This window comes from Microbacterium sp. 22195, from assembly GCF_052056515.1.
Classification (GTDB): domain Bacteria; phylum Actinomycetota; class Actinomycetes; order Actinomycetales; family Microbacteriaceae; genus Microbacterium.
The window spans coordinates 978841-1094183 of sequence record NZ_JBQEPE010000001.1 but is presented as its reverse complement, the minus strand read 5'-3'; the positions used below and the strand labels follow the sequence as shown (position 1 = coordinate 1094183).

The window sequence follows — 115343 nt, the reverse complement described above, 5'->3', positions numbered from 1 at the left end:
CTCGAACGGCGGCAGCGTGACGAACACAGCGGCGGCGAGGGCCGGGTGCAGCTCATGCCGGCGGATCAACGCGAGGGCCTCGGCGACCGTCGCGTCGGCGGAGAGGATGATCGGCTCGGTGGTCATCAGACCGCCGGCGGTGTCGGGGCCGTAGCGCAGCAGGGTGCGCACGTCCTCGGCCTCCTCCGGCTCCATCAGCGCGAGCAGCTGCTCCAGGCGCTCGGGAGGCAGCTGGGCGAGCAGGTCGGCGGCGTCGTCGGGCTCCATCTCGTCGAGCACGTCGGCCGCGCGCTCATCGCCCAGGCGGTCGAGGATGCCCACCTGCTCGTCCTCGGGCATCTCCTCGAGGGCGTCGGCGAGGCGTTCGTCTGGGAGCTCCTCGGCGACCTCGATCATGCGCTGCTCGGGCAGGTCGAGCAGCGTCGTGGCGAGGTCGGCGGCGTGCAGCTCGGAGTACGTGGCGACCAGCTGCTCGGCGGACTGCGCCTCGCCTGGCTGCTGCTGCTCGGTGACCTCGTTCCAGGTGGCGAACGTGGTGGGGCCCTTCGCGAACGGCGACGCGCTGGTCTTCGGCTTGCGCAGGAACAGCTGCGTGATGGCCCACTCGCCGTGCCGGTCCTGCTCGATCGCGGCGTCCTCGATCACGGCGGTGCCGCTGCCGTCCGCGAGGCTGACGCGCCGGCCGAGGTACTCGGCGAGCACGCGCACCTCACCGGGACGCGGCTGGAAGCGGCGCACGTTGATGAGTCCGGTGCTGATCACCTGTCCGGCGCGGATGGACGTGACGCGCCCGATGGAGAGGAACACATGACGGCGCCCGGGGATCTCGACGACCAGTCCGATCACGCGCGGAGCAGCCGTTTTTCGGTACACGATGACGACGTCCCGGACCTTGCCGAGCCGGTCGCCCACGGGATCGAAGACGGCGCAGCCTGCCAGGCGCGCGGCGAAAACCCGTTGTGTGCTCACGGGTTCCAGCGTAGTCGGCGCATCGCCGGGAGCGCCGTCGGATGACCTCTCACCGGGCGGTCTGGGACAATGGGACGATGAGCATGATGAATCGGCCCGGGAACGGTACCGACCTCGGCGAGATGGTCGCGTCGTCACGTGACTACGAGGTCGCGCAGAAGACGGTCTCGAAGCTGATCGCAGGCGAGGTGCCCGCCCGCGACATCGCGATCGTCGGGCAGGGGGTGCGCACCGTCGAGCGGGTGACCGGCAGGCTCGGCTATGCGGCTGCGGCCCGCTCGGGCGCGATCAACGGTGTGCTGATCGGTCTCGTGCTCTCGGCGGTCATGCTGTTCGGCAACTCGAATGCCCCGGTCTCGCTCTTCCTCGGTTTCATCCTGATCGGTGTCGCGCTGGGCATGGTGATGAGCCTGGTGACCTATTCGATCGTCCGCCGTCGCCGGGACTTCGCGAGCATGACGCAGATGCTCGCCGACCACTACGAGGTGCGCGTGCAGGCGGCGTCGCTGGCGAAGGCGCGTCAGGTGCTGGGTTCGGAGCGCCAGGAGACGCCGCGACCGACCGTCGATCTGAGCAAGCCGCCGCAGTTCGGCGAGCGGCTGCCGGTGCCGGGCGCGGATGCCGCCCCGCAGGCGCCCGCCTATCCGCCGGCGCCTCCGGCTCCCGCGGCGCCTCCGGCTCCCGCGGCGCCTCCGGCTCCCGCGGCGCCTCCAGCAGACGCCGCGGACACCGCCGGGCACGCGTCGCCGGATGCGGGCGACGGCGCCGACGGCGAGTCGTCCGAGCCGCGATGACCTCCGGGCGGGAGGCGACCGGCGTCTCCGCATGGGCGCTGGGACTGCTGATCCTGCTCCCGGTGCCGATGCTGGGATCCCTGGCATCCGGCGGTGCGATGGTGGCCGCGTACGGCACGCTGTCCCGGCAGGGGCCGCTGGCCAAGGCGAACGCGGCAGCGGCGCGGCGGTGGGGCGCGATCTTTCTCGTGGTGTCCACCGGGCTGCTGCTCCTGCAGCTCGTGCTCGGTCTGATCCGGCTCGCAGCGCACACGAATGAGGCATCCGGATTCTTCCCTCAGGGCATCCCGATCACCCTGTACGCGGTGGTCTGCGTGGTGCATCTGGTGGTGGTGATCGCCGGCACGCTGCGCGCGCGCCGCGGTGAGGTCGTGCGTCTGCCGTTCACGCGGGACGCGGCATGAGCCTGTCGGTCGAGCTGCCCTCCGGAGAGGTGCGGGTGAGCACCGCCTGGGAGAGGCCGGCGGGGCCGTCACGCGGGGTCGTCGCGATCGCGCACGGTGCGGGCGCACGGATGGAGCACCCGTTCCTGGTCGGCTTCGCCGCCGCGCTGCGCGATGCGGGGTTCACGACGGTGCGATTCAACTTCCCCTACTCGGAGGCGGGCAGGCGGATGCCCGGCCCGGCGCCCCACGCGATCCTGACCTGGCGTGCGATGGTCGCCGCCGCGCGCGCCGAGGCGCCGGGCGAGCCCGTCTTCGCGTGCGGCAAGTCCTACGGCGGCAGGATGGCCTCGATGGCGGTCGCAGAGGGGCTGGAGGTCGACGGGCTCGTGTACGTCGGCTACCCCCTGCATCCGCCCGGCATGCCGGAGAAGCCGCGGGTGGAGCACCTGCCCGATGTGCGCCCTCCGCAGCTGTTCGTGGAGGGGACGAACGATCCGTTCGTGCAGCCGCTGTCGCAGCTGGAGCAGGCGGTGGCGTCATGCCAGGACGCCCGGATCGCCTGGTTCGAGGGCGGCGGTCACTCCTTCGAGGTGAAGGGGCGCAAGCGCCCGGCCGACGAGGTCGGGGCATCGATCGCGCCGGCGGTCGTCGAATTCCTCACCGGGGTTCTGGCGGCCGATTGAGCGCGCGGCGGCCCGGCCGGCGGCGCTGGCCGATCCCGTCCGCCGTGACACGATGAGAGCATGACGGATCGCATCGCCCTCATCTCCGACGTGCACGTGCACCGCGGGAGGCAGTGATCGTGGCGGGATTCCATCACGTCGAGCTGTGGGTCGCGGACGCATCCGGGTTCGGGTCCTGGGCCTGGCTTCTGGACCGGCTCGGCTTCACCCTCGCCCAGGAGTGGGCGGACGGGCGGTCCTGGGCCGCAGGGGAGGGCTACCTCACGCTCACCACCTCGCCGAACCTGACGGCGTCTGAGCACGACCGGCGCCGGCCCGGGCTGAACCATCTGGCGTTCCACGGCGGCGATCGCGACGCGGTGGACGCGCTGATGCGCGCGGCCGCCGGGAACGGGTGGACGCCGCTCTACGCGGAGAGGTACCCGCATGCCGGCGGTCCAGGTCATTACGCCGGCTGGCTCGAGAACGAGGACGGGTTCAAGGTCGAGGTGGTCGCACAGCCTGCGTGATGCCCCGCGCGCTTCGACGCCACAGGGCGGTGCGCCTGGCGTATGTCGCGCGGAGCGCTCCGAGGATCTTCAGCACGGGGGCCTCGCCGAGACGGTGCTCGGCACCGCGGACGAGCCGGACCGCGAGATCGGGGCGCTCGTGCCACAGGATCTCCCTTCCCATCTCGGCGTGCGGGGCGTTGGAGACGATGGCGATCGTGTCGGCACCCTCGATGAGCGGGATCGCGTGCGCGATGTTCTCGCGCGTGGAGCGGCTGGTCGTGTCCAGCGCAGTCGGGCCGGCATAGCCGAGCCGCTCACGAGCGTAGCGCTGCATGATCACGGCCTCGGACGTGCTGCTGTGCACGGGGCCACCGCAGAGCACGAGCAGGTTGTCAGCGGTCGGGTCGAGGGATCGGATCCCCGTGCGCACCCGGAAACGGTTGACGAGGTTGGCGCTCTCGCCGGTGTTGCCGTAACCCAGCACGACGACGGCGTGGCTCCGCCGCGCAGAGGACGAGGCATCCGCCGTCCCGCGGGCACCACTGCCCAGCCAGCGCTCGCTCGCTCGCCGATCCACGGCCTCCGCCCACAGCCAGAGCGCGACCAGTCCCGCTGCGGCTGTCGTCACTGCGGGCGGGATGCGTCGGCGGGTCGGCACGCTGCAACGATAACCCGGGCGCCGAGACGCCGGGGGCGACCCGGATGAGGACATGCCGCGTTCCACAGGCATTCACCATCGCGTGAGCAGCCGTTGCCCGGCCGGTCCGGAGGGGACGGGAGGGTGTCGGAATGGCTTCGACACCCTCCCGACGAACTGTCCTCCTCGGCGCGCTGGCAGGTGCGGGCGCGAGCGCTCTCGCCGCGACCGCCCCCGCGAACGCCATGACGGCAGCGAATCCCGCGGCTGCTGCGACTCCCGCCGCCTCAGGCGCACCTGGCGGGGCCGTGAGCGGTGTCCGGACCTTCACACTCGCCATCATCCCCGACACCCAGTACCTCTTCGACGGCGAGGCATTGCACCCCGAGCCCCTCGAGGCGACCGTGAACTGGCTGTCGCGCATCGAGGACCTCGCCTTCGTCGCACACCTCGGTGACGTCACCCAGAACGGCCTGGCGCCGGAGTTCGCGGCCGCGGTCGGGCCGTTCAGGCGACTGGCGTCCCGGAAGATCCCGTTCTCCGTACTGGCGGGAAACCATGACGTCGACTCCAACACGAACGATCTTCGCGGACCGACACCGTTCCTCTCCACCTTCCGCGATCTCGCGGCTCGCAACCGGGTCGCCCGCGATCAAGGCGGCTACAACACCGCGTACTCCTTCACCGCGTGCGGGCAGGAGTTCCTCCTGCTCGCACTGGATTGGAGGGTCTCGGAACAGGGGCTCGCCTGGGCGGAGGCAGTGCTGGATGCCCGACCGAACGTCCCGACCGTCGTGACCGTGCACGATGCAGTGAACGCCGACGGATCCACGGCGGTCCTGTCCGACCACGGCCGGCGCATCTGGGACAGGCTCATCGACGATCACCCGCAGGTCTTCCTCTCGATCAACGGCCACTTCTGGCCGGCCGGCCGGATGAGCCGACCCAACGCCGCCGGCCAGCCGGTCGAGCTCCACCTCGCCAACTACCAGCAGACCTACTTCGGCGGCGCTGCCGCGGTACGGCTCTACCGGTTCGATCTGGATCGAGGCGTCGTCGACGTGTCCACCGAGGTGCCGTTCGCCGAGCACGGGGACCTCAACCAGCTCGAGCGGGAGGAGCTGCAGGTCACGGGTGTCGCCGACCGGTTCTCGTTTCCGGTCCCGGCGTCCCTGCGTACGAGGCCGACGCGCCCCGCCCGGCCCGCGACGGCGCTCCTCATCTCCGGGACCGAGGCCTATTGGAGGTTCGACGGGTCAGGTCCGCTGACCAGGGGCGCGAGGATCGATGATCAGTCCGGTCGTGGCAACCACCTTGAGGTCGTCGGCGACGGCAGCGCCACCCTGAGCCGGGTCGCGGAACGGCATCCCTTGCAGCCGGCAGGTTCGTCGTTGAGGTTCGCTGGATCGGGGAAGACCGGCGGATACCTGCTGAGCATCGACGGTGCGCCCCTGAACACTGCCGATCTGGATCGCGGCTACACCTTCGAGACCTTCTTCAAGCTCCCTGAGCCGTTCACCGACGCTTCCGCGTGGAGCGCGCTGCTCTCGCGCTGGGGATCGGCAGGATCGGCGGGACGCACCGGGGGCGAACAGGACGAGCCCGTGGCCACGCTGTCGATCTCCGGTGGCCGCGAGCTGCAGTGGTGCGTGTACCCGACCGATCTGAACGGCTCGGTGACCAACTGGGGCCACGAACTGCGTGCCGACCGCTGGTGGCATGTGGCCGTGGTCAACGACAGTCGGCACACCACGATGTACATCGACGGATGCCCGGTGGTCCGCAACCCGTCGACCGTCAACCGCGGCCTCCTCGGGAGCCGGGTCGGAGCGGGGATGAAATGGGCGCTCGGCGCCTACTCCTGGAACAGTGCGCTCGACAAGACGTGGATCGGCACGATCGGCGACACTCGCATCGTCTCCCGGCCGCTGCGGGTGCGTGAGTTCATGATCAGCTGACGGGCGGTGCGGGCGGCACGACCGTCGAAGGACTCCGCAGCTGAGAGTATGGAGCCATGATCCGCGCCGTCGTCTTCGACCTGGACGGCGTGCTGCGCCATTTCGACCCCGCCCACGTGACGGCGATCGAGGCCCGTCACGGCCTGTCCGAGGGCAGCATCCATGCCGCGGCATTCGCTCCCGAGCTGCTCGATCCGGTCGTCACGGGACGCCGCAGCCGGGCCGACTGGGTGCGGAGCGTGGGGGAGCGGATCGCCCACCCGCAGGCGGCAGAGGAATGGGGGCGGCATCCGTCAGCTCCGGATCCCGGGATGCTCGCGCTCGGCGACGAGCTGCGGGCCGGTGGCATCCGCACGGCGATCCTCACCAACGGCACCGACACGATCCCCGCCGAGCTTCGCGAGTCCGGCATCGATGCGCATGTCGACGACGTCTTCAACTCGGCCGAGATCGGCTTCGCCAAGCCCGATCCCCGCGCGTTCCAGCATGTGCTGGGCGCGCTGGACCTGCCCGCCGCGGAGGTCTTCTTCACCGACGACTCGCCGTCCAAGCTCGCGGGTGCCGAGGCTCTCGGCATCCGCACGCACCACTTCACCGGCGAGGCCGTCCTCCGCACCGTGCTCCGCGACGCGGGGGTGCTTCAGCCGAGCACGTCCTGATCGCTCAGCACCCGCGAGACGGTGCTGCGACCCAGCTCCGCCATCACGGGGTTGGAGGTCTCGTAGTACCAGACCAGGCCCATCGCCTGCTGCAGGGCCCACGCGGCACCCCGCCGCCATTCGGCATCCGATGCGCCGACGATCTCGCGCAGGCGCCGGCGCGGTCCGTCGGAGAGCAGATGCCAGGCGCACACCAGATCCAGAGACCGGTCCGCCGGGCCGAAGTCGCCGCCGTCCAGCACCCCGGCGAGCCGGCCGTGCGACAGGAGCAGGTTCAGCGGGGTCAGGTCGCGGTGGCTCATCACGTGCTCGCCGACCGGCGGCACCTCCCGCAGTTCCGCCCACGCCCGTGAGACGCCGGCCACGTCGACGAGCCCCGTGCTCTGCGCGATGCAGTGCGCGATCCACTCGTCATGGTCCTGTGTCGAGCCGCCTCGCCCGCGGCCGTCGAAGACCCGGGTGCCGACCGGCACCTCGCGCAGGGCGAGGATCAGCGCGCCCAGGTCCTCGGCGAACGCCTCGGACATCGCACTGCCGAACGGGTCCGCCACGTCGCCGGGAAGCCAGCTCTGCAGGGCCCACGCCGACGGGTACCGCTCGTCGCCGCGCCCGATGCCGAGCGGCACCGGTGCGGGGAACGGCGACGCCTCGGCGAAGGCGGCGAGACCGGATGCCTCGCGGGACAGCTCCTCGGCCGAGGTCGGCGCCAGCGGGAACCGTGCGGCGGCCTCGTCGCCCACGCGGAAGATCGCGTTCACCGTCCCGGCTCCAGGAACGGCCGCGACGGGCGCGCCGGCGAACGACGGGAGATCGCGGGCGATCAGCTCGCCCGCGATCTCCTCGTCGACGGTCAGCTGCCCGTCGTGCATCGGCCCCGTCACGCCGTGCGTCGGCTCAGCGCTTCAGACGTGCGATCCACGCCTCGACGTCGGCGACGGTGCGCGGAATGTCGGCGGAGAGGTTGACGGGGCCGTCCTCGGTCATCAGGATGTCGTCCTCGATGCGCACGCCGATGCCGCGCAGCTCCTCCGGAACCGTGAGGTCGTCGATCTGGAAGTACAGGCCCGGTTCGATCGTGAAGACCATGCCGGCCTCGAGGATGCCGTCGTAGTACATCTCGCGACGCGCCTGCGCGCAGTCGTGCACGTCGATGCCGAGGTGATGCGAGGTGCCGTGCACCATGTACCGGCGCTGCTGGCCGCCCTTGTCGGCGTCCAGCGCCTCCTCGGCGGTCACGGGCAGCAGGCCCCACTCGGCCGTGCGCTCGGCGATGATCCTCATCGCAGCCTCGTGCACGGTGCGGAAGCGCACTCCGGGCCTGGCGGCGGCGAAGGCGGCGTCCGCGGCCTCCAGCACGACCTCGTAGACGCGGCGCTGCACGTCGGAGAAGGTGCCGTTCACGGGCAGCGTGCGCGTGATGTCCGCGGTGTACTGGCTGTCGACCTCGACGCCCGCGTCGATCAGGATCAGATCGCCCGGGACGACGGTGCCGTCGTTGCGCGTCCAGTGCAGGTAGCAGGCGTGCGGACCGGACGCCGCGATCGTGTCGTAGCCCTCCCAGTTGCCGTCGCTGCGGGCGCGCTGGTGGAAGACGCCCTCGACGATGCGCTCACCGCGGGGGTGCGCGATCGCGCGGTCGAAGTCGCGGATGACGTCCTCGAACCCGGATGCCGTGACGGCGACCGCGCGGCGCATCTCGGCGATCTCGTACTCGTCCTTCACCAGGCGCAGCTCGGAGACGAAGCGGGTCAGCTCGTCGTCCGCGTCCACGACCAGGTCGTCGTCGCCGGCGGTGAAGGTGTCGATGTGCGCGGTGGCCACGGCCAGATCGGCGGCGACGCCGGCGAGCGAGGGCCGCGGGCCGATCCAGAACTCGCCGATGGTGGCATCCGAGTAGAACTCGCTGGTGGTGCGGTCGGCGCGCTCGCGGAAGTACAGCGTCACCTCGTGCCCGTCGTCCGTCGGCTCGAACACCAGCACGGAGTCGGGCTCGGCCTCGTTCTCCCAGCCGGTCAGGTGCAGGAACGCCGAGTGCGCGCGGAACGGGTAGTCGGTGTCGTTGCTGCGCTGCTTCAGCGAGCCGGCCGGGACGACCAGGCGCTTGCCGGGGAAGGCCTTCGACACGGCGTCGCGGCGAGCGGCCGCGTAGGGCGCCTGGGCGCGCGCGGTCGGCAGCGACTCGGGGCGGTCGGCCCACCCGGTCGAGATGGTGTCGAGGAAGCCTTGCGGGAAGGGCTGCTTGCGGGAGCTGTTGGCATCCTTGGGAGCGTCGGTCGGGGTCTCGACGACGGTGTCGTTCTCAGCGCTGGTCATGTGCTCCATTGTCTCATCGACGCGGGGAGCCCGCTTCGTGCTCAGGTGCCGCCGGAGGCCATGAGCGGCCCGAGGTCACGGCGAGACCGGCTCCAGCTGGGCGACCAGCGCGCGGTGGTCGCTGCCGCCGGCATCCTCGAGGACCTCGGATCCGGTGGCCCGCCAGTTCTCGCTCGCCATGATGTGGTCGATCGGCGCACCGAGCAGGGCCGGCACGCTCGCGGGCCAGGTGCCCAGCATCCCGTTCCCGGTGGTGCTGGCGACGTCGCGGCAGCGCCCCATGGTGCCGCCATCGTCGCCGAAGGACGCCATGTGGTCGAGCGTCGAGTTGAAGTCGCCCGCGAGGATGAAGTCCCCGGCGGGGCACTGGTCGGCGATCCACGCCAGATCCGACTTCCAGCGGCTCATGGCCTTCTCGCGCGGGGCGACGGCATGCACGGCCACGATCGTGGGGCCCTTGCCGCTCACCGGCATCGCCACGACGCTCGGCACCGATCCGGTGTTGCTGGATCCGTCACGGGAGGACTCGATGACCGAGTAGTTCCCGAGCTTGGCGGAGATGAGGATCGTGGTCTGCCACGCCTGCGGGCCGTTGGACACGTCGGGGCGGATGTTCACGTTGTGCACCCACATCGGGTTGCCCGCCTGGCGCATCATCAGAGCGATGCGCTCGCCGACCTTCTCCGAGGTCTCCGGCAGCGCCACGACGTCGACCTGCTGCTCCTCGATGACCTTCGCGATCTGCTCGGCGGACACGGCGGCGCCGTTGGTGTTCCAGGTGAGCACGCGCAGCGCGGCATCCGTCTTCGCCGGCAGCGCGCCGGTGCCGACGCCGCGCAGGGCGCCGACCAGGCCCGTCGCCCCGGCTCCGAGCAGCGCGACGATGAGGATCGACGCCGCGAAGCCGCGCAGCGGCCGCGCGATGAGCAGAAGGAGCGCGAGCACGGCGACGACCAGGAACGCGCCGATCACCAGCGCGCGCGAGGCGATGATCTGGGCGATCGGGAACGTGTCCTCCAGGTGGAAGAACTGCGGCCACACGAGCACCGCCGTCGCGATCGCGAACAGCACGGTGATGAGGATTCCGACCAGACGTAGCATCGTCCGAAAGCCTAGGCGAATCTTGCTGTGACACCCCTGGCGGTACGCTCGGAGGATGACCCAGGGCGCCCACTCCACCGTCTCCGGTCCGAGCGACCTGCACCTGCATTCGAACCACTCCGACGGCACGGAGTCCCCGGCCGACGTCGTGCGGGCGGCCCATGCCCACGGCATCCGCACGGTCGCCCTGACCGACCACGACCGCACTACCGGCTGGCAGGAGGCGGGCGACGCCGCGGTCGCGCTGGGGATGACGTTCATCCCCGGCATCGAGTTCTCCTCCCGGCACGAGTGGCGCAGCGTGCACGTGCTGGGCTACCTGTTCGATCCGACCGATCCGGCGCTGGTCGCCGAGACCGAGCGGATCCGCGAGGACAGGGTCGGGCGCGCCGAGCGGATCGTGCGCAGCATCGCCCGCGACTACGAGCTGAGCTGGGACGACGTGCTGCTGCAGACCACGCCGGATGCCACGGTCGGCCGCCCGCACATCGCCGACGCACTGGTGGCGCGCGGGATCGTCCGCGATCGCACGGAGGCGTTCGAGGGCATCCTGCATCCGCGCACCGGCTACTACGAGCCGCACTACGCGCCCGACCCGCTCACCGTGGTGCGGCTGATCACGCGCGCCGGGGGAGTGCCGGTGATCGCGCACCCGGCGACCTCCGGCCGCGACCGGATGATGCCGGTCTCCTTCTTCGACCGGCTCGTCGCGGAAGGGCTCGGCGGACTCGAGATCGACCACCGCGAGAACACCGAGGACGGCAAGCGGGCGCTGCGCGAGATCGCGGCGCGACACGACCTCATCATCACGGGCTCCAGCGACTACCACGGGGCCGGCAAGCCCAACCTGCCCGGTGAGAACACGACCTCCGACGAGATGGTCGCCCGGATCATCGCCCGCGGCACGGGCACGCCGCCTCGGCGCCCTTAGCCGGGACGCAGGTCAGCCGGGCGCACCCCCGAAACAGAGCAGCCGCGCGCCCCGGATCGGGACGCGCGGCTGCTGCGTGAGTGATCGTCAGGCGCCGGTGGGCGCGGCACCGCCGGAGCGGCGGCGACGGCGGCGGCGCTGCGGGGCGGACTTGCCGTCCCGGTGCTCGTTGGTCGCATCGCCGTCGTGAGTGCCGGCGCCGTCCGCGTCGCGGCCTGCGGCCGGTGCGCTCTCGGCGTGCGCGGATGCCGTGGCCTCGGCGCCCTCGGCGAAGGTCGCGCCGACCTGCTCGCCGCCCGAGCCGCGACGGCGGCGACGGCGGCGACGGGTGGTGCCCTCATCGGTGCCCTCTGCAGCGGCATCCGCTGCCTTCTGCGGCTGACGCTGGCGACGCTCGGAGGGAGCCTTCTCGGCCTTCGGCGCGGTGCGCAGGCGGCCCTTGGTGCCCTCGGGGATGTTCAGGTCGGTGTAGAGGTGCGGGCTCGACGAGTAGGTCTCGACCGGCTCGGGCTGACCGAAGTCCAGCGCACGGTTGATCAGGGCCCACTTGTGCAGGTCCTCCCAGTCGACGAACGTGACCGCGATGCCGGTCTTGCCTGCACGGCCGGTACGGCCGGCGCGGTGCAGGTACGTCTTCTCCTCGTCCGGGATGGTGTGGTTGATCACATGCGTCACGTCGTCGACGTCGATGCCGCGGGCGGCGACGTCGGTCGCGACCAGCACGTCGCGCTTGCCGGCCTTGAACGCCGCCATCGAGCGCTCGCGCTGCTCCTGGCCCATGTCGCCGTGCACGCCGCCGACGTTGAAGCCGCGGTCGCCGAGCTCGTCGACCAGCTTCTGCGCGGCGCGCTTGGTGCGGGTGAAGATCACGGTCTTGCCGCGACCCTCGGCCTGCAGGATGCGGGCGATGACCTCGTCCTTGTCCAGCGAGTGGGCGCGGTAGACGATGTGCTTGATGTTCGCCTGCGTGAGGCCCTCGTCGGGGTCGTTCGCGCGGATGTGGATGGGGTTCGTCATGAACCGGCGCGCCAGCGCCACGATCGGGCCGGGCATCGTCGCCGAGAACAGCTGGGTGTGGCGCACGGCCGGCACCTTGGAGAAGATCTTCTCGATGTCGGCCAGGAAGCCGAGGTCGAGCATCTTGTCGGCCTCGTCCAGCACGACCTCGGTCGCGTGCGACAGGTCGAGCAGGCGCTGGTTGGCCAGGTCGATCAGACGACCCGGCGTGCCGACGACGATCTGCGCTCCGGCCTTGAGCTGGTCGATCTGACCCTCGTACGCCTTGCCGCCGTAGATGGCGACCACGCTGGTGGAGCGGTTCGAGGTCAGCATGTCGATGTCCTCGTACACCTGCACCGCGAGCTCACGGGTGGGGACGACGATCAGCGCCTTGACCCCGGGCTCCGGGTCCTGACCCAGGCGCTGCACCACCGGGATGCCGAAGCCGAAGGTCTTGCCGGTGCCGGTCTTGGCCTGGCCGATGATGTCCTGGCCGGGGAGGCCGAGGGGGATGGTCTGCTCCTGGATCGGGAACGCGTCGACGATGCCCTTCGCGGCGAGTGCGTCGAGGATGTCCTGATCGATTCCGAGATCAGCGAATGATGTCACGTCTGTCTTTTGCCTGTCCGGCGCGTGCGCGGCGGTCTGCCGTGCGAGCGGCGCCTCGTTACGATCCACGCCGTCAACTGCTGCCACAGGCGCGGGGTCCTGCTCCGATGGCAGGACAGGAACAGCCTACCGGAGGCGGGTCCGTTCCTCCGCAGGCTCCGGCACCGCGGCCGGTAGTCTGGGCGGGTGGTCAACTGGTTCTGGAAGCGCAAGCCGCAGCGACGCACGCTCACCCTGCGCAGCAGGGGCGACGACGGCGGCGCGCAGCGCGTGGACTTCGCCGAGCTCGCGCCCGAGCTGAACCGCTTCCTCGGACAGGCCGCCTACCTGCAGCTGGGCTACTTCGAGACGCTCAGCCGCAGCATCCGCGGCACGCAGTCCCTGGCCCGCAAGGAGGCGCTCTCCCGCGCCGCTGGTGCGGCGCTCGACAAGCACCGCGGGATCGTGAAGGTCATCGCCGAGCAGGGGGAGGACCCCACCGAGGTGATGCTGCCGTTCCGGGAGAACCTCGACGCCTTCCGCCGCAAGACCATCGGCGTCCGCCAGGAGGAGACGCTGCTCGCGGTCCACCTCACCGCCGGAATGCTGGACGACTTCTACCTCGCGCTGGCCTCCAGCTACGGCCGCACCGGGGAGCAGGTCGCGGAGATCCTGCGTCAGCCGGATGCCGGTGACGAGATCGTCGCGATCATCCGGGAGACCATCGAGAGCGACCACGAGTGGCGCTCACTGCTGTCGATGTGGGGGCGCCGACTGGTCGGCGACACGCTGCTGGTGTGCAGGGACGCACTGCGCCCCGGTCGCCTGGAGGCCGACGACAGCCGCATCGAGCCGGTCTACACCGAGCTGATGGGTGCTCATGCGCGTCGCATGGACGCCATGGGACTCGCCTCGTAGCATCCGCCTTCGTGGCAGCCGCCCTCGCGGCGTCAGATGCCGAGCGCCTGCTTCGCGGCCGCGTCGCGGCGTGTGCGCACCGCGGTGATCGTGAGGGTCAGAACGGCCGCCAGCAGCAGCCCGCCGCCCAGGCTCGCGAACCACAGCCATGCGCTGGTCTCGGCGACGCCCGACCACTGCAGGACCGTGTAGATCGCCGCGGCGGCGGCCGTCGCGATCCCGGGCGTCACGGCCACTCCGCGCAGCTCGCGCCTCGGCAGCAGGAAGTGCAGACCGATTCCCAGCGAGCAGGCGGCGATCACCGCGAGCAGGATGTACATGTCAGGCGACGAAGCCGACGCGGCGCGACTCCTCGGTGCCCAGCTCGATGTAGGCGAGGTTCGCGGTGGGGACGATGTACGAGCTGCCCTTCGCATCCGTGAAGCTCAGGTGGCTGGCGTTCTGCTCGAGCGCTCCGGCCACCTGCGAGCGAATCTCGTCGGCGCTGGTGCTGGTCTCGAAGCTCAGCTCACGACCGGTGTTGACGATGCCGATGCGGATTTCCACGCGATCTCCTCAGATGTCTGCGAACACGGTCGACTCTACCCGCTGGCCCGGACGCCGAGCCCGGCGGCAGCGCCGATTTCGCCCTGGGCGCACATCGCGATGGACCGACGCTGTCGGCACCCGCCGCTAGCGTGGAGGACATGATCCCGGATGCCGCTCAGCACGTCGTCGTGCACGCCGATCCCACGGCATCCGGCGTCGTGATCGGCGCACCGGGCACGGGCAAGACGGCCGCGCTCGTGGACCGCGTCGTGCACCTGCTCGACGGCGTGCTGCTCCCCGAGGAGCTGCTCGTGATCACGCCGAGCCGCCAGGCGGCCACCGCACTGCGCGACCGGGTGGGCGTGCGGATCGACCAGGCGACGCCGGGGCCGCTGGTGCGCTCGCTGGGATCGTTCGCCTTCCAGCTGGTCCGCGGCGCCATGGTGCGCGAGGGGCAGGATCCGCCCGCGCTGCTCACCGGCGCCGACCAGGACCGCATCCTCGCCGACCTCCTCGCGGGCGACGCCGAGGACGACGCGCGCCGCTGGCCCGACACCCTCAGCCCGGCCGTCCGGGCGTCGAAGGGCTTCCGCTCCGAGCTGCGCGCGTTCCTGGCCGAGTGCACCGAACTGGGTGTGCGGCCGGGAGAGCTGGAGGACTCCGGCCGCGAGGTGTGGCGGGCGGCGGCGGACTTCCTCGCCGAGTACCGCGAGGTGATGGACGGCATGCGCGTCGCCCACCGCGACATCCCCGAGCTGCTGTCCGAGGCCACGGGCATCCTGGGCGCGGCGGATCCGGTGTCCCTCGGTCCCCTCGCAGCGCTGCGCACCGTGCTCATCGACGACGCGCAGGAGCTCACCCGCGGCGGCATCCGCCTGGTGCGGGCGCTGCGCGAGCGCGGCGTCGCCGTCTTCGCGTTCGGCGACCCCGACATCTCGTCCGGCGCGTTCCGCGGCGCCAGCCCGCAGCTGTTCGCCGAGCTGGCGCAGGTGCTCGGCGATGTGCACGTGCTCGACACCGCGCATCGGCAGAGCCCGGCGCTCACCGCCCTGACCAGGACGGTCACGCAGGCGATCGGCGTCGCCGGCCGCGTGGATCACCGTCGCGCACCCGGAGAGATGACGGGCGACGCCGTCCGCACCCTCATCGCCCCCTCGCCGCACGAAGAGATCGACCGGATCGCCGCCACGCTGCGCGACTGGCATCTCAGCGACGGCATCGCCTGGACGGACATGGCCGTCATCGCCCACGACACCAGGCAGATCGTCATGCTCGAAGCCGAGCTCGCGGCGCGCGAGGTGCCCACCCGGGCCGCCGGCGTGCCGCGCCCGCTGGGCAGCGACGGCACCGTACGCGAGATCGTCGAGATCGTCCGGCTGGGGCTGACGCCCGCGGCCGATCGCCCGTCGGACATGCTCGCCGAGGCTCTCGTCTCGCCGTTCGGGGGACTGGACGCCGTGGGCCTGCGGCGCCTTCGCGCCCGCCTGCGGCACGTGGAGCTCGCCGGCGGCGGATCCACGCCCGCCCGGGAGCTGCTGCGAGAGGCGCTGCAGTTCCCGCACCTGTTCGATCGAGTCGACGCGCCCGAGGCCCGTGTCGCGCAGCGCTTCGCCGAGACCCTCGCCCAGCTGGAGGCCGCGGGCGACGCGGGCGAGACCATCCACGAGCTGCTCTGGCGCGTGTGGGACCGTGCGCGCTCGATCGGCGGCACGTCGCTGCAGACCGCCTGGCGCGCGGCCGCCGATCAGCCCGGCGGAGCCGAGATCGCCCGCGCCCTGGACAGCCTGGTGGCGCTCTTCGACGCGGCCAAGCGGTTCGTGGAGCGCTCGCCGCAGGAGAAGCCCGCTCGGTTCATCCGCGACATCCTCGACAGCGAGGTCCCCGAGGACACGCTCTCCACTCCGGACCGGCCGGGCCTGGTCACGCTGATGACCCCGGCGTCGGCGCTCGGCGCGGAGTTCGAGGCGGTGGTCGTCGCCGGTGTGCAGGACGGCATCTGGCCGAACGTGCGCCTGCGCGGCGGGATGCTGGAGACCTGGCGTCTGGGGGAGTGGCTCGCCGCCACGCGGGAAGGGCACCCCGAGGTGGTGCCCGGCGTGCTGGACCGCCGGCGTGCCGCGCTGCATGACGAACTGCGCCTGTTCGTGCGCGCGCTGTCGCGGGCGCGCACGCGGCTGGTGGTCTCGGCGGTGGACGACGACGACATGACGCCCAGTCCGTTCTTCTCGTTCTTGCCCGCACCGCCGCCGCTGGAGGCCGAGGAGCAGCGGTTCGCGCATCCGCTCACGCTGCGCGGACTGGTGGCGCGGCATCGGCGCACGCTGACCACCGCGTCCGATCCAGCCGAACGCGCAGCCGCAGCGGGGCAGCTGCGCCTGCTCGCCGAGGCGGGGGTGCCGGGGGCGTCGCCCGACGACTGGTACGGCGTGACCGAGGTGTCGAGCGCCGCGCCGCTGCGCGACCTCGCGGCGGCGCCGGTGAAGGTGTCGCCGTCGAGGCTCGAGGCCTTCGAGGAGTGCGGGCTGAACTGGGTCGTCTCTGCGCTCGGCGGGGACACGGTCGCTCCGCCCTCGGCCGGGATCGGCACGATCGTCCACGAGGCGATGGAGAAGGTGCCGGACGGCGACCTGGCCGCGATGACGGCGATCGTCGACGAGCACTGGCCGGAGCTCGACTTCGAGACCGAGTGGATCGGCCGGAAGGAGCGCCGTCGCGCGGACCTGTACGTGCAGCGGCTGCACTCGTACCTCGGCGAGACCGCCCGTGACGGCGGTCGGGTCGTGGGCGCCGAGGCGAGATTCCGGTTCGCCGTCGATCTGGACACCGAGCAGGTGCTGCCGGATGCCGAGGACGCGTCCGGCTCCCGGCTCGCGGGCGGCGGCGACGCGGGCGCGCCCGAGCAGCCGGGGGCGCCGGAGGCCGGCATCCCGCCGCGCGCGGTGGTGAGCGGTGTCATCGACCGCGTCGAGGTGTACCCGTCCGGTGCGGGCGAGCACGACGCCGCGCGCGGGCAGAAGTGGGACCGCATGAGCGAGGGCCAGGACGGTGAACGGGTGATCGTGGTCGACCTGAAGACCGGGAAGTACGAGCCCGACACCGAGGCGAACGTGCGCGAGCACGCCCAGCTCGCCGCCTATCAGATCGCCGTGCAGCAGGGACTGATCGAGGGCGCCCCGCCCGCGGCCCTCACCGGCGCGCGCCTGGTGATCGTGTCCAAGACCGTGGGCAGGGCGGACTACCGCGTGGCCCACCAGCACACGCTCGACGACGAGGCCAGGGCAGCGTTCCTGCACCGCGTCTCCGAGGCGGGGCGCGGCATGGCCGCCAGCAGCTTCACCGCCCAGGTGGAGGCGCACTGCGCCGACACGCTCGTCCGGGTGACCCCGTGCCACATCCACACGGTTCCGGCGGTGAGCGCGTGAGCACGGCCGCCGACGGGGCGGTGCCGTCCGCCATCTCCGCCGAGGTCATCGCACTCGCCCTCGGACTGCCCGTCCCCACCGGCGCGCAGCAGCTCGTCATCCAGGCCCCGCCCACCCCGGCGCTGGTCGTGGCGGGGGCCGGCAGCGGCAAGACCGAGACCATGTCCGGCCGGGTCGTCTGGCTCGTCGCCAACGGGCATGTGCGCCCGGACGAGGTGCTCGGCCTCACGTTCACGCGCAAGGCGGCCGGCGAGCTCGCCGAGCGCATCGGCGCACGTCTGGAGACCATCGACCACTTCGGCCGGCGTGGCCTGCTCCCGCACCTTCCGGAGCTCGTCGCGACGGATTCCCTGCGCCGCGTGCACGACGCCGCACCGGGCGTGCAGCGCGATGCGGTGCGCATTCAGGTGCTCGACGAACTGGCCGCGCGTTACGACACCGGCTGGGATCCGCGCACGCCCCGCTCTGCGGAGGATCTGCTGATCCGCCCGCGGGTCTCCACCTACAACGCCTTCGCCGACGGCATCGTCCGCGAGCACGCCGCCCGCATCGGACGCGATCCCGAGGCCGCGATGCTCAGCCAGTCGGCATCCTGGCTGATCGCCCGCGCCGTCGTGCTCCGTGCCGACCTGCCGGGGCTGGAGGACATCGACCGCGCGCTCGGCACGGTCATCGACGCCGTGCAGAAGCTCGCCGCGGAGGTGCTCGACCATCGTGTCGACCTGGATGCCGTCGAACGCATCGCCGTGGAGCAGGCCGCGGCCTTCGAGCCTTACCGCAGCAATCGCGACGTGGACACAGCGGCGCTCAATCTGCTGAGCATGCCGGTGCTGGTGCGTCTGGTGCGGGAGTACATCGCCGAGAAGGAGCGCCGGGGCGTGCTCGACTTCGCCGATCAGGTCGGCGGCGCCTTCGACATCGTCGAGACCGCCCCGGATGTGCGCGCGGAGCTGCGCGAGCAGCACCGCGTCGTGCTGCTCGACGAGTACCAGGACACCTCGGTCATCCAGACCCGCTTCCTCGCGGCGCTGTTCCGCGACAGCGCGGTGATGGCGGTCGGCGATCCGCACCAGTCCATCTACGGCTGGCGCGGCGCGAGCGCCGACAACCTGTACGCCTTCGGCCGGGCGTTCGCCGAAGAGCGGTCCGCGACCACCTACAGTCTGATGACCAGCTGGCGCAACGACAGCAGCATCCTCGACGTCGCCAACCGCATCCTGGAGCCGCTCAAGCGCCCCGGACTCGACGTGCCCGCACTCGAGCCGCGGCCGGGTGCCGGTGCCGGCCGGGTCGAGGTGCTCTTCCCGCACACGGTCGACGACGAGGCCGAGCAGGTGAGCGCGTGGTTCGAGCAGCGCAGGGCGGAGCACGCGGCATCCGGCGCCGACCGCGCGCACACCGGGGCGATCCTGTTCCGCTCCAAGCGGCACATGCAGACCTTCGCCGGCGCGCTCGCGCGCCGCGGCATCCCGCACCGCATCCTGGGCCTCGGCGGCCTGCTCTCCACCCCGGAGGTCGTCGACGTCGTCTCCATGCTGCGGGTCATCCACGACCCCACGGCCGGGTCCGCGCTGATCCGGATGCTGGTGGGACCGCGCTTCGCGATCGGCGTCGCCGACATGGCGGCGCTGTACGACCTGGCATCCGCGCTCGCCGGACGGGACGCCGACCTCAGCCCGCTGTCCGACGAGGTGCAGCAGCGGCTGCGCTCCTCGCGCGGCGCGGACGAGGCGGTCTCGATCGTCGACGCCGTCGACTTCCTCCGCGCCGCTCCCGACGACTACCGCCTCATCGCCGGGATCACGCCCGAGGGGAGAGCGCGGCTGAGAGCCGCGGGGGAGATCCTGGAGCGGCTGCGCCGCTCGGCGGGCCTGCCGATCCCGGAGCTGCTCCGTCTCATCGAGCTGGAGCTCCGGCTGGACATCGAGCTCGCCGCGAACGAGACGAGGGGCCCCGCCCGCGTCGCGGCGACGCAGCTGCGGGCGTTCACCGACGAGGTGCGCGCGTTCCTCAGCGCCGATGATCGCGGCACGATCGGCAGCCTGCTCGCCTGGCTGGACAAGGCCGAGAGCACCGACGAGCTCATGCCCCGGCCCGAGCCTCCCGAGCCCGGCGTCGTGCAGCTGCTCACGATCCACGGCTCGAAGGGCCTGGAATGGGATGCCGTCGCCGTGGTGCGCCTGGTCGAGGACGAGCTGCCCGGCCGGGTGAGCGACACGTCCGGCTGGTTCGGGTTCGGCGTGGTCCCGTTCGCGCTGCGTGGCGATCGCGACGCCCTTCCGGTGTTCCGCTGGGATCCGCAGGCGGAGATGGATGCTGCCGGCGACGCTCCCGCGAAGCGGCACAAGGCCGCACTGGATGCGCTGGCGGCCGGCGTCACCAAGGCGTTCCCGCACGGTGGTGCGCTGCGTCGGTTCAAGAACGAGTACCGCGACTATCAGCAGCAGGAGGAGCGCCGGCTCGCCTATGTCGCGGTGACCAGGGCACGGCAGGATCTGCTGCTCTCGGGCGCCCACTGGGCCGGCCAGACCAGGCCCCGCAAGGCCAGCCCCTATCTGCGGGACGCGATCGACATGCTCGGCCTCGACCCGATCGGCGACGTGGATCCCGACGACAACCCGTATGAGGGACCGGGCATGACCGCGGCGTGGCCGCTCGATCCCCTCGGGGGCAGGCGCGGTCGCGTCACCGATGCGGCCGGTCTGGTGCGTGCGGCGATGGATGCCGATCCCCCCGAGCCCACCGTGCAGCTCGAGCGTCTGCTCGCCGAGCGCGCGGAGCGCCTGCGCGGCGCAGGCGGCGAGGCGCCCACCCGCGTGCCCGCCTCGCGGTTCAAGGACTGGGTGACCGACTATCGCGGCACCCTGCGCGACCTCGGTCGTCCGATGCCCGAGCGTCCCTACACGCAGACCAGGATCGGCACGCTCTTCCACGCCTGGGTGGAGCACCGCTCCGGTCTCGTCGGCGCGGGTGCGGCCGAGAGCGCGCTGTGGGAGCTCGACGAGGATGCGCCTGAGGCCTCCGGCGTGGTCGCGGTGAGCGGCGATGACGAACAGGCGCTGGCCGCGCTCCGCGAGATCTTCGAGCGCAGTGAGTGGGCGGCGCTGCAGCCGATCGCGGTGGAGATCGAGATCGACTTCGCCTTCGGCGCCGATACGTCAAGCGGCTCCATGACCCAGGGCGCAGGGACGGGCCACATCGTGATCTGCAAGCTCGACGCCGTCTATCGCCGCGAGGATCGCGGCGGTCGCATCGAGATCGTCGACTGGAAGACGGGCCGTGCGCCGCGCACCGCGCAGGAGAAGGAGGAGCGGATGCTGCAGCTCGCCCTCTACCGGGTCGCATACCACCGCCGGTTCGGCGTGCCGCTGGACCAGATCGACGTCGCGCTGTTCTACGTGGCGGACGACCTGGTCATCCGCGGCGACCGGATCTACTCCGAGGCGGAGTTGGTCCAGCGCTGGAGCGCCGCGCGCGCCGCACGCTGAGCCTCCTCGGCCGAGTCGATGTCGCTCGGCGCATCCGGCTCAGCGGCGACCGGACCGGTCTCCCCGTCGCGATGCGTCGAGCCGCGCACGCCGCTGATCTCGCCGAGGTCCTGCGTGTCCTGCTCCCACGAGCCGTGCTGCTCGGTGGAGATGCTGTCCTCGCCCTCCGCCCCCGCGGGCTCGGAGCCCTCCGCATCGCCGGCCTCCTCAGCGTCGGACGCGGCAGCGTCGTCCTCGCCCGTCTTGGCCTCGTCCAGCCAGAGATCCTCAGGTCGGTACGCGTCGGTCTGCATCGAGGTGTCGATCGCGTTGGCCGCCGTCTCGGGCGTCTGCTCGAGCACGTCGAGCGCCGAGTCGACCCCGCCGGTGTACGCGGCGACCACGCGCAGGTCGTCGCTGCGCAGGCCGTCGGCGAGGGACTCCAGCAGCCCGGCGGCGTCGTCCACGATGTCGGGTCGGCGCAGCTCGTCGCCGTGCACCAGCCAGCGGGCGAACTCCAGTTCGGCGTGCAGCCGGGCGCGCACGCGCAGCGCGTCGTCGGCCGCGCGGGACGACGCGGACACGTACGCCGCGAACACGTCATCGGCGGCGTCCCTGGCACCGGAGAGCCATCCCAGGTCCTCGGCGGGATCGCTCACGGTCAGCCCGCGCCAGCCGATCACCCCGGTCACCTGCGGTCCGTCGTTCGGGTCGTCCTCGAAGAGGAACGACTGCGCCTGCAGACCCGCCATCGTGACGGCGGTCTCGAAGCGCCACAGCTCGTCATCGGCCGCCGCGTCCCGCCACCGCGCCGTGAGGCGGGCGGGAACGCGTCCGGTGCCGGCCGCACGGTCGATCAGCTGCTGGATCTCGGCGCGCACGGCCGCGGCGTCGCGGACCGTGAGCCCCGCTGCCCGCACCACCGACGCGGGCAGCGAGTGCACGGCGGCGATCGCCTCGCCGATCGACACGGCCGCACCCCGTCCGGCGGGGATGTCGCCGGCCTCGATCTGGAACCCCGGCATCAGGTCGGTCACCAGCGCCCTGGCCTCGCCGACGGTCGTCTCGCCGATGTGCGTCGGCACCTGGAACGGCAGCATCTCGCGGGCGCCGGCCGTCAGCGCGCGCAGCGCCAGGGACTCCTCGGCGAGCTCGCGCGCGGCGGCATCGTCGGATGCCGCGCGGATGACGAGCTCGCGTCCGTCGGCGAGAGTGGCGACCGCGGAGTCGAACCTCCCGTCCCCGTTCGAGGTCAGGGCGCGTGCGCCGGTGACCTCCGCCCCCGGCAGTGCGGCCGTGACCGCCGCCACTAGAGTGAAAGGAGAGCGTGCCATGTCCTCCAGGGTAGGTGCGCACCCCAGCCGGTGCGCCCACGCCACGCCCTTGCCCCGGTTTACGGTGGGCGAGCGCATGGCACGAGAGCAGGAGGAGCGGATGACGGCGGAACGGGACATCCTCGACCGGGCGGCCGAACTGCGCACCGAGGCGGATGTCGTCGCTCGGCTGCGCGCCACGCCCGGCACGCGGGTCGTCGTCGTGCGCGACGGTCGCCTGCGAGTGGCGTCGGATGCCGTGCTCCGCGTCGACGCGGGTGCCGTCGCCGACGCGGACTGGGCTCTGCTCGGCCGCGACCGCGACGGGGTGCCCCTGCTGCTGGCATCCGTGCCGGCCGAGACCGACAGCATCGACAGCGCGCCCGAGGAGACCTGGCTGGGCCTGCGGGACGCCGGGGGCCGGTTCGACCCGCACGAGTCGGACCTGTTCGTCACGGCGATCGCGCTCGCCGGCTGGCTGACCGACGCGCGGTTCTGCGCCCGGTGCGGCGAGGCCCTCGAACTGCAGAGCGCCGGCTGGTCCCGGCGGTGCGCCACCTGCGACATCGAGCACTTCCCGCGCACCGACCCCGCGGTGATCGTCGCGATCGAGAGCCAGGACGGCGAGCGACTGCTGCTGGGGGCCAACGCCAACTGGCGCGGGCGCATGCACTCCTGCTTCGCCGGCTTCGTCGAGGCGGGGGAGTCGCTGGAGGACACCGTGCACCGCGAGCTGTTCGAGGAGGCCGGCGTGCGCGTCCGCGACATCCGGTACGTCTCCTCGCAGGCGTGGCCCTACCCGCGATCCCTGATGCTGGGCTTCCGCGCGGTCGCCGTCGACGAGAGCACGGCGCCGGACGGCGAGGAGATCACCGAGGTGCGCTGGCTCACCCGCGACGAGATCGGCAGCGCCCTCGCCGGCGACGGCCCGGTCGGGCTCCCCGGCCCGGCCTCGATCGCGCGCAGGCTCATCGAGCACTGGTATCAGGAGCCATCGGGAACCGCCGCGCGGGGCGGGCGCAGCGCTCCGCTCGCCCAGGAATCACCCGCGTGAGCGCGCTCGACGCTCTCGACGAAAGGCAGCGGGAAGCGGCGTCCGTGCTGCGCGGACCCGTCGCCGTGCTCGCCGGCGCCGGCACCGGAAAGACCCGGGTGATCACGCACCGCATCGCGCACGGCGTCGACACGGGGGCGTACTCGCCGTCGCGCGTCATGGCCGTGACCTTCACCGCGAAGGCCGCAGGAGAGCTGCGCGGACGGCTCCGCGCGCTCGGCGTCGGCGGCGTCTCGGCGCGCACGTTCCACAGCGCCGCTCTCGCGCAGTTGAACTTCTTCTGGCCGACCCTCACCGGCGACACCGCGCCCTCGATCATCGACAACAAGGTGCGGATGCTGGGTCAGGCGGCCGATGCCATGCGCCTGCGTCCGAGCACCGCGACCCTGCGCGACATCGCCTCCGAGATCGAGTGGCGCAAGGTGTCGATGCTCTCCATCGAGCAGTACGCGCAGCAGGGTCGGCCCATCACCGGCATCCGCCCGGAGCAGCTGCTCGAGCTGCAGGCCGCCTACGAGCAGCTCAAGGACGACCGCCGCCAGCTCGACTTCGAGGACGTGCTGCTCGCGTGCGCGGGGATGCTCGAGACCGAGCCCCGCGTCGCAGCGGCCGTGCACGAGCAGTACCGGCACTTCACGGTCGACGAGTACCAGGACGTCTCGCCGCTGCAGAACCGGCTGCTGGAGCTCTGGCTCGGCGATCGCCGCGACATCTGCGTCGTCGGTGATGCGAGCCAGACGATCTACTCCTTCGCGGGAGCCCAGCAGCGCTACCTGCTGGAGTTCGAGAAGCGCCATCCGGATGCCACCGTCGTTCGTCTGGAGACCAACTACCGCTCCCAGGCGCCCATCCTCGCCGCGGCGAACGCGCTCATGCACGGACGTCCTGGAGCGCTCGCCCTCGTGCCCGCGCGGAAGGACGCGCGTGCGGAGACGCCCACCGTGACGGCCTACGACAGCGAGCGCGAGGAGGCCGACGGCATCGCGGCGGCCATCGCCGATCGCATCGCCTCCGGCGTCTCGCCCTCCGACATCGCCGTGCTGTACCGCGCGCACGTGCAGTCCGCCGTGCTGCAGCAGGCGCTCGCCGCCCGCGGCATCGCCACGAGCGTGCTCGGAGGAACGCGCTTCTTCGACATGCCCGAGGTGCGTCAGGCGGTGCTCGGTCTGCGAGGCGCGGCCGTCGCGCCCACGGATGCCGGGTTCCTGCCCACCGTGCGCGACGTGCTGCGCGGCCTGGGGCTCACCGACGAGCCGCCGGCGGCCGGCGGCGCGCAGCGGGACGGGTGGGAGGCGCGCCGGGCGATCCTCCGCCTCGCCGAGGAAGCCCCGAGGGGCACCACGCTGCGGGTGTTCGCCGACGAGCTGATGGCGCGGGCGAAGGACCAGCACGAGCCGACCCTGCACACCGTGACGCTGTCGACCCTGCACGCCGCGAAGGGCCTGGAGTGGCCGCACGTGCTGCTGGCGGGCTGGGCCGAGGGCGCTCTGCCGATCTCCTACGCCTCGACGTTCGAGGCGGTCGACGAGGAGCGCCGCCTGGCCTACGTCGGCATCACGCGGGCCGCGCGTACCCTCGCGATCTCGTGGTCTCGCAGCGCGGGACGAGGGGAGCGGGCGCCGTCGCGGTTCCTCGCGGAGATCGGGACGACGTCTCGAGGCACGGGCATCCTGCGTGATGGCGCACCGAGCGCCAGGCGAGCCGCCCGTCGGGACTGACCCGCACCGTCAGCCCGGCCTGCTCCACCGGTGTGCGCAGCACGCGCGCCGCCAGCCTCGCCGCGACGGCGATCCGCGCTGCGGAGACCGACACCGAGCGGCCGACAAGCTGCGCGTGCAGCATCGGCCAGGCCGGGTCGCGCCGGGTCTCGTGCTCATCACGGCAGGACAGGCATGGCGTGCGGCCGGGGACGACGAGCGGACCGATCACGGCGGCCTCCCGTTCGAACGCGACGGGCAGATGCGATCGATCCTCGCGCAGGTAGGGCGCGAGCTGCAGTGCCGCCGCGGCGCCCTCGATCAGGACGAGTGCGACGGCATCGGGGGCGTCGGCATCCGCCACGGCGATGCCCTCGTCCTCGATCGCCTGCCGCATCCGCTCCAGGGCGCGGCCGTCCGACAGGTTGACGCCCTCGATGCTCACGCGCGGTGCGGGTGTCGGGTCGCTCACCAGCACCGGCCGGAGCCGGGCGAGCAGCTCGCGCGCGGCGACGCGGGGCGCCCCGACTCCATGCGCCACGACATCGAAGGACGCCGGGCGGATGCCGGCCTGGAGACGCAGCAGCAGCGGTTCCACCCAGGGCTCGTCGACGTCGATCGAGACCACGCCCTCCAGCCCGAACTGCACGGTGCGCTCGTCCCGCCACAGCACCGGGTAGCGCGCATCGAGTCGGGTGATCGCGGGAGTCGGTCGCGGGCTCATACCCCCGATTGTGGGCAATCCGCGGCATCCGCGGGCCGTGTCCGGACGATCTGTGGACGGATCCGCGGGACCGGCCGGCTGTGGAGGGAGAGTGGTCCGGGTGCGGGGACTCAGACCGGGCGGTCGCCCTCGGGACGGTCGTCGGATGCCGGGCCGCGACCGTCACCGTCGTCCGGACCGTCTCCGTCAGCGGAACCGTCCGGTCCAGCGGCATCGCCCTCAGGTTCCCCGGGGTCCTCGCCGTTCTCGCCGGGGGCACGGCCGAAGTCGTCGCCGTCCAGCAGGCGCGCGAGCGCCTCGTCGAACTCGTCGGCCGCGGGTGCCTCGCCGCGCTGCAGCGCCTGCAGTCGCTCGATCAGCGCCGTCGGGTCGTCGATGTCCTCCGAGGACGGCATGAGGTCGGGGTAGTCCCACAGCGAATCGCGGGCGGCGACGCCCACGGCATCCGTCACCGCCTTCCACATCGCGGACGCCTCGCGCAGTCGTCGCGGACGCAGTTTCAGGCCGACCAGCGCACCCAGCGCTTCCTCGGCGGGGCCGCCGACCGCGCGACGCCGGCGAGCCGCCTCGGCGAGACGGGCGCCGTCGGGGAGCCGTGCGATGGCCTGGCCGGTGACCACGTCGACCCAGCCGTCGATCGTGGCGATGAGGTTCTCCAGGCGCGTGAGCGCCTCGCGCTGAGCATCCGTCTGAGCCGGCAGCAGGGCGCCGCCCTCGATCGCCGCGCGCAGCTCCTCAGGATTCGAGGGGTCCAGCCGGGAGGCGAGGTCCTCCAGGGCGTCGATGTCGACCGTCACGCCGCGGGCGAAGTCGGTGATCTGCGAGAGCACGTGCAGGTGCAGCCACTTGGCGTGCCGGTACAGCCGCGCGTAGGCCAGCTCGCGCACCGCGAGGTACAGGGCGATCTGGTCCTCGGGGATCTCCAGCCCCTCGCCGAACGCGGCGATGTTCTGCGGGATGACCGCCGCCGTTCCGGCGGGCAGTACCGGGATCCCCACGTCTCCGCCCGAGACGACCTCGAGCGACAGCCGGCCCAGCACCTGCCCGAACTGGGTGGCGAACAGCGAGCCGCCCAGCCCGCGCATCAGCTGGCCTGCGCCCTGCACCATGCCCTGCATCTCCTCGGGCACCTGCGTCTGCAGCGCGTCCATGAGGGCGTCGGCGATCGAGGTCGACACGGGCGTGGCGATCTCCTTCCACACCGGCAGGGTCTTCTGCACCCAGTCGCCGCGGGTCATCGCCTGCGGGGTCGTGGACAGCTCCGAGATCGTGGTGGCCTCGCTGAGCCACAGGTTCGCCAACCCGAAGGCATCCGCCAGCGACGACTGGGCGCCTGCCGTGATGCCGAGACCGTCCTGGTTGGCGATGTGCAGCGCGGCTCGCTCGGCGTTCTGCCACGGGTCGCCCGCGAACATGCCCTGCATCTGCGACATGAAGCCCTGCATCTGGGCGGGATCGATCGGCATGCCCTGCATGTTCGAGAGCGCCTCGCGGAGCTCCTCCGGGTCGATCTGCCCGCCGGACATCATGCGGCGCAGCATCTCCTCGAAGTCGGACGGATCGCGGTCGTCGTCTGTCATGCGAATGGCCCTCTCAGCATGCCCGTAGCGTGTGCGCTCTACGCTAGTCACACGATCCTGTGCTCCAGCCCTGGCAGCGGGGATATCTGTACGCCGCTCGCGAACGCCCGGAGGTCACGTGTCATCACGCCGCAGCAATGGCACGATCGTCGGCGTCGTCGCACTGAGCATCTCGCTGGTCGCGCTGGTCGGACTGACCTTCATCCCGACCCAGTACGTGATCCAGCGGCCCGGCCCGGTCTTCGACACGCTCGGCACGGCCAAGGGCAGCGACGGCGCCTCGGTCCCGCTCATCGAGGTGAAGGACGCCAAGACGTACCCGACCGGCGGCACGCTCGACCTCACCACGGTGCAGGTCATCGGCAACCGGCAGCGGACGCCCACGTGGTTCGAGCTGGCGCTGGCCTGGTTCGACCCGTCGCGGGCCGTCGTGCCGATCGACGCCGTCTTCCCGGAGGGCGTGACCAGCGAGCAGCGCGATCAGCAGAACGCCGCGCTGATGGTCGACTCCCAGCACGAGGCGACCGCGGCGGCCCTCACCGAACTGGGCTACGACGTCGGCGCGCAGGTCGAGGTCGTCAGCGTGCTCAAGGACTCGCCTGCGGAGGGTCTGCTGAAGGACGGCGACCGGATCCTCGCGATCGACGGGGTCGACGTGAACTCGGCCACCCTGCTGCGCGACACGATCCAGAAGGCGAAGGGCTCCGAGGTCACCCTCAGCGTGAAGCGGGGGAGCGAGACCGACACCGTCGCGATCACCCCGAAGAAGACGAAGGATGCCAGCGGCGCCACCACCTGGCTGATCGGGATCACCCTGACGACCGACTACACCTTCCCCGTCGACGTCAAGCTGCAGCTCGACAACGTGGGCGGCCCCAGCGCGGGCATGATGTTCGCGCTCGGGATCATCGACACGCTCACTCCGGGCGAGCTCAACGGCGGCGTGAACGTGGCCGGCACCGGCACGATCGACGCCGCAGGGGATGTCGGGCCGATCGGCGGCATCCGTCAGAAGCTGTTCGGCGCCCGCGATGCCGGTGCGACGGTGTTCCTCGCCCCGGAGAGCAACTGCGATGAGGTCGTCGGCCACATCCCGGACGGCCTGAAGGTGTTCAAGACGGCCACGCTGCAGGACTCCCTCGACATCCTCGAGGTCATCGCCGACCACGGCGACACCTCGAAGCTGCCGGTCTGCACCGCATCCGCCAAGTGACGTCTTCGCCCTGGGCGGAACCCGGGGTGCGGTCATAGGTGCCCTGCTTAGGATGGGACGGTGACCACCTCCTCATCCCACCCGCCGGCCACACGCAGCGCCTCGCGCCGGATCCTCGCCGTCTCGGTGGCGATCATCGTCGCCCTGATCGCCGCGTTCTTCATCTTCGCGTCGCTGTACACCGAGTACCTCTGGTTCGACCAGCTGAAGTTCACGAACGTCCTGACCACGCAGTGGATCGCCACGGTCTCGATGTTCGGACTCGGTTTCCTCGGGATGGCGCTGCCGATCTTCCTGTGCATCCAGCTCGCCTACCGGCTCCGTCCGGTGTACGTGCGGCTGAGCTCGCAGCTGGACCGCTACCAGGAGGTCATCGAGCCGCTGCGCCGGCTGGCGATGTGGGGGATGCCGGTGTTCTTCGGCATCTTCGCGGGCTTCGCCGCCGCCGGCAACTGGAAGACCGTGTGGCTGTGGGCCAACGGCGTCAGCACCAAGACGCTCGACCCGGAGTTCCAGCTGGACACGGGCTTCTACCTCTTCGCGATGCCGTTCTACTCGATGCTGCTGGCGTTCGTCTCGGCCGTGCTGCTGCTGTGCCTGGTGATCACCGCGCTGGTGTCCTACCTGTACGGCTCGGTGCGCATCGGCCAGCGCGAGCTGCGCATCTCCAAGCCCGCGCGCATCCAGCTCGCGGTGCTCGCTGGCCTCTACCTGGCCGTGCAGGCCGTGAGCCTGTGGCTGGACCGCTACCTCACGCTGGTGCAGCCGGAGGGCCGCATCACCGGTGCGGGATACACCGGAGTGAACGCCACGATCCCCGGGCTCGCGATCCTGTCGATCATCGCCGCGGTCGTCGCCGTGCTGTTCCTGATCACCGCCGTGATCGGCCGCTGGCGCTTCCCACTGGCCGCCACCGCTCTGCTGATCGTCGCCTCGCTGGTGGTGGGCATGGGCTACCCGTGGGTTGTCACCACCTTCCAGGTGAAGCCGAACGAGAACAGCTATCAGGCGCAGTACTACGAGCGGAACATCAACGCCACCAAGGAGGCGTTCGGCGTCGCCGACATGGAGGTCACTCCGTTCAAGGCGACCACCGACACCACGGCCGGTCAGCTGCGCGCGGATGCCGACACCACGGCATCCATCCGCATCATGGATCCGGCCGTCATCGGCCCGACCGTCCGCCAGCTCGAGCAGTACCGCTCGTACTACCAGTTCGCCACCGACATGGACGTCGACCGCTACACGATCGACGGCAAGAAGCAGGACACCGTCGTCTCGGTCCGCGACCTCGACATGAACAAGCTCGGCGGCGGTGACAGCTGGAACAACCGCGCCGCGGTGTACACGCACGGCTACGGCCTGGTCGCGATGGCGGGCAACGAGCGCACCTCGGACGGCGACCCGGTCTTCCTGGAGCAGGGCATTCCCACCTCGGGCTTCCTGACCGACAGTGAGCACTTCGAGCCGCGCGTGTACTTCGGCGAGACCTCGCCGGAGTACTCGATCGTGGGCGCCCCGGAGGGCACCAAGCCCGTCGAGATCGACTACCCGCGTGGTCAGGACAGCGAGAGCAGCGACACCAAGACCACGTTCACCGGCAACGGCGGACCGCGGATCGGCAACACGTTCACCAAGCTGCTGTACGCGCTGAAGTTCCAGTCCGAGCAGATCCTGTTCTCGAACCTGGTCAACCCCGACTCGCAGATCCTGTACGACCGCGACCCGCTCACGCGCGTGAAGAAGGTCGCCCCGTACCTGACGCTGGACCACGACCCGTACCCGAGCGTCGTGGACGGCCACATCGTGTGGATCGTCGACGGCTTCACCACCAGTGCGTCGTACCCGTACTCCAAGACGGTCAGCATGCAGGACGCCATCGCGGATTCGCAGACGCCGGCCTCCGCGGTCGCGTTCGACAACATCAACTACATCCGCAACTCGGTCAAGGCCACCGTGGACGCCTACGACGGCTCGGTCAAGCTGTACGCCTGGGACGACCAGGACCCGGTCCTGAAGGCCTGGGAGAAGATCTACCCGGCCACCGTCAAGCCGATCAGCGACATGTCGGCCGACCTGATCAGCCACGTGCGGTACCCGACCGACCTGTTCAAGGTGCAGCGCGACATCCTCGGCGTCTACCACATCGACGACGCCGGCTCCTTCGCGCAGGAGGACAACCGCTGGCAGACGCCTGAGGACCCCCGCGAGAAGGGTCAGCTGCAGCCCCCGTACTACCTGTCCATGAAGATGCCGGGTCAGGACGAGCCGCGGTTCTCGATGTTCTCGACGTTCATCCCCGCCGACGGCGCCGGCGACAGCCGGCAGGTGCTGATGGGCTACCTGGCGGTCGACTCGGATGCCGGCGACAAGGCTGGCGTGAAGGCGAAGGACTACGGCAAGCTGCGGATGCTGGAGATCGACACCTCCACAACCGTGCCCGGACCCGGCCAGGTGCAGAACACGTTCGACTCGAACGCCAGCGTGGCCGAGAAGCTGAACGTGCTCACGATCGGCAAGTCGGAGGTGAAGTACGGCAACCTGCTGACCCTGCCGGTCGGTGGCGGTCTGCTGTACGTGCAGCCGGTGTTCGTGCAGTCGTCCGAGGGCACCAAGCTGCCCACGCTGCGCAAGATCCTCGTCGCCTTCGGTGACCGGGTCGCGTTCGAGGACACCCTGACCGAGGCGCTCGACGCGCTGTTCGGCGGCGACGCCGGTGCGCCGGGCGGCGACGAGGGCGTGACCCCGAATCCCGGGGACGGCGGCACCACTCCGCCGGATCAGGGCGGCACCACGCCTCCCACATCGTCGGATGCCATGAAGCAGGCGCTTGCGGATGCCGGAGCGGCGCTCGCGGCCCGGAACGCGGCGCTGCGCGACGGCGACCTCTCCGAGTTCGCCGTCCAGGACGAGAAGCTCACCGCCGCGGTCCAGAAGATCCTCGAGCTGGAGGGTCAGACCGCGGGGGAGTAGTCCGCATCTGCGGAGATGCGCAGAATCTCGGAGGGATCCACTCGGATGCCTCCGAGATTCTGCATTTCTCCGAAGTTCTGCCGCCGGATGCCGGGCTGCAGACTGCCACTGGCAGCCGGGGGCGGACGCGCGGACAATAAGAGCATCAGGCTGCAGGAGGTGGTCGGGATGCGAGCAGAAGTGGGATCGCGCATCAGGATCCATGGCGCACGGGTGGGGAACTCGGAGCGGCACGGCGAGGTGCTGGAGACGCGCGGGGAGGACGGCGGCCCGCCCTATCTGGTGCGGTTCGACGACGGCGCGGAGTCGCTGATCTTCCCCGGCCCGGACTGCGAGCTGGAGCATCAGGGGGACGCCGCCGAGGCGTGAGCGCACGGTCGACGGGCGCGCGACACGCCCGCCCGTCGCGCGGGAGGCCGCTCGATTCGCCTCCTGTTCACCTGCGTGTTAGGCTTTAAGACGTGCCGCGGGGTGGAGCAGTTCGGTAGCTCGCCGGGCTCATAACCCGGAGGTCGCAGGTTCAAATCCTGTCCCCGCAACAAAGAGAAGAAGGCCCGGTCCGCAAGGATCGGGCCTTCTTCGCGTCTGCGGCATCCGATCGTGCAGGGACCGCCGCGATCGTCTGTGATCCCAGACGCAGATTCCCGCATCCGGTCGGGGAGCGACCCGCCGATGGGTTTTCATCGTAGGGATCCGCACGGTCCGGGCCTCGCGATGAAGCCCGGATCACGTGATCGGCCGGTCCGTTCGAAGGAGAATCGTGCACACCACCGAGACCTCGCAGACGCTGCGTCGTGGCCTGACCGCCCGGCACATCCAGTTCATGGCTCTGGGATCCGCGATCGGCACCGGCCTGTTCTACGGCTCGTCCGCCGCGATCCAGACTGCGGGCCCGGCGGTGCTGCTCGCCTACATGATCGGCGGCGCGGTCATCTTCCTGGTGATGCGCGCACTCGGCGAGATGGCCGTGCGCCATCCCGTGGCCGGATCCTTCGGGCAGTACGCCTCGCGGTACGTCGGCCCGTTCGCCGGCTTCCTGACGGGCTGGACCTACACGTTCGAGATGTTCGTCGTCGCCCTCGCTGACGTCACGGCGTTCGGCGTGTACATGGGGTTCTGGTTCCCGCAGGTCGAGCGCTGGGTGTGGATCCTCGCGGTGGTGTTCATCATCGCTGCGGTGAACCTCGTCAGCGTGAAGGTGTTCGGCGAACTGGAGTTCTGGTTCGCCCTGATCAAGATCGTCGCCATCGTCGCGATGATCGCCGGGGGCATCGCGATCATCCTCTTCGGCTTCGCGAACGCGGGCGGACATGAGCCCGGGTTCCACAACCTCGTGGGCGAGGGCGGCTTCGCGCCGAACGGGCTCTGGGGCGTTCTCGCGTCGCTGACGATCGTCATGTTCGCGTTCGGCGGCACCGAGGTCATCGGCATCACGGCGGGCGAGGCGGAGAATCCGAAGAAGGTGCTGCCGCGCGCCATCAACTCGGTCCCGGTCCGCATCCTGCTGTTCTACGTGCTGGCGCTCGGCGTGATCATGATGATCCAGCCGTGGGACACGATCGACGGCGAGGCGAGTCCGTTCGTCTCGATCTTCAGCAGCCTGGGTCTCGCCGGCGCGGCGAACATCCTGAACCTCGTCGTCATCACGGCGGCGCTGTCGGCCATCAACGCCGACATCTTCGCGGCGGGGCGCATGCTGCACGGGCTGGCGGAGCAGGGCCAGGCGCCCCGCGCGTTCGCGCGCACGACCAGGGCGGGCGTGCCGTTCATGACCGTGCTCACCATGGTCGCGGCCCTCCTGGTGGGCGTGCTGCTGAACGTGTGGTTCCACGACCAGATCTTCTTCCTCATCGCGGCTCTGGCCACCTTCGCAACGGTCGTCGTCTGGCTGATGATCCTCGTGTCCCACGCCCGGATGAAGTCCGAGATCGCGCGCGAGAAGAAGCTGCCCTCCGAGTTCCCGGCGCCGCTCTGGCCGGTGGGGAACTACGTGGCCATGGCCGTCATCGCCCTCGTCATCGTGCTCATCGGCATCATCCCTGACAGCCGTCCGGCGCTCGTGGTCGGGGCGATCTGGATCGCCCTGCTCGCCGCGGCGTACTTCGGATTCGTCCGGGGCACGGGGCGGGTTCGCAAGGAGCTCGTCGACGAGACGGCGGCCATCCCCGTCATCCGCCTCGAGTCAGCCGACGTCGACGGTGAGGACGCGGACGACGCCGTCGACGAGGCGGGCGAGCCCGAGCGCACCCGCTGATGCGCGAGGATGGGCACATGACCGCATCCGCTCCGCTCGTCGCCGTCTGCCAGTTCGCGCCCACTGCATCGCGGGAATCCAACCGTGCGCGCATCGCGGGACTCGTCGCGGATGCCGCGGGTCGCGGCGCCCGGGTGATCGTGCTTCCGGAGTACAGCAGCTTCTTCGTCGACCCGATGGACGACTCGCTCGCTGCCAACGCAGAGCCCGTCGGCGGGGAGTTCGTGCAGACCCTGCAGGGGCTCGCGGCTGAGCACGGCGCCGTCATCGTCGCGGGCATGGTCGAGACCGCGGACGCAGGCCGCGTGCACAACACGCTGGTCGCGGTGTCGGATGCCGGAGTGCAGGCGATCTACCGCAAGCAGCACCTCTACGATGCGTTCGGCCAGACCGAGTCGGACTGGATCGAGCCCGGAGAGCTCGGCCAGGCGTCGGTGTTCGACGCCTGCGGCATCCGGTTCGGCATGATGACCTGCTACGACCTGCGCTTCCCGGAGGTCGCGCGCACGCTCGTCGATGCCGGAGCGGACGCCCTGATCGTGCCCGCCGAATGGGTGCGCGGCCCCCTCAAGGAGCATCACTGGAGCACCCTGCTCACCGCGCGCGCCGTCGAGAGCACCGCGTACGTGATCGCCGCCGACCATCCCGCACCGATCGGCGTCGGTCTGTCCCAGGTGCTCGACCCGCAGGGGGTGTCTGTCGCCGGCGTCAGCGCGGGCGAGGGCATCGCCCTGGCATCCGTCGACCCGCAGCTGATCGCACGCACCCGTGACACCAATCCCGTCCTGCGGCTGCGCCGCTACGCCGTCGTCCCGCGGCAGACCTCGTGAGCGTCGTCGCCTTCGAAGCAGACGCCTGACGCGGGGAACGCGACACAGATCGGGGGCCGACACGCCAGATGACGGACGGATTCGCGGGAAACGTCCGAAATCTGGCGTGTCGGCCCCCGGAGTGTGACAGTCAGAAGCCGCGCGTCTCAGCCGAGCGCCGCGAGCCGGCGGGCGGCCTCCTCGAGCACGTCGACCCTCTTGCAGGCGGCGAAGCGCACCAGCCCCGCGTAGTCGCCGTGGTGCTCCGGAGCGACGAACGCGGTGATCGGGATCGCCACCACTCCGGCGCGCTCCGGAAGGGCGCGGCAGAAGGCCATGGCATCCGCCCCTCCCAGCGCCGTGGCGTCGGCGACCGTGAAGTACCCGCCCTGCGGTGGGTGCACGTCGAACCCTGCCGTGCGCAGCGCATCGCCCAGGATGCCGTGCTTGTGCAGCAGCGTCGCGCGGGCATCGTCGAAGTAGGAGTCCGGGAGTCGCAGACCGACGGCGATCGCCGGCTGGAAGGCCGAGCCGTTCACGTAGGTGAGGAACTGCTTCACGGTGAGCACCGCGGTGATCAGCTCGGCAGGACCGTGCACCCACCCGATCTTCCAGCCGGTCGCCGAGAACGTCTTGCCGCCCGACGAGATGGTCAGCGTCCGCTCCGCGGCGCCGGGCAGCGTCGCGATCGGCACGTGCGGCGCCGAGAACGACAGGTGCTCGTACACCTCGTCGGTCACGATGACCGCGTCGTGCCGATTCGCCAGTCGCACGACCTCCGCCTGCACCTCGGGGCCGAACACCGCGCCGGTCGGGTTGTGCGGGTCGTTCACGAGGATGATCCGGGTGCGGTCGTTCACGACGGCGGCGAGCTGATCCAGATCCGGCTGGAAGTCGGGGAGCCGCAGCGGAACCGTGCGCAGGCGCGCTCCGGCCAGTGCCACGACCGCCGCGTAGGAGTCGTAGTACGGCTCGAAGACGACCACCTCGTCCTCGGGCGAGTCGATCAGCGCGAGCAGGGTCGCCGTGAGCGCCTCGGTGGCGCCGGCGGTGACGAGGACCTCGGTGTCGGGATCCGCCTCCAGGCCGTAGAAGCGGCGCTGGTGCTCGCTGATCGCGAGCCGCAGGTCCGGGATGCCGCGCCCCGGCGGGTACTGGTTCGCGCCGTGCGCGATGGCATCCTTCGCCGCCTCCAGGACCACCGACGGACCGTCCTCGTCGGGGAAGCCCTGCCCGAGGTTGATCGCGTCGAATCGCACCGCCGCCGCAGACATCTCTGCGAAGATGGTGGGCGCGACTTCGCCCTGTGGGGAGAGCAGACCTGCTCCTGCTGCGGTGCGCCGCCAAGCGCCGGGAATGACATCCATGCAGAACAGGCTAAGACCATAGGAGAAATCCAACTTCGCCATATGAAAACCACAGGGACGCTTGTCAGTCTGATGGTGCGCCTGGAAGGAGCAGATCATGAACGACAACAACACCAACGGTGAGGTCCCCGACCCCGGGATGCCGAACGCCGGCTCGACGCCGCCGAACCCTCCGTTCTCCGCACCGGGTGCGCCCGCCGCGGCCGACCAGCCTCAGGCCGGTCAGCCCGCCACCGGCGCGTACGGCGCCCCGCAGTCCCCGGGCTGGCAGGCACCGTACGGTGCGCAGCAGCCGACTCAGCCGACCGCACCGCAGGCTCACTACAGCGGCCCCGCGCACCTCGCACCGCACCCGACGGGATCCGCGTTCGGCGGCGCCGCGCAGAACGCGCAGTCGCACCCGACCGAGCCGACCCTCCCACTCGACCCGACGCTGCTCGCCGCGCCGGCCGGGACCTCCGGCGCTTCATCGCCCGGCAAGGGCGGCGCGACGCTCAAGGTCGCCGGTCTCCTGCTCGCAGCGGCCCTGGTGGGCGGCGTGGCGGGCTTCGGCGGCAGCGCGATCGGCGGCTCCCTGAACGGCACGCCCGTCTCGCAGACCGCGACCGGACCGCAGACCGTCACGGTCAACAACCCCGGCTCCGTGAACCAGACCACCGCGATCGCGGCCGACGTGCTCCCCTCGGTCGTGACGATCAACGTCGCCGGCTCCCAGGAGTCGGGCAGCGGATCCGGAGTCATCCTGTCCAAGGACGGCTACGTCATGACCAACACGCACGTCGTCACCCTCGGTGGCGCCGTCGCGGACCCGACGATCACGGTGACCACCTCCGACGGCCACATCTACTCGGCCACCGTCGTCGGCACCGACCCGATCTACGACCTCGCGGTCATCAAGCTGAAGGATGCGACGGGCCTCAAGCCCATCGAGTTCGGTAACTCCTCCAAGCTCAACGTGGGCGACGCGGCCGTCGCGGTCGGCGCCCCGCTCGGCCTGTCGAACTCGGTCACCGACGGCATCGTCAGCGCGCTGAACCGCAGCATCCAGGTCGCCTCCTCGGCCGTGCCGAAGAACTCCGACTCGCAGCAGAACGGCGATGGCGGCAACGGCAACGGCAACCCGTTCCAGTTCGATCTGCCGGGCCAGAGCCAGAGCCAGCAGCCGCAGCAGTCGATCTCGATCGCGGTCATCCAGACCGACGCGGCGATCAACCCCGGAAACTCCGGCGGCGCGCTCGTCGACAGCCAGGGCCGCCTGATCGGCGTGAACGTCGCCATCGCGACCGCGGGCCAGTCCTCGTCGTCGTCCAGTGAGCCCGGCTCCATCGGCGTCGGCTTCGCCATCCCGGCGAACATCGCCAAGCGGGTCTCCACCGAGATCATCGAGAACGGGTCCGCCACGCACGGCCTGCTCGGTGCTCAGGTGCAGGATGCGACCTCTCTGAAGGACGCGACCATCGCCGGAGCCGTGATCGCCAAGCCCACCGCGGGCGGGGCGGCGGAGAAGGCCGGGCTGCAGTCCGGCGACATCATCACGGAGTTCGACGGACTGCCCATCGGCAGCGCCACCGACCTCACCGCCCAGGTGCGCGCCGAGGCCGCCGGATCCACGGTGCAGATCACATACGTCCGCGACGGCAAGACCTACACCACCGAGGCCACACTGGGCGAGCTCAAGCTCTGAGCCCCCTCAGTCCACGGTCAGTTCAGGACGCCACCCCGCGATAGGCTCGCGGGGTGGCGTCCTTCTCGTTCGGAACCGGCAACGCGGCCAAACTGCTCCGCCTGCCGTTGTATGCCGCGGGACGCATAGGAACCCTGATCGTCCCGCGCGGACGCACCTGGGTGTTCGGGTGCGGGGCGGGAATCGGCGACGGCGCCCTCGCGCTGCTGCGTGAGGCTCAGGCTCAGGGGCATCGCACGCTCTGGCTGGTGCGCTCGCCGCGAGAGCAGGCGGATGCCAGGGCGCTGGGCATCCGCACGCGCCGCCGCGACGGCATCCGCGGATGGTGGGCGACCGCACGCGCCGAGGTCATCGTCGTCACCCACGGTCTGGGGGACGTCAACCGCTACGGCAGCACGGACGGCTTCGTCGTGCAGCTCTGGCACGGCATCCCGCTCAAGCGCATCGGCCTGGACTCACCGGTCACCGCGCAGGTCCCTGCGCGTCTCCCCGGCGCGGCCCTGCTGCGCCGGCTGCTGACCGTCGCCTACCGTGGAGCGGCGCAGCGGATCCGCGTGCTCCCTGCGGCCTCGCACCGCTCCCGCGGCCGCCTCGAATCCGCGTTCGGTCTCGGCGACGACCGGGTGGTCGTCACGGGGGAGCCGCGCGTCGACGTGCTGTCGGCGGGAACGCCGGAGGAGCGACGTGCCGCGGCGACGACGCTGCTCACCCGCACCGGTCCGCTCCTGCCGCAGCAGCGCGTGCTGCTGTACGCGCCGACCTGGCGCGACGGCGCAGCCGACCCCGCCGTGCCGGATGCCGCGCAGTGGGTGCGGATCGTGCGGATGCTGGAGCAGCACGACGCCATCCTGTTCATCCGCTCGCATCCGCTGGGCGAGGGCTCGTACTCGCCGCCGTGGTCCAGCGGGCGGGTCCGGATGCTGAACTCGGAGCTGCTGCCCGACGTCACCCCCGCGCTGCCGCGGGTGGACCTGCTGGTGACGGACTACTCCTCGATGGCGTACGACGTGGGACTGCTGGCCATGCCGGTGGTGTACCTGGCACCGGACGTCGACGACTACGCGCGCGAGCGCGGCTTCTACGGGCGCTACGAGGATGTCGCAGGCGACGACTACGCTCGCGACTGGGACGGCGCGATCGAGCAGATCGACGCCGTGCTGGGCGACGACGACGTACGCGCAGAGCGTGCGGAGCGGTCGGCGGCGCTCAGCGAGGACATGCACGCCTATCGCGACGGGCGCAACGCCCACCGCGTCTACAGGTCCATCCGCGCGCGGGGGATCCCCGCGCCGAAGGGAGCACGATGACCACCGCTCGCATCGATGAGCAGACGCAGACGCTGATCGTCGCGGGGACCGGACCGCGCCCGGCATCCGCCGCACTGACTGGATCGCGTGCGCAGGTCACGGCGAAGGTGACCGGAGGCGGCAGGACCTGGAAGGCGACGTTCCCGCTGCGCGCCGCGCGCTGGGGCGGCGCGGAGCTGCCGCTGCCTGCGGGCGAGTACGCGCTGTCCGTCGAGGGGGAGGACCTCTCCGAGGTCGCCGTCGAGCCCACGCTGCTGCCGATCCTGCGCGTCGAGGCGCACGGATCGGTCGTGACGATCGCTCCGCCACTGGATCCGGTGTACGAGACCGCCGAGGGGCAGCGCACCCTCGAGGAGCGGTACGTGTCGCAGATCGGCGCCGGCGAGAACGCGGTGTTCTTCGAGAGCTTCTACGGGCAGACCTCGGGCTGCAACCCGCGTGCCATCGATCGGGTGCTCGCCGAGCGCGCGCCGTCGGTGACGCGGTACTGGGCGGTCACCGACCTGTCGGTGGAGGTGCCCGAGGGCGCCGTCGCCGTCGTCGAGGGCAGCCCGGAGTGGTGGCGGGCGAGGGCTGCCGCGCGGATGCTGATCGTCAACGACTGGCTGCGGCGGCGGTTCGTGCGCAAACCCGGCCAGCGGGTGCTGCAGACGTGGCACGGCACGCCTCTCAAACGGCTCGCCCTGCACCGGCCGGGGTTCGACCCCCGGCGGATGGCGGCCGTGGTGAAGGAGTCCCGTCGCTGGGACGCCCTGCTGGCGCAGAACGTCTACGCCGCGCGCGTGCTGAAGAAGGCCTATGCGTTCTTCGGCAAGCCGATCTGGACGGACGGCTACCCGCGCAACGACCTGCTCGTCACCGGAGATCCCGCTCCCGTGCGCGAGGCGCTCGGGATCGGAGCCGACGAGCGCGTGCTGCTGTACGCGCCCACCTGGCGCGACGACCGCTCCGAGATGGTGGACTTCATCGATCCGGAGCAGCTGGCGTCGAAGACCGACTCGGTGGTGCTCGTGCGCGGACACTCGCGCACGCTCAAGCCCGGTCGCGACCGGGCGGGGTCCCGTGTCATCGACGTGACCGGCTACCCGGAGACCTCGCGACTGCTGCTCATCGCGGATGCCCTGATCACCGACTACTCGTCGGTGATGTTCGACTTCAGCGTGACGGGGCGGCCGATGTACTTCCTGGTGCCCGATCTGGAGCACTACCGGGGCGAGCTGCGCGGCTTCTACTTCGACCTCGCCGAACGCGCCCCGGGGCCGCTCGTGCGCTCGCAGGACGAGCTGATCCGTGCGCTGGCGGATGCCGAGGGCCCTGACGCGTATCGCGAGCACTACGCGGCATGGACCTCGCAGTTCAACCGTCTCGACGACGGGGGAGCCGCGGATCGGGTGGTCTCCCGCATCCTCGACCAGGGCTGGCTGACCGCCTGAGCGACCGCCGCGTCCCCGTGCCCTTCGATGGGCTCGTCAGGGGAGCGGTGTGTTCTGCGATCCGAGGCGCGAGGCGTCCACCGTGTCGCCGGCTCCGCGGAGCACGCCGGCGAGGAACCCGAGACCCCAGGCGAAGTGCATCGTGGGCAGAACGGCGAGGGTCCACAGCCGCTCGTGCAGCCCGCGCGGTCCTCGTGCGATCCCGAGGCCGCCCAGGCCGACGGCGAGCACCAGCAGGACGTACGCGACCAGGGGAAGGTAGACCGCGCTCGCGATGAGCGAGGCGAGCCCGTGCAGCACGCCGGTCAGCTGCAGGATGCCGACGATCACAGCCAGCGCGGTGAGCACCACCAGCGCCGGCGGGGCGAAGAATCGCAGGCTGTTGCTGCGCCCGTACCGGCGCACCAGCTCTCCGCGCCAGGCGCCCGTGGCACGGAACTGACGTGCCAGCCGCCACCAGCTCTCCCGCGGCCAGTACGTGACCGACAGCGTCGGGTCGAACCACACCAGATGGCCGGCCTGACGGATGCGCAGGTTCAGCTCCCAGTCCTCGCCGCGACGGATGCTCTCATCGAACAGGCCGATCTCGTCGAGCACCTCGCGCCGCATGACGCCGAGGTACGCGGACTCCGCCTCGCCATCGGGGGCGCCGCCGTGGTACGCGCCGCCGCCCAGTCCGACGGGGGAGTTGTACAGCCGCGCCACCGCGCTCTGGAACGGGGTCCTGCCGTCGGCGCGCATGACACCGCCGACGTTCGCGGCGCCGGTGCGCTGCAGCGTCTCCAGCGCCCGCCGCGCGTAGCCGGGGGAGAGCTCGGAGTGCGCGTCCACGCGGATGATCGTGGGGTACCGGCTCGCTCGGATCGCGGCGTTCAGGCCGACCGGGATGTGCGCATGCGGGTTCTGCACCAGGCGGATGCGGGCGTCGCCGTCGGCGAGGCGCTGCGCGAGCGCCGTCGTCCCGTCGCTGGAGGGCCCGAGCGCCAGGACCAGCTCGGTGGGTCCGTCGACGTCCTGCGCCAGCACGGACTGCACCGCGTGCTCCAGGTAGTCGATCTCGTTCAGCACGGGCATGACGAAGGAGACGCCGTCGGAGTCGGTCCTGTCGTTGTGCTGCACCCGTCGATCATGTCATGCGGCGCGGTGGCGCGACTCGGCGGATTCGGAGGTTGCCCTGTCACCGGCTCGGAGCGCGGGCATCCCACCCCGTATTCTGGACGGATGGGTGTGGTCTCTGACGGGAAGAAGGCGTATCGGCTGCTGCGGAAGGCGCTCACCTCGCGCTCGGCCGTGCAGCGGGTCCGTCGCACGCTCGCCGCTCAGGAGCCGCTCGAACCGGGCCGCTACCGGGTGGCGGTGTACTTCGCCGACGGCGCCGTGAACATGTACCAGATGCGGCAGTGGTACCGCCCGCTCCAGGGGCTCGCCGAGCGCTGGCCGGTGGTGGTGCTCTCCCGCAGCGCGACGGGTGCGGAGAAGCTGATCGAGGAGAGCGGCCTTCCGGTGGCATTCGTGCCCACCGTGCGCAACCTCGAGAAATTCCTCGCCAAGCAGGACATCCGCGTGGTGCTGTACGTCAACCAGAACACCCGCAACTTCCAGATGTTCCGGTACGGGCGCCGCTGGCACGTGTTCATCAACCACGGCGAGTCCGACAAGATGTACATGACCACGAACCAGTACAAGGCGTACGACTACGCGCTGATCGCCGGTCAGGCGGCCCGCGACCGGCTCAGTCGCACGCTGTGGGACTTCGATCTCGATCGGCGCACGATCGAGATCGGCCGTCCGCAGGCCGACCACTACTCCGGGACGCTGCCCTACACACCCGATGAGCGCACCGTCGTGCTGTACGCGCCGACCTGGGAGGGCGACCGCCCGTCCGCGCACTACGGCTCCATCGCCACGCACGGAGAGGCGCTCATGCGCGGTCTCCTCGCCAGTCCCCGGCATCGCGTCATCTACCGCCCGCATCCCCGCAGCGGCGTCGTGAACGAGGAGTACGGCGCGGCGCATCAGCGCATCCTCGACGCGATCGCCGCGGCCAACGCCGCCGACCCCTCCGCGCATCACGTCTACGACAATGGTCCGGACCTCGGCTGGCAGCTCGCAGCCGCCGACGTCGCCGTGGTCGACATCTCGGCCATGGTCTACGACCGGCTCGCCGCGGGCAAGCCCCTCATGATCACGCGGCCCGCCGATGAGCGCGCCTCGATCGACACGACCGGATACCTGTCGGCGTGCGAATGGCTCACCGTCTCGGGCGCAGAGAACATCCTCGCCGAGGTCGAGCGGGTGAGCGCGGATGCCGAAGCCGTCGCCCGCCTGCGCACCTGGGTGCAGCACTACTTCGGCGACACCACGCCGGGCGCGGCCACCGCGAAGTTCCACGGCGCCATCGAGCAGCTGATGCAGAAGTGGGACGAGTGGCACGCGCGCGACGCCGTGGAGTCCGGGCCGGATGACGACGACGTGAGCGACGACGACGAGGACGACGAGGACTGAATGGACCTGACCAGGGCCTCCGCCGTCGCCTCGCGCCTGCTCGTGCTGCCCGAGTGCGGCTCGACCAACGCAGAACTGCGCGGGCGGGCGGCGGATGCCGTCGACTGGCCGCACCTCTCGGTGCTGCTGACCGACACGCAGACCTCGGGTCGCGGGCGCCTGGACCGCACCTGGACCACACCGGCGGGCGCCGCGCTCGCCGTCTCGGTGCTGCTGCGCGACCTGCCCGTCGACGTCGACCTGTGGGGCTGGATCCCGCTGGCGGCCGGGGTGGCGATGACGGACGCCGTCACCGCGCAGCTGCCCGGTCACGAGGTCGGACTGAAGTGGCCCAACGACGTGCTCGTCGACGGCCGCAAGATCTGCGGCATCCTCGCCGAGGTGACCGGAGGCGCGATCGTCGTCGGCACGGGCGTCAACACGGCCATGACCGCTGACCAGCTCCCGGTCCCGACCGCGACCTCTTTCGCCGCGCTCGGCGTCGAGGCCGACGTCGACCGGCTTCTCGCCGACTACCTGACCGGGCTGGCGGCCGCGGTCGGAGCACTCGCCGGGCACGCGGATGCCGCGGCATCCGGGCTTCACGAGGCCGCGACCTCGCGCTGCCTCACGCTCGGCCAGGACGTCGACGTGTCCCTGCCCGACGGCAGCGTGCTCACCGGACGGGCCGTGCGTCTCGCATCCGACGGCCGTCTGGTCGTCGACGACGGCCGAGCCGAGCACGCGGTGGCCTCGGGCGACGTCGTGCACGTGCGCCCGGCCTGATCAGGACACACCTGGGCCCCTGAGCCCGACGAAGGGCCGTACGGGCACAATGGAGGGGTGACCCAGCCCGTGACGCTCGGCGGACGGCCGATGATGCCGCCACCGGGCGCGCCCGTGGAAGAGCTGCTGGTGGCGCGGTTCCGCAGTCATGCGCGGCGTCTCTTCTGGTCCGCCCTGGTCCTGATCGGCGTGTGCGGCGCGACCGCCTTCCTCTACGGGAACCTCGAGCCGCCGTTCGAGGACTGGATGCTGCTTGCCGCGGCTGCAGCCGCGATCGTGCTGTTCGTGATCGTGCCCTTCCTGTTCTGGCTGTCGCGCACCTACACGATCACCACCCGCCGCGTCATCGTGCGCGAGGGGATGGGTTCGCGGAGTCGCAGGGAGCTCTCGCACACGCGGGGCTACTCGATCGCCGTGCGGCGGGGCATCCTCCAGCGGATGTGGGGGGCGGGGACCATCACGCTGAGCAACGGCGTGGACGCCCCGCTGCGCCTCGTCAACGTGCCGAGCGTGAACCTCGTGCACGAGGCGCTCGCCGACCAGGTCGAGGTGAACCAGATCCTCGCGCATCGCGACGCGCAGTCCGGGAACGCGGGCGACTGAGCCCGGACGCGCTCCGAACGGCATCCGCACCCTTCCCGCATGCGGAAGAATGGGCGTTGACGAAAGGACAGCGGATGACTGTGCGCGTGGGTGTGATCGGCGGAGGCCAGCTGGCGAGGATGATGATCGCCCCGGCGGTGGAGCTCGGCCTCGATCTGCGCGTGCTGGCCGAGGACCACGGCATGTCGGCGCAGCTCGCCGCGACCGCGGTCGGCGACTACCGCGACCTGGAGACCGTGCGTGCGTTCGTGCGCGACGTCGACGTCGTCACCTTCGACCACGAGCACGTGCCCCAGGAGGTGCTGCGCGCACTCATCGCCGACGGCGTGCAGGTGCACCCCGGCCCCGACGCCCTGCAGTTCGCGCAGGACAAGCTGGTCATGCGCGCGCGTCTCGCCGAGCTCGGCGTGCCGCAGCCCGACTGGGCGGCGGTGTCGGATGCCGAGGAGCTGCAGCGCTTCATCGACGATCACGGCGGTGGTGCGGTCGTGAAGACGCCGCGCGGCGGCTACGACGGCAAGGGCGTGCGCGTCGTGCGGGCCGGTGCAGAGGCATCCGACTGGTTCGCCGGTCTCGCCGAGGGCGAATCGCTCCTGGCCGAGGAGCTCGTCTCGTTCACCCGCGAGCTCGCGCAGCAGATCGCGCGTCGTCCCTGCGGCGAGATGGTGGCCTACCCGGTCGTGGAGACCGTGCAGCGCGACGGCGTGTGCGCCGAGGTCATCGCTCCCGCTCCGGGCACCAGCGCCCGTCTGGTGCAGGTCGCCGAGCAGATCGGCCGCACCATCGCCGAGGGCGTGGGGGTGACCGGGATGCTGGCCGTCGAGCTGTTCGAGACGGACGACGAGCGCATCCTCGTGAACGAGCTCGCCATGCGCCCGCACAACAGCGGTCACTGGAGCCAGGACGGTGCGATCACCGGGCAGTTCGAGCAGCACCTGCGCGCCGTCGCGGATCTGCCGCTCGGGCGCACCGAGCCCCGCGCCGCGTGGACCGTGATGGTGAACATCCTCGGAGGGCCCGCCGAAGGGGCTCTGGAGGACCGGTTCCCGCAGGCGATGACCGAGCATCCCGAGGCGAAGATCCACACCTACGGCAAGGCTCCGCGGCCCGGTCGCAAGGTCGGCCATGTCAATGTGGCGGGCTCCGACCTGGACGATGTCGTGTACATCGCGCGTGCCGCCGCTGCGCAGTTCCTCTGAGTCCGGCTCCGACGGCGCGACTGCGTGCCGTTGCGACGTTCTCACAGGGGCGCCCCGTAGCCTGTCATGGTGACTGAGCCGCTGCATTCCTCGAGTTCGCCCCTGGTCGGCGTCGTGATGGGTTCCGACTCCGATTGGCGTGTGATGAGCGACGCATCGCAGGCGCTCACCGACTTCGGCATCCCGCACGAGGTCGAGGTCGTCTCCGCACACCGCACGCCCGACAAGCTGATGAGCTACGCGCGCGAGGCGCGCGGCCGCGGCATCCGGGTGATCATCGCCGGCGCCGGGGGAGCCGCTCACCTGCCGGGCATGCTCGCCTCCATGACGGCGCTGCCCGTGGTCGGCGTGCCGGTGCCGCTCGCCTACCTCGACGGCATGGACTCCCTGCTCTCGATCGTGCAGATGCCGGCAGGCATCCCGGTGGCGACGGTGTCCATCGGCGGGGCGCGGAACGCAGGCATCCTGGCCGCGCGCATCCTGGGCACCTCGGACGCCGAGCTGGCGGATCGGGTCGAGGCGTACGCGCGTGACCTCGAGGGCCAGGTGGAGCAGAAGAACCGGCGGCTGAAGGACTCGCTGTGACCCTGGCGGCTCCGCGCGCCCGTGAGGCGGGCGCACGGCCGCTCATCGAGTCGCACCCGATCCGCAACCCGGATCAGCAGGATTCGCACGGCATGGGGCGCCGCGCCTGGTGGCTCGTGGTGCTGAATGTGCTGATCCCCGGCTCCGCACAGGTGCTCGCGGGCAACCGGCGGCTCGGGCGGTTCGGGCTCGGAGCGACGCTCCTGGGCTGGTTCCTGGCGATCGTCGCGGTGGGGTTCGCCCTGTTCGCGCGGCAGACCCTGGTGTGGCTGGCAACCGGGCCGTTGTCGTGGTTCGTGCTCACGCTGGCGCAGGTGCTCTGCCTGGCCTACGCGCTGCTGTGGGTCGTGCTCACTGTCGACACGCTGCGGCTGCTCAGGCTCGTGAAGCTGCCCACGATCACCCGCTGGGCGGCGCCGATCGCCTCCCTCGTCGTGCTCGCGCTGGTCGGCTCCGGAGCCGTCTACGCCTCGAACATCGCCGCGGACAGCCGGGGCGCGCTGAACGCGCTGTTCGGCAACAGCGGACCCAGCCTCCCGCCCAGCGACGGCTACTACAACGTGCTGCTGCTGGGCGCCGACAGCGGTGACGGCCGCGACTCGATGCGCTTCGACAGCATCTCGGTGGTGTCCGTGAACGCCACCACCGGTGCGACGACGATCACCGGCATCCCGCGCGAGCTCCCCGACCCGCCGTTCCCGGCCGACAGCCCCATGCACAAGCTGTATCCGGACGGCTTCCGGTCCCACAGCTCCAGCACGTGCGGCTGGAACGCGTGGATGAACCAGATCCGCAACGCCGCCGAGGTGTGCCGCAAGGACCGCGGCAAGGCGCTCTATCCGGATGCCGCGGCGCACGGCTCCGCGCCGGGCATCGAGGCGACCAAGGACGCCGCCGAGGCCGTGCTCGGGATCAAGATCCCGTACTACGTGTTCGTCGACATGAACGGCTTCGCCGATCTCGTGGACGCGCTGGGCGGCGTCGACATCAACGTGACCGAGCGTCTGCCGAAGGGCGGCCCGCCGCCCGGATCCGGCGCGCACGACGTGGACAAGTGGGCGATCGGCTGGATCGAGCCCGGCCAGCAGCACATGAACGGCGACACCGCGCAGTGGTACGCCCGCTCGCGGTACACCACGAGCGACTACGACCGCATGAAGCGTCAGCGTCAGCTGCAGGAGGCGATCCTCGCGCAGTTCACGCCGGAGAACGTGCTCACGCACTTCTCCGAGGTGATGAAGGCCGGCACGGCGCTCGCGTCCACGGACCTGCCGCAGGACAAGCTGCCGGAGTTCTTCGATCTGATGATGAAGGCCAAGAAGCAGCCGGTCACGCAGATCGAGCTGACGCCGGAGAACGGCATCGAGGAGAAGACGCCCGACTACGACCTGATCCGCGAGAAGGTCAAGGACGCGCTGCACCCGCCGACGAAGGCCCCGAGCGAGGGCTGATCGGGGAAGGGCGGCCGGTCGCCCGGTATATCGGAGCGGCTCGCTTAGGCTGACCTTATGAGTGTGCAGCTGCGGGTGGTGCTGGATCAGGCGTCGCAGGTCGTGGACGCGGATCTGGCGCGTGCGGCGCTCTCCCTGACGGCCGGGCTGGTCGCCACGGCTCCACGCGGATGCGTCGTCTCGGCGCTCGTGCCGAGAGGGGCCGAGGTGCCCGTGCGCGGCGTGCAGGACGTGCGTGGTCTGCCCCTGGGGCGGCAGGAGCTCGCCGCGGCCTGGCAGCTGGGCATCGCGCCGGGCGTCGGAGGCGGCCTGATCCACGCGCCGAGCCTGATGGCGCCGCTGGTGCGCCACGATCGCGCGAACGACAACGACCAGGTCACCGTGACCCTGTGGGACCTGGATGCCTGGGAGGCTCCGGAGAGGCTGAGCAAGGCGCAGCTGGTCTGGCAGAAGGCGATGCTCAAGCGTGCGGCCAAGCATGCGGACGCGGTCGTGGTGCCGTCGCACTCGATGGCCGAGCGCCTGGGCGAGCTCGGCCGCTTCGGAGACCGGGTCCGGGTGATCGCGGGTGCGGCTCCCGAGGGGTTCGCGGTTCCCGCGGACGCCTCGCGGCGCCGCGAGGACCTGCAGATCCCCGAGCGGTACATCGCGCTCGCGGGTGACGCGGACTCACTGCTGCAGGGCTTCCGCGCCGCATCGCAGGCCGGTGCGGATGCCGTGGTGCTGGATGCGCCTGAGGGCTCCGAGCCGGCGCTGGCCGACGTCGCAGCGGCCGCGGGCCTGCCCGAGCGACGGGCGCACATCCGCGGCTCTCTGGGCGATGAGGATCGGGCCGCGGTCCTCGGGGGAGCGGCAGCGCTCGTCGCGACGTCAGCGGCCTCGGCGTGGCCCTGGCGGGCGGTCGAGGCGATGGCGCTGTCGGTGCCGCTGGTGGCGGTCGAGTCCGGCGTGCACCGCGACGTGCTCGCCGACGGCGCGGCGATCGTCTCGACGGACGAGATCCCGGATGCCGTCATCGACGCGCTGGGCACGGGGGAGCGACGACTGCGCGTGCTCGCCGCGGACCGCTCGAGGGCGTTCTCGTGGGCGAGCTCCGCGGAGCGCCTCTGGGCGCTGCACGCGGAGCTCTGAGAAACTCCAGAGAATATCTCGGCTGCTTCTGAGGAACCGATATCCTGCCCCACTGGCATCATTCGCCAACTTCCGTCACACTATTCACATGCATCTTCGCGGTACTCCCGACCCGCGTGCGCCTCGGATCTCACGCTGGGTGATGACGGCTCTCGCTGTCGTCGCCCTTGTCGTAGGCACGGCCGCGCCGTCTTTCGCCGCTTCCGGACCGGTTTCCGCGGCTTCCGGAACCGTGCAGAGTTCGAGCGCAGTTCCCGTGAAGAGCACGATGGGTGTACCTGTCAAGACGTCGCTTGCAGGTTTCTCCGCGGGCAACATCATCAGCGACGCAGTGTTCACGGACACCACCACGATGACTGAGGCACAGATTCAGTCGTTCTTCAATTCCAAAGTGACGACCTGCCGCGGTGGTACCGACGAGGACGGTCGGCCGATCGTCTGCATCAAGGACTTCCGGATGAACACGGTGAATCGTCCGGCGGACACATACTGCAAGGGCTACACCGGCGCCGCAGGCGAGTCTGCGGCGCGCATCATCTACCGCGTGTCGCAGTCGTGCGGGATCAACCCGCAGGTGCTGATCGTCATGCTCCAGAAGGAGCAGAGCCTCGTCACGCACACCTGGCCGAGCGCCTGGCGTTATGACAAGGCGCTGGGCCAGGGCTGCCCTGACGGCGGTGTCGCGTGTGACCCGAAGTTCGTCGGCTTCTTCCACCAGGTCTACGGTGCAGCGCGTCAGATGCAGCTGTACATGGAGGGCCGCTACTTCAAGTGGTACGCGCCGGGCAACACCTGGAACCTGCTCTGGCACCCGCCGGTGCAGGTCTCGCCCGGGGTGTGGAAGGACGTGTGCGGCAGTTCGCCGGTGTACATCGCCAACAAGGCGACGTCGGCCTTGTACTACTACACGCCCTATCAGCCCAATGCTGCTGCGCTTAACGCGGGCTACGGCTTCGGCGATTCCTGCTCCAGTTATGGGAACCGGAACTTCTACAACTACTTCACCGACTGGTTCGGGTCGACGCAGAAAAATCCTGCGGCCGACAACCCCTTCGGCAATGTTGAGATGGTCCAGGCATCTCCTGGCGAAGTGGCTGTCTCGGGCTGGGCGATCGATCCGAACACGTCGTCGCCGATCTCGGTACACGTCTACGTGGGCGGAGTTGGCACGGCTATCGCCGCCGATCAGACACGTTGGGACGTCGCGGGTGCGTATCCCGGCAAGGGCGAGAAGCACGGGTTCTCTGCAAGGGTTCCCGCACAGGGACCCGATGCGACTGAGGTGTGCATCTATGCGATCAACTCGGGTCCCGGTGTCAATGTGCTGCTGGGATGTCAGAAGATCGTGCCGATGACTGGCTCGCCTGTCGGCGCCGTCACGTCGATCAAGGCCGCCGGTGACGGGTTCGACGTCACCGGTTGGGCCATCGACCCTGACACGACCGACGCGGCGACCGTGCACGTGTACATCGGCGGGGTGGGGCGTGCGTTCACCGCTGATGCGGCGAGCACAGCCATCCCCACTGCTTATCAGCAATACGGCGCGAATCACGGGTTCGTAGCGCACGTGCCCGCCAATACAGGCGCCCAGACGATCTGCGTCTACGGGATCAACATCGGCCCGGGAGGCACCTCGGACTTCGGGTGCCAACAGGCGACGAAGCCCGGTGGGATCGAAGAGAAGGGTCGCGCCCCGATAGGCAGCTTCGAGACTCTCCTGACAGGAAAGGGAATGGTCACGGCGAAGGGCTGGGCCATCGATCCGGATACCGCATCGCCGATCCAGGTGCATCTGTACCAAGGCGGCGTGGGCCGTGCCTACACCGCCGACAAAGCTCGCGCGGATGTCGCCACCGCGAACCCCGGATACGGAGACAAGCACGGATTCGAGGAGCAGCTGACGACCACGGACACAACGACGACAGTGTGTGCCTACGCGATCAACGCGGGCCCGGGCGGCAACGCATTCCTCGGCTGTAAGACCGTCGACGTCGATCAATCCATCCCCGACCAGGGACGCGCTCCTGTCGGGTCGATTGCCAGTGTCGATGTCTCCGGTACCTCGGCCCGGGTCAGCGGCTGGGCCGTGGACCCCGACACTCGCTCACCCATCAATGTGCACATCTACGTCGGAGCGGCCGGTCAGGCTTTCATTGCAGACAAGGCGAACAACGGCTCGCTCTCCGCATTCCCCTCTTACGGCTCATACCACGGCTTCGACCAGACGGTCTCTATCCCCTCCGGGACCTCGACCATCTGCGTGTATGGGATCAACACCGGCCCCGGCGGGCATTCGCTCCTCGGCTGCAAGCAGGTCACCAACTCGGTTGCTCCGCCGGTGGTCGACCGCGGTCGCGCCCCGTACGGAAACTACGAGGCGCTGATCGGCGGAGCGGGGACCGCGACGGTGGCCGGATGGGTGATCGATCCCGACACGACGGACCCGATCACCATCCACATCTACGTGGACGGAGTCGGCCAACCGTACACTGCTGACATCGCTCGTCCGGATGTCGCCGCCGCGTACCCCGGGACCGGAAGCAACCATGGCTTCTACCAGACGATCCCGATGTCGGCCGGCTCGCACGGCGTGTGCGTCTACGGCATCAACAACGGCACCGGAGGGCACACGCTCCTCGGCTGCCGCACGGTCACGGTGACCGGTTGAGCCCGGTCTCTCCGGAGCACGAACTGGTTCGGCCCGCCGGGGCCACGTCTACGCGTTTCGTTGCCCTCGACGGTCTTCGAGGCCTGGCGGCGGTGATCGTCGTCGCGCACCAGGCGGTGCTAAGCAGCGCCTGAGGCGAAGCCTATCTGGCCGCGCTGGCGGGCGCCCGGGGCCGCGTGCGACTGCTCGCCGACACGCCGCTCAAGTACGCGCTGATGGGTCCCGAGGCCGTCGTCGTGTTCTTCGTGCTGAGCGGCTTCGTCCTGGTACTCCCGATACTCCAAGGGCGCGCGCTCGACTTGTGGACCTACTACCCGCGACGGATCCTGCGGCTGTGGCTGCCCTCCGCGGGGGCGATGGCCTTCGCGATCATCGTCATCCTGCTCGGGCACCAGAAGCCGGAGACGGCACCGAGCGAATGGGCCAGGGCGTTAAGCTTCGCGACGCTCACACCATCCCAGATCGTGGATTCGTTCTTCCTCATCACCGTGTCGACTCACGTCATCAATCCGCTCTGGTCGCTGCGCTGGGAGCTGCTGTTCTCGTTGATGCTTCCGGTCGCATTCGTTTCGGTGGCGCGGATCACCAGGGGACACTGGCTGTGGATGATCGCCTGCGGCGCGGCCACGTCCGTCGGCATCGTGCTGGGCGTGCAGGCGCTCATCTACGGCCCGATGTTCCTCGCCGGATGCGTCGCGGCAGTGATGTGGACTTCGCGCACGCCTCCGCGCAGCGCAGCCGCGCCCGTGGCTCCTTACGGTCGTGGGCATCGTGGCGATCGGGGTGCCCGACCTCGTCGTGCGCGTCGTCCTTCCGGACCTGCTTCCGGCCGGGGCCAGAGGGGCGTTGCAGGGTTTCGTGACGCTCGGTGCGGCACTCATCGTCTGGGGGCTCGCCTCGCCCTCAGAGCTGGCGCGGCTTCTCGGCACGGCACCGTTCCGGTTCCCCGGAAGGATCTCCTTCAGCCTCTACCTCGTGCACATGCCGATCCTGCTGGGCTCGCTGCACGTCGCGCCGGGCACGCCGCACCGGGCGCTGTTGATCGCCGTCCCGGTCGTCTTTGTCGTCGCCTGGCTCTTCACCCTCTTCGTGGAGGAGCCCTCGGCACGGCTCGCGCGAGCGGCCGGACGCCGTGCCTCGGAACAGGTGCAAGCCCTCCACCAGGCGAGCGCGGGAGTTCAAGACAAGTAGTCTCGCAGCGACTCGAGCCCGGGACGGCTCTCGAATCCCGTCGCCTCGAGCTTCGACAGGTCCAGCACGCTCCACGCCGGCCGCGGTGCGACCGGTGCGGTCGCGGACGCGAAGTACTCCTCGGTGCTGACACCGGTGATGCGTGCCGGGTCGTGCCCGGTCTCGGAGAACACCGCGCGGGCGATGTCCGCCCAGGATGCGGGCTCGCCCGAGCTCGTGACGTTGTAGACGCCGTACGGGGCTTCTGCGTCGAGAAGGTGGACGATCGCCCGCGCGATGTCGGTCGTGAAGGTGAGGCGCCCGATCTGGTCGTCCACCACACGCGGATCGATGCCGCGCTCGGCCAGCGAGGCCATCGTGCGCACGAAGTTCTTGCCCTCGCCGATCACCCACGACGTGCGCAGGATGTAGTGCCGCGGCGCCGTGCCCACGGCCACGTCTCCCGCCGCCTTCGTCTGCCCGTACACGCCGAGCGGCGCCAGCGCGTCGTCCTCGCGGTACGGACGGTCGGCCGTGCCGTCGAAGATGTAGTCGCTCGACACGTGGACGAGGGTGATGCCGTTCTCGGCGGCGATCCGCGCCAGGCGGGCAGGTCCCTCCGAGTTCGCAATCCACGCGTCGCGTCGTCCCTCGGGCGTCTCGGCGAGATCCACCGCCGTGTAGGCGCCGGCGTTGATGATCGTGCCGTAGTCGCGCCAGCGGCGAGCGGTCGCCAGATCGGCGTCGGCGAGGTCCAGGTCGGCGCGGGTCGCGTACTCGACATGCGCGGCGTCGCCCAGCTCGGCGCGCAGTGCCAGGCCGAGCTGACCGTTCGCGCCGACGACGAGGATCCTGCGCGGCGCGATCGGGGTGACGTCCGCCAGCCGCGGGTGGTTCTTGTCCTTCTCCGAGATCTCCACATCCGCGAGCGGGATGGGCCACTCGATCGCCGCCGTCTCGTCGGCGAGGTTCAGGAACGAGTAGGACGCGTCCGGTGACCAGTGGTCGTTCACGAGGTAGGTGTACGCCGTGTCCGGCTCCAGCGTCTGGTACGAGTTGCCGACACCGCGCGGCACGAAGATCGCCCGGGACGGATCGAGTTCGGTGGTGAAGACGGTGCCGAAGTTGTCGCCTTCGCGCAGATCGACCCAGGCCCCGAAGATCCGGCCGGTGGCGACGGAGACCCACTTGTCCCAGGGCTCCGCATGGATGCCGCGCGTGGTGCCAACGGCGTCGTTGAACGAGATGTTGTTCTGCACCGGGCCGAAGTCAGGAAGGCCCAACGCGGTCATCTTGTCGCGCTGCCAGTTCTCCTTGAACCATCCGCGCGCATCGCCGTGCACCGGCAGCTCGAGGACGATCATCCCCGGAATCGGCGTCTCGACGACCTGGAGCTGCTTGCCGAACTCGACCGTCATCACTGTCCCTTGGTCGCGTAGAACGCCTCGGTGGCGTCCTTGGAGGGCGCCCACCAGGCTTCATTGGCCTTGTACCAGTCGATCGTGGCGGCGAGGCCGGACTCGAAGTCGGCGTACCGCGGGGCCCAGCCGAGCTCGGTGCGGAGCTTGGTGGAGTCGATCGCATAGCGCAGGTCGTGACCGGCGCGGTCGGTGACGTGGTCGTACGCTTCGCGCGGCTGACCCATCTGCTCGAGGATGAGCTCGACGACGTCCTTGTTGTTGCGCTCCCCGTCGGCGCCGATGAGATAGGTCTCGCCGATGCGCCCCTTGTCGAGGATCGTGAGCACCGCGGACGAGTGGTCGTTCGCGTGGATCCAGTCCCGCACGTTTTCGCCGGCGCCGTAGAGCTTGGGCCGGATGCCGCGGATCACGTTGGTGATCTGACGCGGGATGAACTTCTCCACGTGCTGGTACGGGCCGTAATTGTTGGAGCAGTTCGAGATCGTGGCGCGCACGCCGAAGGAGCGAACCCAGGCGCGCACGAGCAGGTCGGATCCAGCCTTCGTGGAGGAGTACGGCGAGGACGGGTTGTACGGGGTGCTCTCGGTGAACCGCTCCGGGTCGTCGAGCTCCAGGTCGCCGTAGACCTCGTCGGTCGAAATGTGGTGGATTCGGCGGTCGTGCTTGCGAGCCGCTTCGAGCAGCGTGTATGTGCCGACGATGTTCGTGTCAAGGAAGGGGCGCGGGCTGTGCAGTGAGTTGTCGTTGTGTGACTCCGCGGCGTAGTGCACGACGGCGTCGGTATCGGCGAAAAGCGTGTCGACCAGTTCCGCATCGGTGATGTCGCCGTGCACGAACGTCAACCGGTCCGCGGGCAGACCGTCCAGCGACGCACGGTTGCCGGCGTAGGTTAGGGCGTCCAGCACGGTGACGTGGTGGTCGGTGTTCTCCACGACGTGGTGCACGAAGTTCGAGCCGATGAAGCCGGCGCCGCCGGTGACGAGCAGTCTCTGCATGGTCTCCAGGGTAGCGGGGACCGCTCAGTCTCCCCGGTGTGGACGGCGGTGAATTCACAGGAACCCGGACGGAATGCGAGAGAATGGCTGCATGCGTGGAATCATCCTGGCCGGTGGCACCGGCTCGCGGCTGCACCCGATCACCCTCGGTATCTCGAAGCAGCTGGTCCCGGTGTACGACAAGCCGATGATCTACTACCCGCTGTCGACGCTCATCCTGGCGGGCATCCGGGACATCCTGATGATCACAACCCCGCACGACGCCGAGGCGTTCCAGCGCCTCCTCGGTGACGGCTCGCGCTTCGGCGTCTCGATCACCTACAAGACCCAGCCGTCTCCGGACGGCCTCGCCCAGGCCTTCGTCCTCGGCGAGGAACACATCGGATCTGATTCCGCGGCCCTGGTGCTAGGCGACAACATCTTCTACGGCCAGGGGATGGGCACGCAGCTGCGTCAGTACACCGACCTCGACGGCGGCGTCGTGTTCGGATACTGGGTCGACGATGCGACGGCCTACGGCGTCGTGGAGTTCGACGACGCCGGCCGCGTGGTCTCCCTCCAGGAGAAGCCGGCGCAGCCGAAGAGCAACTACGCGGTGCCCGGTCTGTACTTCTACGACAACGACGTGATCGAGATCGCCAAGAACCTCAAGCCCTCGCCTCGCGGGGAGCTGGAGATCACCGACGTCAACCGCGAATACCTGGACCGCGGGAAGCTGAAGGTGCAGTTGCTTACCCGCGGCACCGCGTGGCTGGACACCGGCACGTTCGACTCGCTGGCCGAGGCGACCGACTTCATCCGCACTGTCGAGAAGCGTCAGGGGCTGTCCATCGGTTGCCCGGAGGAGGTCGCCTGGCGGATGGGCTTCCTCACCGACGATGAGCTGCGCGAGCGTGCGGAACCGCTGATCAAGAGTGGTTACGGTGCGTACCTACTCAAGGCCCTCGCCCAGGGTCGCTGAAACTCCGCGCCCTAGGCTGATCGGCGGCCCTTGGCGCGTGACGCCGACGGTCTCGTGACTGTGATTATCCGGAGCTGATGCGTCTCATGACTTCCCTTTCCCTGCCTTCGTCCTTTCCTGTGGGTGGTCGTCGGCTTGTGGTGTATGTGGTGTGGGATCGGCGTGGGGGTGTGGAGGATTTCGTTCCTCATGCTCTTGCGGGGTTGCGTGAGCATGCGGCGCGGGTGCTGGTGGTGGTGAACGGCTCTTTGTCGGAGGAGGGTCGGGCGAAGCTGGAGCCGGTGTCGGATGAGATCCTGGTGCGTGACAATGTCGGGTTCGACATCTGGGCGCATAAGGATGCGTTGGATCATGTGGGCGATGCGATCGGCGAGTTCGATGAGGTTCTGCTGACGAACGACACGTGGTTTGGTCCGGTGCGTCCGTATGGTCCGGTGTTCGAGCGGATGGGGGAGCGTCCAGTTCATTTCTGGGGCATGACGGATCATGTGCGGCAGGAGCCGAATCCGTTCACGGGCAAGGGCGTTCTTCCGTATCATCTGCAGTCGTTCTGGATCGCGGTGCGGCGGGAGATGTTCCTGTCGGAGGCGTGGCGGCGGTATTGGGCGGAGCTGCCGGAGATGCCGTCGTATTTCGATGCGGTGCTCAAGCACGAGGCGATCTTCACGGAGACGTTCGCGCAGGCCGGCTTCACCCACGACGTCGCCTTCTCCGAGGGCGACTACCCGACCGAGCATCCCGCGCTGTTCAACCCGGATCTGCTCGTCGAGGACGGCTGCCCACTGGTCAAGCGGCGACCCCTGTTTCACTACCCTCCCTTCATGAACCGACACGCGGTGAGTGGACGCCGCATCGTCGAGACCATGTCGGAGCACGGATATCCGGCAGATCTGGTGTGGAGCAACCTGGCGCGCAACGTGCAGCCCAAGGTGCTGAACACGGACGCCGGGATGCTCGAGGTGCTTCCCGGTCGCGCGCTCGTCAAGGAGGCCGCCCCCGCGCCGAGGCTCGCCGTCGTGGCGCACTTGCCTCAGACCAAGGACCTCCCCCGCGTCATCGGTGCGCTGCGCGCTGTCCCGCACCCCTTCGACCTGTTCGTCACAGTCCACGACGACCGCATGGTGGCGGAGATGCGGACGGGTATCGAGGCGCTTAGGCTGGACCGGCTCACCCGGGCCGAGGTCCGGGTCGTGCCTGCGGCGGGCCGCGACATGAGTGCCCTGCTGCTCGGCTGCCGCGACGCGCTGACCGAGGGGCGCTACGACCTCGTGTTCAAGGTGCACGGGCGCACGCCACGTCAGCGATCGCAGAACGCGAAGCGCTACTTCTCCCGCTATCAGCTGGAGAACCTACTCGACTCGCCGGGTTACGTGCGCAACATGCTCGCGCTGTTTGAGCGGGAGCCGGGCCTCGGCATCGTCTATCCGCCGATGATGCACGTCGGATACAGTCTGCCGGGCCGGGCGTGGTCGTTCTACCTGCCGCGGGCGAAGGAGATCTGCGCCGAGCTAGGGATCCAGGTGCCGTTGGACGGCATCTCCCCGCTGGCGCCGTTCGGCGGTATGTGGGTGTGTCGCCCCGAAGCGCTGCGGCGGCTGGTGGACGCCGGGCATGCGTACGAGGACTACGAGAAGCCGCGATCCAAGTCGGTGCCGGCGCTCGCGAAGGTCGTCGAGCGGCTGATCTCCTACGCCGCCGCGGAGGACGGGTTCCACACCCGGACGATCATGACGGCCGAGCACGCCTCGATCAGCCACACGTCGATGGAGTACAAGGTCGACCAACTCGCCTCGACCACCCCGGGCTATCCGCTCGAGCAGATCCAGTTCCTGCATCGCGCCGGATGGTTCGGCACGGGCGGCATCGTCGCGATGATGCGGATGTACGTGCGCCTGAACCACCCCGAGGTCGCACGGAGCCTGCATCCGGTCCTGCATCCGCTGGGCCGCTTCGCGCGGTTCGGAGTCCGGACGGTGAAACGGGTCCTCCGACGAGGGCGACCCGATGAAGGGAGGGCACGATGAGCGATCCTCGGTCGGCTGCGGTGCTCCCTGTGGGTGGTCGTCGGCTTGTGGTGTATGTGGTGTGGGATCGGCGTGGGGGTGTGGAGGATTTCGTTCCTCATGCTCTTGCGGGGTTGCGTGAGCATGCGGCGCGGGTGCTGGTGGTGGTGAACGGCTCTTTGTCGGAGGAGGGTCGGGCGAAGCTGGAGCCGGTGTCGGATGAGATCCTGGTGCGTGACAATGTCGGGTTCGACATCTGGGCGCATAAGGATGCGTTGGATCATGTGGGCGATGCGATCGGCGAGTTCGATGAGGTTCTGCTGACGAACGACACGTGGTTTGGTCCGGTGCGTCCGTATGGTCCGGTGTTCGAGCGGATGGGGGAGCGTCCAGTTCATTTCTGGGGCATGACGGATCATGTGCGGCAGGAGCCGAATCCGTTCACGGGCAAGGGCGTTCTTCCGTATCATCTGCAGTCGTTCTGGATCGCGGTGCGGCGGGAGATGTTCCTGTCGGAGGCGTGGCGGCGGTATTGGGCGGAGCTGCCGGAGATGCCGTCGTATTTCGATGCGGTGCTCAAGCACGAGGCGATCTTCACGGAGACGTTCGCGCAGGCCGGCTTCACCCACGACGTCGCCTTCCCTGCCGCGGAGATCGGAACGAAGAACCCTTCGCTGTACCGCGCCGAGGCCCTTCTGGACGCGGGCTGCCCCACGCTCAAGCGCCGGCCCCTCCTGCAGTGGCCCCCGTACCTCGACCGCCATTCCGTGGTCGGGCGCTGGACGCTCGAGAAGGCGGAGTCCTACGGCTATCCGATGGAGCTCCTTTGGCGCAACGCCGCCAGGACCATACCGCCGAAGGACCTGAACACGGACGCAGCCGCGCTGGAGGTGCTGCCCGAGATCGACGTCTCCTACGACCCCGGGCGACCGCTGCGGACCGTCGTGCTCGCGCACATCTTCTACGTGGAGATGGCGGACGAGATGCTTGATCGCGCCGACACGCTTCCTGGCGCGTACGACCTCGTTGTCACGACGTCCGACGAGACGCGCGCCGAGGGCATCCGCGAGGTGCTGAGCCGGCGCGGTTACGACCGCGGGACGGCGGAGGTGCGGGTGGTCGGATCCAACGACGGCCGCGATCAGAGCGCCTTCCTCATCGCCTGCCGCGACGTCCTGCTATCGGGACGCTACGACCTGTTCGTCAAGATCCACTCCAAGAAGACGCCGCAGGACGGCTTCAACATCGGGCGGCACTTCAAGGAGCAGCAGTTCCTGAATCTGCTGAACAGTCCCGGCTACACGGCGAACCTGATCGCCCTCTTCCAGCGCGAGCCGGGACTCGGTATAGTCTTCCCGCCCATGATCCACATCGGCTATCCGACGCTCGGCCGCGGCTGGTCCGTCAACAAGCCCGGTGCCGAGAGACTGTGCGCAGAGCTCGGGATCCGAGTGCCCCTCGACGACGTATCGCCGCTGGCGCCCTTCGGGTCGATGTACATCGGACGGCCGGAGGCACTGGCCGTCCTGCTCGAGCATCCCTGGAGCTACGCCGACTTCGGCGGGGCGGAGGCATACCGGGACGGCGGCCTCGCCCACATCCTCGAGCGACTTCCCGTGTACGCGGCCGGCGAGCTCGGCTACCACGTCCGCACGGTCAGCACCGCGGAGTACATGTCAGTCAGTCATACCACGCTGGACTTCCTGCTCGACGAGATGTCCGCCACGACGCCCGGCTACACGTACGAGCAGATCGAGCTTCTTCGGAAGGCAGGGTACGTCGGCACCGGATCCGCGCGAGACTTTGCCAGAATGTACATGCGCGTCAATTTTCCCGGCACCGGCGCGCGGTTGCGCGCGATCATGGCGTCCGACACGGTGATGGGCAAAGTCGCCCGGGCTGCTCGGAAGCCACGGACGGCGCTTCGGCGCCTTCTCGGCCGATGACCGGAGCGGACCCGCTTGCCCGGAACGGGATTCACGGAAGTATGAGGATATTGGACACCACGGAACGTTTCGCGCGCATCGCGGCTGAGTCGTTCTCCACGATCGACTCGCGCGGCCTCCGCGTGCGCGGAGGCAAGATCAGGGAGATCATCTCGCGGCGGCAGTTGCTGTCCCTGCTCGTACGACGCGATCTGCAGGCGCGTTACCGCGACAGCATTCTCGGCTTTCTATGGACCGTGATCAGACCGCTGATCCAGTTCCTGATGTACTACCTGGTTCTCGGACAGTTCCTCCGTGCAGCAGAAGGCGTCCCGCAGTTCGCGATCTACCTGTTCTCGGGTCTTACGCTCTTCGGTTTCTTCAGTGACATGGTGTTCGGCGCGACCGGCTCGATCGTAGGCAACGCAGGACTCGTGAAGAAGATCTATGTGCCACGGGAGGTGTTCCCTCTGGCGAGCATTGGCGCCGCCGGCTTCATGTTCCTGGTGCAGTTGCTCGTGCTGATCATCGCGGCAATCGCCTTTGGAGCGCTTCCCGCTCCGGTGCACATGCTGTGGTTCTTCCCATCCTTGTTCGTGGTGATCGTGTACGGGGTCGCAATTGGATTGCTGCTGGCAGCACTGAACGTCTATCTCCGTGACATCCAGTACCTCACCGAGGTCGTCATGATGCTCGCAATGTGGGCGTCACCGATCGTCTACTCCTGGTCGATGGTGCAAAGCGCGCTGGAGCGCTATCACCTTCCGAACTGGATCCTCGAGATCTATGCAGCCAATCCGCTCACCATCGGCGTGCTTGGTTTCCACCGGGCATTCTGGGGCGCGGGCACCGAGGCTGACTACCCCGCGCACCTTGCGTTGCGCATGTTCATCGCCGCAGTGATCGGCGTCCTCCTGCTCTGGTTCGCTCATCGAGTGTTCAACCGGATGCAGGGCAACTTCGCGCAGGAGCTGTGATGACAGACACCGACAATCGTCCCGACATCGTCCGTCTCAACGGCGTGGTGAAGGAATTCCGGGTTCGCAAGGACAACAGCCTGAAAGACCGCATCGTCCATTTCGGCAAGCTCGGTCAGGAGCATCGCACTGCGTTCACGGCTGTGGACGACGTCACGCTGTCTATCGAGGCCGGTACGACCGTGGGACTCATGGGCGCCAACGGTTCGGGGAAGTCCACGCTGTTGAAGCTCATCGGCGGCATCGTGTCGCCGACGAGGGGAACCGTCCAGACGCGTGGTCGCATGGCTGCACTGCTCGAGCTCGGGGCGGGGTTCCACCCCGACCTCAGCGGACGCGAGAACGTCTACCTGAATGCGTCGCTGCTCGGTCTCAACCGGCAGCAGATCGAAGATCGATTTGACGATATCCTCGCGTTCAGTGGCATCGGAGACTTCATCGAGACCGCTGTGAAGTTCTACTCCTCGGGCATGTACGTGCGACTCGCCTTCGCGGTCGCCGTGCACACCGACCCCGACATCCTCCTCGTCGACGAGGTCCTGGCGGTCGGCGACGAGGCGTTCCAGCGTAAGTGCATGGATCGCATCGCGCAGTTCCGCAAGGAGGGGCGCACGATCATCCTGGTCAGCCACTCCGCGAACCAGGTGCAGGAGCTCTGCGACCGAGGCATCGTGCTCAGCCACGGCGAGGTCGTCTTCGACGGGGACACGAACGAGGCGGTCGGTGCGCTGCGCAACGTGCTCGACGGGCGCCGCGCGGACGAGGCAGCTCCCGAGGAGACGCGGCACCCGATCCAGGTCAAGAGCATCGAGCTGCTTGACAAGACTGGTGAACCGACCAAGGAGATCGATGTCGACGACCCGCTGACGATCCGAATCAATGTGGACGGCCTTCACCGGATCGAGCGGTGGGAGGTCGGATTCAGCATCGACACCCCGCTCGGTCACATGGTGCTGGCGAGCAACACCGAGATGCTCGGCGTCACCCTCGATCCGATCGACGGCCCTCGTGCCGTCGACCTCACGATCGCGAGCGTGCACCTGGGCGCAGGGCAGTACTACGTCAACGCCAACGCGGCGGGTGTCAGCGAGCACAGTTCGCACGGGCTGTCGCAGGGCATCATGTTCACGGTGCGCGGCGGTGATTCGAGCGTCGGCAGCGTGTCCGCCGACGTCGTCGTCGCCTCCTGAGCGACGCGGGGGCTGATCGAAGCGGGCCTCAGCGGGCCGTCTCGTAGCCCTGCGGGTTGCCGGACTGCCAGCGCCAGGCGTCCTCGGCCATCTCGGCGATCCCGCGCTGTGCACGCCAGCCCAGCTCGTCCTCCGCGCGCGTCGTGTCGGCCCACGCTTGAGCCAGATCGCCGTCCCGGCGCGGCAGGACCCGGTGCGGGATCGGGCGCCCCGAGGCCCGCTCGAAGGCGGCGATGAGCTCGAGCACCGAGGTGGCACGGCCCGTGCCGAGGTTCCATGCGCGCACGCCCGCATGGGCGCGGAGGTGCTCCAGCGCCGCGACATGGCCCTCGGCCAGATCGACGACGTGGATGTAGTCGCGTTCGCCCGTGCCGTCGGCGGTGGCGTAGTCGTCGCCGAAGACTCCCACCTCTGCGAGCCGTCCCACCGCGACCTGCGCGACGTACGGTGCAAGGTTGTTCGGGACGCCGCGCGGGTCCTCGCCGATGAGGCCGCTGCGATGCGCTCCGATGGGGTTGAAGTAGCGCAGGAGCGCGATCCGCCATGTCGGATCCGCCTGCGCCAGGTCGGTGAGGATCCGCTCGATCATCACCTTGGTCTGGCCGTAAGGATTCGCGGCGTCGAGGAAGCCGCCGTCCTCCCGGTAGGGGGCGTTCTGGTGGTCGCCGTAGACGGTCGCGGACGAGGAGAAGACGAGTGTGCGCACATCGTGCCGCTGCATCACGCTCAGCAGCGAGAACGTCGAGCCGAGGTTCTCGCGGTAGTAGCGCAGCGGCTCCGCGACGCTCTCGCCGACGGCCTTGAGCCCGGCGAAGTGGATGACGGCGTCGGGCTTCTCCTCGGTGAACACGGCGTCGAGCGCGTCCTCGTCGGCCACGTCCACGGTGTGCAGGCGCGCGGCGCGTCCCGCGATCCCGGCGACGCGCTCGAGCGAGACCGGGGAGCTGTTGGCGAAGTTGTCGACGACGATGACGTCGTCGCCGCGCTCGAGGAGGGTGAGGACGGTGTGGGATCCGATGTAGCCGGCCCCGCCGGTCACGAGTACGCGCACGTGTGCTCCTTGGCTCTGGATGGTCCTTCGATGCTACTGGGTTCCTGTGGACGGGCCGGGACCTCAGGCGCGCGCGAGGACGTCGGCGAGCAGCGCTCCGGCGCGTGCGTCGAAGGAGTGCTGCGCGCGGATCCGGTGGGAGATGCGGGCGAGCTCGTCATCGTCGCAGAACTTCGGATCCAGGGGTGCTTCGGTGAGCGCGAGGAGCTCGGGGATCTCGAAGTACGTGCGCACGGCGCCGCCGAACAGCTCGACAATGCCGGTCACGTTGTCGCTGATCGCACGTCCGCCTGCGGCCACCACGTCGAAGAGCCGGTTCGAGACGAAGCCCTCCCGGCGCATGGCGGGCCAGTGGTCGTTCAGTACGGCGCCCGCCGACTCGTAAAGGGCGGGAAGGGCGTCGTTGGGGACGTGCGTTCCCGCGATCGCGGACCCGGGGATGTAGCCGCGCCAGTCGGGTCCGTAGACGCGCACCGGACGCTCGGCGCGCAACGGCTCGACGACGGAGGGTCGTGCGATACCCCGGGCGGTGCCGACGAAGACGAGGTCCGTGCCGCGCGCGAGTCCGGACGGCCGGAAGCGGCGGGCGTCGGTGCACTGCAGCAGCGCCCGCACCTCGGACCCGAACCGCTCGGACGCGGCGCGCGCCCAGGAGGTTGACGCGGCATACACGAGGTCGTAGTCGGCGACCTCGTCCGCGCCGATCTCGTCCGGATGGCTGATGATCCACAGGAGTGAGTGCGCGGACGGAGGCGCGGGCAGGCGATGGGGACCGCGCAGCGCCAGGACCACGTCGTCGAGGCCGGACGACCGTCGCGCGCGCGCCGGCCGGGCGTCGACGGACGCGTACTGCCCGTGCCGCTCCAGGGCCTCGGCGAGAGCCCGGGCGAAGTGCGTCTCACCCCAGGACTCGCCGCGGGGGCCGGCGGGAGCGCCCGTCTTGATCGCCCAGCGCAGGCGGGGCACCTCGGTGCCGTCCCCGAGTCGGAACGTCTCCGCAGAGCGGACGTAGCGAGGTGCGAGACCCGCCGCCCCCCGGGTCCAGCCGGCCGCGCGGAGCCCGCGGGGCTCCGGCGGGGCGCCGTCCTCTCGGAGCATCGGCGCGGGGACGTCGCCCAGCCGGCCGCCGAGGACGGACTCGTCGAGCAGGGTGCGCTCCTCGGTCCCGGCGCCGATCGTGCGCGCCGTCACGGGCGCGTCGATCGCGGCGACCGGCAGGGCGGATCCGAGCGAGCGGGCGTCCTCCGCCGGATGACCGGCGAAAACCCGGTACGGGGCACCGTCGTGAACGAGCACGCCGGCGGACGCGATGGTGCCGTCGGACGAGAGCCAGACCGGTGCGACGGGCCCGGAGGCGGACGCGGCGATCAGTGCGCGCAACGTGTCGGCCGTGACGAGGGCGCCGGGTGCGCGCCGCACGAGTACGGAGCCGGGCGGCGGGTCGGCGATGTCCGCGGAAGCGCGCTCTATGAGCAGCACGCGGGGGTCGCCCAGCGCGAGTTGGGCTGCCTGCAGCCGCACCTCCGCGGGCGCGGTCTCGACCTCGAGCATCAGGGTCGTGTCCCTCCCGTCGCTCTCGGGGCTGCGCCGATCTTCGTCGATGACCTGCAGGGGGGCGCGCAGGCCGGCACCGTCCGCGTCCTCCGGCCCCAGCTCCCAGCGCAGCACGACGCCGGCCGGCAGCCGGGCCGGCGAGCCGGGAGAGTCCGGTCGGAGGATGCGCGCGGCCGCCGCGTGGAGGTCCGCGAGCGTGACCGTCGCGCCGCCGCGCAGGACCAGGCTCCTCCCGGAGATCAGCGCGCGCCAGGCGTCGCCGAGCGGCCCGGCCGACCCTGGGGACCGGCCGTCGTCCGCATATGCGGGAGCGTCCCAGGCGCACGACGTCTCGATGCGCGCAGGATCCGTGAGGAGATACGCGTACAGGGCCGGAACGCGACCGGAGTCGGAGAGCTGACCGGAGACGAGCCGCTCCGAGAACAGCGGGTTGAGGGACAGGCCCGATGCGAACCCGCTGCGGACATAGGCGCGGATGGCGTGACGCTCCGAGACGGGCCGTCCGAGCTGGATGCCGGCGTAGACCGCATCCACGACTCCCGAGCGACGGATCACGCGGGCCCACCAGAGGCGGTCGACGGCGACGAGGGGCGCGCGCAGGATCGGCAGGGAACGCGCAGAGCGCCAGAGTCCTCGGAGGCGAGTCAGCACCCTTGGGAGTCTAGGCGCTCGCCCCGGGCGTGCAGACGGAGGATGGTAGCCTTCGAGCATCGAAACCTCGGCTACGACAGGAGTTCTCTTGCCTGAAACGTCCGCCCGTGTCGGGATCGTCGTCAGGACGAAGGACCGGCCGATGTTCCTGGAACGGGCGCTCGCCGACATCCGGCGACAGACCATGCACGCCTGGCGTGCCGTGGTCGTGAACGACGGTGGTGACGCCGCCGCGGTGGATCGGGTCGTTCAGGGTCTCCCCGAGCCGGACCGCGCGAGGACCGCGGTCATCCACCGCACGGAAGGCCTCGGGCGGTCTGCTGCGGCCAACGCCGGCGTGCTCGCACTTCAGACGGAGTTCGTCGTGCTGCACGACGACGACGACCTGTGGGATCCGACGTTCCTCGAGGCATCGGTGGCGTGGCTGGACCGCGAGCCGGCGGACGCCGGCGTCGTCAGCCGCACCGAGATCGTCTACGAGCGGGTCGAGGGCGGCCGGATCGTGGAGACCGGCCGGGAGCCCTTCTGGGGCGAGATGACGCGCATCACCTATGCGGACATGCTCCAGGTGAACCGGTTCGTGCCGATCGCCTACATGTATCGACGGCAGCTGCACGATGAAGTCGGGCTCTACCGCGAGGACGTGCACGCCGCGGAGGACTGGGAGTTCAACCTGCGCGTGCTGCGCCTGCACACGATCGGGTACGCGAGCGATCGCGTGCGTGCGTACTGGATGCAGAGGCGGGGGCAGGAAGGCGTCCTCGGCAACAGCATGTTCGTGCTGGCCGACGAGCACGACCTCTATGACCGGATGATCCGCGACGAGGCGCTGCGGTCATACGTCGCGGCGAACGGCGACGGACTGCCGCTGTACCTGGCGCGCTTCGTCCAGGATGAGGTCGAGAGACAGCTCGCCGCGCAGCGATCGCTGGGGCGGTACGCCACCGAGGCGGCGCGCAAGGGATGGCGGCGACTGCGTGGGCGCTGAGAGGACGCCGGTTGTCGCGCAGAGGCTGGTCTTTCCGCAAGGAGGCGTCGCTGCCGACGCGACGGCCCTCTACCTCCGCGGTGAGGGGCAGATCCTGGGCAGGGACGAGCTGCGCATCCCCGCAGGGCTGACCGTCTCGTTCGCCACCTACTTCAACGCGTTCCCGGTGGGGATCTGGTCGTCCGCCGCCGGGGTCGACCGGGTCAGCCTGCGACTCGCGTCCGAGGGCGAGGGCACGCACCGGCTCTTCGGGATCGCGGCCGAGGGCGCGCCGCGGCTGCTGGCGGAAGCCCGTGGAGAGAGCGAGATCGACCTGGACAGCGGGCCGCTCGCCGATGATCTGATGTGGCTGTGGCTGGAGAGCCGAGCGGGGGATGACGCGGCGATACGAGTGCATGCGGCGCGATGGACCGTTCCTGCGCGACCGCGGCCGGTGCGGATCCTCGTTGCGATCACCACCATGAACAGAGTCGACGACTGCGTGGAGGTGATCGAGGCGCTCGGCGGCGCCGAGCTCACGGATGCCCTGGAGGAGGTCGTCGTCGTCGACCAGGGTAGCGATCCGCTCTCGCCTCACCTGCCCGCGTCGCCCCTGCCCAACGGCGTGCCCGTCCGCCTCATCGAGCAGGAGAACCTCGGCGGATCCGGCGGGTTCAGCCGGGGAATGCTCGAGGCGTCCGCGGCCGACGTCACGCACGTCCTGCTGCTCGACGACGACGTGCGCCTCGAACCGGAGTCGATCCGACGGCTGCGGGCGCTCGCGTCGACGGCGCAAGACCAGCCGCTCCTCGGTGCCCAGATGCTGAGCCTGCGGGAGCCGACCGTGCTGCACTCGATGGGGGAGCAGATGGATCGGCGTGCGATGTGGTGGCACGGCAGCGAGCCGGGGCTGTCGGCGGCGGATCTCGCGACGCGCCCGCTGGAGTCCACGCCGGAGCTGCGGCGCTTCCGCCCCGTCGACTTCAACGGCTGGTGGATGTGCCTGATCCCCGTCGCGGCGATCAGGAAGATCGGCGCTTCGCTGCCGCTCTTCATCAAGTGGGACGACGCCGAGTACGGACTGCGGGCGGCGCAGGCGGGACATCGCACCGTGACGGTGCCGGGGGTGGCACTCTGGCACATCCCGTGGACGTCGAAGGACGACGGCCTTGACTGGCAGGCGTACTACCAGCTACGCAACCGCGTCGTCACGGCGCTGGTGCACGAGCGCCGCCCCCGTCGGCTGTTGCCGATCACGTGGGTGCAGGACGTCAACCACGTGCTGTGCCTGCAGTACGGCTCGGTGAGTCTGCGCAACGCCGCCCTGGAGGACGTGCTCCGGGGCCCCGGCCACCTCCGCTCAACGCTGCTCGGAGGGCGCAGCAGAGCCCAGCAGATCCTCGCCGACGCCGGGCAGGAGGTCCGTCCCGACGGGACAAGTCGCGCGATGCGGGCCTCGGGTTCCCTCGCGCGTGCTCCGCAGAGTCCGCGCGCGCTTGCCGGCCGGCTTCTGCGTGTGCTGGGGCACCAACTCAAGGCTGCGAAGACGAGCGTGAATGGCACTCAGCCGGTGGCTCGCGATCAGGGCAAGTGGTGGTGTCTCGGGCTCGCGGACGAGGTCGAACTGCGCAGCGCTACGGGGCAGGGCTTCTTCCTGCTTCGCCGATCGCGCCGCCGGGCCCTCTCGCTGCTGCTGCGCTCCGTCTGGCTCCGCTTCCGCATCAGGATGGCCTGGCCGGCGCTGGCTGCGCAGTACCGCGATGCGGCGCCGGAGCTCGCCGGAGCCGCATCGTGGTCGGCCATCTACGCCGAGGCGGGCGTGGACTCGCGCAGCGCGTCCACCTGAGCAGCGGTCTCCGCGGTCGGCGCCGGACGGTCATCGTCCATGGTGCGCCGCCCGAGGGACGGGTGTCCCCCCGGAGCCGTCAGGGCGAATGCGAGCATCATGGCCGCAAACGCGGCGCCGCCCATCAGCCAGACCGTGAGAGGAGACGGGGTCGCGTGCCACCACCACGCGACTGCTCCGCGCAGCGACAGGGTGCCGCTGCCCGTGTAGCGATGCATGTTGTCGTACAGGGCGACGGCGTTGGCTACCGTGAGGAGCACCGCGATGCTCCAGGTCTGCGCCCGGGAGAGTGAGACTCCGTGGTCACGTCCGCGCGGGTCCTCGGACGGGGCCAGCACCACCGCGACGAAAAGGATGATGAGGGGCAGGACGTAGCGCGGCTGGACCTCGTAGCCGACGAGTACGTGGCTGGACACGAGGATATACAGCGGGACGAGCAGCGCGGCGGAGCCGACGCCGACGAGCGCGACCAGCTTGCGCCATCCGCGCCAGCGCAGCGCCACGAACAGAACTCCGAGAACGCAGAAGATCGCGGACGCCCAGACGACCGGGTGAAGCGTCGTGTCGAGCCAGCCGAGCTGCCAGCCGAGTCCGTAGACGCCGGACCAGAGACCCGGCATCGATAGGAGGTTGGCTACGATCAGGTCGGCGGTGGACATCGTCGAATGGGTCTGGCCCATGCCGTTGATGGCCAGGCTGGTCTGGCGGGCGCCAAGGAAGGCGAAGGCGGACAGGACCACGATCAGAGCGGGAAGGAGGGCTCGGAGGTAGAAGCGCCGTTCGTTGCGGAAGGAGAGCACGAGGGCGGCGCAGACCGCCACGGCCGCGTAGGCGGCACTGTCGCCGCGGGCGCCGAGACCGAGCAGGGCCGCGAGGAGCGAGATTCCGCCGAGCGCGTAGTTGCGCCACCCCCTCGCCGCGAAGAAGCCGAGGAGTGCGGGGAACATGATGGCGATCGAGATGATTGACCAGCTACTCGGATTCACGGAGGGGATGAGGAACATCGCCAACGGCACTGCAGTCAGCGCGATGCCGGCGGACAGGGACATGCGCAGCTGCCGAGGCAACAGGATCCAGGTGCCGATCAGGAGGATCGCGAAGAGTGCCGCGTTGACCAGCCGCATGATGATCGTGGACACGGCGATGTTGTCGCTGGCCAAGTGGGACATCCAGTAGTAGAAGCCAGACGGATACTGATTCGAACCGGCGTTGACGTGCTTGGTCTGCTTGAGCTTGAAACCCTCGTCGAGGAAGCTGCGGCCCTGGCAGGACGCGTTCTTCTCCGGGTTGAACGCGTAGCAGGGAGCGTCGACTGCTTTCTTGGGCACGTACCAGTGGCGTCCGTCCGAACCGGGTTGGCACAGACCTTCACGCGGCCCGCTCCCGCACCAGATGCTCGCCAGATGGAACTCCTCGTCGGGCGTCGCGCCGACGGGGGAGCTCAGGGCCCAGGCGCCCAGGGAGAGGAACACTGCTATCCCCGCGAGGAGCGTGGTGAGCAGTCGGGTCAGGCGGTTCATGGTTCTTCTCGTTCCAAGGGGGTCAGGACGGGGGAGGGTGGCGCGGGCGCGGTAATGAGGAATGCGGTGACGACGACCGCGACGGAGCCGCCGACGCCGCCGACCGCGAAGCCGAAGAGGGCGCCCCACATGCCGTACAGCGGAGAGAGCACCGCCATCACCGCGGTCCCGGCGACTAGGGCGATGAGCCAGATCATCGCGAACGACTTCTGTCGGCCCGCGGACACGAGATACGCCGCGGAAGCGCATGTCGCCGAGATGAAGAAGACCACGACGAGGAGGGCCTGCATGGCTCCCGCTCCGTCGATGAACTTCTCGGGATAGAAGATCGAGAGGATGAATGGCGAAAGCGCGATGATCGCCGCGAAAATGACGAGGAATGCCGCTGTCGACACCAGCATCAGGCGACGGTGGGACTGCCGCATCACTGCCGGGTCGAGGTGGAGCTTGGCGAAGTGTGGGACGAGCACCTGGTTGAGCGCCTGGGAGATCATGTTCGCCGGTGTAGCGAGCGAGAGCGCGGCCGCGAACAGGTCTGCCTGGACCGGAGTGTCGAAGGCGCGCACGAAGACCATCGTCGCGGGCAGCAGACCACCGGTGGCGAGGGCGCCGATGGTAGCGTCGCGAATGAACCGGGCCAGGACCGCCCGCTGCTCGGGGGTGCTCGGAACCGCGTTCGTGCGGGGCCGCGCGAAGAAGGCGAACACCGCGTACCCGACCGCGAGGGGAAGCAGCAGTGCCCAGGATGCCCCGACGAGGAGAACGGCGACGAGGGCCGTGATCGCGAGTACGGATGAGCCGACGTCGGCTATCAGCGAGCGGAGGATCCGGTCCTCGCCCATGAGTACCCCGCGGGTGTACACGTAGGCGTTGTAGCTCCACGTCAGGATCGCGCAGCTGACCGCCGCGCCCGCATCCTTCGTGAGCAGGAACGCGATGGGTGCCGCCACGAGAGCGAGCACGATCGACGACAGCCCGAACCATCGGTTCAACACGCCGATCGCCACGGCGGAGAAGTCGCCGAGGGGAAGGTAGCGGGACGCGCCGATGCCGAGCCCGGCGGGCAGCATGAGCGACAGGTAGACCATCACAGACAGCAGGGCGCTCGTATCGCCGACGGCCCCCGCCCCGGCCAGGTGTGCGATGACGATGGTGTACAGCAGGCGCGCGATGCCCTGCGCCGCCATTCCGCCGGTCGTGAGCGCAGCGCGGGAGAGCACGCCAGCGGTTCCGCCGCCGCTCACCGCGTGCGTGCCTTCGCCGACATCAGTGACGCGAACACCGCGCGATATGCCTCGTATCCGATGCGGGGGTCGTAGTCGCGCTCGCTGCGCGCACGGGCAGCGGCGCTGAGGCCGGCTCGCGCCGCATCGCCGACGTCTGCGTATGCCGACATGGCCGCGGCCAGCTCCTCGGCATCACCCGGACGCACCACGTAGCGCTTGTCATCGGCGAACGCCGCGCAGTTGCCGATGTCAGACGTGATGACGGGCACGCCGGCCCCGGCTGCCTCGATGCCCACGAGCGGGAACGTCTCGCCGTAGAGGCTGGAGATGACCAGCGCAGAGGCTCCGGACAGCTGATCCTCCGGGTGATCGGTGGGGCCAAGAAGACTGATCCGTCCTGCCTGTACCAGCTCGCGGGCGCCCGCGTCGGTGATGGCGCGGGTCATCGCCGGATCGTCCGCGGTCACACCGGGGCCGTACGCCACGAGACTCCATTCCGGGTGGTCGTCGGCGATCTCCGCGAAGGCGCGGAAGAGGACCGCATGCCCCTTGACCGGGTGATTCCGGGCGAGGGAGAGGAACTGCCTTGCGTCGGCGTGGAAGGAGGGAGCCGCGGGCAGCGGTGCCGTGTTCAGGATAGCCGGGCGGACGTTGCGCATGCCCAGCGAGCGGAGGAAGTGCTGCATCTGCACGCTGTCGCTTGTCGGTACCACGGCCCGGAAGCGGAACGACAGGAGTCCGACCGCACGCGCGATCAGTCGCGTCAGCGGATGATCCTGTGCGCCGAGCCTCTGCGTGTGCGCGGTCGTGACGCGGGGTGCGCGCAGGCGGGCCAGAGCGGTCACCAGGTCGGCGTGGAACAGGTTCGACCAGACCACGTCGGGCTCGAAGTCGCGGGCGACGCGCTCGAGGGCGCGCACCATGCCGAAGAGGTTGCGCGACGTCGGCGGGAAGCCCAGATAGTGCACCTCATTGAACGATGCCTCGAGTCGGGCACTCAGCGTTCCGGGTCGCATCAGGACAGCGAGGGCCAGCGTGTCCTCAGGACGCCGCGCGGACGCCAACGTGGCGAGGAGTCGTTCGGCACCCCCGATGTCCGCATCCGAGCAGACGACGAGTATGCGCAACGATCCTCCTTCGGGACGCCGATCGGGTGCTATCGATCATCGTACAGTGGTCTCCTGAGCGCACTGCCCTCCGCGGCATGTTGTCGCCCCGAATCCCGAGGAGAGCGCAGATGAGGATCGCCTTCGTCGTCAACAACTACCCGCCGAAGACGGGCGGCGTCGAGACTCACGTGCACAGCCTGGCGCAGCACTTGCGGAGCCTCGGTCACAAGATCCTCGTGATCACTCTGGCCGAGCAGGCCGGGGCCGCCGTCGACGACGGGATCGAGGTCGTCCGGATGCGGGAGCACCTGCGAGTGGGGGACGTGCTCGGGTTCCCGTCTGTCGGCGCCACCCGTCGGGTTGCGCGATTGCTCGAAGAGCATCGCATCGACGCCGTCTCAGTGCACACGCGCTTCTTCCCGATGACGTGGATCGGTCTGCGCGCCGGTCGCCGCGCGGGCGCCGCGGTGGTGCACACGGAGCATGGCAGCGATCACGTGGTGTCGCCCTCCGCACTCATCTCCACGGCGAGCCGGATGGTCGACCGGACGCTCGGACGCAGTGTCCTGCGGTCCGCGGACGCCGTGCTGGGAGTGTCGGAGAGCGTGACGGCCTTCGTGCGGCGGCTGTCCGGCCGCGAAGCACGCGTGTTCTACAACGCCATCGACGCCTCGCCCTCGACGGAGGCGCCCGAGCGCTCGGCCGAGTTCGACCGGTTGGTCTTCGTCGGTCGCCTGGTCGCGGGCAAAGGCGCCGACGTCTTCGTGGACCTCGTCGCCGGCCTCGCCGCCGCGAACCCGGCGATCGAGGCGATCATGCTCGGCGACGGCCCGGACCGAGGTGCGATCGAGGACCTGGTCCGACGGTCCGGGGTCCAGGAGCGGATCACGCTCCGCGGGCGCGTCGCGCCCGAAGAGGTCCGCCGCGAACTGCGGGGCGCGATCCTGGTGAACCCGACCACGCTCGCCGAAGGGTTCCAGACGACGCTGCTCGAGGCGTTGGACGCGGGTGGACGGGTCGCCACCTACGACGTGCCTGGTGCGGCGCTGCTGCAGGAGCAGGGGCATCCAGTAGCGATCTCGGCCAGGAAGGACCGCGACGCGCTGCGCGACGCGGTCCTGGCCGTGCGCGAGGGAGATGCCGCCGCTGCGCCGCTGCACGGTTGGTACTGGGAAGACAGAGCGGGCGAGTACGCGGAGATCCTCGCCCGGAGCGTCCAGGGGCGCTCCAGGAGGCGGTGACATAGACTGGGGCGGCCCGTTCTCCCTCCTGAAAGCCTTATGGATCACTCTTCGCACAACGACGACACCTGGCTCATCATCCCTCTCTTCAACGAAGCGACGGTGGTTCGAGAGGTCATTGGCGACGCCCGTGTCACGTTCCCGAATATCGTCTGCGTGGACGACGGGAGTTCCGACGACTCCGTGTCGGAGGCGCTCGCGGGCGGAGCGATCGTGTTGCGCCATCCGATCAATCTTGGCCAGGGCGCCGCGCTCCAGACGGGCATCGAGTTCGCGCGTGAGCAACCCGGCGCCGCATACTTCGTGACCTTCGACTCGGATGGTCAGCATCAGGTCGCGGATGCGCTGGCCATGGTTCGGCGATTGCGTGAAGAGCCATACGACATCATCGTCGGCTCGCGTTTCCTCGACGATCGCACAAACGCCAGCTGGCTGAAGAAGTCGGTTCTGAAATTGGCCGTTCTCTTCGAGCGGATGAGCACTGGCGTGAGACTCACGGACGCACACAATGGCCTGCGGGCGTTCAATCAGCATGCCGCTCGCACACTGCAGATCCGTCAGAACCGGATGGCTCACGCGAGCGAGATCGTGGCGCAGATCGGCGAGCACGACCTTCGCTATGCCGAGCAACCCGTGCACATCGTCTACACCGAGTACTCCCGGGCGAAAGGGCAGTCGCTCTGGAACTCCGTGAACATCCTCAGCGAGCTCTTCATCAAATAGGACGCCACATGTTCGACCAGACCATCATCAAGATCCTGCTGATCGCTGCCTTCGTCGTCTTCGGGCTGATCCTGCTTAGGCCGGGACGCTCAGCTCGCAACCGGGCGATCCGCACCATCACTCTGATCCTGCTGCTTGCCTGCGGCGTGTTCGCTGTCGTGTTCCCGGCGATCATCAACGACCTCGCCAATGCCGTCGGCGTCGGGCGAGGAACCGATCTTCTTCTCTACGCTTTCATCGTCGTGTTCGTTGGAAACGCCCTCGCGACCGTGCGGCATCGTCGGGAGCAAGATCTGCAGATCACTCGCCTTGCACGGCAGATCGCGCTGAGCAACCCAGAGCTCCCGGAAGGCAGAAAGTGACCGATCTCCTCGTCGTCGGGTCGGGTTTCTTCGGCCTCACCATCGCCGAGCGCGCCGCAGAGGCCGGCCGCAAGGTGACCGTCATCGACCGCCGCTCGCACATCGGCGGCAACGCCTACAGTGAGGCGGAGCCGGAGACCGGCATCGAGGTGCACCGCTACGGCGCTCACCTGTTCCACACGTCCAACGCGACGGTGTGGGAGTACATCAACCGGTTCACGACCTTCACGAACTACGTGCATCGCGTGTACACGAACCACAACAGCGTCGTGTACCCGATGCCGGTCAACCTCGGCACCATCAACCAGTTCTTCCAGGCTTCGTACTCGCCCGACGAGGCGCGCGCCCTGGTGAAAGAGCAGGCGGGAGAGTTCGACGTCAAGACGGCCGAGAACTTCGAGGAGAAGGGCATCGCCCTCGTCGGCCGCCCGCTCTTCGAGGCGTTCTTCCGCGACTACACGGCCAAGCAGTGGCAGACCGATCCGCACAAGCTCTCCGGTGACATCATCAGCCGCCTGCCCGTGCGCTACACCTACGACAACCGCTACTTCAACGACACCTGGGAGGGTCTGCCCACCGACGGCTACACCGCCTGGCTGGAGCGGATGGCCGACCACCCCAACATCGAGGTGAAGCTCGGCGTCGACTACTTCGACGAGTCGCAGCCGCTCAACAAGCGCGCCACCGTGGGACAGCTGCCGGTGGTCTACACAGGCCCGGTCGACCGCTACTTCGACTACGCGGAGGGCGCGCTCAGCTGGCGGACGCTGGACTTCGAGCAGGAGGTGCTGAACGTCGCCGACTTCCAGGGCACCAGTGTGATGAACTACCCGGATCTCGACGTGCCGTTCACGCGGATCCACGAGTTCAAGCACTTCCACCCGGAGCGCAAGGACGTCTTCAACTCCGACAAGACGGTCATCATGCGCGAGTTCTCCCGGTTCGCGAACCGGGAGGACGAGCCGTACTACCCGGTGAACACGCCCGCCGACCGCGACGGCCTCCTCGCGTACCGCGAGCTCGCGAAGGGCGAGCAGGACGTGCACTTCGGCGGACGCCTGGGCACGTACCAGTACCTCGACATGCACATGGCGATCGGGTCGGCCCTGTCGATGTGGCGCAACGAGCTCTCCGGCCAGGACGACTGACATCGGGATGAGCAGGACCACGGTCGGTGCCCCGGGCACACCGCAGCGGTACGCGCACTCGCTGTGGCTGCTCTCCGCGCGCGATCTGAAGGTCCGCTACTCCACGAGCGCGCTCGGGTACCTGTGGTCGGTGCTCGACCCGCTGGTCATGAGCGCGATCTACTGGTTCGTCTTCACCCGGGTCTTCCACCGCGACGTCGGCGAGGACCCGTACATCGTCTTCCTCATCAGTGGCCTGCTGCCCTGGGTGTGGTTCAACTCCTCGGTGTCGGACTTCACCAAGGCGTTCAAGCGCGATTCCCGCCTGGTACGCTCGACGGCGATCCCGCGGTCCATCTGGGTGAATCGCATCGTGCTGAGCAAGGGGATCGAGTTCCTCTTCTCGATGCCGGTGCTGGCGATCTTCGTCGTCGCGAACATGATCTTCGAGAAGAACCCCGAACAGGTCGCGCACATCGGATGGGGCATCCTCTGGCTCCCCGTCGCGGTCCTGCTTCAGACGATCCTCCTGGTCGGCCTCGGCCTCATCGTCGCGCCGCTGTGCGCGCTGTACGCCGATCTCGAGCGCACCACGGGGCTGATCCTGCGGGCGCTGTTCTACGCGACGCCGATCATCTACAACGTGTCCAACCTGCCCGGCGCCTTCGAGACCATCGGCGCGTTCAACCCGCTCGCGGGCATCTTCACGCTCTACCGGATGGCTTTCTTCCCCGACCAGTGGCACACCCAGACCGTGATCATCAGCGCGGTGATGAGCCTGCTGATCCTCGCTCTCGGAGTGTGGGTGTTCCGCGCGCTCGAGCGTCCCGTGCTGAAGGAGCTGTGATGTCCGCCGCGATCGAGGTGCAGGATCTGGGCGTGCATTTCCGCCGCAACCGCCGTGGACGCCGAAGCTTCAAGGATCTGTTCGCCGGGGCATCCCGCCGTTCGCGTCCGGGGGAGTTCTGGGCGCTGCGGAACGTGAGCTTCTCGGTGCAGCCGGGGGAGTCGATCGGCGTGGTCGGCCGCAACGGCCAGGGCAAGTCCACGCTCCTGCGACTCGTCGCAGGCGTCCTGCTGCCCGATGAGGGCGGGGTCGAGGTGCACGGGGGAGTCGCGCCGCTCATCGAGCTCACCGGCGGATTCGTGGGCGACCTCACGGTTCGTGAGAACGTGAGGATGACGGCGGGGCTGCACGGCATGTCGCGCGCGGAGATCGCGAGCCGGTACGACGAGATCATCGGGTTCGCCGAGCTCGAGGGCTTCGAGGACACCCCGTACAAGCACCTCTCCAACGGCATGAAGGTGCGCCTGGCGTTCTCGGTGGTGTCTCAGCTCGACGAGCCGATCCTGCTCGTCGACGAGGTGCTCGCGGTCGGCGACAAGGCCTTCCGCGACAAGTGCTACACCCGCATCGACGAGCTGCTCGCCGACGGGCGCACGCTCTTCTTCGTCAGCCACAACGAGCGCGATCTGCGGCGCTTCTGCACGCGCGGCCTGTACCTGGACAAGGGCGCCCTGGCGATGGATGCTCCGATCGCCGACGTGCTCGACCGCTACAACGCCGACTACAACAAGCGCTGATCGGCGTCAGAATACGTGCTGATCGGTGTCAGCGACCGGCGACGATATCGTTCAGAGACTTCAACGCATTTGTCGCATCTGAGAGCGGTCCCTCAGCGGACGTCCCGCCCTCGTACGCCGAGCGGAGCGACTGCAGAGACTTGGCGTAGGTGTCGAGGGCGCTGCTCCAGCGCGACGCGATCGAGCTCGGAGAGATGACCTCGGCGAGCCGGCCGGCATCCTCCTGCAGCAGACCTACGTTCTGGACGGCTTCCTGAGGATCCGACTCGCGCACGATCTGAAGTCCACGCTGCGCGTCGGCGAGCACGGGGGAGACGCTGTCCCGGAACGCCCCCAGGTCCGGCGCCGGCGGAGGCGGCGGGCTCGTGACCGGCGGATCGGTCGGCGTCGGCTCAGACGTCGGGCTCGTCGACGGCGTCGGACTCGCGGATGCCGAGGGCGACGCGCTCGTGCTGGACGTGGGGTCGGCCACCGGAGCCCCGGGCCTCAGAAACGCCCACAGCACTCCTCCCACGATCAGCAGCGCCACCACCGCGAGCAGCACGATCAGCCACACGCGCCCGCGCTTGGGCTTGTCGGGCGTGGGGGCCCAGAGGTACTGCTGCTCGCTCATCACGCCTCCAGCGGGGGCATCGGCTGCCAGGTGCGGTCGCGGCCGATCCGGCCGCCGTCGCGCAGACCGCGGAACAGGTTGCTCGTGCCGCGCACCGTGCGCTCCACGAAGAAGAGCCGGATGAGCTCCTTGAAGAACGTGGCCGTGGTGCCCAGGCCGAACAGCACCGGGTTGTAGGCGCCCTTCGTGCGGTAGTAGTGCTTGATGAAGGCGCGGTTGCGCATGATGTAGTACCGGTACGCGTTGCTGGACGCGTTCATGTGGCGGATGCCCATGTCCCACTGCTTGATCTCGCGGGTGCGACGCAGCACGAACTCGTCCACGATCACCGCGGTGGTCAGGCGCGAGGCCAGCCAGCCGTACATCTGGTCATCCCAGTAGATGAAGAACCGGGGATCGGGGAGGCCGATCTGCTGCACGATCGAGCGGTGGATGAACATCCCCTCGAAGCATCCGCTGTTCATCTCCCTGAACCCGGACGCGTCGAACTTGGACGGGGCGAACGGGATCGGGATGCCCATCCGGTCGGCGATGCGGTACTGCCAGTAGAACTCGCTGCCGTCGTAGTCGTAGCGACGGCCCTGGATGCTCTTGAAGCGGCCGGACCAGTGCCCCATCCGGGCGAGGCCGTCGGGGAGCACCTCGACGTCGTCGTCCATCATCCAGATCCACTCCGCACCGAGCTCGTAGGCGGTGCGCATGCCCTCGCTGAATCCGCCGGAGCCCCCGGTGTTCGTCTCCAGGCGACGGTAGACGATCTCGGTGCCGAGGTCGTCGCGGAACGACTCGACCAGGGCGGTGGTGTCGTCGGTGGACGCGTTGTCGATGATGACGACGCGACCCGGCTTCGGGTCCATCGTGCGGATGCTGGTGAGCAGCCCCTTGAGCAGGTGCGAGCGGTTGAAGGTGACGATGATGATCGCCGCGGAGGCGGGATCGAATGCGGCGGTCATGCCTGCGCCTCGATGAGGTCCGGACGGCGGGGGCTGCGCATCACATGGGTCACGGATGACAAGCCTATCGTGACGCCCGGGGCGGCTCTTGTGAGCGTTCTGCAAGCCTCCCGGGCATCCGCCCGGCGCCTCAGCCCTGGCTCTGCGGGCCCAGCGTGGGCAGCGCGCCGGTGTGCGCGTCGTCGATGTTCTGACGCCAGGACCTGGTCTGCCCCGCTCGCAGAGCGCACAGCACCAGGAGCAGCCAGCCGGCCCCGACGAGCGTGAAGCTCTCGAACATCGACTCCACGGCGAGTGTCACCAGCAGCAGCGGCGTCCAGGCGTACACGACCGACCGCCGCACACTGGCCACCAGCCAGGAACGCACGGTGGCGACGCCTCCGAGCACCAGGAACAGGGCGAGCCCCAGCACGCCCAGCTGCAGCAGCACGTCGAAGTACGAGTTCAGCGCCGACTGATGGTGGTTCGACAGCTGGAAGTTGATGTACTGGAACGGGTACTCGCCGCCGGTCCAGGGGCCGAACCAGCCGTAACCGGTGACGGGCTTCTCTCCGACCCAGTCGAGGATGGCGTTCCACAGGTCCGCACGGGTCGAGAAGTCCGAGCCCGCGTCCAGCAGCTGGATGATCTGATGCCGTCGCGCGAACGCCAGCACGAGCCCTGCCACCACGGCCGCACCCAGCAGCCACTGCACGAGCGCGCGGCGGGCGGGCGGGGCGTGCCGCACGATGGTGAGCGCGACGGTCGTCACCCCCACGGCGGCCGCGAGCACGACCACGGTCGGCGAGGCGGACAGCAGTGCGAGGAAGCCGCCCAGCGCGACCGACAGCACGCCGACCACGCGGCTCACCGACTGGGTGCGCCACTCGATCACGAATGTGATCAGCGCCACCACCGCCATGAAGCCGAGCAGGTTGCGGGTGCCGAAGATGCCCTGGATCGGTCCGCCCAGCGCGAGGTTCCCCTCGATCCCGAAAGGGGTGAGGGGCATGTCCAGCAGGATGCCGGAGAGGATCTCGAGCCCCAGCGAGATCGACAGCAGCCAGCGCAGGGTGTCGCCGATGGCGCGCACGGTCTGCAGCGTGTCGCGCACGTGCCCGATCGTGATCGCGATGGTCGCGATGCCCAGCAGCGCCAGCCAGCCGAGGACGGTGTGGGGCTTGTTGCCCGACCACAGCACGCTGACGATCGCGAGCGTCAGGAACCCGAGCAGCGAGGTGGGGGCGAAGCGCAGCAGCGAGAGCTCCTCGCGGCGGGCGATGAGCACCCCGGCGCCGATCAGTGCGAGCAGGGCGAAGATCGTGACCACCGTGGTCGTCGACGTCAGCCGTTCGATCATGAACGACGCGAACGCCGCGGCGAGCGAGGTGAGCGTGTAGGCGCGGGCGAACTCCGCTGATGCCAGCAGCGCCACGATGGGCCGAAGCACGGTCATGGCACCTGCCGGGCCTGCGGTCCGTGCGAGATCACGGGCGTGCGCTCGCCGACTCCGATGCCGATCAGCGGCACCGACTTCATCTTGAACGAGAGCAGGATCAGCAGCATCCAGCCCCACAGCATGATCGGCGCGGACTCCGCGATCCCCTCGAAGAGCAGCGCGGTGGTCAGCAGCAGGGGCAGCAGCGACAGCGCCGAGTACGGTCGCTGCGCGTCGAGGTCCCACCGCGGACGGTCCACCGCGAAGAACCACGAGCGCCAGAGCAGCGCGAGCCAGGCGACGAGCATCACCGCGACCCCGACGATCCCGAGCTGCAGGAAGACGTCCAGCCACATGTCGTGCGCATGGAACACCGTGATCCCGTGGTTCAGGATCCACCGGTCGAAGGCCGGATCCCAGGGCACCCACGGCGACGAGAACCCGTTGCCGAGGACCGGTCGCGTGATCGCCCGCTCCCAGACGGCCTGCCAGATCTCCACCCTGCCGGTCAGGTCGGAGCCCTTGCCGAAGAGTCCCAGCACGCGGTCGCGCAGCAGCACGGCCGCGACGACGCCGATGACCGCGACCGCGGTGAACACGAGGTACACGCCGCGGCGCGCCGCGGGAGTCCTCGCTGCGCGGGCGACGAGCGCGGCGGCGGCGACGGCGAGGATGACGACGATGCCGAGGTAGACGGTCGTGGAGGCGCCCTTCACCAGCAGCACGACGGCGAGCACGGCCCATCCGATCAGCAGGCCGCGCCGGCGCACCCGCGCCGCGTAGAGCACGGCGAAGACCAGCAGCGCGAACAGGCACATCATCGCCAGCTCATGCGCGTTGCCGACGATCCCCTGGATGCGTCCGCCGTTGAAGAGGTTCCCGCGCACCCAGTAGCTGACCGGGTTGATCTTGCCGGGCGGCAGCTGTGCGAAGTTCGGGAGGATCGGATGCCGCACCACCAGCGCCACCCACAGTTCGATGACGACGGAGAGGCCGAGGATGAGCTTCAGCGTGGTGGACAGCGCCCGCACGATCTCCTGCCAGGTGAGCATCGTCGCCACCATCAGCGCGGTGGCGGTGATCGCGGCCATCAGCGACCACGTCAGCAGCGTCGCCCCCGGCCATCGCGACCACAGCACCGAGACCAGCGCCAGCGCTCCGTAACCGAGCGCGGCCCACGGCAACCGGCGCCAGGGGAAGCGGGTCGGGCGGTGTCTCGCGATCGCCGGCACCCAGATCCCCAGGGCGCCCAGGGTGAGCACGACGAGCACGACCACGGAACCGACCGGCCCCACCAGGTTGTACACGGCCGTGTGCGCGAACACGCTGAACAGGCACAGCACGGCGTACGCGCGCACCATCAGGTGACCCGTGGTCTCACGGGCGGGTGCTGCGGGTGGCGCAGCCACGGGATGCTTGGTGTACACGGCCATCGCGTTCAGGCTACCGCCCGGCGGCCCCCGCGGCCCTGTGACCGGGCGGCCCGCCGCGGAGAGACCTCCGGCCACGCCCTACGCTGGGAGGCATGCTGCTGACGATCACGAACGAGCCGCGCGACTACGCCTGGGGATCGACGACTCTGCTGGCCGCTCTCGAAGGACGCAGCCCGTCGGGCGGGCCCGAGGCCGAGGTCTGGTTCGGCGACCACCCCGGCGACCCGGCCGAGGTCCAGGGTGCGGGCACGCTCGACGCGGTGACCGGCGGATCGCTGCCCTATCTGCTCAAGCTGCTCGCGGCGGCCGATCCGCTGTCGATCCAGGTCCATCCCACCCGCGCGCAGGCGCGGGAGGGGTTCGCCCGGGAGGCGGGCCTGGACGCGTCGGATCCCGCCCGCAACTACCGTGACGACAATCACAAGCCGGAGCTCATCGTGGCCCTCAGCGACCGCTTCGAGGCTCTCGGCGGGCTCAGGCCCGTCGCGGACACTCTGCGGATGCTGGCGTCGTTCCCCGACACATCCGGCGTGGTCGCTCTGCGCGAGCGGCTCGGCGCGGGAACGGATGCGGAGGCGCTGCGCGCCACGATCGGCTGGCTGCTCTCCGGAGACGCGCAGGCGGCCGTCGAGGACATCATCGACGCGCTCGGCTCAGCGGATGCGGAGGGCTTCGCCGAGGCGCTGCGCGCGGTGCGCGGCATCGCCACCCGTTACCCGGGGGATCCGGGAGTCGTCGTGGCGCTGCTCATGAACCACATCGTGCTGCGCCCCGGTGAGGCGATCTTCCTGCGGGCCGGACTGCTGCACGCCTACATCTCGGGTCTCGGGGTGGAGATCATGGCGGCGAGCGACAACGTGCTGCGCGGAGGACTGACGCCCAAGCACATCGACGTGGACGAGCTGCTCTCGATCGTCGACACCGAGCCCGGTGTCGTGCCCGTGCAGCCGGCCGGGGGAGACGTCACCGAGTACGACATCCCCGTCGCCGACTTCGCGCTGCGTCGCATCGAGCTCTCCGGAGAGCGGACCGTCGAGGTGACAGGGCCCGCGATGGCGCTGGTCACCGCGGGAGAGGTCGCCGTGGCGGGCTCCGACGGAGCGACGGTCCCGGTGCGCGTCGGCGCCGCCGTGTTCGCGAGTGCGGACGAGACCGTGCTCGCCCTGCGCGGCGCGGGCGAGGTCTTCATCGCCGAGCCGGGGCGCTCCTGACGACCCGTCCCCGCGGTTCGCGAGGCGCCCGGTCGGCACGCTCCACGCCGGCGCGACACGCCGAGGAGGCTTCAATGAACCTTCAAGGCGGCCTTGAGGGTTTACCATCCGCGACTTGACCGGAGCGAATGACACGGGTGTAATTATCTGAAGCACGGCCCGTGGGGGGCATGAGCAGGGTTGGAGGATCGAGATGACGGGTTACCGCTCAGACGTTCCTGAGAATTGGTTCGTCGATCCGGTGAACCTCGGCGTACCCGGTGTGCGCCGAGTCGAGGCAGAGGACGACGGCGCACTCGCCTGGCAGGTCGATGCGCTGTGCGCGCAGACCGACCCCGAGGCGTTCTTCCCCGAGAAGGGCGGTTCGACGCGTGACGCGAAGCGGATCTGCTCCTCGTGCGATGTGCGCGGCGAGTGCCTCGAGTACGCCTTGAACAACGACGAGCGCTTCGGCATCTGGGGCGGGCTCAGCGAGCGCGAGCGCCGCAAGCTCAAGCGCCGCGCCAGCTGAGCGCGTCGCGCAGCAGCGCGCACGCCCTTCGAGGGCGGATCGGCTGACTTCTTCGTGAACGCGCCGCAGCGGTGACCGACCGGGCGCGCAAGCCTGCTTAGGCTGACAGGGCCATGCCAGCACGTGCCCATGCAATCATCGTCGCGCGCGCGGGGAGATCCGCGAGCGCCCAGCTCAGCCGAACCCTCGACGCACTCAGCGCGCAGTCCCTGCCGCCGGCGGCGGTGACGGTCGTCGTGCTCGGCGACGCCGCACCCGTCCGTGCGCTCCCGGGCATCGGCCACATCGTCGAGGGCATCATCGAGGCGCGGACCAGCACCACCTTCTCCGAGGCGGTGGCGCTCGCAGGACCTCGGGTGAGCGCGGGCAGCGCGGTATGGCTCCTCGCGGAGGACACCGTCCCCGAACCGGATGCTCTGCAGCTGCTGGCGGGGGCGCTGGAGCGCTCGCCGTCGGCGGCGGTCGCCGCGCCCAAGCTCGTGGAGCAGGACGACGACCGCGAGATCGTGTCGATGGGCGTGAGCATGACCCGCTGGGGTCGCGCCATCGAACTCGCGTCGGGTGAGCTCGACCAGGGCCAGCACGACGATGCGGAGGATGCGCTCGGCGCCGACGTGCGCGGCATGCTGATCCGCGGCGAGGCGCCGTCGGTGCTGCGCCCGGACACCGCCCTCGCCGACGCGGATGAGGGCCTCGACCTCGGCGTCAGGGCCCGGCTGGGCGGCGCGCGGCTCGTGCTCGTTCCGAAGGCGCGGCTGGGCGTGCCCGCCGCAGGGTCCAGCGGGCGCCCTCGCACCGCGATGGCGCGCGCGTGGGCGACGCGCCGGTCGCAGCTGCATCGACGCCTCGCCTATGCGCCGGCGGTCGCGGTTCCGCTGCACTGGATCTCGCTGCTGCCCCTCGCGCTGTGGCGATCGATCACCCACCTCATCGCCAAGCGCCCCGGCGAGGTCGTGCCGGAGTGGGGTGCAGCGCTGACCGCCATGGTGCGGCTCGGGGCACTCGCCCGGTCGCGCGCCGCCATCCGCTCCTTCCGGCGGGCCTCGTGGGCCGAGATCGCGCCGCTGCGCGTGAGCCGGGCTCAGCTGAAGCAGCGGCTGGACGACGGGCACGGCACCGAGCGCGGTGCGGTCAGCGAACTCAACTTCTTCAGCGGCGGCGGGGCGTGGGCCGTGCTGGCCGCTCTCGTGGTGAGCATCGCCGCCTTCGTCTCGATGCTCGCATGGCCCACGATCGGTGGTGGCGCCCTCCTCCCGCTCAGGCGCACCGTGGCCGCGCTCTGGGGGGATGCCGCGTGGGGCCTGCGGGACGTGGGCCTCGGGATCGTCGGTCCCGCCGATCCGTTCGCCGGTGTCCTGGCCGTACTCGGGACGCTGTCGCCCGGGGCGCCCTCCTTCGCGCTCGTGGTGCTGTGGCTGGCCGCGCTGCCTCTGGCCGTGCTCGGCGGATGGTTCGCCGCCACCCGGGTCACCGACCGCGCGGGCCTGCGCATCCTGGGAGGCGTGCTGTGGGCGCTCGCGCCGACCTTCCTCACCGCACTGGTGCAGGGGCGTCCCGCCGCCGTGCTGCTGCATCTTCTGCTGCCCTGGGTGTTCCACACCGCTGTCGTCGCGCACCGCTCCTGGGGCGCCGCCGGCGCGGCCTCCGTGCTCACCGCCGCGGCGCTGGCCTGCGCACCGTCGCTGGCACCCGCCTTCGTCCTGCTGTGGGCCCTGACGCTCGTGCTGATGATCTCGACCCGACGCCTGCGCGGCGCCGCCCGGGTGTTCTGGCTGCTGATCCCGTCCGCCGCGATGTTCGCGCCGCTCGTGGTGCGCCGACTGCGCGACGGCGAATCGTGGGCGCTGCTGGCCGACCCCGGCGCAGTGCTCGCCGTCGACGAGACCGCCCGGCGACTGGACGTCGCGACGGGCTTCCCCTCCCCGGACCGCGCCGGCTGGGACTGGTTCCTCGGCGGCGCGTTCGCGCCGTGGGCGCCCCTGCTGCTCGCGCCCCTCGCGCTGCTCGCGCTGCTGTCGGCGCTCTCGCCGCGCTGGCGCGCCGGCTACGTGCTGCTGGCCACCACACTGGCGGGCCTGGGGACGGCGCTGTTCGTGGCGGGCGTCGTGATGTCCTCCGTCGACGGCGTCGGCGCGGCGGTCTGGCCGGGCAGCGGCCTGAGCCTGGCCTGGCTGGGCGCCGTCGGTGCTGCCCTGGTCACACTGGACACCGTCGTCGCGCTCACCGCGCTGCGCACCGCGGCCGCGCTTCTCGCCGGCATCGCGGTCGCCGCGTGCGCGACCCCCGCTCTGCTGGCGGTGCAGCTGGATCGTGCGCTGGTCCACAACGGCCCGGCGAGCACGCTTCCGGCGCTGGTCGCGGCGCAGTCCGACGGCGCCGTCGACAGCGGCACCCTCGTGCTCACACCCCTGAACGACGGCAGCCTCTCCGCGCAGGTCGTGTGGGGCGCGAGCTCGACGCTCGGGGCGCAGAGCACACTGATGAGCACGGCGACGAAGCAGCTCGGCGATGACATCGCGACCACGTCGGTCGACCTGATGTCGGGGCGCGACTTCGACGCCGCCTCCGCCCTGGCGAAGGACGGGATCAGCTTCGTGCTGCTCACGCAGGCGCCGCAGGAGCAGGACCGCGCCCGCTCGATGCGCGATGCCGCGACCACCTCCATCGACCAGCGCTCCGGCTTCGTCAAGGCCGGGCAGACCGCGCGCGGGATGCTGTGGCGCGTGGACGGCACGATCGCCCCGCGCCCCGAGCTGACCGCCGCCCAGAGCACGATCGCGGCGCTGGTCGGCGTGGTGCAGCTGATCGTGCTGCTGGCGGCGCTGCTGCTCGCGATCCCCACCCGTGCCTCGCGTCGTGCCGCGCGCTCCCGATCCCGCATCGTCGGTCGCGAGCCCTCGGAGCCGATCGTGCTGCCTCGCCGCCGCATCGCCGACCATCACGACGACCAGGCCGCACCGCCCACCGCCGAGTTCGACGACACCGTCGGCGAATCGGCCGGGTCGGCGCACGTCGACGATCACCAGGACGAGACGGAGGCCACCCGATGAAGCAGCGCACCATCCGTCTTGCCGCCACCGGCACCCGCGTGGCAGCAGGGGCCGTCGTCGCCGTCGCCTGCGCACTGGGCGTCGCCGGCGCTGTGGCGGCGCCGTTCCCCGAGATCCGCACCGCACCGGCGACGACGACGGTCAGGCCCGTGCCCAGCGATGCCGTGCTGGTCTGCAACGGCTCCTTCCGGGTGTTGGGGCGGGATGCCACCCAGGCCGGCCTGATGGTCTCCGCAGCCACTATGCGCCTGCGCGTGGACGGCGACACCGAGGGCACGAAGTCCGATCCGATCGAGGCGCCGGATGCGCTCGGAGCCTCGGGGACCCAGATGATCGTCGGCGCGGTGAAGGACCGGAAGGTGCCGCTGTTCTCCGCGACGGAGTCCGTGCAGCTCTCCGACGAGGATGCCAGCGGATTCGCCGCGGCCCCCTGTCGTGAGCCTTCGCTGAGCAGCTGGCTCGTCGGCGGGGACGTGTCGATCGGAGCATCGGACATCATCCTGCTCACCAATCCTGGCGCGGTCACCGCGACCGTCGATCTGGACGTGTACGGCGACCGGCGCTCGGCATCCACCGTCGTCGTGCCGGCGGGAACCCAGCTCGGCGTGCCGCTGGCATCCGTCGCAGCAGGGTCGCGGACGCCGGTGGTGCACGTCTCCTCGTCGGGCGCGGCGGTGCGGGCGAGCCTGCAGTCCACCCTGGTGCGCGCGCTCGACGCCGTCGGCATCGACCTGCAGGACGGCATCAGCGGGGCGCAGACCGATCAGCTCCTCCTCGGGGTCCGTTCCGCGCCCGCGACCGTGGGCGACGACACGACAGGGATCGTCGTACGGATGCTGGCGCCGGACCACGACGCGAAGACGACGGTGCGCGTGCGCGCCGCGGGATCCGCGACGGCTGTCGACGAGTATCCGGTCGATCTCGTCGCCGGGACACCGGCCGAGGTCTCGCTCGCCGGGCTGAAGGAGGGCTCCTACGACATCGAGATCTCCTCGACGGAGCCGATCGTCGCCGCAGCGCAGCAGACGGCACGCGCAGGGGATCAGCAGGACATCGCGTGGTCGCTGCCCTCGCCCGAACTGGCATCCGACGCCACGACGATGTTCTCGGTCCCGGACGGGGCACCGGCGACGCTCTACCTGCACAACGCCGAGTCCGAATCCGTCACGGTCGCCCTCGGGGGCGCGGACGAGCGGACCGTCCAGCTCAAGCCCGGCGGCTCGACGGCCGTGACCGTCGACGCGGGCGCCTACACCCTCGACCCCAGCGGTCGTGTGAACGCGGCCATCGGCATGCTCGGCGCGAACGGCTCCGCGGCGATCGCGAGCTGGCCGCTGTGGGCGGGTGCCGCCACGCAGCAGCCGATCGTCGTGCGTCCCTGAGCCGACCCGGCGCCGGGGCTCAGTAGTCCCGGCCCTCGGGACCGAGCTCCCAGGGCTCGCGGCCGACGTACTCGGCGGCCGCGTGGAACACCGCGCTCTCGATCGCGACGCGCCGGTGCATGGCGTCGTCGTGACCCTTCGGCAGCAGCCGCTCGATGGGCACGCGGTACAGCGACACACGCTGCGCGGCATGGTCGACCCGCCACCGGGGGATGCCGTCCTCACGATCGTGCAGCGGCATCGCGGAGATCTCGAAGCGCACGTCCCGCAGCTCCTCCCAGGCGCCGCGCAGGTACTCCACCGCGCTGCCGACCGTGACGTCGAACCGGTCCAGCCGGCCGTCCAGCGGCGGAAGCGGCGGGCGCACGACCTCGCTGCGGCCCAGTCTGCCGTGCCGGCCGTGGCGGGCGCCGCGGCGGCCGGGAGCGCGGGAGGAACGACGGCGGGGCATGTCTGAAAGTCTAGGTCGTCTTCGAAGTCGCGGGCGGCTCGGAGCGGATGCCGCGCGGCACCCGGGCATCCTGCATGCGCGGCCCTACGCTGAGGGAGATGGACGACTCACTCCGCACCGACGAACGGCTCTGCTCCAAGGTGGCCTGCGCGCGCGAGGCGGTCGCCACGCTCACCTTCGACTACGGCGACCAGATGGCAGCACTCGGCCCGCTCGGTCCGGGCGGAGACCCGCACGCGCACGACCTGTGCGCACTGCATGCCGAGCGGCTCTCGGTTCCCGCCGGCTGGCTGGTCGTGCGGCACGAGGCGATGCGCGGCTGACGTCTCCCGCCGAGACCGGCGGCTCGCGTCGAGCGCACTCAGGGGCGACGCGACGACAGATGGGGGTGAACCCTGATCCTTTTCCGCGGGGCCTTCCCCTAGCCTGATGCCAAGGGGGCGCCAGGGCGGCTGCCCAGGAAAGGCAACCGTGGTCGTCTGGCGCCGTGTGATCCTCCCGCTCGTGTTCGTCCTGGTCCTCGGCGCAGCAGCCGCCGCGCTCGTCAAGCTCGCGTTCTTCCCCGATGTCACGCAGGCCGCTCCCGCGGATCCCTCCGCCGGCGTCGCCGATCCGATCACCGCCGTCGAGCGCGGATCGGTGGTCAGCGCGCTGAAGCTGGACGCCACCATCGCGCGAGACGAACCCTACGCCGTCCGCAGCGAGACCGACGGCACGGTCACGGCGGTGCACGTCGCAGACGGGGCGACCGTCGCGAAGGGGCAGCTGCTGGTGACGATCAAGCAGCTGGATCCTGCCAAGACCGTCGAGCTTCGTGCCCCGGAGGCCGGCGAGGTCTCCGAGCTGGCCCTCGTCAAGGGACAGACGACCAGCGTCGGGGGAGAGGTGCTGAAGCTCACCCCGGCGCGACACCACGTGCTCGCCACCGTCAAGCCGGCCGAACTGTACCGGCTCGTGAACGCACCCACCGAGGCGACCGTCAGCATCAACGGCGGGCCGGCGCCGTTCACCTGCACGGGAGTGGGCGTGCAGATCGCCGAGGACGGCACGGCGAGCATCCGCTGCGCGGTGCCGGGCGACCAGAAGGTGTTCGCCGGGCTGCCGGCATCGGTCGAGCTCGCACTCGGCAATGTCGACGACGCGCTCGTGATCCCCGTCACCGCCGTCAAGGGCGGAGCGGGCAGCGGGACGGTCTGGGTGGATGCCGGCGACGGGTCCGAGCCCGAGGAGCGCAAGGTCACGCTCGGAGTGAACGATGGCGAGAAGGTGGAGGTCACGGACGGGCTCGCCGAAGGCGACAGCATCCGCCAGTTCGTACCCGGCTTCGCCGCACCCTCCGAGGAGGAGTGCTACGACGACGGTCAGGGCGGCCAGTTCTGCGAGTCGGGGACGAGCTGGTGACGCTCGTCGCGCTGCAGGACGTCGCCAAGAGCGTGCTCCTGCCGGACGACAGCACGCTGGAGATCCTGCGCGGAGTCACGCTCGAGGTCAGCGCCGGCGATCACGTCTCCATCGTCGGGCGCTCCGGATCCGGGAAGTCGACGCTGCTGAACATCCTCGGCATGCTGGACGCCCCCACGACCGGCACGGTGTCCTTCGCCGGCCGCGAGGTGCGGCGCATGAGGCCCGGGCGCCTGGACCGGCTGCGAGGAGACCACGTCGGGTTCGTGTTCCAGCAGTTCAACCTGCTGCCCGGCCGCACCGCACTGGACAACGTGATGATGCCGCTGGGCCATGCGAAGGGCCGGCTGTTCTGGCAGCGTCGCCGGATCGCCGCCGACATGCTGGAGCGCGTCGGTCTCGGGCATCGCGTCGAGCAGATCGCCGACCGGCTCTCCGGCGGCGAGCAGCAGCGCGTCGCCATCGCGCGGGCCCTGGTGCGCAGGCCGGTGCTGATCCTCGCCGACGAGCCCACGGGCGCCCTGGACATCGACACCGGCGCCAGCGTGATGGCGCTGCTGGACGAGGTGGCCACCGAGACGGACGCCGCACTGGTCACGATCACGCACGATCTGCACGTCGCAGCCCGCGCACGGCGGCACTACCGGCTCGACGGCGGGGTGCTCGCCCCCGCGGATCTGCGTCGCGCCTTCGAGGCGTCCACGCTGCAGGACGACGTGCCGGCGGGGCTCGCGCTCGCCGCGAGCGTGCCGGCCGGTGACGCCTCCGCGGACGCCGTCGCGGCGGATGCCGTGGAGCGGGCGTCATGAGCTGGCTGATCGGATCGCTCGCCGATGCCTGGGCGGAGATCCGCGTGCACAAGCTGCGCGTCCTGCTCAGCCTGATCGGCATCGCCGTGTCGGTCGCGGCGCTGACCGCCGTCGTGGCCGTCTCGGAGCTCGCCATGCAGTCGCAGACCGAGGAGATGGACCGCTACGGCGGGCGCGAGGCCACCATCGGCGTCACCGCGATCGGGGAGAACGGGCCGGTCGACACCGCGGCCTTCGATGAGCGGTTCACGAAGGTGTCCGAGCGCTACGGGTTCAGCGATGTGGCACGCATCGCCGAGGGTCTGATGATCCCCGTCCAGGCGCCGGACGGCCTGCACGACACCTCGGCACGGCTGCTGGATCCCGCGTACGCCAGGATCCACCGCGAGAAGCTGCTCACCGGCCGCGAGTTCCGCGCGGACGACGCCGAGGCGCTCGCGCCTCCCGTGATCGTGTCGGAGGCGCTCTGGAAGGTGCTCGGCAGCGTGCCGATGGCGCAGCATCCGACGCTCACCCTGGCCGGTCCCGCCGGCGGCACCTATCAGATCGTCGGTGTGCGACCCCGGCAGGGGGCGTGGGACGACGAGAAGCGCATCGACGTGCTCTTCGACTCCTACACGTCGCGCGTGGACAGGCTGCCCGAGGACGCCCAGGTGCGCTACGACATCTGGGTCGGCAGGAAGGACGTCGCCGCCGTCGGCCCCGCCCTCGCGATGGATCTGCGCGCAGGCCTCCCGGAGGGACAGCAGGTGATTGTCAATCGCACGGACTGGGGTGCGAACCCGGGCTACCTGGAGGGACAGCGCATGGTCGAGCTGCTGATCGGCGGCGTCGCGGCCCTGATCCTCGGTCTCGGTGCGCTGAGCCTGATCAACGTGCAGCTGGTCGCGATGCGGCAGCGGGTGCGCGAGATCGGCGTGCGGCGGGCCTTCGGCGCCACCGCGGGGCGGATCTTCACCACGGTGCTGCTGGAGAGCCTGGTCGCCACGACCGTCGCCGGTGTGATCGGGATCGCGATCGTGATCACGGCCCTGCGGATGCCGATGCTGACCGAATGGCTGTTCCCGGCCCTCGTGGACGTGCCGCCGTTCCCCATGCGCGCGGCGATCACCGGCCTCGTGGCCGCGGTGATCGTCGGCGCAGTCGCCGGTTTCGTCCCGGCGCTGGTCGCGTTGCGGGTGAAGGTGATCGACGCGATCCGCTTCTGAGCGGGAGCGGATGCCGGCGGCATCGCCTCCCCTCAGACGCGCACGCGCCGTCCGGTGAGCCGCTCGGCGCGCTCGTCGGCGATGACCAGTGCGCGCTGCTCGCGCTGGCGGCGCAGCACGGTCACCCCGCGCAGCAGCTCCTCCGGCGAGACCGGTGGAACAGGCGAGACGAAGGCCGTGACCTCGGCCGCGAGCTCCTCGGCCACCCGGATGCGGGCGGCGGGGAGGAGCTGATCGGCGTTCGCCAGGAACTGGGAGACGCGCCGGGCGAGGCGGTCGGGGAGCCGCGCGACGTCCGCGATCGGCGCCCACGTCGACAGCGACGGCGGCAGATAGGGCACGTGCGACGGAAGCCGCTGCGTGCGCACCCGCTGCGAGTAGGTGCCGGCGACCAGGTCGCCCAGCCGCTGCGAGCGCGCGGTCACCGCTCCCGCGATCACCGCGCCACCGCCCAGGGTCATGTAGATCTCCAGCACGCCCACCAGCGCGCGGATGAACGTGTGGCGGAACGTGATCGCGCCGCCGTCGACGCGCACGATCCGCCCGCCCACGGCGAGCTTGCCCACGCTGCGGCCCCGCATGGCCATCTCGACGGTGATCGGCAGCACCAGGAAGCTGATCACGGCGGCCCAGATGCTGAGGATCGGCAGCGTGTGCAGATCCAGCAGGTTCAGGCTGAGCAGCCAGAACTGCAGGATCTCGAACGCTGCGAACACCGCGAACCCGATGACCATGTCGATCAGGGCGCCGGCGGCCCGCAGCACGAAGCCGATCGGCTGCACGTCGATGGCGACGGCCTCGCCGGAGAGGATCTCCTGCTCATCGGTGATCGGAAGCGACATGAGTAGAGTCAATCACGTGGATGCCGATGCTCTCACCGACATGCGCCGCTCCGAGTGGGAGCGGCTAGACGCCCTCAGCCGCAAGCGGCGGCTGACCGGGACCGAGGTCGACGAGCTCATCACGCGCTACCGTGCGGCATCCGCGGATCTCGCCGAGCTGAAGACCTCCGTCGGCGACTCGCCGCAGGGCGCCTACCTGTCCACGATCCTCGCCGCCGCGCGTCTGCGCTTCACCGGCGCGTCCGACAACATCCTCGCGCAGACCTCGCGGTTCTTCCGGCTGCAGCTGCCGGCGGCGCTGTACCGGCTGCGCTGGACGACGGCGGTCGTCGCGGCGGTCTTCGTGCTGATCGTGCTGATCAGCGGCGCCTGGATCTCGTCGGACCCCGCTCGCATCGCATCCCTGGGGAGCCCGGAGGTGCTCAAGCAGTACGCCGAGCACGACTTCGTCGACTACTACGAGCCGATGGCGTCGTTCGCCGGGCAGGTGTGGTCGAACAACGCCTGGATCGCCCTGCAGTGCGTGCTGTTCGGCGTGACCGGCGTGTGGCCGGTGTGGGTGATCGTGCAGAACGCGATGGGACTGGGCGTGGCGGCGGCGGTGATGGCCTCGCACGATCGCCTGGACGTCATGATGCTGCACATCCTGCCGCACGGCATGCTCGAGCTGACCGCGATCTTCATCGCCGCGGCGGCAGGGCTGCACATCTTCTGGTCGTGGGCGGTGCCGGGGCGGCGCACGCGGGGTGAGTCCCTGGCGGCCGGCGGGCGCTCGCTCGCGACCGTCGCGATGGGCCTGGTCTTCGTGCTGCTGCTGTCGGGACTAGTCGAGGGATTCGTCACCGGATCGGCGCTGCCCTGGCCGCTCAAGATCGGAATCGGCGCTGTCGCTCTCGGCATCGTGCTGTTCTACATGCTGGTCATCGGCCGTCGGGCCGCGCGCGACGGTGAGACGGGCGACCTGATCGAGTACGAGTCCGGCACGCCCACGCTGTTCGCAGGCTGACGCGGCACGGCGCCCGGAACGCGAGGAGGGGACGGCCTGAGCCGTCCCCTCCTGCATGTGGTGAGGCTGAACGCCTCTGTGCGTCGTCAGGCCTTGGTCGTGCCGTCGAACAGCGCCTTGTAGGCGTAGCCCACGATCAGTGCGCCCACGATCGGGAACACCAGGAACACCCACAGCTGCGCGAGGGACTCGCCGCCGCCGTAGATCGCCGCGGCGATCGAACGGGCCGGGTTGACCGACGTGTTGTCCACCGGGATCGAGATCAGGTGGATCAGCGTGAGGGTGAGGCCGATCGCGATGCCGGCGTTCGCCGTGCCGCGCGTCGCGTGGGTGGAGCCGAGGATGACCATCACGAAGATGCCGGTGAGGATGACCTCGATGATGATCGCCGACATCATGCCGAAGCCGCCGGGGGAGTGCGAGTCCCAGCCGTTGCTGGCGAACCCTGCGTCCTGGGCGGTCTGCAGCCATTTGTCGGGGCCGAACAGTCCGATCAGGACCAGCGCGGTCGAGGCGATCACGCCGCCGACGACCTGAGCGATGATGTACGGCGCGACGTCGCGCCACGGGATGCGACCCGCAGCCGCCGCGCCGACGGTGACGGCGGGGTTGAAGTGACCGCCGGAGATCGGCCCGAAGGCGTACACCCCGACGAGCACGGTCAGGCCGAACGCGAGCGCGACAGCGACGTAGACCGCCGAGTTCGCACCGGGATCGGTGAAGTGGTTCGACGCGAACAGCGCGGTGCCGACGCCGCCGAACACGAGCAGGAACGTGCCGAATCCCTCGGCGGCGAGCTTCGCGCCGAGGGAGGGCTTCTCTGTGGTGCTGACTGACTCAGACATCTTCCATGTCCTTCCGGTCGTGTGCACGGCGAGATCGCCGTGCGAGGACATGATGTCGCCGGTGCTGTGCATATGCTGTGAGGCGCGCCGCGCCGGGGCATCCGCCCTTTTCTTGATTCACTCAAAAGAAGATAGGATGGAGGCATGCGCGAGGAGCTGATGACGGATGCCGCGGAGGCGGCGATCCGCGCCGCGGGCCTGCGCGTCACCGATTCGCGCCGCGCCGTGTACGACGCACTGCTCGCGCATCCGCACGCCACGGCCGACGCCGTGCACGACACCGTCCGGGACGTGGTCGCCTCGACCAGCCTGCAGTCCGTGTACAACGCGCTGGGCGACTTCGCCGCGGCAGGACTCGTGCGCCGGATCGAACCCGCAGGGCATCCGATGATGTTCGAGCTGCGCGTCGACGACAACCACCACCACCTGATCTGCACCTCCTGCGGTGCGGTCACCGACGTCGACTGCGCGACCGGCCACGCGCCCTGCCTGATCCCCGACGACGCGCACGGCTACCGCATCGCCGTCGCGGAGGTCACGTACTGGGGCCTGTGCGCCTCGTGCGCGGCGCTGCAGACTTCCATTCCTGAAGAACCAACCCCCACCGGAAGGACATCATGACCGACGTTCGCGACGACATGCCCGGCATCGGAGACAACGCTGCCGACATCGACCAGACGAAGACCGTCACCGAGGAGCCCGTCGAGCCGACGGACGCCGGCGCCTGCCCGGTCATCCACGCTCAGCCGCACCCCACGATGGGCTCGGCGAACCGCGTGTGGTGGCCCGAGCAGCTCAACATCAAGGTGCTCGCCAAGAACGGCGAGCAGCGCAACCCGCTCGGCGCCGACTTCGACTACAAGGCGGCTTTCGAGGCGCTCGACCTCGACGAGGTCAAGAAGGACATCGTCGAGGTGCTCACCACCTCCCAGGACTGGTGGCCCGCCGACTTCGGCCACTACGGGCCCCTGATGGTCCGCATGGCCTGGCACAGCGCGGGCACCTACCGCGTGACCGACGGCCGCGGTGGCGGCGGCACCGGACAGCAGCGCTTCGCGCCGCTGAACAGCTGGCCGGACAACGTCGGCCTCGACAAGGCGCGCCGCCTGCTCTGGCCGATCAAGAAGAAGTACGGCCAGGCGCTCTCCTGGGGCGACCTGATGATCCTCGCCGGCAACGCCGCGCTCGAGGACATGGGCTTCAAGACCTTCGGGTTCGCGGGCGGCCGCATCGACGCCTGGGAGCCCGACGACGACGTGTACTGGGGCCCCGAGACCACCTGGCTGGGTGATGAGCGCTACTCCGGCGACCGCGACCTCGAGAAGCCGCTGGCCGCCGTGCAGATGGGGCTCATCTACGTGAACCCCGAGGGCCCGAACGGGAACCCCGACCCGCTGGCATCCGCCCGCGACATCCGCGAGACCTTCGCCCGCATGGCGATGGACGACGAGGAGACCGTCGCGCTGATCGCCGGCGGCCACACCTTCGGCAAGACCCACGGTGCGGCATCCGACTCCAACCTCGAGGACAACCCCGAGGCGGCCGGCCTCGAGATGCAGGGCCTGGGCTGGAAGAACAACAACGGCACCGGCAAGGGCGACGACCAGATCACCTCGGGTCTCGAGGTCACCTGGACCTACCACCCGACGCGCTGGGACAACGAGTTCTTCCACATCCTGTACGCCTACGAGTGGGAGCTGTTCAAGAGCCCGGCCGGCGCCAACCAGTGGCGTCCGATCAACAACGGCGGCGCCGACATGGTGCCGCTGGCGCACTCCGGCGGGCGTCGCGAGCCGCGCATGCTCACCAGCGACCTCGCGCTGCGCTTCGACCCGGAGTACGGCAAGATCTCGCAGCGCTTCAAGGACGACCCCGAGGCGTTCGCCGACGCCTTCGCGCGCGCGTGGTTCAAGCTGACCCACCGCGACATGGGGCCGCGCAGCCGCTACGTCGGCGCAGAGGTGCCTGCGGAGGAGCTCATCTGGCAGGACAACGTGCCGGCCGTCGACCACGCGCTGATCGGCGCGGAGGATGCCGCTGCCCTCAAGCAGCGCGTGCTCGCCTCGGGTCTGAGCGTCTCCGACCTCGTCGCCTTCACCTGGGCGGCGGCTGCGTCGTTCCGCGGCAGCGATAAGCGCGGCGGCATCAACGGTGGCCGGATCCGCCTGGCGCCTCAGAAGGACTGGGAGGCGAACAACCCGGCACGGGTGGCCAGCATCACCGCGGTCCTGGAGGGCATCCAGGCCGAGTTCAACGATGCGCGCACCGATGACGTGCGCGTCTCGTTCGCCGACCTCGTCGTGCTCGCGGGCAACGCGGCCGTCGAGAAGGCCGCTGCCGACGCCGGCGTGCAGGTCGAGGTGGTCTTCCACCCCGGTCGCACCGACGCCACCCAGGAGCAGACCGACGTCGCGTCGTTCGCCTTCCTGGAGCCGAAGGCGGACGGGTTCCGCAACTACGTGTCCCGTGACACCGCCGCCATCCCCGCCGAGCACCTGCTGCTCGACAAGGCGAACCTGCTCACGCTGACCGCGCCTGAGATGACCGTGCTCGTCGGCGGACTGCGCGCGCTCGGCGCGAACTGGGACGGCTCGGAGTACGGCGTGTTCACCGAGCGCCCCGGCGTGCTCAGCAACGACGTGTTCGTGAACCTGCTCGACCTCGGCACCACCTGGAAGCCGCTGGACCCGGGCTCCCACGCGTTCGAGGGCCGCAAGGACGGCTCCGACGAGCTCGTGGGCCGCGGCACGCGCGTCGACCTGCTGTTCGGCTCGAACTCCGAGCTGCGCGCGCTCGCCGAGGTGTACGCCTCGGATGACGCCGCCGAGAAGTTCGTCCGCGACTTCGCCGCCGCATGGGGCAAGGTCACGGAGCTGGACCGCTTCGACCTCGTCTGAGCGTCTCTCACGGAAAGGCCCTCGCCCCCTTCGGGGCGGGGGTCTTTCCCGTCCTCCGCATCCGGCGTGCCCGGGCGGGTGACCTGCCGCGGATGCTTGCTACAGGCGGCCCGCGGCCTTGAGCTCGAGGTAGCGGTCGGCGATGCGCGGGGGGAGTGTCTCCGGGTCGGCGGCGATGGCCTCGCCGCCCGCACGCCGCACGGCATCGGCCACCACCTGTGCGTCGCGCATGGTCTGCTCGGCGGCCGCGGCGAGGTAGACGTCGATGCGCGAGTCGCGACGCTTCGCGACCTGCATGATCGAGTCATCGGTGGCGGAGCCGACCAGCAGCGTGGTGGCCCGCGACGCGTCGGGGAAGGCGCCGAGGAACCCGCGCGCGGACTCCGCGGCATCCTGAGCGGTCAGCACGACGATCAGCGACGGGCGGGTCGTCATGCTGCGCACGGACGCGAACGCCCCCGCCCAGTCGGTGTCGACCAGCCGCGCGTGCACCGGGGCCATGGCGTCCGTGAGCGCGGGCAGGAGCCCTGCACCGTCGACGCCCGTGACGCGGGCCCGCGCGACACGGTCGTACATCAGCAGGTGCACGTGGTCGCCCGCTCGCGAGGCCAGGGCGGCCAGCAGCAGGGCGGCCTCGAGCGAGGCGTCCAGGCGGGTGCTGTCGCCGACGCGCGCTGCTGCGGTGCGGCCGGTGTCGATCAGGATCACGACATGCCTGTCGCGCTCCGGACGCCACGTGCGCAGCATGGTGGTGCCGGCCCGCGCGGTCGCCCGCCAGTCGATCGACCGGATGTCGTCGCCGCGCACGTACTCGCGCAGCGAGTCGAACTCGGTGCCCTGGCCGCGCACCTGGATCGAGGTGTTCCCGTCCAGCTCCCGCAGCCGCGCGAGACGCGAGGGGAGGTGCTTGCGGGACGTGAACGCGGGCAGCACGCGCAGCGCGCCGCGCACGTCGTGGCCGGCCTGGCGGCCCGCCAGGCCCAGCGGCCCCCGCGAGCGGATCACCGCGAAGTCGCTGACGAGTTCGCCGCGCCGGCGGGGGAGCAGCGGGATCTGCACGCGACGCCGTTCACCGGGCGGGATGCTGATCCGCTCACGCTCCAGCGGTGCGCCGGCCGTGGGCTGCCAGGCATCCCGCAGCCAGCCGCGCAGCGTGCGCGTGCCGGTGTTCTGCACGGCGATGCTCACCGCGACCGGCTCGCCGAGGCGGGCCCGCGACGGCACCTGACGCGTGACCACGACCGCCCGCGGACTCGTCGCGAGCGCGACGTCCAGCCCGACCAGCAGCGCGCACAGCAGCAACCACGCGCCGAACACCGCCCACGCCGGATAGCCGAGCGCGCTCAGCAGCACGATCGGCACGATCCCCAGCGCGACCAGCGGCGCCAGCAGTGCGGTCACGAACATGTCAGATCGGCACCCGCGTCTGCTGCACGACGGACTGCAGCACGGCATCCGCCGACACGCCCTCCATCTGCGCATCGGGACGCAGCTGCAGGCGGTGTCGCCAGACCGGCATCAGCATGGTCTGCACGTGGTCGGGGGTGACCGCCGTGGAGGCGTTGAGCCATGCCCACGCCTTCGCGGCGGCGAGCAGCGCCGTCGACGCGCGCGGGCTCGCACCCAGCTCGACCGAGGGCGACAGCCGCGTCGCGCGCGCCAGGTCCACCACGTAGCCGAGCACGTCATCGGTCACCCGCACGCGAGCCGCGGCGTCCTGCGCCGCGCGGATCTCATCGCCGCTCACGGCCGGCTGCACGCCGGTGAGCAGGCGCGGCGAGAAGCCGTTGGCGTGCAGACGCAGCACCGAGACCTCGGCGTCGCGCTCGGGCATGCCGACCACGAGCTTCATGAGGAACCGGTCCAGCTGCGCCTCGGGCAGCGTGTAGGTGCCCTCGTGCTCGACCGGGTTCTGCGTCGCCGCGACGAGGAACGGGTCCGGCAGCGTGCGGCTGATGCCGTCGGCCGAGACCTGGCGCTCCTCCATGGCCTCCAGCAGCGCGGCCTGGGTCTTGGGAGGCGTGCGGTTGATCTCGTCGGCGAGCAGGATGTTCGTGAACACCGGCCCCTCGCGGAACTCGAACTCGCCGGTGCGCGCGTCGTACACCAGCGAGCCCGTCACATCGCCCGGCATGAGGTCGGGCGTGAACTGCACGCGCTTGGTGTCCAGCCCCACCGCGCGGGCGAAGCTGCGCACCACGAGCGTCTTCGCGACGCCGGGCACGCCCTCCAGCAGCACGTGGCCGCGGGCGAGCAGGGCGACCAGCAGACCCGTGACGGTGCCTGCCTGGCCGATCACGGCCTTGTCGACCTCGGCGCGCACCCGGTGCATGGCCTGGCGCAGGGCGTCGTCGTCCGCCGGGATCGCACCGGCGTGGACGTCGGGGGCCGGGGTGGTGGGGATCTGCTCGTCGCTCACGGGCGGTTCCTTTCGATGTGGACGGTGTTCTCGACCGCGGTCTCCAGGTCGGCGAGACGGCGGGCGAGGTCGATGAGCTCGTGGTCGCTCTGCGGCGCCGGGCCGCCGAGCAGGTCGTACAGTGAGGTGCGCGGCACACCGAGGCGATCGGATGCGGCGTCCGCGACCTCCTCGACCGAGGCGCGCGGCCCCAGTGCCAGTCGCGCCGACAGGCGGATGACCGTGCCGGCGCGGATCGAGTCGCCGGCGTGCGCGGCATCCGCGGCCTTCGCCGTGAGCCGCGCACGCCCCTGCATGGTCTCGGAGGCGCGCACGGTCACCGGCAGCGACTCCGCCACGAGCGGCCCGAAGCGGCGACCCCGCCACCAGATGGCGGCGAGCCCGGCGACGAGCAGCATCAGGATCGCGGGCGTGACCCACTCGGGGGTGAGGCTGCCGAGGCTCTTCTGGTCTGAGGAGATGTCGCTGTCGGAGAGTGACGGCTGGTACCAGACGACCCGCTCGGTCTGCGCGAGCAGGGCGAGCCCGAGCGCGGCGTTGCCGTCCTCGGCCAGCGCGTCGTTCGAGAACAGCCGTGCGCCCTCGACCAGGGTGACCGTGCGTCCCCCCTCGGTGCTGCGCACGACAGCGGCAGCGCCGGACTCGGCGCGGAAGCAGCCGTCGGCACCCGCGGAGGGGATGAACATCCGCTCGGCGCGGATGTCGCCGACGCGTGCGAACTCAGGGGTGTCGCACTGCGCGTCGACCCTGCCTCCTTCGAGAGGGGCATCCTCTCCGAGATCCAGCAGGCGCAGCATCCGGGCGCTGCTGGTGAGCAGCACGACGCGGTCCGCGCGTTCCAGCAGAGCGTTCACGGCATTGTCGGTGAGGGTGTACGGATCGGTCAGCACCAGCGTGGTGCCCGGGCGCAGAGCGGATGCCGCGGCGGCACGGCTGTCGGTGACCTCGACGTCCACGCCGCGATCGCGCACCAGCTCGGCCAGAGCCTTCGCGCCGCTCGGGCTGGGGCTCTGCGGGTTCAGCGTGCCGCCGAGGTCGGGACTCGTGACGATGAACCGCATCGACAGGAGAGCGATGCCCACCAGCAGTACGATCACGAGCAGCCAGCCGACGATGCGGCCGGTGCGCCCCGGTGCCGGGCGCGCTGCGGTGCTGGCGGGAGACTCCTCGGCGCTCGGGGTCTCGGCGGGGGCGTTCGGGGCGAGCGTCATGCCGGCACCGCCTCGGGGGAGCCCAGCACCGGTGCGGCGGAGCGCAGGTCGTCATCGGTGGAGGCCAGTGCACGGTATGCGGCCTCGTCGGCGGGAGTGCGAAGATAGCGGACCGCGTCGAAGACGGTGGCCGCATCGTGCAGGCGGTCGGCGAAGCCGGGGAACGGAACGCGCGCCTCGCGCGCGATGCCCTGGGCGGTGGCGCCAGGGGCGGGATCGATCAGGTCGCGCTCCAGCAGGCCGCGTGCCAGTGCGCGATAGCGCAGCACGATCGCGGCATCCCAGTCCTGCTCGCGAGCCAGGCGCTCGGCGTCGGCGCGCAGCTGGGCCGCCGTGCGGTCGTCGCGCTCGCCGAGCAGGTCGCGGCGGCGTGCCACGGCACGCGAGGCGCGGGGGCGCCCCCACACCAGCAGCGCCACGACCAGGGCCGCGATCACGACGACGATGATCAGCGTCAGCGCGAACGGCGCCACACCACCTGCGCCATTCCGGGTGAACAGATTCACGAACCACTGCACGATGCCGGTGACGAACTCGTCGAACCAGGTCGGCTTGGCGGCCTGATACTCCTGCTTCGACAGCTCCTCTGCGGCCTGACGTCGCGCATCGTCCCCGTCGGGGACGAAGACGTCGGCGAGGGGGAGCAGGATCATGCGTCTCCGCCCGGGGGAGCCCACGGGCTGGCGGAGGAGGGCGGGATCACGTGCGGAGGCTGCGGGGCGCGCGGGTCGGACGCGGGGGTCTGCTGCTCGGATGCCGGCGGAGCCGCGTACGGGGATGCGGGTGCGGAGGGCGCAACCTGCGCTGTACCCGGTGCCGTGTACGGGGCCTGCGCGCCATCGGGATGCGGGGCAGTCGCCGGGTATCCCGGCTGGGCGCCGTACGGGGCCTGCGGATGCGTCGGTTGAGCGCCGTACGCCGGCTGACCGTAGGCCGGCTGGGCCCCGTACGCGGGCGGTGCCGGATAGCCCTGCGCGGGGTACGCCTGCGCGGGGTACGCCTGCGTGGGGTACGGATACTGACCGGGGTACGGGTACTGGCCCGGGTAGGCGGCGTAGGCCGGCTTCTGCACGGGCGGAGGGGTCTTCGACACCGCGCGCTCGGGGTCCACGGCGAACGGGTCGCCGAGCTCGTCGTCCGGAGTGCCCTGCGCGCTGAGCTCGACGTACCGGATCAGGGCCTGGTCCAATCCCTCGTACCGCATCCGGCTGTCGATGTAGATCAGCGTGCCGCCGGTGCCCGTGACGACCAGCGCGATCGCCTGGACCGCCAGCACCAGGACCTGCGGGATGACGTTCGCGAGCACCACCGTGATCATCGCGCTCGTCTCGTCGCCGCCACCGGTCGGGCTCAGGATGCCGCCGATGATGCCCGAGAACAGCGAGGCCGGCATCGCGACGACCTGCACCGCGATGCCCATGATCGCGCCGATCACGAACATCACGCCGAAGGCGAACCAGAACCTGCCGCGGATGAGCCGCCAGGAGCGCACCACGGCGCCGCGGATCGTCGCCCGCTCGAGCACCAGCACAGCGGGGACCACCAGGAGCTTGGTGGTCAGCCACACGTACAGCGGGATGCTGCCGAGTCCGAGCAGCAGTCCCAGGATCACGGCCAGCGCGATCGCGCCGCCGTTGTCGGGGCCCAGAGCGGCGAGGATGCCGCCCACCACGCCGAAGAGCAGGGCCACCCAGAGCAGCGCCGCCAGTCCCTGCAGCAGCGAGTAGGAGAACAGCCTCCAGAACGCGGGCTTCACCCGCGACCAGAGCAGCCGCAGCGAGGCCTTGCGGGACACGGTCGCGAACGACACGTCGGCAGCCACCAGCCCCTGCACCACCGAGGTGAAGGCGACTGATGCCAGGCCCATCACGACCGCGGCCAGGCCGCCGAGCGCCGTGGACCCGATGAGGATCGGCCAGTAATCGGGGGAGGAGGGCGGCACGGACTGGATGCGGACCGCGATGAACCAGACCATCAGGATCAGCACACCAACGGTGGCCAGCGTCACGATGAACTCGACCACGATCGCGAATCCGAACAGCACCTTCGGGTTGTGCCGCAGGGCGGCGAAGGCCCGGCCGAGCACCATTCCGAAGGTCATCGGATGCAACGGGATGGCGCCCTTCTTGGGCGCGGGCGTCCAGGTCTGACCGCTCATCGGCACTCCCCTCCATGTGCATGTCCATCGTGGCACAGGGCGCGTGGATTGCGCGGGCACGCGATCCACTCCGGTACGAGACCCGGTTTCTCAAGTAGGCTGATCCGAGTCGCGCGCGGCAGGGGAATCGACGCGCTGCTTCGCAGAGAAAGATGAGGCTGGGCAGAAGATGACCTCACGGATCCTCGTGGTGGACGATGACACGGCGCTCGCCGAGATGATCGGGATCGTGCTGCGCACCGAGGGATTCGACGTGCTGTTCTGCGCCGACGGGGCGCAGGCCGTGGACGAGTGGCGGAGTTCGCGTCCGGACCTCGTGCTGCTGGATCTCATGCTCCCCGGCATGGACGGCATCGAGATCTGCACCCGCATCCGTGCCGAGTCCGGCGTGCCGATCATCATGCTCACCGCGCGCACCGACACTGCCGACGTCGTCCGAGGGCTCGAGGTGGGCGCCGACGACTACATGGTCAAGCCCTTCAACCCGAAGGAGCTCGTCGCCCGCATCCGCACCCGCCTCCGCCCCGCTCCGCAGGCGACCGCCGAGGTGCTGCGCGTGGGCGACCTCACCGTCGACGTCGACGCCCACGAAGTGCGCCGCGGATCCACGCCGATCGCGCTGACGCCGCTGGAGTTCCAGCTGCTGGTCGCACTGGCCTCCAAGCCGCAGCAGGTCTTCTCCCGCGAGATGCTGCTCGAGCAGGTCTGGGGCTACCACTACAAGGCCGACACCCGCCTGGTGAACGTGCACGTGCAGCGGCTGCGTGCGAAGGTCGAGCTCGACCCGGACAACCCGCGCATCGTCATGACCGTGCGCGGCGTCGGGTACCGCGCCGGGAGCGTCAGCTAGGAGATCCCGTGATCGCGACGACCGCGACGCGGGTGCAGGCCGTGGACTGGCGGTCCCCGCGCAGCTGGCCCGGGGCAGTGATCGCCGAATGGCGACACTCGATGCGGTTCCGCGCCACCGTCATCACACTGGTGGCCACGGCGCTGACGATCCTCGTCACCTGCGTCATCATGGGGCTGGTCATCCGCAACGACCTCTTCGAAGCGCGCAAGGACGAGGCGCTGCACAACTCGCGCGCCGCCGTGGCGCAGGCGCAGCGTGTGCTCGAGTCCGGTGTGGCGGGCGACGACCGCGCCACCCTGTCCAGCCTGTGGCGTCAGGCGCAGAACGAGCTCGGCCGTGCGGCATCGTCGAAGCTCATCGTGGGCGTGGTGTCCGAGCCGCTCGGCGACGGCTACATCCCGCCGGGCTTCAACAGCCAGCAGTTCAGCCCCGCGCAGCTCAGTGGCGAGCTGCTCACCCGGGTGAAGGATGTTCCGGCCCGGCAGGCGTGGCAGTCCATCGCGCTCTCCCACAGCGACGCTCCGGACTCGGCGGGGATCGTCGTGGGCCAGATCCTCGAGATCAGGGGTGTCGCGCGCTACGAGGTCTACATCGCGTACGACCTCGCCGACACCGACGAGACCCTGCAGTTCGTGCAGCGCACCCTGTGGCTCGCCGGGCTCGCGCTGGTCACGCTGATCGCGGGCATCCTCTGGCTGGTGCTCAGGTCCGTGTCGGTGCCGATCATCGAGGCCGCGGAGACCAGCGCGAGGCTCGCGTCGGGAGACCTCGGCGTGCGGCTGCGCGTGCACGGCGCCGACGAGCTGGCCAGCCTCGGGCACTCCTTCAACGCCATGGCCGACAGCATCGAGGCGCAGATCAAGGAGCTCGCCGAGCTCTCGCTCGTGCAGCAGCGCTTCGTCTCGGACGTATCGCACGAGCTGCGCACGCCGCTCACGACCATCCGGCTCGCCGCCGAGATGATCAACGATCAGAAGGACCAGTTCGACCCGACCACCGCCCGGACGGCCGAGCTGCTGCACACCCAGGTGCAGCGCTTCGAGACGCTGCTCTCGGACCTGCTGGAGATCAGCCGCTACGACGCCGGATCCGTGCAGCTCGAGGTCGAGGCGACCAGCCTCGCGCAGCTGGCCGAGGAGCTGGTCGAGCAGATGAGGCCGCTGGCGGAGACGCACGGCATCGAGCTGCGGATGGTGGCCCCCGGCGGGTACTCGCCCGTCGACATGGACCCGCGCCGGATGCGCCGGGTGCTCCGCAACCTCATCGGCAACGCGATCGAGCACGGGGAGGGGCAGCCGGTGGTGGTCACGGTCGACAGCAATCAGCATGCCGTCGCCGTGGGCGTGCGGGACTTCGGGATGGGCATGCGCCCCGAGGACGCCGAGCACGTGTTCGACCGATTCTGGCGTGCCGACCCCTCGCGCAAGCGCACCATCGGCGGGACGGGGCTCGGGCTCTCGATCGCGCTGGGCGACGCCAGGCTGCACGGCGGCACTCTGCAGGTGTGGTCCGAGCTCGGCGTGGGCAGCAACTTCGTGCTCACGATCCCGCGCGCCGGCGGCGAGGCCACCGGTCAGGGGCCGATCCCGCTCGAACCGCCGGAGACCCTCGCCGACCTCGGCAGCGTCACGCAGCCGATCGTCGTGCGCCGCTCCGACCCGGAAGGGGGCGATCGCTCATGAGGCGCATCCGCGGCATCCGTCTTCTCGCCGTCGCCGTCGTCGGCCTGCTGCTCGCCGGCTGCACGGGTCTGCCCACTTCGGGACCGCCGAATCCCGGCCTCGCGATCGGGGGCGAGGAGGACACGCTGATCTACACCCCGATCGCGTCCGGACCCAAGCCGGGCGACAGCCCGGAGGGCATCGTGAAGGGCTTCCTGGAGGCGTCGATGACCCCGGCGGACAACTGGGAGATCGCGCAGGAGTTCCTCACCGACGACTTCCGGCCGACGTGGAAGCCGGGCACTCTCGTGACGATCGACGAGTCCGTGCTGCAGCGGAAGTTCCAGTCCTCAGTCGACTCCGATGACAAGTCCGCCAAGACCGCGGAGGTGCACGCCCAGTTCGAGCAGGTGGCGAACGTCGATGCCTCGGGCGCGTACAACGCGGAGTCCGGACTGGGCAAGGCCACCTATCAGCTCAAGCGCGTCAAGGGGGAGTGGAGGATCGCCAAGGCCGCCGACGGGATCGTGCTGGATGCCGAGACGTTCGGACAGGTCTATCAGAAGTACGCGCTGAAGTACTTCGACACGAGCTGGTCGCACCTCGTCCCCGATGTGCGCTGGTTCCCGCGGCGCACGGCCATGGCGACGTCCGTGGCACGGGCGCTGATCTCGGGCAAGCCCAGCGACTGGCTGGCGCCCGCGGTGCACAACGCCTTCACCGAGGACATCACTCTCGCCGGCGACGCCGTGACCGTCGACTCCTCGCAGGTGGCGACGGTCGCGCTCTCACGCAGCGCGCTGTCGGCGTCGGCATCCGATCTCGCCCGCATGCGCACCCAGCTGGAGGGGAGCCTGTCCGGCGCCGGCGTCGCCGAAGTGCGCTTCACCGTCGACGGCGCGCCGCTGGAGGCCGGCACCGTCCCCCTGGACGAGAACATCCAGGAGGCCGGGGTGCTCGTGCAGAACGCCGAGACGTTCGGACGCGCCGTGTCGGGCGAAACGATCGAGCCGGTCGGCGGGCTGACGGCTCAGATCGCGAAGATCACGGCCCCGATCCGCGCCGTGGACGTGTCGCTGGATGCGACCCTCGCGGCCGTGCAGATGCAGGACGGCACCGTGTGGGCCCTGGCGGACGGGAACTCCACGAAGCTCGACGCGCGCGCCGACCTGATCGAACCGTCCCTGGACCCGTTCGGGTTCACCTGGACCGTCCCGCGCGGCGCGCCGGGTGAACTGCAGGCGTGGGGCGCGCAGGGTCCGCCGTCGCATCAGATCGCGAAGGCCTGGCCGGGCTACGACTCCATCAGCCAGCTCCGGGTCTCGGCCGACGGCGCCCGCGTCGCCGCGGTCGCGACGCAGGCGGGACAGCGTCAGCTGGTCGTGGCCGCGGTGCTGCGCGGCAAGTCTTCTGAGCCCACCGAGCTCGGTCCGCCGCACGTGGTGAGCCGTCTTCCGGGCCCGACGCTCGGGCTGGGATGGGTCGGTTCGGACACCCTCGCTGTGCTCACCAGCACGCCGGATCCGGCGTTGACGATGTACCCGGTGGGCGGTCCCTCCGTCGCGACCGCGCCGCCGGATGCCGCGGCGACGCTCGCCGGGGCCAAGGCCACGACAGGCCTGCGCGTGCTCGGCTCGGACGGCTCCGTCTACGCGCAGCGCGGATCGTCGTGGCAGGTGTCCATCGAGGGCATCCGCGTGCTCGGGACCCGCGCCGGGTACTGAGCTCCGACTGCTCCTGCACATCACGCGGCCTGCGGGACTTGTGCACGGATGCCGTGAACCGGCGCCCGTGCGTGGCACGGGCGGGCCAGGATCGTCGAATGGGTCACGGACGCGCGCGACGGATCGCCGAGGAGCTGCTGGCGCTGCTGCTGGCGGCCGCATGCCCCGGCTGCGATCGCACGGGGGAGCTGCTGTGCGACGAGTGCCGGCGGATGCTGATCCCCGACCCGCTCGATCTGAGCACGCCCGGCGGTCTCGTCGTGCACGCGGCGCTGAGGTACGAGGGCGTGCCGGCCCGATGCATCCGCCGTGTCAAGGAGGAGGGGGCGACCGCGCTGGCCGACCCGCTGGGGAGTGCGCTGTCGGTCACCCTGGCCGCGCATGCGCCGCGGAGTGCCCTTCTCGTCCCCGTGCCGACGAGCCGCGCGGCGTTCCGGCGCCGCGGCTACCGCGTGCCGGAGCTGCTGATCCGGCGAGCCGGCGGCCGAGGAGAGCGGATGCTGCGCACGGCCCGCCGCACGCGGGACCAGCGCGACCTGAACCGGGAGGAGCGGGCTCGCAACGTCGCGGGCAGCATGCGGGTCGCGGGTGCTCCCGGAGCGGGTCGCGAGGTCGTGATCGTCGACGACGTGGTCACGACGGGCGCGACCCTGGACGAGGCAGCGCGGGCGCTTCGCGCAGCCGGATACCGGCCCCTGTGCGCGGTCGCGCTGGCCGCCACGCCCGGACGTCACGACACACGGAAAATCCAGGTGAACGGATAGTGACATGTCCGGGCGCGGGGACTAGCGTAGGGGTTCACAAGGCGACCACGGTCCGCCCTTGGCCGGGAGGACCGGGACAAGGAGGCAGTGATGGAAACGAGCATCGTCGGCGTCGGAGTGAGCATCTCCGACCGGTTCCGCACGGTTGTCGAGGAGAAGACGGCGCGTATTCAGACGCTCGCGCCGCGAGCTCTCCGGCTCGAGATCAAGGTCACCCATCGGGCCTATCGCAACGGTCGCGTGCCTGATGAGACGGTGGAGCTCACGCTCCTCGGGAAGGGACCGGTCATCCGGGCGGAGGCTGTCGACGCGGACAAGTTCACCGCGCTGGACATGGCGCTGGACAAGCTCGCGGAGCAGCTCCGGCGCGCCAAGGAGAAGAGGATCGACGGCCGCAACCAGGCCCGAGGCGCCCACTTCGAGAAGGGCAGCGGATCGCTCGCCGGCATCGACGTGCAGCCGGCCTCCGTGGATGTGCTCACGGCTGTCGCGACCGGGGCCATCCCGGTCGTGGAGGACGAGGAGGAGACGTACTCGCCCGTCGTCATCCGCACGAAGAACTTCGACGCCGAATGGATGACCGTGGAGGAGGCCGTCGACCGGATGGAACTGGTCGGGCACGACTTCTTCCTCTTCGTCGACGCCCGCACCGATCACCCGAGCGTGGTCTACCGCCGCAAGGGCTGGGACTACGGCGTGATCTCCCTGACCACGGCCGCGCCGCCCGCGGAAGCGCTGGCATCCTGACCGACTGACACGAAGAGGCGCCCTCCCCGATCGGGGAGGGCGCCTCTGTCGTGTGGTCGATCAGTCGAAGATGCCGTCCAGGATGCTGCCGATCACCAGGCCGCCGAGCACGCCGCTGACGATGTCGCCGCCGCCCCCTCCGCGGCGTCCGCCGCCGCCCCAGCCGTCGCCGCCCCACGGCTGCTGCTGCGGGCGGGAGGAGTCGATGTCGCGCTGGGCCAGCTGCAGTGCCTCGGATGCCAGCTGCGCGACGCGGCGCGCGGACGAGAGCGCCTGCTCGCGGGTGTCCTCCGCGGAGATCATGCCGGGCACGTCGACGCGCAGCCGTTCCGCCTCGGCGAGGCGGGTGCGGGCGTCCGCCCCGATCCAGCCGCGGTGACCGGCGATCAGGCCGCGGGCGACTCCCAGCTGGCGGTCGGCGTCGTCGAGCGCGTGCTGCACCTGCTCGACGGAAGGGAGCGGATGCTGCATCCGGTACTGCGCCTTGGCGATCGCGTCGTCCAGTGCGCTGTTCGCCGCCCGCAGCTGCGTGAGCTCGGCGAACGGGTCGTTCGGGGTGCCGGTCGGGGCCAGCGCGCCCAGAGCCGCTTCGAGGGCGGCTGCGGCTGCGGTGACCTCGGGCGTCTGCGGTGCGTTGCGCGCCGCGACGATGTCGCCGCGCGAGTCGGCGACCACGTTCGCGAGCGTCGACTCCGCGCGCAGGGCCTGGATCTCGAAGTCCTCGACCGCGTCGAGCATCGCACCGGCGCGGCGCACCGCCTCCGTGGCGGTCTCGAGGGCGAGGTTGGCCTCCTCGTTCTGCTTGGCGGCCCGGCGTCGCTCGGAGACATCGGCTCCGTGGGTGGCGAACGCGATGAGCTGCTCGGCCTCGTCGCCCGACGACGCGATGCGTCGCATGGCCGTCTCGGAGTACCGCGACGACAGCCGCGCGATCGTGTCGCGGGCCTGCGGGATGCGGGCCCCGAGCGCCTCGGCGTCCCGGCGCACCTGCGCCGTCACCTCAGGCGCGCGACGCACCTTGGCGATGGTCTCGGCCAGCGTGCCGGTCTTCTCGTCGAGCAGGGACTCCGCCCATTCGCACAGCTGCGCGATCCGCGCGTTGCGGGTGCGCAGCTCCTCGACCGTGTCCGGGATCTCGTCGTGGTTCAGCTGATGCAGCTGAAACGCCTCGCGCAGGTGCAGGCGCACGGCATCCAGGGCCGCCTTCAGGTCCGCAGTCAGGGAGTCGCCGAGCTCCGCCTGCGCGAACGCCAGTTCGTCGGACGTGGTGCGGATGCGCTCGTCCGCGGCCACCAGCGCCTGCTCGGCACGGCGCGCGAGATCCGCGTCCTGCGCTGCGAGCGCTTCCTCTTCACGTCTACGTCTGCCCCAGAATCCGGCCATGAACCGATCCTACGAGCCTCGTGTGATGCGGGTGCTGTGCATCCGATGCGCCTTCGGCGAACACCCGCCCGCCCGCGCGTCGCTAGGCGGCGTCCTCGGCGCGCGGTGGCCGCCCTCTCCGGGGGGTCTGCGCGCTGAGCGGCAGCTCGCGGGCGCGCGACGAGCCGGGCGGCAGCTGCGACGCCACATGGTCGAGCCACCGCACCTCCGCCTCGGCGCGGAAGATGAGTGCGTCGGCGACGAGAGTCGCGGCCAGGTCCTCGCCGCCGGACGTGCTCAGCGGTCGGGCCGCGCGCAGCTCCTCGAGCGCCGCGAGCGACGCCTCGCGCTGGCGGCGCATCACGGACGCGACGTCCACGCCGGGGAGGGTCGCCGCCAGTGCGAGCTTGATCGGCAGCTCATCGCGCGTGCCGGCCTGCTGCGGGACGGGGGAGTCCAGCCAGTTCCGCACCTCGCCGCGACCGGCATCCGTGATCGCGTAGTAGACGTGCCCCTGGTCGTCGACGTCGCCCTTCCGCACCAGGCCGTCCCGCGCCAGCCGTTCGAGGGTGTTGTAGATCTGGCCGACGTTGAGCGGCCAGGTCGATCCGGTGCGGCGGTCGAATTCGGCGCGCAGCTGGTATCCGTAGCACGGACCCTGATCGAGGATGGCGAGCAGGCTCTGGCGGACGGACATGCGGTCTCCGATCATCTCCCGGTATTGCATTGCCGAGTATATGCATGCCCGGAAACGTCGCGGCGACGGCGTGATCCGCGTGTCCTGTTCGCGCTCAGCGTGGCCGGCCGGCCCCGCAGCGCACAGCGGATGCATGTCACGGGCCGGTAACATGACACGGTATGCCCGGCGACGACCCTTGCCGGCACCCGAGATCCAAGGGAGACATCCGTGGCGAATCCTCTCGAGAAGATGCTGCGCGCCGGCGAAGGACGCATCCTTCGCAGGCTCAAGCAGACCGTCAAGGCCGTGAACGCGCTGGAGGACGACTTCGAGAAGCTCACCGATGAGGAGCTGCGCGGCGAGACCGCCGAGCTGCGGGCACGCTACGAGAAGGGCGAGACCCTCGACCAGCTCCTGCCGGAGGCGTTCGCCGCCGTCCGCGAGGCCGCGCGCCGCACCCTCGGCATGCGCGCCTACGACGTGCAGATCATGGGCGGCGCCGCCCTGCACAACGGCAACATCGCCGAGATGAAGACCGGTGAGGGCAAGACGCTCGTCGCGGCCTTCCCGTCCTACCTCAACGCCATCGCGGGCAAGGGTGTGCACGTCATCACGGTCAACGACTTCCTGGCGTCGTACCAGTCCGAGCTGATGGGGCGTGTGCACCGCGCCCTCGGCATGACCACCGGCACGATCATCTCCGGTCAGACTCCCGACGTGCGCCGCCAGCAGTACGCGGCGGACATCACCTACGGCACGAACAACGAGTTCGGCTTCGACTACCTGCGCGACAACATGGCCTGGCGCAAGGAGGACCTCGTCCAGCGCGAGCACTTCTTCGCGATCGTCGACGAGGTCGACTCGATCCTCATCGACGAGGCCCGCACGCCGCTGATCATCTCCGGCCCTTCCTCCGGCGAGGCGAACCGCTGGTTCACCGAGTTCGCGAAGATCGCGCGCACGCTCGAGCCGGGCGTGGACTACGAGGTCGACGAGAAGAAGCGCACGGTCGGCGTGCTCGAGCCCGGCATCGAGAAGGTCGAGGACTACCTCGGCATCGACAACCTCTACGAGTCGGCGAACACCCCGCTGATCTCCTTCCTGAACAACTCGATCAAGGCGATCTCGCTGTTCAAGCGCGATACCGACTACGTCGTCATGAACGACGAGGTGATGATCGTCGACGAGCACACCGGTCGCATCCTGGTCGGACGCCGTTACAACGAGGGCATCCACCAGGCCATCGAGGCCAAGGAGGGGGTGCCGGTCAAGGCCGAGAACCAGACCCTCGCGACCGTCACCCTGCAGAACTACTTCCGCCTGTACGACAAGCTCGCCGGTATGACCGGTACCGCCGAGACCGAGGCGGCCGAGTTCATGTCCACGTACAAGCTGGGCGTGGTCCCGATCCCGACGAACAAGCCGATGATCCGCAAGGACCAGCCGGACCTCGTCTACAAGAACGAGCAGGCCAAGTTCGCGCAGGTCGTCGAGGACATCGCCGAGCGCCACGCCACGGGGCAGCCGGTGCTGGTCGGAACCGTCAGCGTCGAGAAGAGCGAGTACCTCTCCCGCCTGCTGGCGAAGAGGGGCGTCAAGCACGAGGTGCTCAACGCCAAGAACCACGCACGCGAGGCCGAGATCGTTGCCCTCGCCGGAAAGCTCGGTGCCGTCACGGTCGCCACGAACATGGCCGGTCGAGGCACCGACATCATGCTCGGCGGCAACGCGGAGTTCCTCGCCGTCCAGGAGCTCAAGGCCAAGGGCCTGGATCCCGAGGAGACTCCGGAGGAGTACGAGGCCGCGTGGGACGAGACCTACGAGGCCATGAAGAAGAAGGTCGCCGAGGACTCGGTCAAGGTGACGGAGGCCGGTGGCCTGTACGTGCTCGGCACCGAGCGTCACGAATCGCGCCGCATCGACAACCAGCTGCGCGGCCGCTCGGGCCGACAGGGTGACCCCGGTGAGAGCCGCTTCTACCTGAGCCTGACCGACGACCTCATGCGCCTGTTCCAGTCGGGGGCCGCCGAGGCGATCCTCGCGCGCACCAACTTCCCGGACGACGTCCCGATCGAGTCGGGCCTGGTCAGCCGCGCCATCCGCAGCGCCCAGTCGCAGGTCGAGGCCCGCAACGCCGAGATGCGCAAGAACGTGCTCAAGTACGACGACGTCCTGAACCGCCAGCGCGAGGCGATCTACGCCGACCGTCGGCAGATCCTGCACGGCGACGACATCGCCGACCGCGTGAAGCACTTCATCGAGGACGCCATCGGCGGCGTGGTCGACGACCACACCGGCGAGGGTCACAACGAGAGCTGGGACTTCGACGCGCTCTGGACCGAGCTGAAGACGCTGTACCCGATGAACGTCACGATCGACGAGGTCGTCGCCGAGGCCGGCGGACGCAAGGGCGGCATCTCCGCCGAGGGGCTCAAGCGCGAGCTGCTCTCGGACGCGCTGATCGCCTATGAGAAGCGCGAGCAGGCGCTCGGCGAGGCGGCCACCCGCGAGCTCGAGCGCCGTGTGGTGCTGCAGGTGCTCGACCGCCGCTGGCGCGACCACCTGTACGAGATGGACTACCTGAAGGACGGCATCGGCCTGCGCGCGATGGCGCAGCGCGATCCGCTGATCGAGTACCAGCGCGAGGGCTACGCGATGTTCCAGTCCATGATGGGGCAGATCAAGGAGGAGTCGGTCGGCTACCTCTACAACCTCGAGGTCGAGGTGCGCCGTGCCGGCGCCGACCAGACCGAGGTGGAGGCGAAGGGGCTGGTCGACCAGCAGCCCGAGCAGAAGCTGGAGTACTCGGCGCCCAACGACGCGGGCGATGTCGAGGTCCGCAACGAGCGCGGCCAGGTGCAGCAGGCCGCCACCGAGCGCGCCGCCACCGCTCAGCGCGGTGCGTTCGGCCAGCAGGTGGATGCCGAGGAGCAGCCGGCTCCCGCGAACCGCGAGCAGCGCCGCGCGCAGAGCAAGAGGAAGAAGTGAGCGCCCTGCGCGGATGAAGAAGGCCGGCCCTGCGGGGCCGGCCTTCTTCATCCGCACGGACTGTGGTGCTCCGTGCAGGAGCGCGTCTCGCGCGCGGAGGGGTACGGGAGCGCGAGCTCCCGTACCCCTCCCGTGGTGACTCAGCCCTTGGAGGACTGGATCAGCGGCGGCGCGACGGCGTTGCTGAGCGTGATCTCGTCGTTCGCGGTGAACACGACCGACTCGTTCGTGATCCTGTCCTGGATCCACTTCGCCAGGAACAGCACCGCCACCATCAGGTACGCGACGAGGAACATCACGTGGGTGTCGGACAGCGCGAACTTCTCGGGCAGGCCCGGGACATGCGCGTGGATGACACCGAAGAACGACAGGACGCCCGCCAGCGCACCGATGATCGCGCCCTGCAGGGGCTTGTTGCGGATCGCGAAGATCGCGATCATGCCCCACAGCAGCGACGACAGCGGTGCGCCGTTGCCGAGCGTGGAGATGCCGGCGAAGTACGTGCCTGCGTGGTTCAGAGCATCCGCTCCCACCTCGGCCGTGTTCGTGCCCGCCGCCTTCAGCGTGTTGTTGATGAGGCTGTTCGCCCAGTTCGCGATCCACGGGAACAGCGCGATGAAGATCACCGGCAGCTCCACCTTCGGCGTCTCGCGCACCGACTGCGCGGCGGTGACGACTCCGATGTAGATCAGGATCGGCGCGATCGCCGCCATCGGGACCACCGACAGCAGCAGGGCGCTCATGCCGAACAGTCCCACCGCGAACATCGTGATGCCGTTCAGCATCGTGTAGCCGATGCCGGCGCCCATCTCCTTGTAGGCGGTGTGCCCGATGTACACGGTGACCGGGTACGGGTTGCCCATCAGTGCGCCGACCATCGTGGCGCCGCCGTTGACGAGCATCACGGGACGGGCGCTGTAGTGGTCGCCGGCGGCCTCGGCCGCCTCGATGTTCTCCAGGTCGAACACGTAGTTCGCCAGCGCCAGCGGCACGGCCGAGGCGAGGAACGGTCCCGCGTGGGCGACGCCGTCGATGAAGTTCGTGATCGACACCTGCGGCGGGTGCCAGCCCGCGTGCACCAGCGCGGCCTGGACCGCCTCCGGCGTCTGCAGGCCGAACGCCCATGCGGCGGCCGTGCCCACGATCAGCAGCAGCAGACCGGTCGGCACCTTGCCCAGGAAGGGGGAGCGACCGAACCAGTTCATCAGCACGAGCGTCAGCACGACGAACGCGACGACGGGGAACTGGAAGGACTGCAGCATCGGGTTCATGGCCAGCAGAAGCAGCCCCAGGCCGGCGAGGCATGCCAGCAGCACCGAACGGGGGACCGCCCGGCGCAGCAGGTCGCCGAAGAACGAGCCGACGAACAGGATCAGACCCTCCAGGAAGCCCCAGACGAGGCCGATGCCCACGGCCAGCTCGGCATCCTGCGTGGTCGAGTAGACCGGCAGGATCACCAGGAAGGTCACCGTGAAGATCGAGGGTGCGCTGGGACCGGAGGGAAGGGCCACGACATCGTCGCGACCCTCCTTGGCGGCGAGCCGCCGGGCGAACCAGACGTACATCGAGGATGTCAGCAGGATCGCCAGGCCGAACGCCGGCGCGATGCGCCCGACCACCATGTCCACCGGGAGACCCGCCATGGTAAGCAGGGCGGTGAAGGTGATGATGTTGGTCAGGTTGTTGGTGAACAGCGCGAAGAACGCCGCGATGTCACCCTTCTTCCACCATTTCAGCTGGCCGGCGGTGGACACGGATGCCGGCGCGGGGGCGGTCACGGCTTGACCGTCTCGGCAAGGGCGCGCAGCGCCTTCTGGAAGGCCTCGACCGGCGGGTGGGTGATGCCCGCTCCGATCATGCCGATGCCCGGCTCCTTGTGAGCGATGGCGGTGTTGATGATCGGCAGGATGCCGGTCTCCATCACCTTGCGCACGTCGATGCCGCTGGGGACGCCCATGAAGTCGAGCGCGGGGATGGTGATGTTCG

94 protein-coding genes, 1 tRNA gene and 1 pseudogene (2 of these 96 only partly in view) are annotated in these 115343 nt (G+C 70.1%); 61 read left to right on the top strand and 35 right to left on the bottom strand.

All coding sequences use genetic code 11. The features are described 5' to 3' along the window. On the bottom strand, positions 1 to 969 hold the 5' portion of the coding sequence (locus ACTJJ4_RS05345) for a magnesium transporter (protein ID WP_440942331.1). 294 nt of this gene lie to the left of the window's left edge; the window shows 969 of its 1263 coding nt (coding positions 1–969); its start codon is at positions 967 to 969; the stop codon falls past the left edge of the window. Between the two features lie 77 nt (positions 970 to 1046). Between ACTJJ4_RS05345 and ACTJJ4_RS05340 the strand changes: the two genes are divergently transcribed. From ACTJJ4_RS05340 to ACTJJ4_RS05325, 4 genes are all read left to right on the top strand, one after another. Continuing rightward, on the top strand, positions 1047 to 1763 hold the full coding sequence (locus tag ACTJJ4_RS05340) for a general stress protein (protein WP_440942330.1): 717 nt from the start codon (positions 1047 to 1049) through the stop codon (positions 1761 to 1763). Next, positions 1760 to 2167, top strand: coding sequence for a hypothetical protein (locus ACTJJ4_RS05335; protein WP_440942329.1), 408 nt, complete (start codon positions 1760 to 1762; stop codon positions 2165 to 2167). Before ACTJJ4_RS05340 ends, ACTJJ4_RS05335 begins: the two co-directional genes overlap by 4 nt. Beyond that, the gene (locus ACTJJ4_RS05330) at positions 2164 to 2832 is read left to right on the top strand and encodes an alpha/beta hydrolase family protein (protein WP_440942328.1); all 669 of its coding nucleotides are present in this window, start codon (positions 2164 to 2166) and stop codon (positions 2830 to 2832) included. Before ACTJJ4_RS05335 ends, ACTJJ4_RS05330 begins: the two co-directional genes overlap by 4 nt. A gap of 119 nt (positions 2833 to 2951) precedes the next feature. Beyond that, a complete protein-coding gene (locus tag ACTJJ4_RS05325) occupies positions 2952 to 3341 on the top strand; it encodes a VOC family protein (protein ID WP_440942327.1) in 390 nt (129 codons plus the stop codon). On the opposite strand, the gene ACTJJ4_RS05320 is transcribed toward ACTJJ4_RS05325, so the two are convergent. Further along, the gene (locus ACTJJ4_RS05320; RefSeq protein ID WP_440942326.1) at positions 3310 to 3981 is read right to left on the bottom strand and encodes a YdcF family protein; all 672 of its coding nucleotides are present in this window, start codon (positions 3979 to 3981) and stop codon (positions 3310 to 3312) included. The two genes, ACTJJ4_RS05325 and ACTJJ4_RS05320, sit on opposite strands and share 32 nt — an antisense overlap. A gap of 131 nt (positions 3982 to 4112) precedes the next feature. Between ACTJJ4_RS05320 and ACTJJ4_RS05315 the strand changes: the two genes are divergently transcribed. Further along, positions 4113 to 5918, top strand: a complete 1806-nt coding sequence (locus ACTJJ4_RS05315) for a LamG-like jellyroll fold domain-containing protein (protein WP_440942325.1) — start codon at positions 4113 to 4115, stop codon at positions 5916 to 5918. A gap of 56 nt (positions 5919 to 5974) precedes the next feature. Next, entirely contained in the window at positions 5975 to 6577 is a 603-nt protein-coding gene (locus tag ACTJJ4_RS05310) for an HAD family hydrolase (RefSeq protein ID WP_440942324.1), read from the top strand. On the opposite strand, the gene ACTJJ4_RS05305 is transcribed toward ACTJJ4_RS05310, so the two are convergent. From ACTJJ4_RS05305 to ACTJJ4_RS05295, 3 genes are all read right to left on the bottom strand, one after another. Further along, on the bottom strand, positions 6559 to 7446 hold the full coding sequence (locus tag ACTJJ4_RS05305) for a phosphotransferase (RefSeq protein WP_440942323.1): 888 nt from the start codon (positions 7444 to 7446) through the stop codon (positions 6559 to 6561). The genes ACTJJ4_RS05310 and ACTJJ4_RS05305 overlap by 19 nt on opposite strands. 25 nt (positions 7447 to 7471) lie before the next feature. Next, a complete protein-coding gene (locus ACTJJ4_RS05300; RefSeq protein WP_440942322.1) occupies positions 7472 to 8890 on the bottom strand; it encodes an aminopeptidase P family protein in 1419 nt (472 codons plus the stop codon). Positions 8891 to 8965: 75 nt separating this feature from the next. Then, complete coding sequence (locus tag ACTJJ4_RS05295; RefSeq protein ID WP_440942321.1) at positions 8966 to 9991, bottom strand: endonuclease/exonuclease/phosphatase family protein; 1026 nt, start codon at positions 9989 to 9991, stop codon at positions 8966 to 8968. Between the two features lie 55 nt (positions 9992 to 10046). Between ACTJJ4_RS05295 and ACTJJ4_RS05290 the strand changes: the two genes are divergently transcribed. Further along, a complete protein-coding gene (locus ACTJJ4_RS05290; protein WP_440942320.1) occupies positions 10047 to 10922 on the top strand; it encodes a PHP domain-containing protein in 876 nt (291 codons plus the stop codon). A gap of 87 nt (positions 10923 to 11009) precedes the next feature. Here the strand turns inward: ACTJJ4_RS05290 and ACTJJ4_RS05285 are convergent, their stop codons facing one another. Next, on the bottom strand, positions 11010 to 12530 hold the full coding sequence (locus tag ACTJJ4_RS05285; protein ID WP_440942319.1) for a DEAD/DEAH box helicase: 1521 nt from the start codon (positions 12528 to 12530) through the stop codon (positions 11010 to 11012). A gap of 186 nt (positions 12531 to 12716) precedes the next feature. Here ACTJJ4_RS05285 and ACTJJ4_RS05280 point away from each other — a divergent pair, with 186 nt between their 5' ends. Continuing rightward, a complete protein-coding gene (locus tag ACTJJ4_RS05280) occupies positions 12717 to 13427 on the top strand; it encodes a ferritin-like fold-containing protein (protein ID WP_285633800.1) in 711 nt (236 codons plus the stop codon). 32 nt (positions 13428 to 13459) lie between these two features. Here ACTJJ4_RS05280 and ACTJJ4_RS05275 read toward each other — a convergent pair whose 3' ends face one another. Together ACTJJ4_RS05275 and ACTJJ4_RS05270 are read right to left on the bottom strand one after the other, a co-directional pair. After that, a complete protein-coding gene (locus tag ACTJJ4_RS05275; protein ID WP_440942318.1) occupies positions 13460 to 13747 on the bottom strand; it encodes a hypothetical protein in 288 nt (95 codons plus the stop codon). A 1-nt stretch (position 13748) separates the two neighbouring features. Next, entirely contained in the window at positions 13749 to 13973 is a 225-nt protein-coding gene (locus ACTJJ4_RS05270; RefSeq protein ID WP_285633794.1) for a DUF3107 domain-containing protein, read from the bottom strand. Between the two features lie 140 nt (positions 13974 to 14113). Here ACTJJ4_RS05270 and ACTJJ4_RS05265 point away from each other — a divergent pair, with 140 nt between their 5' ends. Together ACTJJ4_RS05265 and ACTJJ4_RS05260 are read left to right on the top strand one after the other, a co-directional pair. Then, positions 14114 to 17377 (top strand): ATP-dependent helicase, encoded by a 3264-nt coding sequence (locus ACTJJ4_RS05265; RefSeq protein WP_440942317.1) that lies wholly within the window; start codon positions 14114 to 14116, stop codon positions 17375 to 17377. Beyond that, on the top strand, positions 17374 to 20865 hold the full coding sequence (locus tag ACTJJ4_RS05260; RefSeq protein WP_440942316.1) for a UvrD-helicase domain-containing protein: 3492 nt from the start codon (positions 17374 to 17376) through the stop codon (positions 20863 to 20865). The genes ACTJJ4_RS05265 and ACTJJ4_RS05260 overlap by 4 nt, the downstream gene beginning before the upstream one ends. Here the strand turns inward: ACTJJ4_RS05260 and ACTJJ4_RS05255 are convergent. Further along, the gene (locus ACTJJ4_RS05255) at positions 20811 to 22178 is read right to left on the bottom strand and encodes a phosphotransferase (protein WP_440942315.1); all 1368 of its coding nucleotides are present in this window, start codon (positions 22176 to 22178) and stop codon (positions 20811 to 20813) included. The two genes, ACTJJ4_RS05260 and ACTJJ4_RS05255, sit on opposite strands and share 55 nt — an antisense overlap. Positions 22179 to 22278: 100 nt before the next feature. Here ACTJJ4_RS05255 and nudC point away from each other — a divergent pair, with 100 nt between their 5' ends. Beyond that, entirely contained in the window at positions 22279 to 23211 is a 933-nt protein-coding gene (nudC, locus tag ACTJJ4_RS05250) for an NAD(+) diphosphatase (RefSeq protein WP_440942314.1), read from the top strand. Beyond that, a complete protein-coding gene (locus ACTJJ4_RS05245; RefSeq protein ID WP_440942313.1) occupies positions 23208 to 24929 on the top strand; it encodes an ATP-dependent helicase in 1722 nt (573 codons plus the stop codon). The genes nudC and ACTJJ4_RS05245 overlap by 4 nt, the downstream gene beginning before the upstream one ends. Before the next feature lie 813 nt (positions 24930 to 25742). On the opposite strand, the gene ACTJJ4_RS05240 is transcribed toward ACTJJ4_RS05245, so the two are convergent. Beyond that, the gene (locus ACTJJ4_RS05240; RefSeq protein ID WP_440942312.1) at positions 25743 to 27212 is read right to left on the bottom strand and encodes a zinc-dependent metalloprotease; all 1470 of its coding nucleotides are present in this window, start codon (positions 27210 to 27212) and stop codon (positions 25743 to 25745) included. A gap of 118 nt (positions 27213 to 27330) precedes the next feature. On the opposite strand from ACTJJ4_RS05240, the gene ACTJJ4_RS05235 reads away from it, so the two are divergent. The 6 genes from ACTJJ4_RS05235 to ACTJJ4_RS05210 all read left to right on the top strand — a co-directional run bounded on the left by ACTJJ4_RS05235 (position 27331) and on the right by ACTJJ4_RS05210 (position 34482). Further along, positions 27331 to 28425 (top strand): YlbL family protein, encoded by a 1095-nt coding sequence (locus ACTJJ4_RS05235; protein WP_292701755.1) that lies wholly within the window; start codon positions 27331 to 27333, stop codon positions 28423 to 28425. 60 nt (positions 28426 to 28485) lie between these two features. Beyond that, positions 28486 to 31398, top strand: coding sequence for a UPF0182 family membrane protein (locus ACTJJ4_RS05230; protein ID WP_440942311.1), 2913 nt, complete (start codon positions 28486 to 28488; stop codon positions 31396 to 31398). A 168-nt stretch (positions 31399 to 31566) separates the two neighbouring features. Further along, complete coding sequence (locus ACTJJ4_RS05225; protein ID WP_440942310.1) at positions 31567 to 31767, top strand: DUF1918 domain-containing protein; 201 nt, start codon at positions 31567 to 31569, stop codon at positions 31765 to 31767. 96 nt (positions 31768 to 31863) lie between these two features. Further along, positions 31864 to 31937: transfer RNA gene (locus tag ACTJJ4_RS05220), tRNA-Met, on the top strand. 284 nt (positions 31938 to 32221) lie between these two features. After that, entirely contained in the window at positions 32222 to 33652 is a 1431-nt protein-coding gene (locus ACTJJ4_RS05215) for an amino acid permease (protein ID WP_440942822.1), read from the top strand. 17 nt (positions 33653 to 33669) lie between these two features. After that, positions 33670 to 34482, top strand: a complete 813-nt coding sequence (locus ACTJJ4_RS05210) for a carbon-nitrogen hydrolase family protein (RefSeq protein ID WP_440942309.1) — start codon at positions 33670 to 33672, stop codon at positions 34480 to 34482. Positions 34483 to 34628: 146 nt separating this feature from the next. On the opposite strand, the gene ACTJJ4_RS05205 is transcribed toward ACTJJ4_RS05210, so the two are convergent. Further along, complete coding sequence (locus ACTJJ4_RS05205; RefSeq protein ID WP_440942308.1) at positions 34629 to 35828, bottom strand: aminotransferase class I/II-fold pyridoxal phosphate-dependent enzyme; 1200 nt, start codon at positions 35826 to 35828, stop codon at positions 34629 to 34631. A gap of 97 nt (positions 35829 to 35925) precedes the next feature. Between ACTJJ4_RS05205 and ACTJJ4_RS05200 the strand changes: the two genes are divergently transcribed. From ACTJJ4_RS05200 to ACTJJ4_RS05190, 3 genes are read left to right on the top strand one after another with little or no spacing between them, the layout of a single operon-like run. Then, positions 35926 to 37512: a S1C family serine protease gene (locus tag ACTJJ4_RS05200; RefSeq protein WP_440942307.1), complete on the top strand. Its 1587-nt coding sequence runs from the start codon at positions 35926 to 35928 to the stop codon at positions 37510 to 37512. Between the two features lie 53 nt (positions 37513 to 37565). Then, positions 37566 to 38819: a CDP-glycerol glycerophosphotransferase family protein gene (locus tag ACTJJ4_RS05195; RefSeq protein WP_440942306.1), complete on the top strand. Its 1254-nt coding sequence runs from the start codon at positions 37566 to 37568 to the stop codon at positions 38817 to 38819. Continuing rightward, positions 38816 to 40252, top strand: a complete 1437-nt coding sequence (locus ACTJJ4_RS05190) for a CDP-glycerol glycerophosphotransferase family protein (RefSeq protein WP_440942305.1) — start codon at positions 38816 to 38818, stop codon at positions 40250 to 40252. The genes ACTJJ4_RS05195 and ACTJJ4_RS05190 overlap by 4 nt, the downstream gene beginning before the upstream one ends. 36 nt (positions 40253 to 40288) lie before the next feature. Here the strand turns inward: ACTJJ4_RS05190 and ACTJJ4_RS05185 are convergent, their stop codons facing one another. Next, positions 40289 to 41326, bottom strand: a complete 1038-nt coding sequence (locus ACTJJ4_RS05185; protein ID WP_440942821.1) for a glycosyltransferase — start codon at positions 41324 to 41326, stop codon at positions 40289 to 40291. Between the two features lie 147 nt (positions 41327 to 41473). Between ACTJJ4_RS05185 and ACTJJ4_RS05180 the strand changes: the two genes are divergently transcribed. The 10 genes and pseudogenes from ACTJJ4_RS05180 (at position 41474) to ACTJJ4_RS05135 (ending at position 52350) form a co-directional block, all read left to right on the top strand. Continuing rightward, positions 41474 to 42757, top strand: a complete 1284-nt coding sequence (locus ACTJJ4_RS05180; protein WP_440942304.1) for a CDP-glycerol glycerophosphotransferase family protein — start codon at positions 41474 to 41476, stop codon at positions 42755 to 42757. Next, positions 42758 to 43522: a biotin--[acetyl-CoA-carboxylase] ligase gene (locus ACTJJ4_RS05175; protein WP_440942303.1), complete on the top strand. Its 765-nt coding sequence runs from the start codon at positions 42758 to 42760 to the stop codon at positions 43520 to 43522. It abuts the gene before it with no gap. Between the two features lie 57 nt (positions 43523 to 43579). Then, a complete protein-coding gene (locus ACTJJ4_RS05170; protein WP_440942302.1) occupies positions 43580 to 44125 on the top strand; it encodes a PH domain-containing protein in 546 nt (181 codons plus the stop codon). Positions 44126 to 44199: 74 nt separating this feature from the next. Then, on the top strand, positions 44200 to 45324 hold the full coding sequence (locus ACTJJ4_RS05165; protein WP_440942301.1) for a 5-(carboxyamino)imidazole ribonucleotide synthase: 1125 nt from the start codon (positions 44200 to 44202) through the stop codon (positions 45322 to 45324). 117 nt (positions 45325 to 45441) lie between these two features. Then, on the top strand, positions 45442 to 45909 hold the full coding sequence (purE, locus tag ACTJJ4_RS05160; RefSeq protein ID WP_292702192.1) for a 5-(carboxyamino)imidazole ribonucleotide mutase: 468 nt from the start codon (positions 45442 to 45444) through the stop codon (positions 45907 to 45909). Further along, complete coding sequence (locus ACTJJ4_RS05155) at positions 45906 to 47360, top strand: LCP family protein (RefSeq protein WP_440942300.1); 1455 nt, start codon at positions 45906 to 45908, stop codon at positions 47358 to 47360. The genes purE and ACTJJ4_RS05155 overlap by 4 nt, the downstream gene beginning before the upstream one ends. Before the next feature lie 57 nt (positions 47361 to 47417). Further along, positions 47418 to 48491, top strand: coding sequence for a glycosyltransferase (locus ACTJJ4_RS05150; RefSeq protein ID WP_440942299.1), 1074 nt, complete (start codon positions 47418 to 47420; stop codon positions 48489 to 48491). A 256-nt stretch (positions 48492 to 48747) separates the two neighbouring features. After that, the gene (locus tag ACTJJ4_RS05145) at positions 48748 to 51159 is read left to right on the top strand and encodes a hypothetical protein (RefSeq protein WP_440942298.1); all 2412 of its coding nucleotides are present in this window, start codon (positions 48748 to 48750) and stop codon (positions 51157 to 51159) included. Positions 51160 to 51374: 215 nt separating this feature from the next. Beyond that, positions 51375 to 51842: pseudogene (locus tag ACTJJ4_RS05140) on the top strand (acyltransferase family protein); the annotation flags it as partial. 79 nt (positions 51843 to 51921) lie between these two features. Then, on the top strand, positions 51922 to 52350 hold the full coding sequence (locus ACTJJ4_RS05135) for an acyltransferase family protein (RefSeq protein ID WP_440942297.1): 429 nt from the start codon (positions 51922 to 51924) through the stop codon (positions 52348 to 52350). On the opposite strand, the gene ACTJJ4_RS05130 is transcribed toward ACTJJ4_RS05135, so the two are convergent. Continuing rightward, complete coding sequence (locus tag ACTJJ4_RS05130) at positions 52338 to 53747, bottom strand: sugar nucleotide-binding protein (protein ID WP_440942296.1); 1410 nt, start codon at positions 53745 to 53747, stop codon at positions 52338 to 52340. The two genes, ACTJJ4_RS05135 and ACTJJ4_RS05130, sit on opposite strands and share 13 nt — an antisense overlap. Further along, entirely contained in the window at positions 53747 to 54745 is a 999-nt protein-coding gene (gene rfbB / locus ACTJJ4_RS05125) for a dTDP-glucose 4,6-dehydratase (protein ID WP_440942295.1), read from the bottom strand. Before rfbB ends, ACTJJ4_RS05130 begins: the two co-directional genes overlap by 1 nt. Positions 54746 to 54836: 91 nt before the next feature. Here rfbB and rfbA point away from each other — a divergent pair, with 91 nt between their 5' ends. The 5 genes from rfbA to ACTJJ4_RS05100 all read left to right on the top strand — a co-directional run bounded on the left by rfbA (position 54837) and on the right by ACTJJ4_RS05100 (position 61801). Further along, positions 54837 to 55706 carry a glucose-1-phosphate thymidylyltransferase RfbA gene (rfbA, locus tag ACTJJ4_RS05120; protein WP_440942294.1) on the top strand — a complete coding sequence of 290 codons (870 nt, stop codon included), beginning with the start codon at positions 54837 to 54839 and terminating at the stop codon, positions 55704 to 55706. Between the two features lie 77 nt (positions 55707 to 55783). Further along, complete coding sequence (locus ACTJJ4_RS05115; RefSeq protein WP_440942293.1) at positions 55784 to 57730, top strand: rhamnan synthesis F family protein; 1947 nt, start codon at positions 55784 to 55786, stop codon at positions 57728 to 57730. A gap of 113 nt (positions 57731 to 57843) precedes the next feature. Beyond that, positions 57844 to 59655 carry a rhamnan synthesis F family protein gene (locus ACTJJ4_RS05110; RefSeq protein ID WP_440942292.1) on the top strand — a complete coding sequence of 604 codons (1812 nt, stop codon included), beginning with the start codon at positions 57844 to 57846 and terminating at the stop codon, positions 59653 to 59655. A gap of 50 nt (positions 59656 to 59705) precedes the next feature. Next, positions 59706 to 60611, top strand: a complete 906-nt coding sequence (locus tag ACTJJ4_RS05105; RefSeq protein ID WP_440942291.1) for an ABC transporter permease — start codon at positions 59706 to 59708, stop codon at positions 60609 to 60611. Next, a complete protein-coding gene (locus tag ACTJJ4_RS05100; protein ID WP_440942290.1) occupies positions 60611 to 61801 on the top strand; it encodes an ABC transporter ATP-binding protein in 1191 nt (396 codons plus the stop codon). Before ACTJJ4_RS05105 ends, ACTJJ4_RS05100 begins: the two co-directional genes overlap by 1 nt. 28 nt (positions 61802 to 61829) lie before the next feature. On the opposite strand, the gene galE is transcribed toward ACTJJ4_RS05100, so the two are convergent. Then, positions 61830 to 62852: a UDP-glucose 4-epimerase GalE gene (gene galE / locus ACTJJ4_RS05095; RefSeq protein WP_440942289.1), complete on the bottom strand. Its 1023-nt coding sequence runs from the start codon at positions 62850 to 62852 to the stop codon at positions 61830 to 61832. A gap of 63 nt (positions 62853 to 62915) precedes the next feature. Continuing rightward, on the bottom strand, positions 62916 to 65057 hold the full coding sequence (locus tag ACTJJ4_RS05090) for a glycosyltransferase family protein (RefSeq protein WP_440942288.1): 2142 nt from the start codon (positions 65055 to 65057) through the stop codon (positions 62916 to 62918). An 88-nt stretch (positions 65058 to 65145) separates the two neighbouring features. On the opposite strand from ACTJJ4_RS05090, the gene ACTJJ4_RS05085 reads away from it, so the two are divergent. Both ACTJJ4_RS05085 and ACTJJ4_RS05080 read left to right on the top strand, forming a co-directional pair. Continuing rightward, positions 65146 to 66045 carry a glycosyltransferase family 2 protein gene (locus tag ACTJJ4_RS05085; protein ID WP_440942287.1) on the top strand — a complete coding sequence of 300 codons (900 nt, stop codon included), beginning with the start codon at positions 65146 to 65148 and terminating at the stop codon, positions 66043 to 66045. After that, entirely contained in the window at positions 66035 to 67870 is a 1836-nt protein-coding gene (locus ACTJJ4_RS05080) for a glycosyltransferase (RefSeq protein ID WP_440942286.1), read from the top strand. The genes ACTJJ4_RS05085 and ACTJJ4_RS05080 overlap by 11 nt, the downstream gene beginning before the upstream one ends. Here the strand turns inward: ACTJJ4_RS05080 and ACTJJ4_RS05075 are convergent. Genes ACTJJ4_RS05075 through ACTJJ4_RS05065 form a run of 3 tightly spaced genes read right to left on the bottom strand, consistent with a single transcriptional unit; the run spans position 67828 to position 71743 of the window. Beyond that, positions 67828 to 69390, bottom strand: coding sequence for a DUF2142 domain-containing protein (locus ACTJJ4_RS05075; RefSeq protein WP_440942285.1), 1563 nt, complete (start codon positions 69388 to 69390; stop codon positions 67828 to 67830). The two genes, ACTJJ4_RS05080 and ACTJJ4_RS05075, sit on opposite strands and share 43 nt — an antisense overlap. Next, entirely contained in the window at positions 69387 to 70634 is a 1248-nt protein-coding gene (locus ACTJJ4_RS05070) for a lipopolysaccharide biosynthesis protein (RefSeq protein WP_440942284.1), read from the bottom strand. The genes ACTJJ4_RS05075 and ACTJJ4_RS05070 overlap by 4 nt, the downstream gene beginning before the upstream one ends. Continuing rightward, positions 70631 to 71743, bottom strand: a complete 1113-nt coding sequence (locus ACTJJ4_RS05065) for a glycosyltransferase (protein WP_440942283.1) — start codon at positions 71741 to 71743, stop codon at positions 70631 to 70633. The genes ACTJJ4_RS05070 and ACTJJ4_RS05065 overlap by 4 nt, the downstream gene beginning before the upstream one ends. A 110-nt stretch (positions 71744 to 71853) precedes the next feature. On the opposite strand from ACTJJ4_RS05065, the gene ACTJJ4_RS05060 reads away from it, so the two are divergent. The 6 genes from ACTJJ4_RS05060 to ACTJJ4_RS05035 are packed head-to-tail and all read left to right on the top strand — an operon-like array spanning position 71854 to position 76762. Beyond that, positions 71854 to 72966, top strand: a complete 1113-nt coding sequence (locus ACTJJ4_RS05060) for a glycosyltransferase family 4 protein (protein WP_440942282.1) — start codon at positions 71854 to 71856, stop codon at positions 72964 to 72966. A gap of 39 nt (positions 72967 to 73005) precedes the next feature. Next, a complete protein-coding gene (locus ACTJJ4_RS05055; protein ID WP_440942281.1) occupies positions 73006 to 73689 on the top strand; it encodes a glycosyltransferase family 2 protein in 684 nt (227 codons plus the stop codon). 8 nt (positions 73690 to 73697) lie between these two features. After that, the gene (locus ACTJJ4_RS05050) at positions 73698 to 74051 is read left to right on the top strand and encodes a DUF2304 domain-containing protein (RefSeq protein WP_440942280.1); all 354 of its coding nucleotides are present in this window, start codon (positions 73698 to 73700) and stop codon (positions 74049 to 74051) included. Then, entirely contained in the window at positions 74048 to 75199 is a 1152-nt protein-coding gene (glf, locus tag ACTJJ4_RS05045) for a UDP-galactopyranose mutase (protein ID WP_440942279.1), read from the top strand. The genes ACTJJ4_RS05050 and glf overlap by 4 nt, the downstream gene beginning before the upstream one ends. Positions 75200 to 75206: 7 nt before the next feature. Then, on the top strand, positions 75207 to 76025 hold the full coding sequence (locus ACTJJ4_RS05040) for an ABC transporter permease (RefSeq protein ID WP_440942278.1): 819 nt from the start codon (positions 75207 to 75209) through the stop codon (positions 76023 to 76025). Further along, positions 76025 to 76762 (top strand): ABC transporter ATP-binding protein, encoded by a 738-nt coding sequence (locus ACTJJ4_RS05035; RefSeq protein ID WP_440942277.1) that lies wholly within the window; start codon positions 76025 to 76027, stop codon positions 76760 to 76762. Before ACTJJ4_RS05040 ends, ACTJJ4_RS05035 begins: the two co-directional genes overlap by 1 nt. 28 nt (positions 76763 to 76790) lie before the next feature. Here ACTJJ4_RS05035 and ACTJJ4_RS05030 read toward each other — a convergent pair whose 3' ends face one another. The 4 genes from ACTJJ4_RS05030 to ACTJJ4_RS05015 all read right to left on the bottom strand — a co-directional run bounded on the left by ACTJJ4_RS05030 (position 76791) and on the right by ACTJJ4_RS05015 (position 81178). Beyond that, complete coding sequence (locus tag ACTJJ4_RS05030) at positions 76791 to 77375, bottom strand: hypothetical protein (protein WP_440942276.1); 585 nt, start codon at positions 77373 to 77375, stop codon at positions 76791 to 76793. Further along, complete coding sequence (locus ACTJJ4_RS05025; RefSeq protein WP_440942275.1) at positions 77375 to 78328, bottom strand: glycosyltransferase family 2 protein; 954 nt, start codon at positions 78326 to 78328, stop codon at positions 77375 to 77377. Before ACTJJ4_RS05025 ends, ACTJJ4_RS05030 begins: the two co-directional genes overlap by 1 nt. Before the next feature lie 130 nt (positions 78329 to 78458). Next, on the bottom strand, positions 78459 to 79763 hold the full coding sequence (locus ACTJJ4_RS05020; protein ID WP_440942274.1) for an O-antigen ligase family protein: 1305 nt from the start codon (positions 79761 to 79763) through the stop codon (positions 78459 to 78461). Next, positions 79760 to 81178 (bottom strand): O-antigen ligase family protein, encoded by a 1419-nt coding sequence (locus ACTJJ4_RS05015; RefSeq protein ID WP_440942273.1) that lies wholly within the window; start codon positions 81176 to 81178, stop codon positions 79760 to 79762. The genes ACTJJ4_RS05020 and ACTJJ4_RS05015 overlap by 4 nt, the downstream gene beginning before the upstream one ends. A 92-nt stretch (positions 81179 to 81270) precedes the next feature. Here ACTJJ4_RS05015 and manA point away from each other — a divergent pair, with 92 nt between their 5' ends. From manA to ACTJJ4_RS04995, 4 genes are all read left to right on the top strand, one after another. Further along, complete coding sequence (gene manA, locus ACTJJ4_RS05010; protein ID WP_440942272.1) at positions 81271 to 82389, top strand: mannose-6-phosphate isomerase, class I; 1119 nt, start codon at positions 81271 to 81273, stop codon at positions 82387 to 82389. A gap of 193 nt (positions 82390 to 82582) precedes the next feature. Next, entirely contained in the window at positions 82583 to 82900 is a 318-nt protein-coding gene (locus ACTJJ4_RS05005) for a WhiB family transcriptional regulator (RefSeq protein WP_285633645.1), read from the top strand. Between the two features lie 113 nt (positions 82901 to 83013). Continuing rightward, positions 83014 to 85950: a glycosyltransferase gene (locus tag ACTJJ4_RS05000; RefSeq protein ID WP_440942271.1), complete on the top strand. Its 2937-nt coding sequence runs from the start codon at positions 83014 to 83016 to the stop codon at positions 85948 to 85950. Beyond that, on the top strand, positions 85947 to 87332 hold the full coding sequence (locus ACTJJ4_RS04995; protein WP_440942270.1) for a DUF5719 family protein: 1386 nt from the start codon (positions 85947 to 85949) through the stop codon (positions 87330 to 87332). Before ACTJJ4_RS05000 ends, ACTJJ4_RS04995 begins: the two co-directional genes overlap by 4 nt. Before the next feature lie 19 nt (positions 87333 to 87351). Here ACTJJ4_RS04995 and ACTJJ4_RS04990 read toward each other — a convergent pair whose 3' ends face one another. Next, entirely contained in the window at positions 87352 to 87783 is a 432-nt protein-coding gene (locus ACTJJ4_RS04990) for a hypothetical protein (RefSeq protein ID WP_285633637.1), read from the bottom strand. Between the two features lie 98 nt (positions 87784 to 87881). Here ACTJJ4_RS04990 and ACTJJ4_RS04985 point away from each other — a divergent pair, with 98 nt between their 5' ends. From ACTJJ4_RS04985 to ACTJJ4_RS04970, 4 genes are all read left to right on the top strand, one after another. Then, the gene (locus ACTJJ4_RS04985; RefSeq protein WP_285633634.1) at positions 87882 to 88106 is read left to right on the top strand and encodes a DUF3499 family protein; all 225 of its coding nucleotides are present in this window, start codon (positions 87882 to 87884) and stop codon (positions 88104 to 88106) included. Positions 88107 to 88254: 148 nt separating this feature from the next. Continuing rightward, positions 88255 to 89184, top strand: coding sequence for an efflux RND transporter periplasmic adaptor subunit (locus tag ACTJJ4_RS04980; RefSeq protein ID WP_440942269.1), 930 nt, complete (start codon positions 88255 to 88257; stop codon positions 89182 to 89184). Continuing rightward, on the top strand, positions 89181 to 89993 hold the full coding sequence (locus ACTJJ4_RS04975) for an ABC transporter ATP-binding protein (protein WP_440942268.1): 813 nt from the start codon (positions 89181 to 89183) through the stop codon (positions 89991 to 89993). Before ACTJJ4_RS04980 ends, ACTJJ4_RS04975 begins: the two co-directional genes overlap by 4 nt. After that, positions 89990 to 91201: an ABC transporter permease gene (locus ACTJJ4_RS04970; protein ID WP_440942267.1), complete on the top strand. Its 1212-nt coding sequence runs from the start codon at positions 89990 to 89992 to the stop codon at positions 91199 to 91201. The genes ACTJJ4_RS04975 and ACTJJ4_RS04970 overlap by 4 nt, the downstream gene beginning before the upstream one ends. Positions 91202 to 91233: 32 nt before the next feature. Here the strand turns inward: ACTJJ4_RS04970 and ACTJJ4_RS04965 are convergent, their stop codons facing one another. Then, positions 91234 to 92043, bottom strand: coding sequence for an RDD family protein (locus ACTJJ4_RS04965; RefSeq protein ID WP_440942266.1), 810 nt, complete (start codon positions 92041 to 92043; stop codon positions 91234 to 91236). A 16-nt stretch (positions 92044 to 92059) separates the two neighbouring features. On the opposite strand from ACTJJ4_RS04965, the gene ACTJJ4_RS04960 reads away from it, so the two are divergent. After that, on the top strand, positions 92060 to 93049 hold the full coding sequence (locus ACTJJ4_RS04960; RefSeq protein ID WP_440942820.1) for a stage II sporulation protein M: 990 nt from the start codon (positions 92060 to 92062) through the stop codon (positions 93047 to 93049). An 86-nt stretch (positions 93050 to 93135) separates the two neighbouring features. On the opposite strand, the gene aqpZ is transcribed toward ACTJJ4_RS04960, so the two are convergent. Beyond that, positions 93136 to 93894, bottom strand: coding sequence for an aquaporin Z (gene aqpZ / locus ACTJJ4_RS04955; protein ID WP_440942265.1), 759 nt, complete (start codon positions 93892 to 93894; stop codon positions 93136 to 93138). Between the two features lie 159 nt (positions 93895 to 94053). Here aqpZ and ACTJJ4_RS04950 point away from each other — a divergent pair, with 159 nt between their 5' ends. Both ACTJJ4_RS04950 and katG read left to right on the top strand, forming a co-directional pair. Beyond that, positions 94054 to 94515, top strand: coding sequence for a Fur family transcriptional regulator (locus ACTJJ4_RS04950; protein WP_425561586.1), 462 nt, complete (start codon positions 94054 to 94056; stop codon positions 94513 to 94515). Further along, a complete protein-coding gene (katG, locus tag ACTJJ4_RS04945; protein ID WP_440942264.1) occupies positions 94512 to 96791 on the top strand; it encodes a catalase/peroxidase HPI in 2280 nt (759 codons plus the stop codon). The genes ACTJJ4_RS04950 and katG overlap by 4 nt, the downstream gene beginning before the upstream one ends. Before the next feature lie 99 nt (positions 96792 to 96890). On the opposite strand, the gene ACTJJ4_RS04940 is transcribed toward katG, so the two are convergent. The 5 genes from ACTJJ4_RS04940 to ACTJJ4_RS04920 all read right to left on the bottom strand — a co-directional run bounded on the left by ACTJJ4_RS04940 (position 96891) and on the right by ACTJJ4_RS04920 (position 102579). Next, on the bottom strand, positions 96891 to 98198 hold the full coding sequence (locus ACTJJ4_RS04940; protein WP_440942263.1) for a DUF58 domain-containing protein: 1308 nt from the start codon (positions 98196 to 98198) through the stop codon (positions 96891 to 96893). 1 nt (position 98199) lies between these two features. Beyond that, the gene (locus tag ACTJJ4_RS04935) at positions 98200 to 99123 is read right to left on the bottom strand and encodes an AAA family ATPase (protein WP_440942819.1); all 924 of its coding nucleotides are present in this window, start codon (positions 99121 to 99123) and stop codon (positions 98200 to 98202) included. A gap of 83 nt (positions 99124 to 99206) precedes the next feature. Then, positions 99207 to 100421, bottom strand: a complete 1215-nt coding sequence (locus tag ACTJJ4_RS04930) for a DUF4350 domain-containing protein (RefSeq protein ID WP_440942262.1) — start codon at positions 100419 to 100421, stop codon at positions 99207 to 99209. After that, positions 100418 to 101074: a DUF4129 domain-containing protein gene (locus ACTJJ4_RS04925; protein ID WP_440942261.1), complete on the bottom strand. Its 657-nt coding sequence runs from the start codon at positions 101072 to 101074 to the stop codon at positions 100418 to 100420. Before ACTJJ4_RS04925 ends, ACTJJ4_RS04930 begins: the two co-directional genes overlap by 4 nt. After that, a complete protein-coding gene (locus tag ACTJJ4_RS04920) occupies positions 101071 to 102579 on the bottom strand; it encodes a glycerophosphoryl diester phosphodiesterase membrane domain-containing protein (protein ID WP_440942260.1) in 1509 nt (502 codons plus the stop codon). The genes ACTJJ4_RS04925 and ACTJJ4_RS04920 overlap by 4 nt, the downstream gene beginning before the upstream one ends. Before the next feature lie 169 nt (positions 102580 to 102748). Between ACTJJ4_RS04920 and mtrA the strand changes: the two genes are divergently transcribed. From mtrA to hpf, 5 genes are all read left to right on the top strand, one after another. After that, a complete protein-coding gene (gene mtrA / locus ACTJJ4_RS04915) occupies positions 102749 to 103429 on the top strand; it encodes an MtrAB system response regulator MtrA (protein WP_440942259.1) in 681 nt (226 codons plus the stop codon). 8 nt (positions 103430 to 103437) lie between these two features. After that, the gene (gene mtrB / locus ACTJJ4_RS04910; protein ID WP_440942258.1) at positions 103438 to 105114 is read left to right on the top strand and encodes an MtrAB system histidine kinase MtrB; all 1677 of its coding nucleotides are present in this window, start codon (positions 103438 to 103440) and stop codon (positions 105112 to 105114) included. Then, positions 105111 to 106817: an LpqB family beta-propeller domain-containing protein gene (locus tag ACTJJ4_RS04905; RefSeq protein ID WP_440942257.1), complete on the top strand. Its 1707-nt coding sequence runs from the start codon at positions 105111 to 105113 to the stop codon at positions 106815 to 106817. The genes mtrB and ACTJJ4_RS04905 overlap by 4 nt, the downstream gene beginning before the upstream one ends. A 98-nt stretch (positions 106818 to 106915) precedes the next feature. After that, positions 106916 to 107581: a ComF family protein gene (locus ACTJJ4_RS04900; protein ID WP_440942256.1), complete on the top strand. Its 666-nt coding sequence runs from the start codon at positions 106916 to 106918 to the stop codon at positions 107579 to 107581. Positions 107582 to 107671: 90 nt separating this feature from the next. Then, the gene (gene hpf / locus ACTJJ4_RS04895; RefSeq protein WP_292701901.1) at positions 107672 to 108328 is read left to right on the top strand and encodes a ribosome hibernation-promoting factor, HPF/YfiA family; all 657 of its coding nucleotides are present in this window, start codon (positions 107672 to 107674) and stop codon (positions 108326 to 108328) included. A gap of 60 nt (positions 108329 to 108388) precedes the next feature. On the opposite strand, the gene ACTJJ4_RS04890 is transcribed toward hpf, so the two are convergent. Continuing rightward, positions 108389 to 109711, bottom strand: coding sequence for a hypothetical protein (locus ACTJJ4_RS04890; protein ID WP_440942255.1), 1323 nt, complete (start codon positions 109709 to 109711; stop codon positions 108389 to 108391). 82 nt (positions 109712 to 109793) lie between these two features. Next, positions 109794 to 110387 (bottom strand): PadR family transcriptional regulator, encoded by a 594-nt coding sequence (locus ACTJJ4_RS04885; RefSeq protein WP_440942254.1) that lies wholly within the window; start codon positions 110385 to 110387, stop codon positions 109794 to 109796. A 210-nt stretch (positions 110388 to 110597) separates the two neighbouring features. Between ACTJJ4_RS04885 and secA the strand changes: the two genes are divergently transcribed. Continuing rightward, positions 110598 to 113357 (top strand): preprotein translocase subunit SecA, encoded by a 2760-nt coding sequence (gene secA, locus ACTJJ4_RS04880; RefSeq protein WP_440942253.1) that lies wholly within the window; start codon positions 110598 to 110600, stop codon positions 113355 to 113357. 140 nt (positions 113358 to 113497) lie between these two features. On the opposite strand, the gene ACTJJ4_RS04875 is transcribed toward secA, so the two are convergent. Both ACTJJ4_RS04875 and ACTJJ4_RS04870 read right to left on the bottom strand, forming a co-directional pair. Next, positions 113498 to 115135, bottom strand: a complete 1638-nt coding sequence (locus tag ACTJJ4_RS04875; RefSeq protein ID WP_440942252.1) for a hypothetical protein — start codon at positions 115133 to 115135, stop codon at positions 113498 to 113500. Beyond that, positions 115132 to 115343 carry the 3' end of a DUF1116 domain-containing protein gene (locus ACTJJ4_RS04870; RefSeq protein ID WP_440942251.1) on the bottom strand. It continues 1213 nt past the right edge of the window, so only the last 212 of its 1425 coding nucleotides appear in the window; its start codon lies off the right edge, out of view — the gene reads right to left on this strand; the stop codon is at positions 115132 to 115134. The genes ACTJJ4_RS04875 and ACTJJ4_RS04870 overlap by 4 nt, the downstream gene beginning before the upstream one ends.

Coding starts and splice junctions, on each gene's coding strand:
- ACTJJ4_RS05340 (WP_440942330.1), top strand. CDS start 1,047: ATGAGCATGATGAATCGGCCCGGGAACGGTACCGACCTCGGCGAGATG.
- ACTJJ4_RS05335 (WP_440942329.1), top strand. CDS start 1,760: ATGACCTCCGGGCGGGAGGCGACCGGCGTCTCCGCATGGGCGCTGGGA.
- ACTJJ4_RS05330 (WP_440942328.1), top strand. CDS start 2,164: ATGAGCCTGTCGGTCGAGCTGCCCTCCGGAGAGGTGCGGGTGAGCACC.
- ACTJJ4_RS05315 (WP_440942325.1), top strand. CDS start 4,113: ATGGCTTCGACACCCTCCCGACGAACTGTCCTCCTCGGCGCGCTGGCA.
- ACTJJ4_RS05310 (WP_440942324.1), top strand. CDS start 5,975: ATGATCCGCGCCGTCGTCTTCGACCTGGACGGCGTGCTGCGCCATTTC.
- ACTJJ4_RS05305 (WP_440942323.1), bottom strand. CDS start 7,446: ATGCACGACGGGCAGCTGACCGTCGACGAGGAGATCGCGGGCGAGCTG.
- ACTJJ4_RS05300 (WP_440942322.1), bottom strand. CDS start 8,890: ATGACCAGCGCTGAGAACGACACCGTCGTCGAGACCCCGACCGACGCT.
- ACTJJ4_RS05295 (WP_440942321.1), bottom strand. CDS start 9,991: ATGCTACGTCTGGTCGGAATCCTCATCACCGTGCTGTTCGCGATCGCG.
- ACTJJ4_RS05290 (WP_440942320.1), top strand. CDS start 10,047: ATGACCCAGGGCGCCCACTCCACCGTCTCCGGTCCGAGCGACCTGCAC.
- ACTJJ4_RS05275 (WP_440942318.1), bottom strand. CDS start 13,747: ATGTACATCCTGCTCGCGGTGATCGCCGCCTGCTCGCTGGGAATCGGT.
- ACTJJ4_RS05265 (WP_440942317.1), top strand. CDS start 14,114: ATGATCCCGGATGCCGCTCAGCACGTCGTCGTGCACGCCGATCCCACG.
- ACTJJ4_RS05255 (WP_440942315.1), bottom strand. CDS start 22,178: ATGGCACGCTCTCCTTTCACTCTAGTGGCGGCGGTCACGGCCGCACTG.
- nudC (WP_440942314.1), top strand. CDS start 22,279: ATGACGGCGGAACGGGACATCCTCGACCGGGCGGCCGAACTGCGCACC.
- ACTJJ4_RS05240 (WP_440942312.1), bottom strand. CDS start 27,212: ATGACAGACGACGACCGCGATCCGTCCGACTTCGAGGAGATGCTGCGC.
- ACTJJ4_RS05225 (WP_440942310.1), top strand. CDS start 31,567: ATGCGAGCAGAAGTGGGATCGCGCATCAGGATCCATGGCGCACGGGTG.
- ACTJJ4_RS05215 (WP_440942822.1), top strand. CDS start 32,222: ATGGCTCTGGGATCCGCGATCGGCACCGGCCTGTTCTACGGCTCGTCC.
- ACTJJ4_RS05210 (WP_440942309.1), top strand. CDS start 33,670: ATGACCGCATCCGCTCCGCTCGTCGCCGTCTGCCAGTTCGCGCCCACT.
- ACTJJ4_RS05205 (WP_440942308.1), bottom strand. CDS start 35,828: ATGGATGTCATTCCCGGCGCTTGGCGGCGCACCGCAGCAGGAGCAGGT.
- ACTJJ4_RS05200 (WP_440942307.1), top strand. CDS start 35,926: ATGAACGACAACAACACCAACGGTGAGGTCCCCGACCCCGGGATGCCG.
- ACTJJ4_RS05190 (WP_440942305.1), top strand. CDS start 38,816: ATGACCACCGCTCGCATCGATGAGCAGACGCAGACGCTGATCGTCGCG.
- ACTJJ4_RS05185 (WP_440942821.1), bottom strand. CDS start 41,326: ATGCCCGTGCTGAACGAGATCGACTACCTGGAGCACGCGGTGCAGTCC.
- ACTJJ4_RS05180 (WP_440942304.1), top strand. CDS start 41,474: ATGGGTGTGGTCTCTGACGGGAAGAAGGCGTATCGGCTGCTGCGGAAG.
- ACTJJ4_RS05175 (WP_440942303.1), top strand. CDS start 42,758: ATGGACCTGACCAGGGCCTCCGCCGTCGCCTCGCGCCTGCTCGTGCTG.
- ACTJJ4_RS05165 (WP_440942301.1), top strand. CDS start 44,200: ATGACTGTGCGCGTGGGTGTGATCGGCGGAGGCCAGCTGGCGAGGATG.
- purE (WP_292702192.1), top strand. CDS start 45,442: ATGGGTTCCGACTCCGATTGGCGTGTGATGAGCGACGCATCGCAGGCG.
- ACTJJ4_RS05150 (WP_440942299.1), top strand. CDS start 47,418: ATGAGTGTGCAGCTGCGGGTGGTGCTGGATCAGGCGTCGCAGGTCGTG.
- ACTJJ4_RS05130 (WP_440942296.1), bottom strand. CDS start 53,747: ATGACGGTCGAGTTCGGCAAGCAGCTCCAGGTCGTCGAGACGCCGATT.
- rfbB (WP_440942295.1), bottom strand. CDS start 54,745: ATGCAGAGACTGCTCGTCACCGGCGGCGCCGGCTTCATCGGCTCGAAC.
- rfbA (WP_440942294.1), top strand. CDS start 54,837: ATGCGTGGAATCATCCTGGCCGGTGGCACCGGCTCGCGGCTGCACCCG.
- ACTJJ4_RS05115 (WP_440942293.1), top strand. CDS start 55,784: ATGCGTCTCATGACTTCCCTTTCCCTGCCTTCGTCCTTTCCTGTGGGT.
- ACTJJ4_RS05100 (WP_440942290.1), top strand. CDS start 60,611: ATGACAGACACCGACAATCGTCCCGACATCGTCCGTCTCAACGGCGTG.
- ACTJJ4_RS05075 (WP_440942285.1), bottom strand. CDS start 69,390: ATGAACCGCCTGACCCGACTGCTCACCACGCTCCTCGCGGGGATAGCA.
- ACTJJ4_RS05060 (WP_440942282.1), top strand. CDS start 71,854: ATGAGGATCGCCTTCGTCGTCAACAACTACCCGCCGAAGACGGGCGGC.
- ACTJJ4_RS05055 (WP_440942281.1), top strand. CDS start 73,006: ATGGATCACTCTTCGCACAACGACGACACCTGGCTCATCATCCCTCTC.
- ACTJJ4_RS05050 (WP_440942280.1), top strand. CDS start 73,698: ATGTTCGACCAGACCATCATCAAGATCCTGCTGATCGCTGCCTTCGTC.
- ACTJJ4_RS05040 (WP_440942278.1), top strand. CDS start 75,207: ATGAGCAGGACCACGGTCGGTGCCCCGGGCACACCGCAGCGGTACGCG.
- ACTJJ4_RS05035 (WP_440942277.1), top strand. CDS start 76,025: ATGTCCGCCGCGATCGAGGTGCAGGATCTGGGCGTGCATTTCCGCCGC.
- ACTJJ4_RS05030 (WP_440942276.1), bottom strand. CDS start 77,375: ATGAGCGAGCAGCAGTACCTCTGGGCCCCCACGCCCGACAAGCCCAAG.
- ACTJJ4_RS05025 (WP_440942275.1), bottom strand. CDS start 78,328: ATGACCGCCGCATTCGATCCCGCCTCCGCGGCGATCATCATCGTCACC.
- ACTJJ4_RS05020 (WP_440942274.1), bottom strand. CDS start 79,763: ATGACCGTGCTTCGGCCCATCGTGGCGCTGCTGGCATCAGCGGAGTTC.
- ACTJJ4_RS05015 (WP_440942273.1), bottom strand. CDS start 81,178: ATGGCCGTGTACACCAAGCATCCCGTGGCTGCGCCACCCGCAGCACCC.
- manA (WP_440942272.1), top strand. CDS start 81,271: ATGCTGCTGACGATCACGAACGAGCCGCGCGACTACGCCTGGGGATCG.
- ACTJJ4_RS05005 (WP_285633645.1), top strand. CDS start 82,583: ATGACGGGTTACCGCTCAGACGTTCCTGAGAATTGGTTCGTCGATCCG.
- ACTJJ4_RS05000 (WP_440942271.1), top strand. CDS start 83,014: ATGCCAGCACGTGCCCATGCAATCATCGTCGCGCGCGCGGGGAGATCC.
- ACTJJ4_RS04995 (WP_440942270.1), top strand. CDS start 85,947: ATGAAGCAGCGCACCATCCGTCTTGCCGCCACCGGCACCCGCGTGGCA.
- ACTJJ4_RS04990 (WP_285633637.1), bottom strand. CDS start 87,783: ATGCCCCGCCGTCGTTCCTCCCGCGCTCCCGGCCGCCGCGGCGCCCGC.
- ACTJJ4_RS04985 (WP_285633634.1), top strand. CDS start 87,882: ATGGACGACTCACTCCGCACCGACGAACGGCTCTGCTCCAAGGTGGCC.
- ACTJJ4_RS04970 (WP_440942267.1), top strand. CDS start 89,990: ATGAGCTGGCTGATCGGATCGCTCGCCGATGCCTGGGCGGAGATCCGC.
- ACTJJ4_RS04965 (WP_440942266.1), bottom strand. CDS start 92,043: ATGTCGCTTCCGATCACCGATGAGCAGGAGATCCTCTCCGGCGAGGCC.
- aqpZ (WP_440942265.1), bottom strand. CDS start 93,894: ATGTCTGAGTCAGTCAGCACCACAGAGAAGCCCTCCCTCGGCGCGAAG.
- ACTJJ4_RS04950 (WP_425561586.1), top strand. CDS start 94,054: ATGACGGATGCCGCGGAGGCGGCGATCCGCGCCGCGGGCCTGCGCGTC.
- katG (WP_440942264.1), top strand. CDS start 94,512: ATGACCGACGTTCGCGACGACATGCCCGGCATCGGAGACAACGCTGCC.
- ACTJJ4_RS04940 (WP_440942263.1), bottom strand. CDS start 98,198: ATGTTCGTGACCGCACTGCTGGCGCCGCTGGTCGCGCTGGGGATCGTG.
- ACTJJ4_RS04935 (WP_440942819.1), bottom strand. CDS start 99,123: ATGCACCGGGTGCGCGCCGAGGTCGACAAGGCCGTGATCGGCCAGGCA.
- ACTJJ4_RS04930 (WP_440942262.1), bottom strand. CDS start 100,421: ATGACGCTCGCCCCGAACGCCCCCGCCGAGACCCCGAGCGCCGAGGAG.
- ACTJJ4_RS04925 (WP_440942261.1), bottom strand. CDS start 101,074: ATGATCCTGCTCCCCCTCGCCGACGTCTTCGTCCCCGACGGGGACGAT.
- ACTJJ4_RS04920 (WP_440942260.1), bottom strand. CDS start 102,579: ATGAGCGGTCAGACCTGGACGCCCGCGCCCAAGAAGGGCGCCATCCCG.
- mtrA (WP_440942259.1), top strand. CDS start 102,749: ATGACCTCACGGATCCTCGTGGTGGACGATGACACGGCGCTCGCCGAG.
- ACTJJ4_RS04905 (WP_440942257.1), top strand. CDS start 105,111: ATGAGGCGCATCCGCGGCATCCGTCTTCTCGCCGTCGCCGTCGTCGGC.
- ACTJJ4_RS04900 (WP_440942256.1), top strand. CDS start 106,916: ATGGGTCACGGACGCGCGCGACGGATCGCCGAGGAGCTGCTGGCGCTG.
- hpf (WP_292701901.1), top strand. CDS start 107,672: ATGGAAACGAGCATCGTCGGCGTCGGAGTGAGCATCTCCGACCGGTTC.
- ACTJJ4_RS04890 (WP_440942255.1), bottom strand. CDS start 109,711: ATGGCCGGATTCTGGGGCAGACGTAGACGTGAAGAGGAAGCGCTCGCA.
- ACTJJ4_RS04885 (WP_440942254.1), bottom strand. CDS start 110,387: ATGTCCGTCCGCCAGAGCCTGCTCGCCATCCTCGATCAGGGTCCGTGC.